Consider the following 107,456-nt stretch of genomic DNA (forward strand, 5'->3'; position numbering starts at 1 on the left):
GCCAGCTTGGCCAGACGCTCGGCCAGCTTTTCCTTGTCGTACTCGCTGGTGGTCTCTTCGATCTGGGCGCGGATCTGGTTGCAGCGACCCTCGATCTCCTTCTTCTTGCCGGCGCCGTCGACGATGGTGGTGTTCTCTTTCTCGATCTGCACCTTCTTCGCCTTGCCGAGCATGTCGAGCGTGACGCTCTCCAGCTTGATGCCCAGGTCTTCGGAGATGACCTGGCCGCCGGTCAGGATCGCGATGTCCTCGAGCATCGCCTTGCGGCGATCGCCGAAGCCCGGCGCCTTCACGGCCGCGACCTTCAGGCCGCCGCGCAGCTTATTGACGACCAGGGTCGCCAGCGCCTCGCCTTCCACGTCCTCGGAGATGATGAGGAGCGGACGGCCCGACTGCACCACGGCCTCGAGGACCGGGAGCATCGCCTGCAGCGACGAGAGCTTCTTCTCGTGCAGGAGGATGTAGGGGTTCTCCAGCTCGGTGATCATCTTCTCGGCGTTGGTGATGAAGTACGGCGAGAGATAGCCACGGTCGAACTGCATGCCTTCGACGACTTCGAGCTCGGTCTCGAGGCCCTTCGCCTCTTCGACGGTGATGACACCCTCGTTGCCGACCTTCTGCATGGCCTTGGCGATCATGTCGCCGATTTCCTTCTCGCCGTTGGCGGAGATGGTGCCAACCTGGGCGATTTCCTCGGAGGTCGAGACCTTCTTGGAGCGCTTCTTCACGTCCTCGACGACGGCTTCCACCGCCGCGTCGATGCCGCGCTTCAGGTCCATCGGGTTGAGACCCGCCGCAACGGCCTTGGCGCCTTCGCGAACGATCGCCTGGGCCAGCACGGTCGCGGTGGTGGTGCCGTCACCGGCGAGGTCGTTGGTCTTCGACGCGACCTCGCGCAGCATCTGCGCGCCCATGTTCTCGAACTTATCGCCGAGCTCGATCTCCTTGGCGACGGTGACGCCGTCCTTGGTGATGCGCGGCGCGCCGAACGACTTGTCGATGACGACGTTGCGGCCCTTCGGGCCGAGGGTCACCTTCACCGCGTTGGCGAGGATGTCGACACCGCGGAGCATGCGCTCGCGGGCGTCGCCGGAAAAGCGGACGTCTTTAGCAGCCATTGTTCTCTATCCTTCTGAGTGTGGTGGAAGCGGCGCTGAGTGAGCGATGCTTACTCGGCGGCCTTCTTCTTCGAAGCGGTGCCCTCGATGATGCCGAGGATGTCCGACTCCTTCATGATCAGCAGGTCTTCACCGTCGATCTTCACCTCGGTGCCCGACCACTTGCCGAACAGGATGCGGTCGCCGGCCTTCACGTCCAGCGGCGTGAGCTTGCCTTCCTCGGACTTCAGGCCCGCGCCGGCGGCGATGACTTCGCCCTCTTGCGGCTTTTCCTTGGCGGTGTCGGGAATAATGATGCCCCCCGCGGTCTTCTCAACGCCTTCGATGCGGCGCACGAGAACGCGGTCGTGAAGCGGGCGGAACTTCATGGAGATCCTCCGTATGGATTGAAAGTGGCGTCCCTGGTTCCGCCGGAGGAGGATGTTGGAGCCTTCTGAACCCAGCGGGCTGTTAGCACTCTCATCCGACGAGTGCCAGCGATGTAGGCCCAGACCCTCCGGCCGTCAAGGTCTAAGAGTCCGGAAATGCTCGCAAATTCATCAATCCAGCGCGCTGCGCTTCAGCCGCCCGGCAGCAATCCCACCGCTTGAGTGCTAACCATCTGAAAAACAAGCACTCTTCAAGCGTTTGTTAAGGAACGAAGACCAAGCTCAATGCTATGGTTAAGCGTGGGTCTGAGTCGCTGGCTTCGATCCCTTGAAGGACCAAGGCAGGCGCGGGACCCGGTCATCACAGACTGGAGGTTGCCTTGATCGCGCGTTCCGGACTGGCACTGCAGCTCAATCATTTCCGGCTGACCACCGCCCAAATCCTCTATCACATGCCCGATCATCCGGGCCTGCTGCAGACCTATGTCTGGCAGGATTACGACCTCGCCCCGAAATTCCCGACCCTCCGCAAGTTCCTGGATTTCTGGACCCGCAACCTCGACGGCAAGCTGCACTCGGTCCAGGTCGCCAGCTGCGAGCTGCTGCAGGCCCCGCAATGGCGCAACGCCCAGGCGCTGCTGACGGTGCACTGAGCGCCCGGCTCAGCTCAGGCGCCGCAATACGACGAAGCGAGTGTCTTCAGTGATCCGTCCGACCAGGCAAAGACCTGGACGCCGCCCCATTCGTAGCCTGACTCGTAGACGGCGAGGTCGAACCGGCCGCTGCCGGTGAAGTCCGGCAAGGCCTGGATCTCGTACTGCGCCGCGATGAAGTGTTCCTGGTCCAGGCCGATGATGTAGCCGGCATGGGCTGCCACCTTGAAACCCGCGTCGCTCAAGGCGCCCACCGCGACGAACGAGAAGTCACCCGGCTTCTCCCCAAGAAAGAAACCGGACAGGTCGCGTCCCTTGGTCATCGCCTCGACGATCGTCTCGGGCTTGCCGTCGCCGTCGAGATCCGCCTGCAGCGCGCGCAGGATCGCCACCTTCGGCTTCTTCAATCCCTTGTCGCTGAGATAGGCGGCAACCCCTTTGGCCAGCTTTGGATCGGCGCTCGGAATCTCCTTTGCTTCCGCAATCGAGATCGGCGCCGTCGAAACGAGGATTCTTTGGTCACGCTTGACGTTGAGCGGCTTGGAGAAGCCGACGGTCGGACCGCAAGTCTCGCCTTCCGCAATCTCCCCGGCCGTCGCGGTGTCGCGTTCGCCCGGCTGGCTGAGGATATGCAGCTTCCGGCCGGGAAGTGCTGCGAAGCCGGGCGGAAGGAAATCTTCAGCAGCGCCTTCGGGGATGAAGGGCCGCGCCCCGGCCCCGATCTCGTCGCTGTCGCTATAGCCCTGCAGCCAAATCCTTTGCTCCTGCGCCGCCGCGATTGAAGCCGCCGCGCCGCCCGCCAGCAGCGCGGCGATACCGATCCCGGCCGCCCGCGTCATCCTGCGCAATCCTGACCGCATTGCCCGCTCCTCCGAACCCTGTTAGACCCAAGCCCCGGCAACCCCAGGGATAATATCGGTGCTGCGTCGAATTTACGATTGGGTGATGCGGCTTGCCCACCACCCGCGGGCCGCCTGGGCTTTGTTCGCGGTCAGCTTCACCGAAAGCTCCTTCTTCCCGATCCCGCCGGACGCCATGCTGATTCCGATGGTGCTGGCCGACCGCCGCAAGGCCTGGTTCTACGCGCTCGTCTGCACGGTCGCCTCGGTCCTGGGCGCGCTGCTCGGCTACTGGATCGGCCATGCGCTCTATGAGGGCATCGGCAAGCCGATCATTGCCTTCTATCATCTCGAGCCCTCGATGCAGAGCTTCATCGACGACTTCAACGAATGGGGCCTCTGGATCATCCTGATCAAGGGCCTGACCCCCATCCCCTATAAGCTGGTGACCATCGCCAGCGGGGTGGCCGGTTTCGCGCTCGCCCCCTTTATCCTGGCCTCGATCGCGACCCGCGGATTGCGCTTTTTTTTGGTGGCCGGATTGCTCTATTTTTACGGAGAACCGATCCGGGACTTCATCGAACGCCGCCTGACCCTGGTTACCACCGCCTTCGTCGTCCTGGTGGTCGGCGGTTTCGTGGTTCTCAAATATCTCGGCTGAGGAAAAATTGGCCCGCACCTATTCGCAGTTCCAGCACCGCCGCGCCGCCGGCATCGATCCCCGCGACGTGCCCTGGATCGTGACCCTCATGGCCTTCGCCGCCCTCTGCGTCGCCTGGCTGGCGCAATACGGCGCCGGCCTCGCCCCTTGCGAGCTCTGCTATCTGGCGCGCTATGCCTACTGGGCCACGATCGCGCTCGGCATCGTCGCGATCTTCTTCAGCCGCAAGCCCAAGGCGCGCAAGTTCTGGCTCACCCTGGTCGGCCTGGGTTTCCTGGCCGTGGTCGGCATCTCGATCTTCCATGTCGGCGTCGAGCAGGGCTGGTGGCAAGGCAGCTCGGCCTGTGTCGGCGAAAGCACCGCCGGCATGAGCACTGAAGATCTGACCAACGCCATCATGAACGCACCCGTCACCCGCTGCGACGAGCCCGCCTTCGTCTTCCTCGGCATCTCCATGGCCGGGTATGACGCGATCTACGCGGCCTTGCTCGCCTGGTTCACCTTCTGGGGCGCCACCCGGCGCGCGCATCGATGAGCGCTGCCGAAAAGCGCACCGCGGAAGACCGCCTGCCCGGTGATCCGACCAAGGCGCAGCTGATCGACCGCATCATTCGCGTCGATCACGCCGGCGAATACGGCGCGAAGCGGATCTACGAAGGCCAGCTCGCCATGCTGAAAGGCAAGCCCGAGGCCGCGGTGGTGCGCCATATGTACGAGCAGGAACTCCAGCACCTGAAGGAATTCGAGCGCCTGATGGTGGAGCGCCGCGCGCGCCCGTCGGCGCTCACGCCGCTCTGGCATGTCGCCGGCTTCGCGTTGGGTGCCGCGACCGCGCTGATAGGCCCGAAGGCCGCGATGGCCTGCACCGTCGCGGTCGAAGAGGTGATCGACGAGCACTACCGCGAGCAGGCGGAAAAGCTCGGCGCCGACGAGAAGCCACTGCAGGCGACGATCGAAAGATTCCGCGCCGAGGAAGTGCAGCACCGCGACACCGGCCTGGCGCACGGCGCCGAACAAGCCGCCGCCTACCCGGTGCTGACATCGGCGATCAAGGCCGGCTCCAGGCTCGCCATCTGGCTCGCCGAGCGGGTCTAAAGGATCCCCCTCCCCCGAATCGGGGGAGGGTAGGGGTGGGGGTACGAGACACCCTCGCTATAGCGAGCCTCACCCCACCAGCCCGAGCTTCTTCTCCAGATCCAGCATCCAGTGCACCAGCGGGCCGATCAGGCAGGCGAAGGCGATCGTGCCGAGCCCCACCGTGCCGCCGAGCCACCAGCCGATCCCGAGCACGCAGACCTCGACGATGGTCCGCGCCACGCGGATCGAGAGGCCGAATTTCTGGTGCAGGCCCAGCATCAGGCCGTCGCGCGGCCCGGCGCCGAGCTTGGTCGGGAGATAGAGCGCGCTGCCGATGCTGATCACCACCACGCCGCCCAGCATCAAGGCCCATTGCATCACGACATCATGGGCCGTCGGAATGAGATCCAGCGCGACATTCGTCATCGGCCCGATGCAGAGCACGTTCAGGACTGTGCCGATGCCGGGCTTCTGACGGAGCGGCAGCCAGAACAGCATCACCACCGCGCCGACGATCATCGCCGCGGTGCCGATCTTCAAGCCAGTCTGGATCGCGACGCCCTGGTGGAAGGCGTCCCACGGCCCCAGGCCGAGATCCGCCCGCACCATCATGGCGATCGCAAGGCCGTAGCAGGCAAAGCCCAAGAACAGGAAGATCCAGCGCTTCAGTTGACGCATGCGAATGGAAGCTTCAGGCGAACTGCTTCGCCAGCTTCAGCCCCTGGTTCTGGTAATTCGAGCCGATCCCCTGGCCATAAAGCTTGTCGGGCCGCGTCGCCATCCGCTCGTAACGCAGCAGGGCGACGGTCTGCCCATGCTCCAGCATGAAGGGTACGTCATGCGAGCGCACTTCCAGCACGCCACGGCTGCCCCCGGTCGAGAGGTCCCAGCCGAAGCCCGGATCGAAGAAGCCGGCGTAATGCACCCGGAACTCGCCGACCGCAGTGTCGTAGGGGATCATCTCGGCCGCGAAATCCGGTGGCACGCGCACCGCCTCGCGTGTCGCCAGGATGTAGAACTCGTCCGGGTCGAGTATCAGCCGCGGCGCGCCGTGACGGTGAATCGGCTCCCAGAAATCGGCGGTATCGTAGACACCGACCTTGTCCACATCGACCCGGTCGGTGTGCTTCTTGGCGCGATAGCCGATCAGCGTGGACTCACGCCCTTCAAGATCGATGGTAACGGCGACATTCTTGCCGCGCAGCGGCTTCGGCGTGCCGTCGAGCTTCACCAGGTCGCCGGCATCGTGCATGCGCTGCAACTCGCTGGCCGCTAGGGCGGGGGAGCCGCGGCGGAAGCGGATCTGGTTCAAGCGCGAGCCTTGCCGCGCGACGATGCTGAAGGTCTTCGGCGTGATCTCCGCAAAGAGCGGACCGGAATAGCCAGGCTCCACTTCGTCGAACACTTGCGCGCGGTCGCAGATCATGCGGGTCAGGATGTCGAGCCGCCCGGTCGAGCTCTTCGGGTTGGTGACCGCGGTGATGCCGCTCTTGAGATCGAGATGTTCCAGCAACGGCACCACATAGACGCAGCCTTTCTCCAGCACCGCGCCTTGGGTGAGGTCGATCGCATAGCCGTCGAGCTCCTTCACCCGGTCGAGCACCGTCGAATCCGGCCCGGGCAGGAAGCTCGCCCGGACCCGATAGGCGACCGGCCCCAGGCGGAGATCCATGCTGGCCGGCTGCAGCTGCGCCGGGTTGATGTCCTCGGTCGCCCAGATCTCCTTCTCGCGGATCATGGTCTGCAGCGCCTGATAGGGCAGCACGCCGGTGCGCACCTCGCGGCTCACCGCGGCGATCGCGGTCTCGACAAACAGGCTGCTGCTCGCTTCCGACATTCCGACTCCCAGGGGCGGCGAAGGGGGCGGCGAAGGGCGCCGCGTCGGGCCAAATGAGCGCAAATCGCCCAGGGAAGCAACCCGCCGTTCATCCCCGATTTTCCGAAGTTATCCACGACTCGGCGCACAGGTGGACGCCACAAACTCAGTCGTCATCCCGGCGCTGGGCGCCGGGATCCACGCCTTGGAAATTGCACCGAAAGAAAGGCGTGGATCCCGGGACCAAGTCCCGGGATGACGGAGAGTACTGAACCGATGGAGACTATCCACAGGCGGCCAGCCCTGTGGACAAAAGCGTGCGCGCGCCTTACCCGGCTTCCAGTTCGGAATCCCAGTAAAGAAAATCCCGCCAACTCTGGTGAAGGTAGTTCGGCGGGAAGGCGCGGCCGTTCTCCTGGAGCTCGAATGTGCTCGGTTGGAACGGTCGCCGCTTCGGGTGCATATGCACCTGGTGCGGCAGCGCGTTGCCCTTGCGCAAGTTGCAGGTCTGGCAGGCGGTGACCACGTTTTCCCAGTTGGTCCGGCCGCCGCGCGAGCGCGGGACCACGTGGTCGAAAGTAAGCTCCGGCGCCGGCGAGCCTTCGCCGCAATACTGGCAGCGGAAGCGGTCGCGCAGGAACACGTTGAACCGGGTGAAGGCCGGCCGCCGTTCCTGGGGAATGAATTCTTTCAGCGCGATGACCGAGGGCAGCTTCATCGAGAAGCTGGGGCTGTGCACCACCCGGTCATATTCCGAGAGGATGCTGACCCGGTCCAGGAACACGGCTTTCACCGTTTCCTGCCAAGGCCATAGGGACAGCGGGAAGTAGCTCAACGGCCGGAAATCGGCGTTGAGGACGAGAGCCGGGCAGGACTCGGGCGAAGCCATCATCATCTGCATTCTCGCTTCCGCGCCTAGAAATAGTCAACTTATCCACAAAGCACAAGATGTTGACACTTGGGCGGGACAGTCTTCACGATCTTGCAATCCGCCGGCTAAGCGGTGACTGGGCTGGAGGCATGCAAGGTGTATTTTGTCGGCTTCCTCTGCACCTTTGCGGCTTGGCTCATGGCGCTTGCCTGGATACCCATCGCGATCGTGGCAGTCGTCGCGATGATTGGGGAGGGCGCTCCTGACGCGACCCTGATCGTCATAATTCTGGCCTGGCCCATCCTCACTTTCGGCATCTTCCGACTGGGGCGGAACCTTCGGATCGGCGCCGACCAATCGGGCACCGTTCGATAGGCGTGATGTCGTGAGCATCCACTTGGTCTTCGACCTGATCGCTTGGGCCTCCGGCGCGCTGATCGGATGGGGGGTGCGTCGCCGCTATCTCGCACACGGTACGCCTTCCGGCTTCCGCCTGTCACAGCACCCCGGCTACATCATCGCCGTCGCTCTCTGTGCCGGCATGGGCGCGCTGCTGGCGGGCGGCGGCAACATGGCGCTGGCCGATCTGCCACCGCTCGGCCACAGCGTGGCCGGCGCTATCGCCGGCGGCATCATCGGTGCCGAGGGTTACAAGCTCGCTTGCGGCATCAAGGGCTCGACCGGCCTGGTCTTCGTGGCGCCGCTTGTGGCCGGGATCGCGATCGGGCGCTGGGGCTGCTTCCTCGCCGGCCTGCCGGACTATACCTATGGCATCCCGACCGGTCTGTCCTGGGGAGTTGATTTCGGCGACGGCATCCCGCGCCATCCGGTGCAGCTCTATGAGAGCTTCGCCATGTTGGGCTTCCTGAGCTGGTTCCTCGTCGTCCTGGAGCGCAACCGCTTAAGTGAATCGCCTTCACTGATGCTGCGTGGCAGCTTCTACATTCTGGTCGGCTTCTACGCCGCACAGCGCTTCGTCTGGGAATTCCTGAAACCCTATCCGCGGGTGCTCGGCCCCTTCGACATGTTCCATTTCCTGATGCTGGCACTTTTCGCGTATAGTCTCTGCATGCTGTGGGGAGAGCAGCGCCGCCATGAACAAGCCCGCAAGCGGAAAACCGGGGCCCAAGCCTTATCCGCGTGAGATCAAGAATCATCTGTTCTTCGGCCAGACCACCTCGCTCTGCGAAACGTGCCTCGCCCTGGTGCCGACCAAGATCCTGATCGAAGGCGACCTGGTCTGGTTCCAGAAGCGCTGCCTCGAACACGGCGTGCAGAAGACCCTGGTCTCGACCGACGCCGCCTACTACCGCAAATGCCACGACTACCTGAAGCCGCCCGACCGGCCGCAGATGCTGCACAGCCGCACCGAATACGGCTGCCCCTATGATTGCGGCCTCTGTCCCGACCATGAGCAGCATTCCTGCCTCGCACTCTTGGAGGTGAACGAGGCCTGCAATCTCAATTGCCCGGTCTGCTTCGCCGAATCCTCGACCGCGCGCACCACGCACCGCTCGCTGGAAGAGATCGAGCGGATGATGAACCTCCTGGTCGAAGCCGAGGGCGAGCCCGACCTGCTGCAGATCAGCGGCGGCGAGCCGACCATCCATCCGCAGATCCTGGAGATCCTGAAGCTCGCCAAGTCGAAGCCGATCCGCCACGTCATGCTGAACACCAACGGTGTGCGGATCGCCAAGGACAAGGATTTCGTGAAGGCGTTGGCCGACCTTCGGCCCGGCTTTGAAGTCTACCTGCAGTTCGATTCCCTGAAGGCCTCGGCGCTGGAAGCGATCCGTGGCGCCGACCTCCGCCGCATCCGCGACCAGGCGCTGGCCAATCTCGAAGAGGCCGGCATCTCCACGACCCTGGTCTGCGTCATCAAGAAGGGCGTCAACGACGACGAGCTCGGCGCCGTCATCGATCACGCGCTGAATTACTCCTGCGTCCGCGGCGTCACCTTCCAGCCGATCCAGGATGCCGGCCGCAATCTCGGTTTCGACAAGAACCGCGACCGCGTGCTCTTGTCCGACATCCGCCGCGGCATCATCGAGCAGTCGCCGCATTTCGGCGCCGACGACGTGATGCCCTTGCCCTGCAATCCGGATGCGATCGCGATCGGCTACGGGCTGCGCCACGGCCGCGAGATCACGCCGATCACCCGCTTCTTCGACCAGAAGACCCTGCTCGACGTGGCGCCCAATGCGATCACCTTCGAGAAGAACCCGGAGCTCAGGCAGCGCCTGTTCGAGCTGATGTCGCTCTCCTGCACCGGCGAAAGCACCGAGCCGACTCTGGCCAACTTCCTCTGCTGCCTGCCGCAATTCGAGGTGCCGAAGGAACTCGGCTACGACAAGGTGTTCCGGGTCGTGATCGTGCAGTTCCTCGACCGCTTCAATTTCTGCATCGCCTCGGTGAAGCGCTCCTGCATCCATTTCGTGACGCCGGAAATGCAGCTCATCCCCTTCGACACCTACAACCTCTTCTACCGCAATGGCCTGGTCGACAAGTTCCGCAACGGTGCAGCGCGCGGCGCAAAGGTGCCGGTGTGACGGTGAGGGGCCGCATTGCAAGAGCCTAGTTCTTCCGCATCCGCCCCGACGCCCGGCACCTACGCCGTCTGGGCCATCGTTGTGATGGTGCTGGGCTGGCTGATCGCGATCGCGACCGGTCTCTGCGGCGGCGCCTTCATCATCTCCGGCATCGCCGACGGTTCGGCATACAGCAGCGCCGTGATCATGGCCGGCCTGATCCTCGGCGGGGTGCCCTGCCTGGTCGGCGTCGGCATGATCCTCGCCGCGCGCAAATGGGGCCGGCGCAAGCCGCCGTCGGCCAGTCCCGATGTCTTCACCTGAGCCGCAACAGGATCTCGGTCTCGACCGCTACACGGCGTCCCGCGGCCTGGGCTGTCTCGCCGTGGCGGGCCTTGCGGTGTTGTCGCTCTTTCTCAGTGTGCTGGGTATCTGCGTCCAGCCCTCACCGATCTTTTGGCTGACGCGGTTGCTGGGCGGTGACGGCGGAGCCTTCATCGCGGCCGTCCTGATCATCGCTGCCGTGATCTTTTTCGCAATCTACATCGTCATAGCGGCGGCGCTACGTGACCGTTGATCCCGCCCCCGTCGCGCCACGCCGCGGTTTGCGCACCTATCCGGCCTGGGCACTCATCCTCCTGCTGCTCGGCTGGGCCATCGTCGCTGTGACCCTGGCGCATGCGGTGGATTTCGCGCTGCCGATCCTGACCGACGATATCTACGGCCGCTGGGTGTTTCTCGCGGGGACCGGCGTCGTCGCTACGATCGGGATAGCGGCGGGCCTGGCGCTGGTCGCGATCGCCGGGGCCGGCCGGCGCGACGGCAAGACGGGGCGCTGGAAGCTCTGGGCCAAGCTGCTCCTCCTGCTGGGCGCTGTACTCTGTATCGAAATTCCACTGCTGATGATCGCCGCCGGCCAGTTCGCGTCTATCTTCGCCGACCTCGTGCTGTTCTTCGGCTGGATCCCATTCGTGCTGGGCGCACTGCTGATCCTGGCGGCCTTGATCTGGGGCCGCCGCCGATGAGCGCCGATCCATCGCCCTCGACCGGCCAGCGCGGCTGCTGGGGCGTCGCCCTCGTCATCCTTGGCGGCCTGATCGCGCTGCTCTCCGGTCTCTGCGCCGGCGGCAGCATCATCGGCGGCGTCATTGATGTCTGGAACGGCGACGCCACCATCCCGCAAGCACTCGGCCCGGTTCTGCCGTTCCTGCTCGTCGGCCTGCCTTTCCTCGCCATCGGGATCGCGCTGATTGTCTGGGGCCTGCGCCTGCAAGCGCGCCGACAGCAACCGCAGCACCCTGAGGATGTCCGGTGACCAGCCCCACGCCCGACGCGCCTAAGGACAGCCCCGATCCGAATCCGGCTACGCCCGCCGGACCGCCGGTCCGCCAGGCAGCCAGTGGCTGCCTCAGCACCTTCGTCATGCTCTGGGGATTGGCCTTCCTGCTGGTCGGGATCCTGATCGCGGGGGTGTCTGGGTATTGCGGCTCTGTCCTTGTCGGCGGCGGCGGCGCGGGCGCGCGGGATCTCGCCGGGATCTTCGTCACAGGTCTGATCTTCGGCATCCTGCTCTGCGTCGTCGGCTATTTCATGATGCGCCGGGGACTTGACCGCTGATGTCGACCCCGCGAAGGTCGGGCCGACCCTGCACACGAAAGACCATCGCAGCATGACCGTGATCGCACCGCTGACCATTCCCGTCCTCGACACCCCACGCCTCACCCTGCGCGGGCATCGCCGCGAAGACTTCGACGCCGTCGCCGCCATGTGGGCCGACATGGAGGTCGCGCGCCATATCAGCGGCAAGCCCTCCACCCGCGAGGAATCCTGGGCGCGGCTGCTGCGCTATGGCGGGCTGTGGAACTTCCTCGGCTACGGCTATTGGGTGGTGGAGGAGAAGGCGAGCGGCGACTTCGTCGGCGAGGTCGGGCTGGCGAACTTCCAGCGCGAGACCGAGCCGCCGCTCGGCGATTATCCGGAAGCTGGCTGGGTGCTTTCGCCGAAAGCCCATGGCAAGGGTTACGCGACCGAAGCCGTCAAGGCGGTCCTGGCCTGGTCCGACCGGGCCTTGAAGACGCCGGTGGTCTGCATCGTGGCGCCGGAGAATCCCGCCTCGATCCGCATCGCCGAGAAATGCGGCTTCCGCGAAGTGGCGCGCGGCACCTACAAGACCTGGCCGACCTTGTTCTATCGCCGCGAGGTTCCGGCGCGATAAGCACCGGGATTCACGCCCGTCACCTTCTTGAAGCGGCGGTTGAAGGTCGAGAGGTCGTTGAAGCCGGCCTCGAAGGCGATGGCGGAAATCTCGTCTTGGCTGCGCTTCAGCCGCAAGGCGGCGCGGTGCATTCGGTTGCGCAGCAGGTATTGATGCGGCGCCAGGCCGACCACCTGCCGGAAGGTCCGCAGGAAATGATAGGGGCTCATCGCCGCCCGGCCCGCCAGATCGTCGAGCGTATAGCTCTCCTCCGATTGCGCCGCGAGGGTGCGCACGATTGCGGTCACCCGCTTGATGTCGCGCGCGCTCGGCTCGCGCGCGCGTTTCGGCGCATCGGCCAGGATGCCGACCACCGCACCCGCCAGCCGCAGCGCGATCTCCTCGAAGGCAGCCGGGTCGTTTTCATCCCGCGCCGCTTCCGCCTCGGCGAACAGCGGCGCCAGGATTTCCAGCGGCGGCAATTGCGGCCGGGTGACCGCGCTCCGCCTGGCGCCGGGGACCGCGGCGACGATCTCTTCCCAGACCGCCGCTGAAAAGTGGAAGGCGGTGCAGCGGTCGCCGACCCCGTGCTCATGGCCGCATTCGTAGCAGACGCCGGGGGCACCCAGCATCACCGCGCCCGGCGTCAGCACCGCGGCGCCGAGACTGGAGCGATACTGGAAGGTGCCTTCGCTGACCTGCGCGATGGCGACCGCGCGATGCTGCTCTTCGAAGGCCGCCGTCTCCGGGCCCGCCCGGCACAGGATGTCCTGCACCATCCAGCCGCGGCCGGAGGCGAGGATTCGGGCGGACATCTTGGGGTCCTCAGGCACCGCTTCGCTCATGCGTACAGAATAGCAACTTTTCCCAAGCGGCGTCACCGCCCGATTGCCTAGATGGAGGCACATGAGCCCGAAGGAAAGGAATCATCATGTTCAATCACATCTCGATCGGCGTGCGGGATATCGGCCGCACCAAGAAATTCTACGATGCCGCCTTGAAGCCGCTCGGCTTCAAATGCTTGAGCGAAGGCGCGGATTCGCTGGGTTACGGCGCGGCGGAAGTGGCGCTCTGGATCGGCCAGGTGGCGAAGCCGGCGCCGATCGACGAGAAGGCCAACCTGCATTTCTGCTTCGATGCCGGCAGCCGCAAGGCGGTCGATGCCTTCCATGACGGCGCGATGAAATCGGGCGGCAAGGACAACGGCAAGCCCGGCCTCCGGAAGGATTACGGCGACAACTACTACGCCGCTTTCGTCATCGACCCCGACGGCTATCGTCTCGAAGCCTATTGCGGCCAAGCGAAATAGCCAGCCCTGGCCGGATCCCGTCCGCGGATGCGGACATTCGTCCGCGGGACCCTTTCATCCGGCAACTCGAGCGCCCATGTTTCACACCTGCAATCTCCGGAGTGAAGCATGGGCCTCCTTGTCGACGGCGTCTGGCAGGACAAATGGTACGACACGGACTCGCAGAAGGGCCGTTTCGTGCGCGCGGAAAGCCGGTTCCGCAACTGGGTCACCGCTGATGGATCACCCGGTCCTTCGGGCGAAGGCGGCTTCAAGGCCGAAGCGGGGCGCTATCACCTCTACGTCTCCTATGCCTGCCCCTGGGCCCACCGCACCCTGATCTTCCGCGCGCTCAAAGGCCTCGAGAGCATGATCTCGCTCTCGGTGGTGAACTGGCATATGGGCGAACGCGGCTGGACCTTCAATCCCGGCCCCGGCGTGATCCCGGATCCGATCCACCAGGCGAAGGCGCTCGCCGACGTCTATGTCGCGGCCGACCCGAAATTTTCCGGCCGCGTGACCGTGCCGGTGCTCTGGGACAAGCAGCGCGGCACGATCGTGAACAACGAGTCTTCGGAGATCATCCGCATGCTGAACAGCGCCTTCGACGGGTTGGGCGCGAAACCGGGCGACTATTATCCGCCGGATCTCCGCGCGGAGATCGATGGCTTGAACGCGCGGATCTACGACACCGTCAACAACGGCGTCTACAAGGCCGGCTTCGCGACGCGCCAGGCGGCCTATGAAGAGGCGCTGCACCCGCTGTTCGAAACGCTCGATTGGCTGGAGGCGCGGCTCACGTCGTGCCGCTACCTCTGCAGCGACCGCGTCACCGAGGCGGATTGGCGGCTGTTCACCACCTTGCTGCGCTTCGACCCGGTCTATGTCGGGCATTTCAAGTGCAACATCCGCCGCATCGCCGACTACCGGCAGCTCTCGCGTTATCTGGTCGACCTGCTCGGCTTTCCCGGCGTGCGCGGGACCGTGCATCTCGATCACATCAAGCATCACTATTACGGCAGCCACAGGACCATCAACCCCACCGGCATCGTGCCGGTCGGGCCTGAGCTCGACTGGGCGTGACCGGAATTCGCGCGATTGATGCAAAAGCCGCCCGGCTCTGCAGCATATGATTGAATGCAGGCCATGGACCTGCGGGCCATTGGTTACCGCCGGGCCGCAGCGCTATGATCGGGTCCTTGGGTCGCCCTGATGGGGTGCAGGGACCAGTTTGACCATGGTGCAGATCGGCCAGTTCATGCTGGGGCTGACGCAGAATGTCAGCCTGTTGGCGCTTCTGATCGTCGGCTATGTCTGGATCCGGCGCGTGCCGCAGATGACGCCCGCGCTGCGCGACACGGCGATCGGCCTGCTGTTCGGCCTGGGCGCGGTCGCGGCGATCCTGACCAGCATCGATCTCGGCACCGGCCTGCTGCTCGACGGCCGCACCATCCTGGTGGCGCTGGCGCCGCTGTTCGGCGGCTGGATCGCGGCGCTGCTCACCGATGTGATGGCGATCGGCTTCCGCATCTGGCTGGGCGGGCCGCTGCATGCACCCTGGCTCGACATGGTGGTCGCCAGCCTGCTCGGCATCGCCTTCTGGCGGCTGCAGCGCCGGCGCGGCGGTCGCCCGGGCTTCCTGCATCTCTGGCTGCTCGGCATCCTGATCTCCGGCATCAACCTCTCCCTCATCCTGCTGCGCGGCGCGGAATTGACGGCGGTTCACGCCGGCAGCCTGTTCGAGGCGCTGGCCGCGCCGCTGCTGATCGTCAATCCGCTCGCCACCGCCATTCTCGGTCTTGCCCTCCAGCGCGAGGACGATCGGCTGGATCTTGAGCGCCGCCTCGACGAGCAGACCGATCTGTTCAAGGCGATCTTCGGCGCCATGAGCGACGGCGTCACCGTCGCCAACGCCAAGGGCGAGATGGTGATGCGCAACCCGAAGGCGGTCGAGCTGGCGGGCGCCACGCCCAAGCTGCCCGCGATCAAGGACTGGGACCTGGCCTTCGGCACCCAGGAGGTCGATGGCGACCGGCCGTTTCCGGGCACCGAGCTGCCGCTGGTCCGGGCGGTCCGCGGCGAAAGCAGCGACGACGTCGAGCTGGATGTGGTCCGGATCCAGGACGGCTCACGGCGCACCTTGAGCGTCAGCGGTCGGCCGCTGCTGGACCGCGACGGCAAGCCGCGCGGCGGCGTGGCGGTGTTCCGCGACATCACCGCCCAGCGCCGCGCCGCCCAGGCGCTGCAGAAGAGCGAGCTGCGGCTGAAAGATGCGATCAGCGCGATGGACAGCGGCTTCGCCTTGTACGACGCCGAGGATCGCCTCGTGCTCTGCAACGAGGCCTTCATCGACGAGGGCCAGCGCCGGGTCTTCGGCAATCCGATCGGCCACAGCTTCGAGGAGATCGTCCGCGCCTTCATGCACGGCGACCCGACCGCGGTCGCGGCGCGCGAGGATCCCGAGGCCTTTCTGCGCTGGCGGCTGGAGCTGCACCGCACGCCGCCGGAGACGCCGACCGAAATGCTGCATACCGACGGCCAGTGGATGCGCTTCACCGAGCGGGTCACCGCCGAAGGCGGCCGGGTTGCGATCTGGACCGATGTCACGCCGCTGAAGCAGGCCGAGCTGCGGCTGCGCAACGCCATCGACAACGTCGACGCCGGCTTCGCGCTGCTCGATCCCGATTTGCGCTTCGTCACCTTCAACCAGCGCCTGCTCGAGCAATATCCCAGGAGCGCGCATCTGGTGGTGGAGGGCGCGCGCCTGGAGGACGTCATCCGCTACGGGGCGGCGCACGGCGAATATGCCGGGGTCGCCGCGCCGGCCGAGATCGAGGCCCTGATCGCCGGCGTCAAGGCGAGCTTTGCCGGCGAACGCGACGTCTCGGGCGAGGTGGAGCTCGCCGACGGGCGCTGGTCGCTGGTCAACCGGCATCGCACCGAGGACGGCGGCCACGTGGTGATCCGCACCGACGTGACCGCATTGAAGCGCCAGCAGCGCGATCTCGAAGCGGCCAACCGCAAGCTCCAGGACCATGCGGCGGAGCTGGCGGCCCTGGCTTCGAAGCTGGACGAGGAAAAGCATCGCGCCGACGCCGCCAACCAGGAGAAGTCGATCTTCCTGGCCGGCATGTCGCACGAGATCCGCACGCCCTTGAACGGCATCCTCGGCTTTGCAGACATGATCACCCAGGAGATCTACGGCCCGGTCGCGCCGCCGCGCTACCGCGACTATGCCGAGCTCATCCACCAGAGCGGCGCGCATCTGCTGTCGCTGATCAACGACATCCTCGATCTCTCGAAGATCGAGGCCGGCAAGGCCGAGCTCAGGATCGAGGCGCTGCGGCCGCGCGCGCTGGCCGAGGCGGCGGTGACCCTGGTCGCGCGGCTGGCCCGCGACAATGGCGTTGGCCTGGGCGTGGACCTCGACCCCGAATGCGAGGCGGTGCAGGCCGACGCGCGTTCCGCCAAGCAGATGATCCTCAACCTGCTCTCCAACGCGGTCAAGTTCACGCCGTGCGGCGGCGAGGTGCGGCTCTCGATCCGCCGCGCCGGGGCAAGCGGCGTCGAGATCGCGGTTCGCGATAACGGTGTCGGCATGACCGAGGAGGAACTGCGGACCGCGCTCGCGGTCTATGGCCAGGTCGATGGCGTCGCCTCGCGGCTCCACGGCACCGGACTGGGCTTGCCGCTGACCAAGGCGCTGGCCGAGCTCCATGGCGGCCGGCTGGAGATCGTCAGCCGCAAGGGCGCCGGCACCACCGCGACGATCCACCTGCCGCAGGGCGCGGCCGGCGAGCGCCGCACCGCTTGACTACTGTGCGTGTTCCTTGCGCCATTGATCGGCGCGTTTCGCCGCCTCGGCCTGGCCTTCGGCGCCAAGCTCCTGCGCGAGCTTGTCGCGGGTGGTGACCGCGACCTGCTTCGACAAGGGATCCGGCATTCCCTCGGCGCCGATCAGCAGCCATTTCAGCGCCTCGATCTTGTCCGGCTTGCCGTCCGCGGTGCCGGTGCCGGTCAGCAGGTTGCCGGCCAGCGTCACCTGCGCCTCGGCAAAGCCGTGCTCGGCGGCGCGGCGGAACCAGTCGTTGGCCGCCTTCTCGTCGCGCACCACGCCATGCCCGGCCGCGGTCATCAGCCCGAGCGCATTCTCCGCCGCCGGATAGCCGCCCTCCGCCGCCTTGCGATAGAAGGCGAGCGCCTGCGCGTAGTCGAGGGTGACACCGCCGTTGCCGCGCTCGAACTGCGTGCCCTTGGCGAAGTCGGCGGCGAGTTCTTCCTGGGTGGGCGGGAGCGGCTCCGAACGCCAGATGAAGGCGCCGAGCCCCGCCAGCAGGATGACGGCGAAGACCGCGCCCACGATGAGCGCGACATGAGAACGGGTGAACTGCAGAGCGGCCTCCTTCGGAAAAAGAACGAGGAGACTAGAAGGAAAGGGACGCGTGGTCCATCGGCTGGTCCGGCGCGGGCTACAGCCGCGTGCCCGGCATCACCGGCGGCTGCGGGAAGGTGAGGATCGCCCGCGTGCCTTCGCCGGGTTTGCTCTCGAAGCGCAGCGTTCCGCCATGCGCCTCCGCCAGCGATTTCGCGATCGGAATGCCGAGGCCGGCGCCGCGGCCCTTGCGCCGCACCAGGCTGTCGTCGTCGATTCCCCCGGTCGCCGCCAGCAGCCCGTCGATCTGGCCGGCGGTGAGGCCCGGCCCGGTATCGCCGACTTCGAGCTCGACCCGGTCGTCGAAGCGGCGGAAGGCCAGCCAGACCTTGCCCTGGGCCGGCGTGAACTTCAGCGCGTTGTAGAGCAGGTTGATCGCGGCCTGCCGCACCGCGACCCGGTCGGCGGTGAAGGTGCCGCAGCTTTCGGTGCCGGTGACGCCGAGCTCGATGCCCGCACCCTGGCGCGGCGGCATCTTGGTCAAGGTCTCGCGGGCGAGCTCGAGCGGATCGATCTCGACCAGGGTCATGCGCCTGAGGCCGGTCTCGATCCGCGACAGATCCAGGAGTTCCGAGATCACGTCGAGCAGATGCTTGCCGCTCTGCCAGATGTCATCGATGTATTCGCGATAGGCCTCGCTGCCGATCGGCCCGAACACGCCCAGGCGCATGATGTCGGCAAAGCCGATGATGGCGTTCAAGGGCGTGCGCAGCTCATGGCTCATGCTGGCGAGGAAGCGCGACTTCGCCGCGTTCGCGGTCTCGGCGTCGAACTTCGCGGTCTTCAGTTCGCGCAGCAGCCGCGCCATGTCGTCGGTCTGGGTGGCCAGCCGCACCATCGCATGCTGCAAGGCGGTCTCGCGTTCCTTCAGCGCCTGGATGTCGCGGCCGACCGACTGCAGCTCCATCTCGCCGGTCAGCGGGGAGCGCACGATCTGCGCGTTCCAGCTCCACCAGCGCTTGCCGGCGCCGTCCGGCAGCTCCCACTGGATCTCGACCGCCTTCACCGAGCCCATGGTCAGCAAGGTTTGCACGCGCTCGCGCGCGATCTCCACCTTGCCGGCATCCAGGAACTCGCTGATCGGCCGGTTGATCAGCCAGGCCGGGTCGCGCCCGACCAGTCGGCCGTAGCTCGCGTTGCACCACTTACAGACGAGATCGGGCGTATAGCGGATGACCGCGTCATCCAGGTCGGAGATGACGGCGTGCCAATAGGCGGCTTGCTCGGAATTGTACTGGGTGTTCTCGCGAGGCTGCGCACCCACGCCGTCGCCGTTCGCCATCACTCCTCTGCCCGGAATCTAGGCCATCATCAAGGCGCAACAAGATCCTCCGGCATTTTAGTCCTAGTGACGGTAAACGATGTCTTAATGGCGATACGAAGCCCGCTCTGGAAAAGCCAGGGATCGCCTGGGATTTCCCGGGATCTCAGGAAAAATTTTGGTGGATAAACTGCCCGCCGCGCCTGAGGCCCTCCGGGTCGATCGAATGCGGCAGCCCGGGCCGCGCCAGCGTCTCGATTGTGACACCGCAGGCCTGCAAGGCCTGTGCGGCGGCCGCCATGGCCTGGAACGGCACCACCGGGTCGGCGGTGCCGTGGACCAGCAGCACCGGCGGCTTGGATTTCAACTCCCCGGCCAGCGCCTCGGCGCCGATCAGCGCACCGGAATAGCCGACGATCGCCGCGGGTGCGGTGGCGCGGCGCGGTCCCACATGCAGCGACATCATCGTGCCTTGCGAGAAGCCGACCAAGGCCAGCTTGCTCTCGTCGAGCCCGCGCGATTTCAGTGCCTCGTCGAGATAGGCATCGAGAATGCTGGCCGCCGCCCGCGTGCCGGCGAGCTTGGTCGCCGGGTTGCGGTCCTCGAGCCCGAACCATTGATAGCCGCCGAACGGATTCATCTCGCAGGGGAAGGGCGCGTTCGGCGAGACGAACTCCGCATCCGGCAGCAGGTCGGCCCAATAGGGCGCCAGCGAGATGAGATCGTCGCCATTCGAGCCATAGCCATGCAGGAAGACCACGAGCTGCTGCGGCTTGGCCCCGGATTTCGGCGCCACCTTGGGGCCGTCGAGTGTGCTCTGCATACGCTTCTATTCCTTATAAGGGCTGGCCGCCCCCACCTTTTTCAGAGGGGCCGCCCTTGCCGTTCCTATAGTAATGCCAGAGCATCCTGGCGCCGTAGGACCGGAACGGCCGCCAGGGCTCGGAGATTTTCAGGAGCTTCTTCGGGTCCGGGCGGGCGCGGAGATTCTTCAGCCGTTGCGCCGCCACCATCAGCGCCAGGTCCTGGGCCGGCATCACGTCCGGCCGCTTCAGGCTGAACAGCAGGAACACTTCCGCCGACCAGCGCCCGATCCCCTTGACCGAGGAGAGCGAAGCGATCGCCGCCTCGTCCTCCATCCGCCGGAGCTTCGGCAGCGACACCCGGCCGTCGCGAAAGGCGGCGGCGAGATCGCGGCCATAGACCATCTTCTGCCGCGAGAAGCCGACCGCGCGCAGATCTTCGTCGCTGAGCGCGATGAAGCCCTCCGGCGTCACCTTGGCGAGGCGCTCGTTCAGCCGTCCGGAAATCGCTCGGGCCGACGCGGTCGAGACCTGCTGGGCGATGATCACATGCATCAGCGTCTCGAAATCGGCGGGGCGGTGGCGGGGCGGCGGCGGCCCGATCTCATCGATCGCCGTGGCCATGTGCCGGTCGGCGCCGGCCAGGTGATCCAGCGCCTGTTGCAGCAAGCCTTGGTCTTCGTTATTCCTGCCCGCCATGACCCTCGCCTTCGGAGCCGAGATTGTTACGCGATTCGCGCCCAGCCCGACAGGTTTTCTCCATCTCGGCCATGCCCATTCCGCCTTGCTCGGCCATCGCACCGCGCGTGAAGGACACGGCCGCTTCCTGCTCCGCATCGAGGACATCGACCGCACGCGCTGCAAGCCTGAGTTCGAGCACGCGATCTTTGAGGATCTTCATTGGCTGGGCCTCGAGTGGGAAGAACCGGTGCGCCGCCAGTCGGACCATTTCCCCGATTACGCGGCGGCGCTGGCGCGGCTGGAATCCGACGGTCTCCTCTATCCCTGCTTCTGCAGCCGCAAGGACATCGCCGCCGCGGCAAGCGCCCCACATGAAGGCGAGACCGTGATCTATCCCGGAACCTGCCGCGGCCTCGACCCGATTCTTGCGGCCGAGCGCAAGGCGGCGGGTGCGCCCTTCGCGCTGCGCCTCGATACCGCGGAGGCGGTACGCCGGTCCGGTCCGCTCGCCTTCCGGGAGGCCGATCCGGATGGCGCCAATTTGCGCGAAATCCGCGCCGAACCGGAACATTTCGGGGACGTGGTGCTGGGCCGCCGCGACACCCCGGCCAGCTATCATCTCTGCGCCACCCTCGACGACCATCTCCAGGGCGTGAGCCTGGTCATCCGCGGCGAGGATTTGCGGCCTGCGACCCATCTACACCGCCTGTTGCAGGCGGTTTTGGGGCTTGCATCGCCGCAATATAGGCACCATGTCTTGCTGACAAACGGGTCGGGGGCCCGGCTCTCGAAACGCGACGGTGCCTTGGCGCTCCGGGCGCTGCGGGAGCAGGGATTGAGCGCAGCAGCGGTGCGGAAGATGGCCGGGTTCCATGATGCATAAAACTCGGGCCGACCGATTGCCGATCGCTTCGCCCCCGGATCACGACTCCCCGGATCACAACCCCCCGAATCTCAAAGCGGACGACCTGTTCTGATGGAAGGCTTCGAACACATCATCGAGGCCCTCATCCCGCTCGCCCAGGTGATCATGATCGACCTGGTCCTGGCTGGCGACAACGCCATCGTCGTCGGCATGGCCGCGGCCGGCCTGCCGAAGGAAATGCGCGCCAAGGTCATCGTCATCGGCATCGCGGCCGCGACGGTCCTGCGCATCGTCTTTGCTTTGGTCACCAACCAGCTCTTGGCGATCATCGGCCTCACCCTGGCCGGCGGCATCCTGCTGCTCTGGGTCTGCTGGAAATTCTGGCGCGAGCTGGTGCACGAACGCCGGCGCCGCCTGAAGGAAGCGGCGATGCGCCGCGAGCAGCTCACCCGCGACGAGCGGGTCGAGCTCGCCGAGCAGCCCGAGGTCCTCCCCGGCGCCGCCCCGGCCAAGACCATGCGCCAGGCGATCACCCAGATCATTCTGGCCGACGTCTCGATGAGCCTGGACAACGTGCTGGCCGTGGCCGGCGCCGCCGGCCATCATACCTGGGTGCTGGTGGTCGGCCTGCTGCTCTCGGTCGCCCTGATGGGCGCCGCCGCGACCATCATCGCCGGCCTCTTGAAGCGCTATCACTGGATCGCGTATGTCGGCCTCGCCATCATCCTCTGGGTCGCCGTGGACATGGTCTACCGCGGCACCAACGAGGTGATGCACGAAATGAACGACGACCCCGCCGTCACCACCCCCCTGCCGGCCCCCGCGCAGTAGCTGACGCTCCGCTCCCCCGAAAAAAGCTCCCCCCAATCTTGGGCAGAGCAATCGCATGTGCCCTTCTCCCCCTGTGGGAGAAGGATACGGAGGCTTGGCGAGAGCCGAGCCTAGCCGCAGTTGGATGAGGGGGGGCGCACCCAGGTGCGCGCGCGCCAACGGCGCGCAACCCCTCACCCAGCTACGCCCCGCGGACGAATGTCCGCATTCGCGGACGGGCGCTCGCTTTGCTCGCTAAGTCTTCGCAACCCTCTCCACAGGGGGAGAGGGGATCCATCTTCGATTGCCCTGCAACCTTGGGGGAGGCGACAATGAGGGTGCCTCCCTCTTCATCCCCTGATAAAACCGGGTGAGCCGAACCAAGCATCGCCCGCGCGCATGACCACCGAGACGCCCCCTGCCCCGGATGACCAAGAGGGCACCAGGTTCCGCCGCATCGCCCGCGGCGTGCCGCATCGCGTCCAGCTCTACAGCCGGCTGATCTACCGCAAGCTGCTCGCCTCGCGGGTCCGCGACAGCGAGGTCGCGCTGCTGATCCTGGCCGTGCTGATCGGCGCGGTGGTCTCGATCGTCACCTGCCTGACCGGCGAGGCGCTGGTCCTGATCCGCGTGGTCCTGTTCGGCAGCCACGAGGCCGTGCATTTGAGCAGCGGCGAGGGCATCGATCCGATCCGCCTGATCGCGGTGCCGATCGTCGGCAGCCTGATCTACGGCTTCGTCGCCTGGGGTGAGCGGCGCTTGCGCGCCCGCGACATCATCGACCCGATCGAGGCCAACGCGCTCTACGGCGGCAAGATGTCCTTGCGCGATTCCATCTCGCTCGCGCTGATGACCCTGTTCTCCGCCGGCATCGGCGCCTCGGTCGGCATGGAAGCGGCCTACACCCAGGCGGGATCGGGCCTCGCCTCGCGCGTCGGCCAGTCGCTGCGCTTCCGCCGCCAGGACCTGCGCGTGCTGGTCGGCTGCGGCGCGGCGGCCGCGATCGCGGCGGCTTTCAACGCGCCGCTGGCCGGCTCCTTCTATGCCTTCGAGCTGGTGATCGGCGCCTATTCGCTGAGCGCGCTGGCGCCGGTCGGCATGGCCGCGGTGACCGCCGCCGTGGTGGGCCGCACGTTCTTCAATCTCGAGCCGCTGATGGTCATTCCGCAGCAGATGCCGCCCGGCAATGTTGACTTCCTCTATTTCGCCGCGATCGGCGTCGCCGCGGCCTTCGTCGGCGTGATCGCGATGCGCACCGTGACCGGCGTCGAATCCATCCTGCAGCAATGGCGGGTGCCGCGGGGCTTGCGGCCGTTCTGCGGCGGCGTGGTGCTGGGCGGACTCGCCTTGGCATTTCCGCCGGTGCTGGGCAGCGGCCATGGCGGCATCGAGGTCACCATCACCCAGGCCACACCCTTCCTGCTGCTGCTCGGCTTGCTCGCGGCGAAGCTCGCCGCCTCCGCGGTCTCGGTCGGCAGCGGCTTGCGCGGCGGCCTGTTCTCCTCCTCGCTCTATATCGGCGCGCTGCTGGGCGCCTTGATCGGCCAGCTCGCGGCTTTGGCCGATCCGCTGCTCGGCACCGAATCCATCACCTTCACCATGGTCGGCATGGGTGCGGTCGGCGCGGCGATCGTCGGCGCGCCGGTCACCATGATCCTGCTGGTGCTGGAACTCACCGCCTCCTACTCGATCACCATCGGCGTGATCGTCGCGGTGCTGCTCGCCTCCTTCGGCGTCCGCCAGTGGTTCGGCTATTCCTTCTCCACATGGCGCTTCCACCAGCGCGGCCTGAAGCTCAAGGGCGCGCACGACATCGGCTGGATCCAGGACCTGACCGCCGAGACCTTGATGCAGCGCGACATGGTCTTCGTCCGCGCCTCGGACTCCATGGAATCAACCAAGGCCCAGCACCCGGCCACCGAAACCGGCCAGCTCTTCGTCCTCGACGACGAAGGCGGCTACCGCGGCGTGATCGACGTCGCCACCTTGCATCTCTCCGCCTCGCCGACCGGCGGCACTGCCACCCGCGTCGGCGACCTCCTGCCGCTGAAGCAGCCGGTCCTGGCCCGCAAGACCCCGATCCGCGCCATGCTGCAGCTGTTCGAAGAAAGCGAGCTCGAAGTGCTGGCGGTGGTGGATTCGACGGTGACGCGCTATGTGCTCGGCTATTGCACGGAGAGCTACGTGCTCAGGCGCTACAACCAGGAACTGGAACGGCGACGGAGCGAGGAGCTCGGGCACAGCGATCTCTACGGCCCCGCCGAGGAGCGCTATTAAGAACCCCCTCCCCCGACTTCGGGGGAGGGCCGGGGTGGGGGGAAGTGCCGTCTGAAGAATCAGCCCTCTCTCGTCACCGCCCGCAAGATCCGCTCCATCACCCCATCCGTATTCTGAAGCACCTCATTGTTCCAGAACCGCAGCACCCGATAACCTTGCTGACTAAGCCACGCCGTTCGCTCCGCATCTTGCTCTTCGCGCTCGGCATGCTGGCTGCCGTCCACCTCGACAATCAGCCGGCGCTTCAAGCAACAGAAATCAACGATGTAGTTTCCGATCGGCACCTGTTTGCGGAAATGCAGACCTTCGATCTGCCGCCGACGGAGTCGCGACCACAACCGCCGCTCGGCATCCGTCATCTCGGAGCGCAGACGGCGCGCATGGTCGCGCGGTATTGGATCGGTGCGGATACGAAAGGCCATGGCACTTCCCCCCACCCTAGCCCTCCCCCAAAGTTGGGGGAGGGGACTGCACCGAGTCAATGCCGTCGCCTTGTGGCGGTTGACGCGCCCGGAGCGCTCATGGATACTCCACCCCAAGGGGTTACCCGCGATTACCCCGTGAGGCGGCAGCCTAAAGATCGCGTCCAAACTCCCGGACCATTGGAGTGGACGCATGCCGTCGAATACCGACATCACCCCCGCACAGCTTTCCCGTCTCATCGGCCTTCCGGACGCGCCCGCGATCATCGATGTGCGCGACGACGAGGACTATGCCGCCGATCCCCGCCTGCTGCCCTGCGCGCTGAAGCGCGATTGGGACAAGACCGCGTCCTGGATCGAGGCCTGGAATCCGCCGCAAGGCACCCGCGCCGTCGTGGTCTGCCAGAAAGGCTTGAAGCTTTCCGAAGGCGTCGCCGCCCTGTTGCGCGCCCGCGGCGTCGTCGCCGAGGTGCTGGAAGGCGGTTTCCTCGCCTGGCGCGAAGCGGGCGGGCTGCTGCTCTCGCCGGCGAAGCTGCCGCCGCGCGACGCGCGCGGATCGACGCTCTGGGTCACCCGGGCGCGGCCGAAGATCGACCGCATCGCCTGTCCCTGGCTGGTCCGCCGCTTCGTCGATGCAACGGCCACCTTCCTCTATGTCGCCGCCTCGGAAGTCCCCGCCGTCGCCGAACGCTTCAACGCCGCGCCCTTCGACATCGACGGCGCCTTCTGGAGCCATCGCGGCGAGAGGTGCACCTTCGACACCATGCTCGAGGAATTCGGCCTGCAGAGCGAAGCCTTGGATCGCCTCGCCACCATCGTGCGCGGCGCCGACACCGACCGGCTCGACTTGGCGCCGCAAGCGGCCGGCCTGCTCGCGGCCTCGCTCGGCCTCTCGCGCAGCCATCGCGACGATCTCGCCCAGCTCGAAGCCAGCATGTCGCTCTACGACGCCTTCTACCGCTGGTGCCGCGACGCGGTCGGCGAGACGCATGACTGGCCGGGGCATGTGCGGAAGGGGTGACGCGGCATGACACCCGACCGCAAGATTTCCGAATTCACGCGCTGCCGTGCCGGACAACAGGCGCCGATCGTGCTACAATCCGCTCGGTTGTTTGACATCGTGAAAGCTGCAGTTCGAGCCGCACCCGATGCCGAACCACCGGCGGAACCTTTACAGGGCCTTTACCAGGAAAAGATAAGGCTACGCGCCCCTGAATGCGGTAAAGGCGTTCATTCTCAGCGGCTTGTCCTGACTTTTCGCTCTTCAAAACGGCGCAGGGGCGTAAAGGTTCGACCCGGATCGCACCAGGCGTCGCCGGGCGGAGCCAGGTGATGCAACAGGGCGCGCCCCCCGTCATCCCAAGCTTCGGCGAGGCCTTGCGCGTCTGGGCCAAGGTCGGGCTGCTCTCCTTCGGCGGCCCGGCCGGGCAGATCGCGCTGATGCATCGGATGCTGGTCGATGAGAAGCGCTGGATCGGCGAGCACCGTTTCCTGCACGCACTCTCCTATTGCATGCTGCTGCCGGGGCCGGAGGCGCAGCAGCTCGCCGTCTATATCGGCTGGCTGCTGCATGGCGTGCGCGGCGGGTTGGCGGCCGGCATTCTCTTCGTGCTGCCCGGCGCTGTGGTGATGCTGGTGCTCTCGGCGGTCTATGCGCTCTATCACGACCTGCCCGCGCTCACCGCGCTCTTCCTCGGCGTGAAGGCGGTGGTGCTGGCGATCGTCATCGAGGCGATCCTCAGGATCGGGAGACGGGCGCTGAAGAACCGGGTCGCGGTCGCGATCGCCGTGGCCGCCTTCATCGGCATCTATGTGCTCAAAGTTCCATTCCCGCTGATCGTGCTCGGCGCCGGCCTGCTCGGCTGGATGGGGCATCGCGTCTCGCCCGCGGCTTTCCCGGCGGCGGGCGGCCATGGCAACGGCGCCCAGCCCGACACCCATGGCCTGATCGATACACTGATCGAAGGCGGCGGGCTGACCCACACCCGGCGCTCGACGCCGCGCGCGCTGCGCACGCTGGCGCTTTGGCTGGCCCTCTGGATCGGCCCGATCCTGGCGCTCCGCCTGGTGACCGGCGGCGACAGCATCTGGACCAACCTCGGCCAGTTCTTCAGCGTGATGGCGGTGGTCACCTTCGGCGGCGCCTATGCGGTCCTCGCCTATGTCGCGCAGGCCGCGGTCGATGGCTTCCACTGGCTGCTGCCGCACGAGATGGTGGACGGACTCGGCCTCGCCGAGACCACGCCCGGGCCGCTGATCCTGGTCCTGCAATTCGTCGGCTTCCTCGCCGCCTTCCGCGCCCACGGTGCGTTGGATCCGCTCCTCGCCGGCACGCTCGGCGCCGCCCTCGTGCTCTGGGCCACCTTCGCGCCCTGCTTCCTCTGGATCTTCGTCGGCGCGCCCTATGTCGAAGCCCTGCGCAACAACCAGGCGATCTCCGCCGCGCTCGCCGCGGTCACGGCGGCCGTGGTCGGCGTCATCGCCAACCTCGCGGTCTGGTTCGGCCTGCATGTGCTGTTCGGCGCGACCCGGGAGGTCCCGCTCGCCGGCCTCAGCCTCGAGCTGCCGGTGTTCGCCAGCGTGAATTGGATCACCGCCGCGATCGCGCTGGCCGCGGTGATCGCCATGCTGCGCTTCAGGGTAGGGGCGCTGCCGACCCTGGCCTTCGGTGCCCTGGCGGGCCTGGTAACGCTCTGGCTCTAGCCCTGCGCGCGCCTACGCCGCCAGCCCACGAAGCCCATGCCCGCCAGCGCCGAGGCGAACAGCGGCAGTGCCGCCGGGATCGGGGTCGTTGCGACGGCATCGATGCTGATGCCCGAAAGCACCGGCCCGTGGCTGCCGTCGATATTGCTGGTGCTGGCGAAGGCGAGCAGCGCGCCCAGTTCGGTGACCGCGGCCGTGAAGCTGAGCGACACGAGGGTGGTGGTCGGAATGGACTGCAGGTTGAAGCTGTGGCTGCCCAGTGACACGGTGTAGTCGATGCTGGGCGTCGGACCTGCCGCGAAGCCCTGCAGCACGTCGGCGTAGGCGATGGTGTAGGTGGTGCCGGCGATCAGGTCGATGCCGACATTGCTCTTGATCGTCCCTTGGCCCGCCGAGCCGATCAGGTCGAGGCATTTGGTGGCGCCGGACACGCAGCTGAAGAAGCCCGGCCCGATGATATCGACATCGCCGCTGGTTACTTCGAATTGTGTGCCGCCGATGGTGCCGAGGACATGCGTTCCGACGCCCGCGCCGGAGAAGTCCTCCGAGAAGACCGTGGCGGCCTGGGCCCCGCCCGCCGGGGCAAGAAAGAGAAGCCCTGTGAGCGCGAAAGTCTTCAACATTGCTTTGACCCCCTGGATGCTCGCCCCAGGGTCCCGCACGGAAGTTCGGGCGGCCAGCGGGCTGAGAGCGAGAGGATCACATGCCCGCGCCCCAAGCGGCCATGCACCACTTCGGGGCAGGCGGGGACATCTCGGGACAATGTCCCGCCGGGTGGCGCCCTCCCGGCAGGCCGCAGCCTGTCTACGCCGCCTTGATCGAGCTGAGGAAGGTCTCGACCTTGCCGCGCAACGTCTCCGACTGCCTGGAAAGCTCGGTCGCCGCCGAGTTCACCTGCTCGGCCGCGGCGCCGGTCGCCGCCGCCGCCTGCGAGACGCCGCTGATGTTGGACGAGACTTCCTGCGTGCCGGCCGAGGCCTGCTGCACGTTGCGCGAAATCTCCTGGGTCGCGGCACCCTGCTCCTCGACGGCCGAGGCGATCGCGGTCGCGATGTCGTTGATCTCGCGGATGGTGGCGGCGATCGACTGGATCGCCGCGACCGCCTCGCCGGTCGCCTGCTGGATGCCGCCGATCTGCGAGCCGATCTCCTCGGTCGCCTTGGCGGTCTGGTTGGCGAGGCTCTTCACCTCGGAGGCGACCACGGCGAAGCCCTTGCCGGCCTCGCCGGCCCGCGCCGCCTCGATCGTGGCGTTCAAGGCCAGCAGGTTGGTCTGGCTGGCGATGTCGTTGATCAGGCCGATCACCTGGCCGATCTTCTGCGCCGCCTCGGCCAGGCCCTTCACCTGAACATTGGTGCGGTCGGCATCGGCCACGGCGCGGCCGGCGACGGCGGCGGATTGCTGGACCTGGCGGCTGATCTCCTGGATCGAGGCGGTCAGCTCCTCGGTAGCGACCGAGACCGTCGTGACATTGGTCGAGGCTTCCTCGGAAGCATTGGCGACCGCGGTCGCCTGGCGTGCGGTCTGCTCGGCGGTCGCCGTCATCGACGTGGCGGTCGCCTGCATCTCGGTGGTGGCGGAGCTCACCGCCTTCAGCACGATGGTCACGTCCTGGTCGAACTTGTCGGTCAAGAGCTCGATCTGCCGCGCCCGCTCGGCGCGCTGGCGCTGCGCGTCCATCTCCTTGGCGGCCAGTTCCTCGGCCTTGATCATGCTGGCCTTGAAGACGCCGAAGGCGCCCGCCATCTCGGCGACCTCGTCGCTGCCGACCACCGGCACCTCGACCGACTTGTCGCCGGCGGTGAGGCGCGACATCGCGGCCGCCAGCTGCTTCACCGGCCGGCTGATGCCGCGGCCGATCACGAAGGCGAGGACCAGCATGACCAGCGCGATGACGATGACCGCGCCGAACATCGCATACCGCGCCAGCGCGTCGATCCGGTCCATCTCCGCACTGGCGGCGGCGCGGCGATCGCTGGCCGATTTCCGGATGCCCTCCAGGATCGGCTCGGCGGCCGCATACGCCTCGCTCATGCCGGAGAGCTTCTCGTTGATGGTGAGCTGCAGCTTGGCCATCTCCAGGAAGGCCGCCTCATACTGCGCGGCGAGGTCGCCGATCTTCGCCTGGGCGTCGGCGGGGATCGAGGAAGCCTTCAGCAACGCGGCGAAATTCGCCCGCTCCTGGGTCAGCTTGTCGATATAGCTCTGGTCACCGCGCGCCATGAAATCCTTCTCGTGGCGCCGCATCATCAGCATCGAGATGGTGAGCTGCGGGTCGTCATAACTCTTCAGCGCTTCCTCGATCTCGTGCACCGCGCCGCGCAGCTTGCCCAGCAGCCCCTGGTCGGGCTTCAACCCCATGGCGGTGATGTCGCCGGCGATCTCGCGGAAGCGCGCGTCATAGTCGCTGTAGAGGCCCTGCAGCTTCTGCAGCGCCGCCGCCTCGTCGGGGCCGGCATGGGGCACGAGGTCGCCGATCTCCTGGCCGACCTTCTTGCCGACCTCGGCATGCTTCTCGGCGTAGCTCGTCTCCTTGCGCAGCAGGAAGTCCTTCTCCCGGCGCCGCGCGTTCAGGAAATCCTCGGCGATCGACTGCACCGTGATGTATTCCGAGATCGCGCCCTGCTCGACCGCATCGACCCGGCTGCGCATGCCGTCGGCGATCAGCAGCGTGATCAGGATGGCGACGAAGCCGATGAGGGCGATGCCGGCGATGAGCAGGATCTTGGTCCCGATCTTCACCCGGGCGAGCGTGGCGTTCAGCATGGAGAATGTCCTGGACGAGCAGTGGGCGAGCCCCACGCTCGGCCACAACCAGGAATTAGACCGGAATGGTTAATAACAGCCTAAAGATTCCTATCCAAGGCATGCAAATAATGAATATCGTCCCGTCACTGCTTTCCAGCCAGAGCCAGGGCGAGATCGCAATAATCCCGGCGCTCCGGCGTCAGGTGCCCCATCCGGATCATGAAGTCGATCACCACCAGGCCGACGTTGAACTTGAAGGCCTCGGTCTCGGCGAGGATGCGCTCCACCGCGTGCAAGGGCATGAGCTCGAAGCTGGCGATCTCGCCGTCATGGTTATGCGGCACGAAATCCCGCGGCAGCTCCAGGTCGTAAACGAACAGCGTGTCGTCGCGCAGATGGCCGTTGAGTTCCATGCGATAGGCCAGCGCCCCGGCGGGCTCGGCGCGGCGCGCCAGCTCCTTCGGGATCGAGGCCTCCTCGGCCGCTTCCTTCATCAGGTTGTCGAAGGGCGAGATATGGCTGGGCAACCCGCCCGCCACCAGATGGTCGAGCTTGCCCGGCTCGATCGGCCGGTTGTCGGCGCGCTTGCCGACCCAGAGCAGGATCTGCTCGCCGTCGCGTACATAGCCATTGAGGTGCACGCCATAGGCCTTCACGCCGAGGAAGGGTACCAGCGCCCGCTCGACGTCGAACAAGGGCGCCGCGCCGAATTTCGGCGCCACCGGGAAGAGCTCGTTGCGCCAACCGGTGACGATGCCGCGGGCGCTGAGCTCCTGCGCCACCGTGTTGATCGCCGCGGTTCGGGAATCGAACTGCGCCAGATGCTCCTTCACCTGCAAGGCCTCGGCGGAATTGAGGAACACGCTCGGGAACTTCCCGAACTCGACCGCCAGGTCGTGGCGCACATAGCCGAGGCGCTCGCCCGCGACCAGGAAGGGCTTGAACTTCTTCAGGCTGTAGCGGTGACAGGCTTCGATGCGTTCCAGCAGGCTCATGATCATTGAACCCAGGGGATCGGCCGGCGCAGCTCGGCGATCAGCTCGAGGAAGTCCGGATCGGTCGGGCCGACGAAGCCGTGCCGGATCAGGAAGTCGATCAGCACGATGGCCACGTCGTAGGAGAAATCGTCCGCCGATTTCAGGCGATCGATCAGCGCGCTGACCGGGACCAGCAGGAACTCCGCGACCTCGCCGTCGGTGTTCTGCGGCGTGAAGCTCTCCGGCAGCTCGAGATCGTAATTGAACTGGAGACCCACCCGCATATGTCCCTGGATCACAGCCAGCAGGGTGATGATGCCGACGGCCTTCGCGCGTTCCGCGATCTCGCGCGGCATGCCGGCCTCTTCCTGGCATTCCTTCATCAGATTGTTCCAGGGCGAGATCCCCATCGGCTGTCCGCCGCCGACGATCAGGTCCATCATCCCGGGATCGATCGGCTTGGTCTCGGCCCGCTTGGCGATCCAGACCTTCATCGCCCAGCCGCGCCCGACGAATCCGTTCAGGTTCACGCCATAGGAGAGCGTCCCCAACAGCACGGTCGCCGCGCGCTCCATCTGCAGCAGGGGTGCCGTGTAGAATCCCTGCGCCACCGGATAGGCCTCGTTGCGCCAGCCGGGGATCAGCCCTTCGGCGCGCAGGTTCGCCAGCACCTCGGCAACCGCCTCCGAGCGCGTGTTGAAGCTGCGCAAGCGCGGCTGCAGGGTGACGGCCTTGTCGTCCACGTGAAACACATGTGGGAAGCGGGCGAGGGCGACGGCGAAGTCCGGCATCACCCAGCCGACATGCTGCTTGGCCACCATGAAGCGGCGATACAGATCGAGATCGACGGCGGGATAGCGCCGGAACTGCCGCATCATCGAGTTCATTGCGGGACGAAGACCTCGACCGGCTCGCGCACGCCGCGCAGCACATGGCTGCCCAGCGAGCGCAACGGCTTGCCGAGCGTCCGCGCGAAACTGTCGGAGAGCACCAAGGGCTGCTGCACCACCTTGGTCAGGCTTTCGAGCCGGCTGGCATGGTTGACCGCCGGGCCGATCACCGTGAAATCGATCCGCCGCTTGGCGCCGATATTGCCGAACTCGACCTCGCCGCAATGGAGCGCCATGCCGAACTTGAGCGGGGCCGCGCCCTCTGCGGCCAGCTCCTCGTTGAGCTTCGCGGTGCCGGCGATTGTCGCTTGCGCGGCCGCGAGCGCCCGGGCGCAGCTTTCGCCGGGATCGTCGCCCAGCGGAAACACCGCCAGCAACCCGTCGCCCATGAACTTCAGGATATCGCCGCCCTCCGCCTCGATCGCTTCGCCCATGACCCCGAACCAGCGGTCGAGCAAGGCCACCATGGCGCGCCGTTCCAGCCGGTCGGAGAGCAAGGTGAAGCCGCGGAGATCGGCGATCAGGATCGCGGCTTCTAAGGTGCGTACGTCGCCGCGCTCGATCTGCCCGGCATAGGCGCGCTGTGCGGCGGTGGCGCCGAGATAGACGGTCAGGGCATCGAGCGCCACCCTCTTCAGCGCGATCCGCTCGCACAAAGGCGAGATCAGGATGGTCGCATAGCGCAAGGCGTCGTATCCGGCATCGCCAAAACCGCCCGCTGCCTTGGTCGCGAAAGAGATGGTGGCCGAGCGATAGGTGTCTTGGAACATGAGCGGCATCATCGTGTAATCGGTCGCGCCCTCGGCGACCATATCGACCAGGATTCCCATGCCTTGGTCCGGCTCGCCCTGCCGCCAGCGGAAGGGTTGGTTGGTATCGTCCACGACCTTCGCCGGGCTGTTGAGATAGTCGCTGGAGGCCAGCAGTCCGGGCCGCAACCGGTTCAAATTGCGGGACCGGATATCGCCGTCGAGCCAGAGCAGCGAAAAGCCGATGTCTTCCGGATGCAGGGTCTCGAGGCCGATATTGGCGCGCCAGACCGGGATGCCCTGCTTCACCAGCTTGCGGCAGAAGCCGTTGAACAGCACGTCGAGGGGAGGCATTTCGCTGATCTGGGTGATCAGCCAGGTCTGGAGGTCCGGCGGGGTCATGGGGGCGACGTTAACGACTCGAGCGCCGGTTTTCAAACGATCGTGATCCCCGCGATGCCCTGCTTCCGACACAATCGCACCATGCGCCCGCCATCTTGGGTAGCAATCCTGGCGGGCGTGGGGAACGACCGGTCCAACAAGAGGGGGCATCCGATGACGCCAATCCAATCCATTCGCGCGATCGTGCTGATCGCGGGCAGCGTCGTTCTGCTCGGCTGCGAGCAGACCAAAGAGAAAGAAGCCGCCAACACCAACGGGTCGACGCAGCAATCGAGCGTGTCGGCCGGGTCCGTGGCTCCGGAAATGGCGGCGACGGACAGCTCACATCTAGCTGCAACTCCAGCGACCGAGCCAGCGCCGGCGGAGGCTCCGGCGGTTCAAGCTGCCCCCGTTCCATCAATCGCCGAGGCCGAAGCCCCAACCGAGGCCGATCTGGTGGCTCAGCCGCCCCAGGCCGGAGTTGGAATCGGCGCCGGCATCGCCCAACGCACCGAGTTGCAGAAGAATCTGGCACCGCAGGGTACGGCATTTGGCGAGGGTGGTCTGTACGGCGGAGCACCTTCCGCCTATCTGCCGCCCGAGAACACCGAGAACTACCTGCCGATCGACGAGAATCCGGTGAAGCAGGTGGCCGAGGCGCCGGTCTCTACCTTCTCGGTCGATGTGGATTCCGGCTCCTATGCCAATGTGCGGCGCTTCATCCTGAACGGCCAGCAGCCGCCGGAAGACGCGGTGCGGGTCGAGGAGATGATCAACTACTTCACCTATGACTTTCCGGCGGCCGACGATCTCGAAACGCCCTTCAAGACCACGACCCATATCGTGAAGACGCCGTGGAATCCCGACACCTATCTGCTCGAGATCGGCATCAAGGGCTACCAGCCCAAGGGCGAGCGCCCGGCCGCCAATCTCGTCTTCCTGATCGACGTCTCCGGTTCGATGGAAGACGCCAATAAGCTGCCGCTGCTGAAATCCGGCATGCGGATGCTCACCGACCAGCTCCGGCCCGAGGACAAGGTCTCGATCGTGGTCTATGCCGGTGCGGCCGGTGTCGTCCTCGAGCCGACCTCGGACAAGGCGAAGATCAAGGCCGCGCTCAACCAGCTCCAGGCCGGCGGCAGCACGGCCGGCGGCGAGGGCATCCAGCTCGCCTACGCCATGGCCAAGCAGGGCCGGATCGACGGCGGCATCAACCGCATCATCCTGGCGACCGACGGCGACTTCAACGTCGGCACCACCGACATCGACGCGTTGAAGAAGATGATCGAGGAGAACCGCAAGTCCGGCATTGCGCTCACCACGCTCGGCTTCGGTGAGGGCAACTATAACGACGCGCTGATGGAGCAGATCGCTGACGTCGGCAACGGCAACTACGGTTATGTCGATAGCTTGAAGGAGGCCAAGCGCCTGCTGGTCGACCAGCTCGATGCCATGATCCAGACCATCGCCAAGGACGTGAAGGTGCAGGTCGAGTTCAACCCCGCCGTGGTCGCCGAATACCGCCTGATCGGCTACGAGAACCGGGCCTTGAAGCGCGAGGACTTCAACAACGACCAGAAGGATGCCGGCGAGATCGGCGCCGGCCATACCGTAACCGCGCTCTACGAGATCGCGCTGAAAGGTTCGAAGGGCCTGGCGGTCGATCCCCTGCGCTATGGCGCCGCGCCCGCGCCGACCGCCGAACCGGGCGTCAAGCCCGAGGAGTTCGCCTTCCTGCGCCTCCGTTACAAGGCGCCGGATGGTGACGTCTCCAAGCTGATTGAGACGCCGCTCGCGACCGCGAGACTTGATAAACCCGAATCGACCAACGACGAGCTCGATTTTGCTGCGGCGGTCGCCGCCTTCGGGCAGAAATTGCGGGGCGGCGATCACCTCAAGAACTATTCCTACGACCAGATCGCGGAACTGGCCAAGGCCGCGCGGGGTTCAGATGAAGACGGCATGCGCGCCGAGTTCATCGAACTCGTGGAAATGTCCAAGGCACTCGGCAGTTCCGGAAGCGTGCAATAGCCCACCAGTCCAACTGGGACTCGTGATTTGCCTCCCTGTCACTTGCAGTCCCGGAACCGGGGAGACGCGGCGCACCGCGTCTCCCCGGTGACTTCCAGATCCCTCTGCGCGGGCTTTTCGGTTGTGCCGCTTATCGTCGGCCTCTTGCTCGGCGCGCTGCAGGTCTATGGATTCTGGCGGGCCGAGTTCGGCCTCCTGTCGTTCGCGGTCATGCTGCTCTGCCTCATCGGACTCCTGTTCCTGATGGTCCATGTGCTCGCGGCCGCCATTGTGGCGCTGATGGTCGGGCGATGGCGGAGAGCGATCTCCAGCTTGATTGGGGTAGCAGCGGCGATCCTCGTCGTTGGCGGTGGTATTGCCGTGCCGATCGAGTGGCGCTTCTCCGTCGCGGGCCGATCGTACTACGACGCTGAGCGCCTCCGTGCAGGCAATCCGGACAGGCAAAGCTGGCTGCTCGATGCGCAGTTCCTCGGTCCGGATCAGACCGACCTTGTCTACGACGTATCAGACAGCGCGGCGCCGCCCTATGGTGGCCGCTCCGGGCGCGTGGACCGCGATGGCTGCTCCCTCTACATCGATCGCCTGGACGGCCACTACTATCGGCAGTCGCTAATCTGCTGAAGCTAGGACCCCTGCGCCACATCCTTCGCCAGCCGCTCTGCCACTTCCGGCATCCATTTCGCCTCGACATTGGCGAAGGCGACGCCGAGATAGCCGTTCTGTTGGGGCGCGCGCCGGGATCCACAGCGTTCTTGCTCGAGATCACCGCTCGGGTGACTCTTCTGCTACGCGATGCATGTCCATTCGGTCGTGCAGGATTCTAACGATCTCGCATTCGTCCTTGTCGAAGCGATAGAAGATGACGTGTCTTGCGACGAGGAAGGTATGATACCCTCGGCGGAGGTCCGGTCGGTTTCTGCCGAGCGTCGGATTTCTGCGAAGGCGGCGGACTGCGGCATGCAATGCGGCCAAGTACCGACGCTTTTGAGCGGCACCCCATCGCTCGATCGTATATTCAGCAATCCCTCGCAGGTCGGCAAGCGCGGCATCCGCGAGGACTAGGCGCCTCATAGCCGCGCGAACAATTCCCGCAACTCGGCATCGTCAGCAATAACAGTTTTGCGCCCAGTGGCCAGGTCGGCCTCGCCAATCGCGAGTTCTTTGCGCAAGCGTTCCAGCTTCAGCTGCTGAACTGCGTCAAACTCATGCATGAGGCGGAGCGCTTCGCGAATGACTTCGCTGGCGTTGTTATAGAGCCCTGATTCAACCTTTTCGCGGACCAGGTCTTCCAGCTTCGGGGTCAACGACACATGCATGGGGCACCTCTCTGACGATTAATATAGGGTGCCTCCAAGCTTTGTCAAAGATTGGCTAAAACGCCTGCGCCGCGTCCCGTGCCAAGCGTTCCGCTACTTCCGGCATCCATTTCGCCTCGACATTGGCGAAGGCGACGCGGAGATAGTCGTCCTGGTCGGGGCCGAACATCGAGCCGGGCAGGATCAGCAGGTTCTGCTGCTGGGCGAGACGCTTCGCCACTTCCATCGCCGAGCGGCCGCGATGCGGGTGTTTCAGATAGGCGAAGAAGCCGCCGGCCGAAATCAGCTCATAGCCGAGGTCGTTGCGCGAGAAGGCCGACTGCACGGCCAGCAGACGGTCACCGATCATCTCGGTGATCCCGGCGCGCCAGCTGTCGAGATGCTCGAGCCCGTATGCAGCGGCAAGTTGCCCGATCCGCGGCGCGCAGATCGCAACACAGTCCATCGCCTTGGCGACCTCGGCGATGAACTTTGGATCGGCGACGATCGCGCCGACGCGATAGCCCGGCAGCGAGAAGGATTTCGAGAAGCTGTAGAGATGGATGAGCGTGTCGCTCCAGTCGGGATCGCGGAAGAGATCATGCGGCGCCGGTGACGCGGGCATGAAGTCGCGATAGGTCTCGTCCAGGATGAAGGCGATCTTCTTCCGGCGGCAGAGCTCGAAGGCGGCGCGGATCTGCTCCGGCGGGTAGATGGCGCCGGTCGGGTTGTTGGGGGAGATCAGCACCAGCGCCTTGGTCTTCGGCCCGATCAGCTTCTCCGCCGCGGCGAGGTCCGGCGCGGCGGGATTGTCTTTCGCATGCGGCAACAGCACGGTCTCGATGCCGCCCATGTCCAGCCACATGCGGTAATTGAAGTAGTAGGGCGAGGTCTGGATGATCGCTTCGCCGGGCTTGGCCAGCGCATTGGTGGCGAGGCAGAAGGCCTGGTTGCAGCCGGCGGTGATCAGGATGTGCTCCGGCTTCACCGCGCCGCCATAGCGGCGGTTGATGTCCTTGGCCAACCCGGCGCGCAAGGGCGGGATGCCTTCGATATCGGTGTAGCGCGAGCTCTGGGCTGCGCCGATGATCTCCTTCAAATGATCGGTCAGCGCCGGCGCCGGCGGATAGCCGGGCGCCGCCTGGGAGAGATCGACCAGCGGCTTGTCCTCGGGAAAGCTCCGGCCGGAGATCCAGGAGATCGCCTCCGAAATCGGCGGCTCGCCGACCGCGGTCAGCAGCGGATTGATGCGGAAGTTCATTGCGGCACTCGGTCGGTGGTGTTTCGCACCCCCACCCTAACCCGCCCCCGAATCGGGGGCGGGGACGCTCTTCTCCCTCCCCCGATTCGGGGGAGGGCCGGGAAGGGGGTACGAATCAACGCGTTCAAGACTTCAACTCGGCAATATCGACGTAGAGATCCAGCGCTTCCGGATTGGCCAGCGCTTCCTTGTTCTTCACCGCCAGCCCATGGACCGTGTCGCGGACCGCGAGCTCGGTGATCTTGCCGGATTTGGTGCGCGGGATGTCGACGACGGCGACGATCTTCGCCGGCACGTGGCGCGGCGTGGTGTTGGCGCGGATCTGCGCCTTGATCCGGTCCTTCAAGGCCTCGTCCAGCTTGACGCCGTCGCGCAGGCGCACGAACAGCACCACGCGCACGTCGTTCTGCCAGTCCTGGCCGATCACGATGCTCTCCAGGATCTCCGGCAGCTGTTCGACCTGGCGATAGATCTCGGCGGTGCCGATGCGCACGCCCCCGGGATTGAGCACCGCGTCGGAGCGGCCGTAGACGATGATGCCGCCATGGGCGGTGAGCTCGACATAGTCGCCGTGGTGCCAGATGTTCGGATACTTCTCGAAATAGGCGGCTTTGTAGCGCTTGCCGCCCTCGTCGTTCCAGAAGCCGACCGGCATCGAGGGGAAGGGCTTGGTGCAAACGAGCTCGCCCTTCTCGCCGCTGACCGGCTTGCCTTCGTCGTTCCAGACCTCGACTTTGAGCCCGAGGCCGCGCATCTGGATCTCGCCGCGCCAGACCGGCCCGGTCGGGTTGCCGAGCATGAAGCAGGAGACGATATCGGTGCCGCCGGAGATCGAGGAGAGGCAGACGTCGGTCTTCACCTTCTCGTAGATGTAGTCGAAGCTCTCGGGCGCCAGCGGCGAACCGGTCGAGGTGATCATCCGCACGGTCGAGAGATCATGCGTCTTCTTCGGCTCGAGCCCGGCCTTGGCGCAGGCATCGATCCATTTCGCCGAAGTGCCGAACATGGTGCACTTCTCCGCCTGGGCAAAGTCGAAGAGGATGTTGCCGGCCGGCGATCCGTCGAACAGCAGCAAGGTCGCGCCCGAGGCGAGGCCGGAGATCAGCCAGTTCCACATCATCCAGCCACAGGTGGTGAAGTAGAACATCCGGTCGCCCGGCTTGATGTCGCAGTGGAGGCGATGCTCCTTCAGATGCTGGAGCAAGGTGCCGCCCTGGCCGTGCACGATGCATTTCGGCACGCCCGTGGTGCCCGAGGAATACATAATGAAGAGCGGATGGTTGAACGGCACCCGGTCGAAGCTGATCTCGCCGCCGGTCTGCTCGTTCAGGGCCTCGCGGAACAGCTTCGCCCGCGGCATCTGCGCGATGTCCGGGTGGTTGTTGAGATAGGGGATGACCAGCACCTGCTGTACGCTCGGCAGCTTGGCCAGCACTTCCTGCACGCGCGCGAGCGAGTTCTGCGGCTTGCCGTTGTACCAATAGCCGTCGGCGGTCAGCAGCACCTTGGGCTCGATCTGGCCGAAGCGGTCGAGCACGCCCTGCACGCCGAAATCCGGCGAGCAGGAAGACCAGATGCAGCCGATCGAAGCCGCGGCCAGCGCGCCGATGATGCTTTCCGGCATGTTGGGCACAAAGCCCGCCACGCGATCGCCGGGCTCGAGGCCGAGCCAGCGGAAATACTGCGCCAGCCGTGCCACGTCATCCCAGAGCTCGGCATGGGCGATCCGCCGTTTCACCTTGTCCTCTCCCCAGAACACGATCGCGTCCCGCGGATTGCCCCTGGAGAAACGCAGCAGGTTCTCGGCCCAGTTGAGCTTGGCGTTGGGGAAGAACTGCGCGCCCGGCATCTTGTCGCCGTTGATGAGCGCCGGCCGTCCCATCTCGCCGATCACGTCGCAAGAGCGCCAGAGCGAGGTCCAGAAGCGGTCGACCTGCTCGGTGGACCAGGCCCAGAGCGCGTCGGTGTCCTTCAAGCCGATCTGCCAGTCCCGCGCCACCTGGGTGCGGAACTTGGTCATGTTGGCGGCGGCCACCGCCGCTTCGCTGGGGCGCCATAATGGTTCGTGCGCCAAAGTTCCCGCATCGGGTGCCCCAGTTTGGGCCGGTTCAGACATGCTTAGCTCCCTTGCGCGAACGGAATTGGTCAGGCGCGCGATTTGGGCCTAATCTGCCCAGCCACCACAAGAATTGACAAGACCAAACCCGACATTCCCTTGCCCCCTTCCGCCGCCCGATTTGCCGCCGGCGGCCCTTCCGGTCGCGGCGCCCACCCTTTGTTGGCCGTGGTGCTGGTGCTCTGCGCCAGCGCCTGCTTCGCCACCTTGAGCGCGCAGGTCCGGGTCCTCAGCGACCTCGGCATGCATCCTTTCGTCACCACCTTCTGGCGGAATTTCTTCGGCCTCTTCTTCATGCTGCCCTGGCTGTTCAAGAACGGGCTCGGCACCCTGAAGACCGACCGCTTCTGGATGTTCACGCTCCGATCCGCGATCAGCTTCGTCTCGATGGTGGCCGGCTTCTGGTCACTGTCGCTGATGGGTTTCGCCGAGGCGATCTCCATGAGTTTCACCGCGCCGCTGTTCGCAACCATGCTGGCGGTCCTCGTGCTCAAGGAAAGCGTGCGGTTCCGGCGCTGGACAGCCACCATCGTCGGCTTTATCGGCGTGCTGGTGGTGCTGCAGCCGGCATCCACCGGGCTCGGCTTAGGCGAGGCATTGGCACTCTTTGCCGCCGCGTTGAGCGCAGTCGTCTCGCTGGTGGTGAAAAACCTCTCCAAGACCGAGAGCTCGAATGCGATCGTCACCTATATGGTGCTGCTGCTGACGCCGATGTCGCTGGCCCTGGCGCTGCCGGTCTGGTCCTGGCCGCCGGCCGCCGACTGGTGGTGGTTCATGGCCGGCATGGGCCTCGCCGGCACGCTCGGGCATCTCTGCTGGGTACGGGCGCTCGGCATGGCCGAGGTCTCGCTGGTGGTTTCCTATGACTATGTGCGGCTGCTGTTCGCCGCCTTGATCGGCTATTGGGCGTTCAGCGAGGAGCCCGGCCTGCATACCTGGATCGGTGCGGCGCTCATCGTCGGCTCCGGCATCTACATCGCCCGCCGCGAGGCGAAGCTGCACCAATCGGCGGCGGCCCAGGCGGTCGCCGTCAGCGCCGACCCGATCGGCACCCCGAGTACCAAACCATGAAACCCTTCTGGGCCGATCTCGCGCCGAACACCAAGGGCGCCCTGCTGATGACCTTGAGCGGCGTCAGCTATTCCTTCATCGCGGCCATGGTGAAGGAGCTCAGCCAGAACGGCATGGACGGGTTCGAGATCGCCTTCTTCCGCGCCTTGTTCGGCTTCGTCGCGCTGTTCCCCTTCCTCGCCTTCGCCGGCAAGGCCGGCTTCAGGACGCAGCATCTCGACAAACATGTCTGGCGCGGCGTGCTGGGTTCCGTCTCGGTGGTCTGCGCCTATGTCGGCATCGGCAAGCTGGCGCTGGCCAACTACACCGCCTTGAGCTTCACCAAGCCGCTGTTCGCGGTGATCCTCGCCTATTTCATCATCGGCGAGCAGGTGCGCTGGCGGCGCTGGGCGGCGACCATCATCGGCTTCCTCGGCGTGCTGGTGATGATCCGCCCGGGCGCCGACACCTTCTCGCCCTGGGCCTTCCTGGCGCTGGGCGATGCCTTCTCGATCGCCTTTCTCATCACCATCGTGAAGAAGCTGCCGGAAACCGAGACCGAGCTGGTGATGATGTTCTATTACGGCATCATCGCGATCCTGATCGCGCTGCCGCTGGCGCTCTGGGCCTGGCGCTGGCCGAATCCGATGGAATGGCTGCTGCTGGCGGGCATCGGCCTGGTCGGCGCCTATTCGCAATATCTCTGGATCCGCGCCTTCCGCATCGGCGAGGCTTCGGCGGTGGCGCCGTTCGATTATCTGCGCTTGCTGTTCGCCGGCCTGATCGGCTTCGTGCTGTTCAGCGAGATGCCTGACATCTGGACCATCGGCGGCGCGGTGATCGTGGTCGGCAGCACGGTCTACATCGCGCAGCGCGAAGCGCGGTTGAAACGCGCGGGTGACCGGCAGGCGGTGAAAGCGGAAGCGATCGCGTCGGAGCGACCCGGAGTCTAGTCGGCCAGCGCCTTGTCCAGCATCTGCTGCGCGCGCGTGCGGTGCTCCGGGCGGATGCTGGAGGCGACGCTGCGGATGGCGGCATAGAGCACGGCCGCGTCGTCGGTGAATCCGAAGCCGGCGATGAAATCCGGAATGACGTCGATCGGCAGCACAAAATAGGCAAGGGCAGCCATCAGGACCGCCTTCACCTGGAGCGGCGTTTTCGGGTCGAGCGTGGCGTAATAGGCCGCCAGCAATTCACCGAGGAAAGGCACACGTCGCGCCACCCGGCGCAGCTTCGGCCAGAAGCCGTGGTTCACGCGGGCGCGGTCGCGCTCGAACTTGCGGGGGTTATAGACGGTCACCTCTTGCGACATGGGGCCGGATATGGCCCCGGAATCGTTAATTTCCAAGAGGGTGGCGGGCAGGAGCGGCGGCAAACCGGCATGGGGAATGCTAGACTGGGGCCATGATCAAGCTTCAGCAGCTTTTCATCGCGGCCGTTTTCGGCCTGATTTCAGCGGGTTCGGCCCTGGCGCAGCAGGGGCCGGTGCAGGCGCAGCCTTTGCCGCCGCTGGCGCCGCCGGCCGCCGGTGCCACCCAGCTCAGCGCGCCCCCGGCGCAATTTGCCGCCCCACCGCCGGACCTGACCGCCCGCGAGGCCCTGACCGGCGCCCCGGTGCCGCCGATCAAGACCACGGCGACGCTCTGCGTTCGCGCGGTCGTGGTCGATGACGAGATCCGCACCTGGGACCACCTGCAGGAGGTCGGCGGCGCCAAGCCGGCCTGGGACGCCTATCAGCTCGGCGACTACTTGAAGGCGGTGCCGATCTTCCAGCGCCTCGCCAAGGTCGGTCATCCCGAGGCCGAGCGGTTGCTTGGGTTTGTGTATTACGCGGGCCAGGGCGTGCCGCAGGATTACGCGCGCTCGCTCTACTGGTTCGAGAAGGCGGCGAACCAGGGCTGTTTCGGCGCCTATGCCGCGCTCTCCTCGCTCTACCGCGACGGCAAGGGCACCGGCGTCGATCTCGGCAAGGCCTATATGTGGATCAACATCGCGGTCTCCCGCCTGCCCGACAGCGTCGAGCGCGACGCCTTGATCAAGGAACGCAGCAAGATCGAGGCGCTGATGACCCCGGCCCAGATCGAAGCCGCGCAGAAGCGGTCGCAGACCTTCAAGGAAAAGCCGGTGATCCCGCCGGACCCCGAGGACCTGCCGGTCGATTACTTCCCGAAGGCGGTCAACTGACGATTCAGTTGTTCCACAACTGAATCGTCATGGTACGCGAAGGCGTACCATCCACGAGTTTCCCTCAGGTGGCACTCAGTGGACGCACCAAACTCGTGGATGGTCGGCCTTCGCCGACCATGACGAGGAATTACGGGCGTACTACCTCGTCAATCGGCCTCCACGATCTCGAAGTCGTGGGTGATCTCGGTGCCGCTCTTCTCCAGCATGATCGAGGCGGAGCAATACTTCTCCGCCGAGAGCTTGATCGCGCGTTCGACGGCGTCGTGTTTCAGGCCCTTGCCGGTCACCTTGAAGTGGAAGCGGATCTTGGTGAAGACCTTCGGCTCCTCGGGCGCGCGGTCGGCGTCCAAGGTCACCTCGCAGCCGCGCACATCGTGACGGCCTTTCTCCAGGATCATCACCACGTCGGTCGCCGTGCAGCCACCGGTGCCGAGCAGCACGTATTCCATCGGCGAGGGCGCGATCGTCGGAACGCCTTGGCCGGTCGGTGCCGCGATCACGATGCCGTGGCCGCTGTTGCTGGTGCCGAGGAACACGCGTCCCTCGATCCATTCGATGCGTGCTTTCATGGTGGTTCCGTTCAGATCTAACTCGGCTGGGCGCCGTTGCGCGGCTGGTGGCCGAGCAGGTTGAAGAAGATGCGGGTGTTATCATAGCCGGCGGCGACGTCCAAGCGGTCGCCTTCCGCGACTTCGACCGGCTCGGGGAAGAAGTGGATCGCCTGCTTCCAGTGGTTGGTGCGGCTGCGGCTTTCCGAGCGGTAGGTGACCTCGTCGTCGAGGATGAGGTCGAACCAGAAGCAGACGCCGTGGCAGGTTCCGGCGCGGTTGGCGGTGATCGCCAGCTGCCGCAGGTCCTCGGTCTTCATCGCCTTGCGGAAGTCGAAGTCGAGCACCCGGACGCGGCCCGAGAGCACGCGGTGCGGGTCGGCGCCGAGATCGATCTGCGCATAGCCCGGCGAGCGGAAGATGTCGAAGGCGCCCATGTCGAAGCCGGCGATCTCCCGCACCGGATTGATGTTGGCGAGATGGTCGCATTGCATCAGCACGCCCCAGACCACCGCGGCCTGCGGGATGATCCGGGCCTCGGGCTTCACCAGGTTGGCGCGGGCATGCTGGATGATCGGCAGCATGTTGGGCGCCAGCATGCCGATGTTGATCAGCTCCGAGACGAAGATGTCGGCTTTCTCCGGCAGATCCGCGCCGAGCTTGACCTGCGTGGAGCGCTTGCTCAGGACCGTGATCTTGTCGGCAAAGCCGTTGCGGGCGACGGTCTCCTTGGCGATCTTCGCCAGGATCGGCACCGCCTCGCAGGTGACGACCTGTCTCGCCCCGGCCCGCGCCGCCATCATCGCTACCAGGCCGGAGCCGGTGCCGATCTCCAGCACCAGCGAATCCGGGGTCACCGCCCGGGCCAGCGCCCGCTCGTAGGCGGCGTTCCGCTCGTCGTCGTTGATCATCGGGATATGCCAGGCGGGGATCATGCCCGAGGTGGCGAGGTGCAGGCAGAACTGCACGTCCTCGTCCTCGGGCAGCCGCTCGGCGGCGGACTTCAGCACCGCGAGCGCTTCTTCGTTGCGGTTCTGCTCGGTCAGGCACTGGGCGAGGCCGCAATGCGCCGGCGCGCAATCGGCGTCGATCTCCAGCGCGCGGCGGAAATGCCGCTCGGCCGCGGGCTGGTCGTCCATCTGGTTGTAGACATCGGCGAGATTGTAATGGGCGTCGAGATAGTCGGGCTCGCGCAGCACCGCCTGGCGGAAACAGGCCAGCGCCTTGTCGAGCGCACCCTCGCGTTTGAGGGCGATGCCGAGATTGTTGATGGCGCTGTTGAGCTCGGGCTCAACGCGGATCGCCTCGCGGAAGCAGGCTTCGGCCGGCCCGACCTGGTCGAGCTTCAGCAGCGCATTGCCGAGATTGTTCCAGGCATTGGCGTCGCCGGAATCGATTTCCAGCGCGCGGCGGAAGGCGGCCTCCGCTTCGGCATTCATGCCGAGCGCGTAATAGAGCGCGCCGCGGGTGTTGAAGAATCGGCTGTTGGCGGGTTCGGCGGCGATCGCGCGGTCGACCAGGTTCAGCGCTTCCTGGGCCTGCAGCCCGACCTGGTAGGCGAGCACGCCGAGCAGATGCAAGGCCTCGGCATTCTCGGCGTCCTGCTCGAGAATGCCGGCACAGATCCGCTTCGCCGCCTCATAGTCGCCGGTCTCGGCGGCTCTGACGGCATTTCGCACGGCATCGTCGATCGGCAAGGCAGCCGCCACGCGGCCTCCATCCCCCGGGCGCGCGCAAAACCGCGCGCCAACGGACGATCCTATAGCGGAAGGCAGAGACGAGAGAAGGGGAAGCTCAGACCAGGATGTTCAGCAGCGAGCCGCGCGGCGAGGCCGCGTTGCTGGCCTGCGAGGACCCGCCGCCGGTATCGCCGCCGTTGCCGCCGGCAGCGGCCGGGGCGGTCGGCTGGGGAGCGCTCACCGAACTGGTGCCGGAAGCGGCCGAGTTGCCGAGCATGGAGGCCAGCGACTGCGCCTGCAGATTGCTGGAGCGCAGCGCGGCGATCGAAACCTGTTGGGCCCGTTGGGCGGCGCTGATCTGGGAAGCAGCGCCCGCGGCGGCGGCGAGATCCATTCTGGGTTACGCCCTTGGGGTTACGCTTTGATGTCGAGCAGGGACTTGGTCATCTCGTCGCTGGTCTTGATGACCGCGGCATTGGCCTTGAAGCTGGTCGCGGCCTGGCTCAACGAGACGATGTCCTGGGGATCCTGCGAGCCGCCGGCGATGTTCTGGGCGGCGTTGTTGACCGTGTTCGTGGCCTTCTTCAGGCCCTCGATCGCGGTCGAGGTGGCGTTGCTGCTGCTGACGGAACCGACGTCCATCTGGGTCTCCCTGGCGGGGGCTCGAAGGCCCTCAAGGCTTGTCCGCCGATCTTCCGAGTGATCGGCTGTCATGCCCCAACATAGGGAGGAGAGATTAACAGAGGGTTGCCAGGCCCGTGAATCCCCGGAGAATTTTCCTGATTTGGGAATTTGCGCGTCTCATCCGAAAGGCCGATCTCGGACCGAGAATGTCGTAGATAAGCTAGTAATTACCGTTTGCCGGACAATCTGCCGGCATGTTAACAATCCCGCTGTTGCAACCGCGAAAGCGAATCTAGGCCCCCATTCGCACCCCTCGATTCTACAAACCGGGGGCGGGAGCAAGAGCGATGACGATTCGACCGCGCCGGTCGGTCCTCTACATGCCCGGCAGCAATGAGCGTGCGCTGGAGAAAGCGCGCAGCCTTGCGGCCGATGGCCTGATCCTGGATCTGGAAGACGCGGTCGCTCCGGAGGCGAAGGCGCTCGCCCGGCGTCAGGTTGCTGACGCGGTGAAGGCGGGCGGCTTCGGCGGGCGCGAGGTGATCGTGCGGGTGAATGGCCTCGACACCGAATGGGCCGGCGATGACATCGCGGCGGTCGCCAAATGCGGCGCCGATGCGATCCTGTTCCCGAAGATCCAGTCCGCCGCCGATGTGCTGCAGGCGATCCTGATGCTGGAAAAGGCCGGCGCGCCGTCGACCCTGCCGATCTGGGTCATGGCGGAGACGCCGCGCTGCATCCTCAACATGGATTCGATCGCGGGGGCGAGCCCGCGCCTCGCCTGCATCGTCGCCGGCACCTCCGATCTCGGCCGCGAACTGCGCATCCGTCCGACGCCGGCGCGCGACGGTGCGGTCGGTGCGCTGACCATGATCGTGCTGGCGGCGCGCGCGCACGGTCTCGACGCGCTGGACGGCGTGCATCTCGATCTCGCCGACGAGGCAGGCTACGAGGCGGTGTGCCGCCAGGGTCGCGACCTCGGCTTCGACGGCAAGACCCTGATCCACCCGAAACAGATCGACGCCGCCAACCGCGCCTTCGCGCCGACGCCGGCCGAGCTCGAAGCCGCCCGCGCCATCCTCGCCGCCTGGAAGGAGGCGCGCGCCGAAGGCAAGGGCATGGTCGTGGTCGGCGGCCGCCTGGTCGAGAAGCTGCATGTCGACGAGGCCGAACGGCTGCTTGCGCTCGACGCGGCGATCACCGCGCGGGACCGCGCCGCGGCGGCCTAGCTAGTCTGCCGAGGGCCGACCAACTCTTCCCCGTCAATTTCCAAGCGTCGCGACCAGGATCGCCTTGATCGTGTGCATGCGGTTCTCCGCCTGGCTGAACACGATCGAGTCGGGTGACTCAAAAACGTCTTCCGTCACTTCCATGCAGTCGATGCCGAACTTCTTGAAGATTTCCGCCCCGACCTCGGTCTCGGCGTTGTGGAACGCCGGCAGGCAATGCATGAACTTGGCGTAGTGGTTGCGGGTCGCGTCCATCAGCTCGGCGGTCACGCGATAGGGCGTCAGCAGCTTGATCCGCTCGGCCCAGATGCTGTCGGGCTCGCCCATGGAGACCCAGACGTCGGTGTAGACGAAGTCGGCGCCGGCGACCGCCTCCTTGGGATCCTCGTAGAGGCTGAAGCTGCCGTGGCTCTGCGCCGCCGCCGTGGCCAGGTGATCGACGAAATCGCGGTCCGGCCAGAGCCCCATGGGCGCGCCGATCCGCATGTCGATGCCGACCTTGGCGGCGCCGACCGCGAGCGAGCGGGCAACATTATTCCGCCCGTCGCCGAGGAAGGCGACGGTGCAATCGGAGAGATGCTTGTGAGTGAACTCGCGCATGGTCATGAAGTCGGCCAGCGTCTGGGTCGGATGCGACTCGTCGGTCAGGCCGTTATAGACCGGCACGCCGGCGAAGGCGGCGAGTTCCTCGGCAATCTTCTGGCCGAAGCCGCGGTATTCGATCGCATCGTAGACGCGCCCCAGCACCCGTGCGGTATCCTTCATCGACTCCTTGTGGCCGATCTGGCTGCCGCTGGGGCCGAGATAGGTCACATGCGCGCCCTGGTCATAGGCCGCGACCTCGAAGCCGGTCCGGGTGCGGGTGGAGTCTTTCTCGAAGATGAGCGCGATGTTCTTGCCCTTGAGGCGCGGCTGCTCGGTGCCGGCGAGCTTGGCGGACTTCAGGTCGACCGCGAGGCGCAGCAGGAAGCGGATTTCCTCGGGCGTGAAATCGTCCAGGGTGAGGACGCTGCGGCCGCGCAGATTGACGGGCATGGGTTCAGTGCTCCTGGTTACAGCGGATCGCGGATCAGCGGGCAGGTCATGCAATGGCCGCCGCCGCGGCCGCGCCCGAGCTCCGAGCCTTCGATGGTGATGACCTCGATGCCGGCCCGGCGCAGCTTGGTGTTGGTATAGACGTTGCGGTCATAGCCCACGACCACGCCGGGCTCGATCGCCACCACGTTGTTGCCGTCGTCCCATTGCTCGCGCTCCGCCTCGTATGAATCGCCGCCGGTCGCCACCAGGCGCAGCTCCTTCAGGCCGAGCGCCTCGCGCACCACCTCGGTGAAGGATTTCTGCTCCTCAACGATGGTGAGGCCATCCTCGCCCTGGCCGGGCCAGAGGCTGAAGCTGCGGATGCGGTCGACCACCTGCGGATAGAGGGTCGCGAGATCGGGCGCGCAAAGCGTGAAGATCGTGTCCAGGTGCATGAAGCTGCGGTCGCGCGGCATCAGCGCGCCGATCACGCGCTCGGCGGCGCCCATGGCGAACAGGCGCTTCGCCACCGCCGCCACCATCTGCGGCGTCGAGCGCTCGCCCATGCCGATCAGCACCACGCCGCGCCCGATCGGCATCACGTCGCCGCCTTCGAGGCTCGGGAAGCCGGTCGGCGAATCCTCGATGTCCCACCAGGTCTCGAACTTCGCCGCGCGGAATCGCGGGTGATGGCGATAGACCGCGGCCACGTTGGCGGCTTCCGGGCGCCGCGCCGGCCAGAACATCGGATTGACCGAGACGCCGCCGTAGATCCAGCAGGAGGTGTCGCGGGTGAACAGCTGGTTGGGCAGCGGCGGCAGCAGGAAGTCCTGCTTCTCCAGGGTGCGGGCGAACAGGCCGCGCGGTTGCTCCGGCAGCTCGGCCCGGGTGATGCCGCCGATCAGGTGATGCGACAGCCAGTCGGCGGGAACCTCGTTAAGCCAGGGGCGCAGCTCCGCGGCGACATCGGCCCCGACCACGCCGGGCGCCAGGCGGCGATCGAGCAGCCAGCCGCGCGCTTCGGGGATCGCCATGGTCTCGGCCAGCATGGTGCCGAAATCGCGCACCGTGACGCCGCGCTCGCGCAGGGCATCGACGAAGGCGTCATGCTCCTGCCGCGCCTTCTTCACCCAGAGCACGTCGTCGAACAGCAGGCTGCGGCAGTTCTCGGGGGTGAGGCGCTGCAGGCTCAAGTCGGGCCGGTGCACCATCACCTCGCGAAGCCGGCCGATCTCCGAATGGACGCCGAGCTCGGTCTCGATCTTCTTCGCTTCCATGGGACGCACTCACAAGGGACTGATGATGCCGGCATAGATGTCGTAGCCGGCCCAGACCGCGGCAAGCAGGAGTCCCGCGGCGAGCACGAGCTCCACCGGATAGAACAGGCGCTGGCCGGATTCGCGGCGGGCGATCACATGGGCGATGATGCCCGGCGCATAGAGCATCGCGCACATGAAGAGATAGGCCGGGCCGGCGGCATAGACCAGCCAGGCGCCATAGACCGTCGCGATCAGGCCGGCGAGCAGGCCCCCGGCCCGCATCTCGCCCGCCTGGTAGCTCTCGCCGCTGAGCGCCAGCTTCAGCGCATAGGCGCCGGAGAAGACATAGGGCACCAGGATCGCGGTCGAGGCGATGTAGTAGAGCGCCTGGTTGGTGCTCTGCGCATAGAGAGTGACGATCAGGAACACCTGGACCAGGGCGTTGGTGATCCACCGCGCGGCCGAGGGCGCGCCGTTCTGGTTGGCGGCGGCGAAGATCTTCGGCAGCGTGTTGCGCTTGGCGGCGACGAAGGCGATCTCCGCCGCGAACAGGGTCCAGCTCAGGAAGGCACCGACCACCGAGACAACGACCGCGATGTTGATCAGCGCCGCGCCCCAGGCGCCGACCAGGGTCTCGAGCACGCCGGCCATCGAGGGATTCTTCAGCGCGGCGAGCTCGGGGCGCTGCATGACGCCGAGCGAAAGCAGCGAGACCAGCGCATAGAGGCCGAGGCAGGTCATGAAGCCGGCGATGGTCGCGGTGCCGATGTCGCGGCGGCGTTCCGCCCGCGACGAGACCACGCTCGCCCCCTCGATGCCGATGAACACCCAGAGCGTCACCAGCATGGTGGACTTCACCTGGTCCATGACGCTGCCGAGCGCGCCGTCGGCGGGACCGCTGAAATCCATCGCGAACAGGTCGAGCTTGAAGGCGACCGCGGCGACCGCGATGAACAGCACGATCGGCGCGATCTTGGCGATGGTGGTGATGACGTTGACCAGCGCCGCCTGGCGCACGCCGGAGAGAATCAGGAAATGCACGGCCCAGAGCAGCACCGAGGCGCCGAGCACCGCCTGCCAGGTATTGCCGTCCCCGAACACCGGGAAGAAGAACGAGAGCGCGGAAAACACCAGCACCGCATAGGAGACATTGCCGATCCAGGCGGAAATCCAATAGCCCCAGGCGCTGTTGAAGCCGATGAAGGGGCCGAAGCCGGCCTGCGCATAGGCATAGGGACCGGCATCGAGATCGGGTTTTCGCATCGCCAGGCTCTGGTAGACGAAGACCAGGGCCAGCATGCCGACCGCGGTGACGCCCCAGCCGATCAGGATCGCCAGCGGACCCGCCGCCTTGGCCATGTCGTGCGGCAACCCGAACACCCCGGAGCCCACCATGGAGCCGATCACCAGCGCGGTGAGCGCGCCGAGCCTGAGCTTGCGCGGCGCCGTCGCGCGGCTGTCCGGAATCGCGGTATTCGCAGTGGTCGAAGACATGGCTTCCTCCGAGGCTTCGCGCGGGTTTGGCTCAGCGCCAGATTGAGCCGCGGCATCGGAAGCCACCTTGATTTTGCGCAACACCGGCAAACGTCACGAAAGCTTAACGGCACGCGCCCGCGGCCTTGGCCTCTCAGGACCGGCGCAGCATCCGGATCGGCCGCCCATCGATCGCGGCGAGGCCGAGGCCGATCAGGGCCATGCCGGCCAGCTGGTGGAGGCTCAACGTCTCGTCGAGGAAGGCGACGCCCAGCAACAGCGCGCTCACCGGAATGAGGAAGGTCACCAGCAGCAGGTTGGTCGCACCCGCCCGTGCCAGGATGCGGAAGAAGATCACATAGGCGAGCGCGGTGCTGAGCAAGGCGAGACCGATCAGCGCCGCCCAGGTGCCGGCGCTCGGCATCGGCAGCGCCCAGGGTTGATCGGCGATCAGTGCCAGGGGCAGGATCAGCATCGAGCTGCCGGTCAGCTGTCCCGCCGCGACGACCAGCGGCGGGCGGCCTTTGAACCGGCGGCCGAACACGCCGGCGAAAGCATAGGACAGGGCCGCCGCCAGGACCGCGAGCTCGCTCCAGAGATGGCCGCCGAAACCGGAGATGAGGTCGAGCCCGATCATCAACGCGACCCCGATCAAGCCGAGCGCGACGCCGCAGAGCTTGGCCGGTGTCGCCCGCTCCTCGGTGGTGAGCAGATGCGCCACCAGCACGGTGAAGAGCGGCGTCGTCGCATTGAGGATCGAGGCGAGGCCGCTGGCGATCTCCTTCTGCCCCCAGAAGATCAGACTGAACGGGATCGCGTTGTTCAACAGTCCCATCAGCAGGAAGTCGCGCCACAGCGCAGCTTCGCCCGGCATGCGCTGGCCCAAAGCGAGCCGCAGCAGATGCAAGGCCGCCGCGGCGATCGCGACGCGCGCGAGCACGATGACGAGCGGCGGCAGTTCGGCGACAGCGACCTTGGCAAAGAAGAACGAGCCGCCCCAGACGACGGAGAGTAGGATCAGCAGCAGCCAGTCGCTGCCGGACATGCTGCGGGTGGCGGGAAGGACGAGCGACACGACGGTCTCCAGGCCTAGGTGGCGTGAAGATCGGGGGTGTCGGCGGGGAGCGCTATCCGATGCTTGCGCTCTTCCTTGCGCCGGCCAGGAAGGTCTCGACCACGAAGTCGATATGCCGGTTGAGCTCGGCCTCGGTCGGGCGCCGGGTCGGGTTGAGGAGATTCTGCAGGTAGAGATCGCCGCGCAGCGAATGGATGAACTGGTGCGCGCTGCGCTCGGGATCGGTGGTCGCGATCAGGCCGGCCGCGGCGACGCTGCGAAAGAACTCGGTCAGGTATTTCGCCACCGTCTGCGGTCCGGTGCGGTAGAAGACGTCGCCGATCGCCGGCACCCGCCCGCATTCGCCGATCGTCAGGCGGAGCAACGCCAGCCGGTCCGGGCGCAGGATCAGGCCGAGATAGCCGCGGCCGAAGGCGCGCAGACTTTCCTCCAGCGCGCCGTCGAGCGGCAACTCGTGCACCAGATGCGCGAGTTCCTCGGCGCCCTCCGCGACCAGGGCGCCAAGCAGGCCTTCCTTGTTGCCGAACTGCTGGTAGACCGTGGCCTTGGACCCGCCGGCCAGCTCGACCACCGCGTCGATGCTGGCATTGGCATAGCCCCGCTCCAGAAACACCTTCTGCGCCGCCGCCAAGATCGAGCGGCGCCGGTCTTCCGCCGATTGGCGGGTCCGGGTCGGCGGGGCGCCGTCCCGCTGCGAAGGGGCTCTGGCCATGCATACCTCCGTTTGTATCTGAAATGTAACGTACTGGACGGTTTATTTCAATACGGCCAGTCGGGTCTTTCCGATCCAACGCCCGCCTATTCATGAGCGGTCTCCAGAAAATGAGCCATATTCAATGTAGTATCCTTGCGGGCGGCTGCAGACTGGGTTTGTGATCCCGGTCACCCATTGTCGGCTTGACGCCGCAGGGAGCGGTAATATGTACTGATCAGTACAAATTTGACGAACCCGTTTGGGGGAGCATTCAGATGAAGCGGACTTTGCGGCGGGTCCTTCTTGGCAGCGTGGCCCTGGCCTTGGTGGCCGGGGGCGGTGCTTTCGGCGCCTATTGGCTGAAGACCGGCCGTTTCCTGGAATCGACCGAGGACGCCTATGTCCAGGCCGACTACACGACGATCGCGCCGAAGGTCTCGGGCTACATCGCCGACGTGAAGGTCGAGGACAACCAGGCGGTCAAGGCCGGCGATGTCCTGGCGGTGATCGACGACCGCGATTTCAAGACCGCGCTCGCCCAGGCCCGCGCCGACGTCGCCAGCGCCAAGGCTGATGTCCAGAACATTGAAGCCCAGCTGGCGGAGCAGCAGTCGGTGATCCAGCAGGCCGAGGCCGCGATCCAGTCGGATCAGGCCGGCGTCTCCTTCGCCCAGCAGGATTACACCCGCTATCACAACCTGACCGCCCAGAAGGTCACCTCGGTGCAGGACGAGCAGCGCGCGCAGACGGTTCTCCAGCAACAGAACGCTGCCCTGCAGCGTGACCGCGCGGCGCTGACCGCCGCCCGGCAGCGCATCGATGTGCTGACCACGGCGCACGCGAAGTCCGAGACCCAGGTCCAGCGCCTCGAGGCAGTGCAGGCCCAGGCGGAGCTCAACCTCGGCTACACCACCATCACGGCGCCGATCGACGGCACCGTCGGCGCGCGCTCACTGCGCACCGGCCAGTATGTGCAGGCCGGTACCCAGCTGATGGCCGTGGTGCCGCTGCACGCGGTCTATGTCGTCGCCAATTTCAAGGAGACGCAACTCGCCGAGGTGAGGACCGGCCAGCCGGTCGAGATCTCGATCGACGGCCTGCCCGGCGTCACCGTGAAGGGCAAGGTGGACAGCCTCGCCCCGGCGAGCGGCCTGGAATTCGCGCTGCTGCCGCCGGACAACGCCACCGGCAACTTCACCAAGATAGTGCAGCGCATCCCGGTGAAGATCGCGCTCGAGATCGACCCCGCTCTGGTAGGCCGCCTGCGTCCCGGCATGTCGGCCGAGCCGGTCATCGACACCAAGCCCGCCGCCGCAAGCACCAAAGTCGCGAGCAACTAATCCCTCCCAGGGGGAAGCGCCATGTCCATCGCCGAAATCTTCGATTCCATTCCCGAGCGCCGGCCGCTCGCTGTCGCGCCGGTCCGGAAGATGGAGGCAGCGCCGGCGGCGCCCGCCAACCAGAACAGCGACCAGGTTTCGCTGAAGACCTGGATCGCGGTGATCGGCGCGGCGCTTGGCGCCTTCCTGGCGGTCCTCAACATCCAGATCGTCAATTCCTCGCTGGCCGACATCCAGGGCGCGATCGGCGCCGGCATCGATGACGGCGGCTGGGTCTCGACCTCTTATCTCGTTACCGAGATCATCGTGATTCCCTTGAGCGGCTGGCTGGCCGGCGTGTTCTCGATGCGGATCTACCTGCTGGCCAGCACGGTACTGTTCCTGGCCTTCTCGGTGGCCTGTGCCTTCGCCGGCAATCTGACAGAGATGATCATCCTGCGCGCCTTCCAGGGCTTCAGCGGCGGCGCGCTCATTCCGCTGGCTTTCACCATCATCGTCACCATGCTGCCGCGCGCGAAGCAGCCGGTCGGTCTCGCGCTGTTCGCACTTTCCGCCACCTTCGCGCCGGCGATCGGCCCGACCATCGGCGGCTATCTCAACGAGAACTACGGCTGGGAATACATCTTCTATGTGAACCTGGTCCCCGGCCTGATCATGCTCGGCATGCTGGCCTATGCGCTGCCGAAATCGAAGCTGCAGCTCGGCCGGCTGAAACAGGGCGACTGGCTCGGCATCGTCGCGATGGCGATCGGCCTGGGCGCGCTGCAGACCTTCCTCGAGGAAGGCAACAAGGACGACTGGTTCGGGTCCGAGCTCATCACTGGCCTCGCCGTGACCGCGGCGATTGCGCTCACTGCCTTCATCGTCATCGAGCTCACGGTGCAGCGCCCGCTCTTGAACCTGAAGCTGCTGCTGCGCCGCAACTTCGCCCTCGGCACGGTCTCAAACATCCTGCTGGGCGCCGCGCTCTACGGCTCGTCCTTCGTGCTGCCGCTTTATCTCTCCCAGGTGCAGGGCTACAACGCCGAGCAGATCGGCGAGGTGCTGGCCTGGACCGGCATCCCGCAGCTGATCCTGATCCCGCTCGTCCCTCGGCTGATGAAGTCGGTGGACACGCGGATCCTGATCGGCCTCGGCTTCACCTTGTTTGCCGTCAGCAACTTCATGAACATCTACTTGACCGCCGACTATTCCGGCCCGCAGCTCTTATGGCCGAACATCGTGCGCGCGATCGGCCAGGCGATGGTGATGACGCCGCTCTCGGCGGTGGCGGCCGCCGGCATCGAGGCAGAGAATGCCGGCTCGGCCTCGGGTCTCTTCAACATGACCCGCAATCTCGGCGGCGCCATCGGCATCGCGCTGCTGCAGACCATCCTCACCAAGCGCGAGCAGTTTCATTCCAACGTGATCACGCAGAACGTCTCACAGTTCAACGAGGCGACCCGCCAGCGGATCGGCGAGCTCACCCGCTACTTCCTGACCCACGGCATCTCCGACCCCGTCACCGCCCAGCACCAGGCCATCGTCGCGATCGGCCGCAGCGTGCGGCGCCAGGCCACGATCATGGCCTACAGCGACGCCTTCGTGCTGATGGGTTTCGCGCTGGTGGTTGCCCTCGGCCTCGGCCTGCTGCTGAAGAAGGCGGCCGGCGCCAACGGCGCCGGCGCGCATTGACCAGAGCCGGCGCAACCTCCGCGACCCGCACCGGTTCACTTCCCATGCCGGATGCAGAACCGAAAACACTGAAGGCCCTCAACAGGCAGATCTCTGCCGCGAATCCCCTGGTACCCGGCGCCGATCGCGCGGTCCTGGGCGAGGGCGCGGAGGGCGCTGCGATCGCCTTTGTCGGCGAGCAGCCCGGCGACCAGGAGGACCTTGCCGGCCGACCCTTCGTCGGTCCGGCCGGCAAGCTGCTCGACCAGGCCATGGCGGAAGCCGGCATCGATCGAAGCTCGGTCTACGTCACCAACGCGGTCAAACATTTCAAATTCGAGCAACGCGGCAAGCGCCGCATCCACCAGAAGCCAACCATGGGCGAGGTGAAGCGCTATCGCTGGTGGCTGATGAAGGAACTCGACCTCGTGCACCCGAAGCTGATCGTGGCGCTGGGCGGTACCGCCGCAGCGGCGCTCACCGGCAAGGCGGTGTCGGTGACCAAGGCGCGCGGCAAGGCCAGCTTCGAGAACCGCCCCGGCTACATCACCGTGCATCCCAGCTACCTGCTGCGGATCCCGGACGAAGCCGACAAGCAGCGGGCCTACAAGGACTTCGTCGCTGATCTGAAGAAGATCCGCGCCCTCGCCGCGTGAGCGAAACTAAGCCGCGCGCTCGCCGGCTTTCTGCTTCGCGGCGGTGACGAGGTCGGCCCAGCGCTGGGTGACGACCCGGCAGAAGTCGTTGGCGCGGCGGCCGTATTTCTCGAACTCGTCCTTGGCCCGGGTCACGGTCTCGGCGGCGCCGGCTTCGCCGAGCTTGTTCTGCAGCACATGGCCGAAATTGCTGACCCAGTCCCGGGCAAGGTCCATCGAGACTTCCCAATGGCACTGGAAGCCATAGGCGGTCTTGCCGAAGCGGAAAGCCTGGTTGGCGCAGGTCTCGCCGGTCATCAGCCGCACGCCGCCCTCCGGCAGGCCGAAGGTGTCCTCATGCCATTGCATGATGCGCTGGCGCGGGGCGAGGCCGGCCAGCAGCGGGTCGTCGCGGCCTTCGGGCGTGATCTCGATCGGCAGGAAGCCGAACTCGAAGGTATCGTTGACCCGCACCTTCTCGCCGAAGGCCCGCGCCATCAGCTGGCCGCCCAGGCACATGCCGAGCAGCGGCTTGCTCTGCGCGTGGAAGGCACGCAGCAGGTCCAGCATCGGCAGGAAGGCGGGGAAACGCGCGTCGTCATGCGCATGCTGCGGTCCGCCGAGGATCACCGCGCCGTCGAAGCCTTCGGGCGAGGCCGGCAGCGTGTCGCCGTGATGCGGCAGCAGGGTGGTGAGCTTGGCCCCCGCCGCCTGCAGATAATCGCCCAGCAGCGAGATCGGCGAGTTCATGTCGTTCTGAAGTACCAGGACCTGCATCGGCTCCATCCCCCGCGCGGGCTTGCCCGCGCATCGTCTCTCCCGCGATGGCGGGAAATATGCGGCGATCGCCCGCCGGAATCAACCGGCCGCCGAACGGCCTAGATCGTCGGCAGCAGCGCGCCGACCAGCTGCACGGCGCTCATCAGCGGCACCAGCGCCGCGATTTCCCGCGCCCGCGCCGGCGCGGCGGCCGGCGTATCGCCCGGGATGGTGTAGCGTTTCACCATCTCCGCCATCGACCAGTGCAGCACCCGCAAGGTTTCCACCGTGTCGAGGTTGCGCGTGTCCAGCACATGCAGGACCTTCTCCAGCGGCGCCTCCAGCCCGAGCCGCCGCAGAAGATGCGTCCGCTTCTCCACCAGCCGCACCGCCGCGACCAGGATCGCGATTGCCTCGTTCCGCCAAAGCCGCAGCCGCGCGGAAAGGCCCGGGCGCCAGGCGAAGTCGGCGATCGATCGGCGGGTGGAGGGCGAGAGCTGCTCGACCAGGCCCGGCTGGAAGCCGAAGAAGCTGAGGGTCGTGGCCTTCTTCGCCTGGCCGAAGGCGCCGCGCGGCACGCCAGCCTCTTCGAGGATGCGGCGCGCGATCGGCCGGTCGTAATCGCCGCCGACCGAGTAGGGGGTCATCTCCTTGCTGTTGGAGATCGCGACCACGTCGCGGTGCTGGAGCGCACCGACATAGGGCAAGGGCAGGTGGATGAAATCCATGCGGCGGCGGTATTCGCCGAGCGAGCCGCCGTCGAGGTCGCCGCGCTTGATCACCGCGCTCGGCACCTTCTGCTTCTCCCACATCGTGTCGCCGTGGCAGCCGGTGAACAGCACGCGCTGCCCGATCTGCGGCGTGAAGGCGAGATAGTTGACGTCGGAGCCCTCCAGCCCATGGCAGAAGAACTCGGCCTCGGGCGTCTCCAGCTCTTCCTGCTGCAGATAGAAGCGGCGGTCGGTGACGGTGATCGCCATGTCGAGCGCTTTTGCAATCGGCTCGCCGCTGTCGGAATCGACGATGCCGAAGGCGCGCCGCGCATGGCCATGGGTGACCGCCTCGCGGCAGCCCGCCTCGCGCGCCAGGGCCGCGCAGGCCGGCGAGTCATAGCCCTGCGAGATCGTCGCCAGCGGCCGGTAGGGATGGGGCCGGGCGGGATCGCGGGCATTGTCGAGCGTGGCTTCGACCACCCGCGCGAGATGGGCGCGGTAATCGGCGAAAGCGGCGAAACCCGGTGCCTGGGGTTTCCGCCGCACGGCGATCTCGAGGTCCGGACCGACCGCCAGGTTCTCGAAATAGTAACCGCGGATCTCCCTGGCGCGCAGCGAAGGGAAGCGGATCGGCGAATGCTCCAGCCCGCCGAGGATATCGAAGAAGACGCGGTGATAGTCGAGGAAGGCGGGATCCAGCGCATCGCCGCGATGGGCCAGCAGGAAGGGCAGGGAATTGCTGACGAAGAGCTTCGCGCCGTCGTGGCAGGTGAAGACCGATTCCAGCGTGTGGCTGGGCGGCACGATGGTCCAGCCTGCTGCGCCGAGGACGCCACCGCTGCCGAAGGCATCCGCCTTCTCGGCGAAATCCATCGCGGCGAGCGAGCCGGGCCAGGCGCCCTCGAAGAATGCATGGTCTGAGCGGCAGACGCTGCCGCCGCAGATCAGCCGATGCCGTTCCGGCCGGCCGTCGATTTCCAGCAACCATGCCAGCGGCGGCAAGGCCTCGCTGACTTGCGCATTGAGCTTCAAGTCACTCTCCCCGGCGCGCCCCCGCGCGCATGGTGAGAATTCTATCCGAGGTTCCGTTGCGGACAAAGTGCCGCGCGCACAGTGTTGTGTGCGAATTTCTTCTGGCTCAATGCGCGAGATGCCGCCTTGGCCAATAGCGGCGCACCAAGCCGCCGCGCTGTCCGAACGCCAGGGAAGCCAGATAGAGGAAGCCCGCGACCAGCACGATCGCCGGCCCCGAGGGCGTGTTGAGATGATAGGAGAGGACCAGCCCGAGCAGCGACGACGCCATGGCGATTCCGCTGGTGGTGAGGATCAAGCCCCCCACACTGCCGGCCCAGAGCCGCGCCGCCGCGGCCGGCAGCAGCAGCAGGCCGACCGACATCAAAGTGCCGAGCGCCTGCATGCCCGCGACCAGGTTGATCACCACCAGCACCAGGAAGACGAGATGCGCGATTGCGCCCGGCCCTGCCGCCCGACCCCCGGCGGCGACGCGCAGGAAGCCGGGATCGAAACACTCCACCACCAGCGGCCGGTAGATCACCGCGAAGGCGATCAGGGTCAGCGTGGCGGCGCCGGCGACCAGCAGCAGCGACTTGTCATCGACGCCGAGCAGGGAGCCGAACAGGATATGCAGCAGATCGACGTTGCTGCCATGGAGCGAGATGATCAGCACGCCGCTGGAGATTGAGATCAGGTAGAAGCCGGCGAGGCTCGCATCCTCTTTCAGCGGGGTCACCCGGCTGACCAGGCCCGCCAGCAGCGCCACCAGCAGGCTGGCGGCCAGCCCGCCCAAGGCCATTGGCCAGAGCGCGAGGCCGAACAGCATGAAGCCGACCGCGACGCCGGGCAGCACTGCATGGCTCATCGCGTCGCCCATCAGGCTCATCCGCCGCAACACCAGGAAGGAGCCGATCGGCCCGGCCGAAAGCGAGATCGCGATACAGGCGATCAGCGCCCGCCGCATGAAGGTGAACTCGGCAAACGGCGCGATCAGGAGATCGTGGAGCATGGAAAGGTCAGGCCGGCACTTCGCAGACTGGCGCATTCTCCAGCCAGCCTTCGGCGAGGTCGCGGGCGCGCGCCAGGTTGGCGTCATCCAGCACCTCCGCGGTCGCGCCCCAGGCGATCGGCTCGCGCGCGATCAGCAGCGCTTCCGGAAACGCCCGGCGCGCCATGTCGAGATCATGGATCGCGGCGACCACCGTGCGCCCTTCATGCGACCAGCCGACGATCAGCTTGAGCAGGTCCTCGGTGGTGCGCTGGTCGATTGCGTTGAAGGGTTCGTCCAGCAGGATGATCGGCGCATCCTCGACGATCAGCCGCGCGAACAGCAGCCGCTGGAACTGGCCGACCGAAAGCGCTTCGATCGGGCGAAGCTCCAGTCCCTGCAGCCCGACCGCGGCCAGCGCTGAGAGACTCTGCCGGCGATGCGCGCCGGTCAGGCGCCCGAAGGCGCCGCTGCGCCGCCAATGCCCGAGATCGGCGACGTCGAGAACCTTGAGCGGAAAGCCGCGATCGACCTCGACCACCTGCGGCAGATAGGCGATGGCGCGCTTGCGATCGGCGGCGATGTCAACATGGCCGGAGGCGATCGGCGCCAGGCCGACGATCGCTTTCAACAGTGAGCTCTTGCCGCCGCCATTGGGACCGCAGAGCGCAGTCAGGCTGCCTTCGCTGAAATCGCCGGTCAGGTGATGGACCGCCGGATGCCGGTTATAGGCGACGGTGAGATTGCAGACCGAAATCGCCGCCCGGCCTTGCGTCCCGACATGCAGCGGTTCGCGATGGACATGCTGGTGGGCGACGTTCATCGCGTCAGAGCGCCCATTGCACGGCGACCCAGAGCAGCAAGGCGGCCAGGATTGCGCCGGCCAGCCGCATCGGCATGCTGGCGGAAAGCAGGGTCTTCGGGCTGGTCATGGTCTCGGGCATGGCGGAAATCCGGTCTTTGATCCGTTATAACATAACAAACCAGCCCCAGCTGGCAAGCCCGGATCCGGCCGGCTTCAGATCCCGCAGGCGGCAATCGGGGGCAGGGTGACCGGGGTCACGGCCGGGCCGGGGACGGGCGGCAATTGCGCCAGGAAATCCAGCATCGCGCGCTCGGCTTCCGGCGTCTGCACGTCGTTGTGCCCGGCGCCCTCGACGGTAAGCCAGGTCTTAGGTTCAGACGCGGCTTCGAACAACGCACGCCCCAATGCGTGCGGGATCAGCGAGTCACCGGCGCCATGGAAGACGAACAGCGGTGCCTTGTTCGATCCGATCTTCGCCAGGGAGTCGAAACGATCGCGCACCAGCCAGCGCGCCGGGATATAGGGCAGCTGGATTGCCGCGACCTCGGCGATGGAGGTATAGGGCGAGCGCAGGATCAGCGCATGGACCCGATGCTCGGCCGCGAGCTGCACGGCGACCCCGGTGCCGAGCGATTCACCGAACAGCACGATGCTGGAATCCGGGATGCCCTGCGCCTTCAGGAAGGCCAGGGCCGCGCGCCCGTCGGCGACCAGGCCGGCCTCGCGTGGCGATCCCGGATTGCCGCCATAGCCGCGATACTCGAGCGCCAGCAGGCCGTAGCCCGCCTCGATCAGGAATTTCGCGAAGGGCAAGTGATTGCCGATATCGCCGGCATTGCCATGGAAAAACACCACCGTCGGCAAGTCGGCGCGCGCAGAGCGGAAATACCAGGAGCGGAGGTCGAGCCCATCCTCGGTCTTCAGGCAGACGATCTCGCGCTTGGGCAGGAGCGTCGGATCGTTCAGCATCGGCGCGCCGTCGCTCCGGTGATAGAGCATCGTATCCTGCATAAACCAGAGGATGCCGACCACCATCGCATAGACGATGACGGCGCCTTTCAGAGCCTTGAAGATGAAACGTCCGAGCTTGCGCATGTGTGCTCAAAAAGCCTTGTCCCAGGCGGCTTTCAGCACTTTAGCCCAAAGGGAAACCGCCGGGCCAGAGGCCCGCCCCGACTTGTCCCAAAGGGAAACCGCCGGGCCAGAGGCCCGGCGGTCAAGCTTCCGCGGAGGAGAGCCGCAGAAGAAAGCTATCGGCCGTAGCGGTAGAGCTCGGTGCCGTGTTCCTCGAGCCATTCGCGGGCGATGTTGATCGAGCGCGGCGAGAGCTCGCGGCAGAGCTTCCAGAACTTCGGCCCGTGGTTCATCTCCTTGAGATGCGCGACCTCATGGGCGACCACATAGTCGAGGACGTATTTCGGCGCGAACACCAGGCGCCAGGAAAAGGCGAGCTCGCCCTCGTCGGTGCAGGAGCCCCAGCGGCTCTTGGTGTCGCGGATCGAGATCTTGGTGATCTTCTTGCCGATCGCCGCGGCCTTGTCGCGGGCGCGCGTCTCGATCTCGCGCTTGGCCTCGCTCTTCAGCCATTCATGCACGCGGCGCGGCAGATGCTCCTCGTAGCCGGCGACGTGGATCTCGCCCTCTTCGCACCAGACGACGCCGCGCGCGGTCGGGCGATGACGGATGCGATGGTTCTCGCCGAGGAAGGGAACGACGGCGCCGTGGCGGAACGGAATCGGCTCCGCCAGCTGGTCCAGGCGCTCGGCGATCCAGTCCTTGTTGCTTAACGCAAATTTCTTGCCTTCTTGTCGCGAAGTGCGTTTCGGCAGGACGATAACGACGCTCGCTTTACCATAGTCGAGACGCATGATGATGCGGCGCGCGCGGCGGTTCTCGCGGAACACCAGCGGCACTTTGCGCTCATCGAAATTGAGCATCGTCATGTCGGAAATTTCGCCGATCCGGCGCCGTGCGGGCGCACGCTTTCCGGCGCTTTTTCCAGCGCCGCGATTTTCAGATTCTTTCCGCTTTTTCAGTGCGTTCGGCATTTCCGCAGCAGGCTGGATCAGGGTCGGCTGCGGCTAGTCTAACCCCCTTCGCGCGGGGCGCAATCACTTACGCCTTTTTTCCATGCATAGCTAACCCGCGCGTCGCGCCGCCCGCCGCTCCGCAGAAATAAGGGCCTGTTTTCGCTCAATTCCCCAGGCATAGCCGCCGAGCGTACCGTTATTACGCAAAACACGGTGACAGGGGATGGCCAGGGCGACCGGATTTGTGGCGCAGGCATTGCCGACGGCCCGCGAGGCGGAAGGCTGGCCGATGGCCTCGGCGATCTCGGCATAGGACCGGGTTTCGCCGGTCGGGATTCGGAGCAGCTCCTCGTAAACCCGGCGCTGGAACGCCGTCACCTGGATGTCGAGCGGCAGGTCCTCGCGCGGTTTCGCGCCGTCGATCCGGCGCAACAATTCGGTCACGTAGCTGCCCAGCGCCGCGTCGTCGCGCTCGATCGATTCCGCTTCCGGAAATTCGCTGGTGAGATCCTCGAGCAGCGCGCGGTCGGCGGTGCCGAGCTCGACCCGGCAGAGCCCGCGCTCGGTCGCCGCGACCAGCAGCTTGCCGAGACCGCAAGCCGAGATCGCGTAGAAGATCGAGGCACCCTTGCCGCCCTTGGCATAGCTCGCCGGCGTCATGCCGAGTGCCGTCATCGCGCGTTCATAAACCCTGCTCGATGAGCCGTAGCCCGCTTCGAACGTGGCCGCCGCGACCCCGTCGCCGCGCTTCAAGCCGCGTTTCAACTGCTTCATCCGCAGCGCATCGTCGTATTGCCGTGGACTGACTCCCAGCGCCTGCTTGAACTGGCGCTGCAGATGCCAGGGCGAGACCCCGCAATGCCGCGCCAATTCCTCCAGGGTCACCGGGCCTTCGGCTTCCTCGGCGACGCGATTCTCTATATATGCGGCGGCCCGGCGCGCGACGGCGGCGGCGCTGGCGGCTGCATTGTTGGCGCCATTCGGCGTGGCGAGCGCGGTCTGCATGGGGCGTTTCCCTCTCGGACTTTTGGCGGGCTTTTTCATCTGCATTTCCAGCATCTGCCGCGAGAGATAAGCCCTGCCGCGCGCATCCTCTATCCGATGCTTGCGGGTCCGGGTTCGGACACTAGGACAGACTCCCTGCCACTAATTCCATGTTGAAAACCCAGTGATATCCACAACATTTGGAGTCGACCCTCTTGCCTATCAGGATATTGTGGAGTGAAATCTCCCGGACACAATATCCTGATGCAGCAATCCGGGCAGTGAGGCTAAAACATGGAATGGACCGAGCAAAGGATTGAAGTACTGCGGAAACTCTGGGGTCAGGGGCAGACCGCCAGCCAGATCGCGGCGATCCTGGGTGGGATCACCCGGAACGCGGTGATCGGCAAGGCGCACCGCCTCGGCCTCACCGGCCGGCCCTCGCCGATCAAGCGCGAAGCCGGTGCCTCGCCGCAGCCGCGCCGCCGTGCGGCGGCCCCGCAGGCGCGCCGCATGCCCGGCGCCGGCCAGCCCGGCACCGTCCATGGCCAGCCGCTGCCGCAGACTCATGCATCCCAGGCCCAACATGCCCCGGCGCAGCGCGCCGAAGCGCATGATTCGGTGACCCGGGAAGCGCCTCCGCCGCCGGCGCCGAAGACTTCGACGAGGGTCGCCGCCCATGCCGGCAGCAAGACCTGCTCCTGGCCGATGGGCGACCCGAAGCAGCCGGGCTTCCACTTCTGCGGCGAGCCTGCCGAAGCCGGCAAGCCCTATTGCGCGCATCACTGCCACGTCGCCTATCACAAGAAGTCGGAAGCAGCCTGATTCTCCGGGTTGCAACAAACTCCGGCCGGACGCACCTTCGTCCGGCCGGTTTTGTTTTGGCGCTGCTCTGCCTCTTGAGTTTCGGGGTCCAGGCCGAAGACAGTCTCCGCAGCATCACCGTCGATCAAACCGAGCGCCGCTATGTGCTGCACGTGCCGCGCAGTGTGAAAGCGCCGGCGGCCCTGGTGATCGTGCTGCATGGCGGCGGCGGCTCGGCGAAGAGCGCCATCGACCAGACCGGCTTCGACGCGGAAGCCGACCAGCGCGGCTTCGTCGTCGCCTATCCCGAGGGCACCGCGCGCAGCCGCTTCCATACCTGGAATGCCGGCGCCTGCTGCGGCGTGGCGGTCGAGCGGGGCGTGGACGACGTCGGCTTCATCCGCGCCATGGTAGCCGAGATCGGCGCCACCACCCCGCTCGACCCGAAGCGCATCTACGCGACCGGCCTCTCCAATGGCGGCATGATGGCCTATCGCCTCGGCTGCGAGGCGAGCGACCTGGTCGCGGCGATCGCGCCGGTTTCCGCCGTCGTGATGGTGGCGCCCTGCGAGCCGAGCTTCCCGGTCTCGGTGCTGCACATCCACGGCACCGCCGACCGCAACGTGCCGATCGAGGGCGGCGTCGGCGCAAAGTCGATCGTCAAGATTCCCTACCCGCCGGTCGAGCGCTCGGTGGCATTTTGGGCCGGCTATGACGATTGCCGCAACGACCCGATCGTGAGCTCGCCGGCGCCCGACGTCACCTTGCGCTCCTATCCGCTCTGCAGCCTCGGGATCGCGGTCGACTACTACGTGATCCAAGGCGGCAGCCATGCCTGGCCGGGCGGCAAGCGCCTGGCGAAATTCCTGGACGAGCCCTCGCAGGCGATCGCCGCGACGCCGCTCATCTGGCGATTCTTCGCCGCGCACCCGAAGCCCTAGTTGCGGCATGCCGTCGCCTTCGTCTGGCTGGAGCGGCAGGACGGCGAGCGGATCGGCGTCTACACGGATGTCACGTGCTTCGTCCGGCAGCGCGGCGGTTTCTCGTAAGCCCCGAAGCCCCAGCTTCTTCACCGCCTATGACTTCGATCAAGGCGCGCCGGGTCTCGCTGGCGGATGCTCGCGGGCTCAAGCGAGGATCGGGCATGTTCGAGGTCAGGATTCACGGGCGCGGCGGCCAGGGGGTGGTGACGGCGGCGGAGATGCTGTCCATCGCCGGATTCCTCGAGGGCCGCCATGCCCAGGCCTTCCCGAGCTTCGGCTCGGAGCGCACGGGCGCCCCGGTCATGGCCTTCTGCCGGATCGACGACAAGCCGATCCGGGTGCGCGAGCCGGTGATGACGCCCAACGCGCTGATCATCCAGGACCCGACCCTGCTGCACCAGGTCAATCTGTTCCAGGGCCTGAAGCCGGACGGCTATGTGCTGGTCAATTCCGGCCGCAGCGCCGCGGCGCTGGGGCTGGACGCGCTCGGCCAGCGCCAGGGGCGCCTGCTGACAGTGCCGGCGAGCGAGCTCGCGCTGAAGCATGTCGGCCGCGCCCTGCCGAATGCCGCCCTGCTCGGCGGCCTCGCCGCCTTTTCCGGCCTGGTCCACCTCGCCTCGGTCAAGTCCGCCATCGCCGAGAAGTTCTCCGGCGCGGTGGCCGCGGCCAACATCGCCGCCGCCGAGGCCGCGCATGACTGGGTGCTGGCCGAGATGAAAGAGGTGGCGTGATGCTGAAGCAGATCGAGGGCTCCCGCGCCGTCGCCGAGACCGTCGCCTTGTGCCGGCCGGAAGTGGTCTGCGCCTATCCGATCAGCCCGCAGACCCACATCGTCGAGGCGGTCGGCGAGCTGGTGAAGAGCGGCGCGCTCCAGCCTTGCGAATACATCAACGTCGAAAGCGAGTTCGCGGCAATGTCGGTCGCGATCGGCGCCAGCGCCGCGGGTGCGCGGGCCTATACCGCGACCGCCAGCCAGGGCCTCCTCTTCATGGTGGAGGCGATCTACAACGCTTCGGGCCTCGGCCTGCCGATCGTCATGACCGTGGCCAACCGGGCGATCGGCGCGCCGATCAACATCTGGAACGACCACAGCGACGCGCTCTCGCAAAGGGACAGCGGCTGGATCCAGCTCTTCGCCGAGACCAACCAGGAGGCGGCGGACCTGCATATCCAGGCCTTCCGCCTGGCCGAGGAACTGTCCTTGCCGGTGATGGTCTGCATGGATGGCTTCATCCTCACCCATGCCTATGAGCAGGTCGATCTGCCGACCCAGGCTGAAGTCGATGCCTTCCTGCCGCGCTACGAGCCGCGCCAGCTGCTCGATCCCGCCGATCCCGTCACCATCGGCGCCATGGTCGGGCCGGAAGCCTTCACCGAAGTGCGCTATCTCGCGCATTACCGGCAAGAGGAGGCGCTTGAGCTGATCCCCGACATCACCGCGGAATTCGCCGCCGCCTTCGGCCGCGATTCCGGCGGCCTGATCCGGCCCTACCGCCTGGAGGATGCCGAGACCGTGGTCATCGCGCTGGGCTCGGTCTTGGGCACGATCAAGGACGTGATCGACGAGATGCGCGAGGCGGGCGTGAAGATCGGCGTGCTCGGCATCGTCAGCTACCGCCCCTTCCCGGCGGAGGCGATCCGCAACGCGCTGCGCCATGTGAAGCGCTGGGTGGTGGTGGAGAAGGCGCTGGCGGTCGGCATGGGCGGCGTGGTCTCGACCGATGTGCGGATGGCGCTCGACCCCGCGCTGCACCAGGTCGGCACCGCGGCGATCGCCGGTCTCGGCGGCCGCGCCATCACCAAGGATTCGCTGCGCCGCCTGTTCGACACCGTGGTCGACGGCATCGCCGAGCCGCTGCATTTCCTCGACCTCAACCTCCCCGTGGTGAAGCACGAGCTCGAGCGGATGGGCAATCTGCGCCGCTCCGGCCCGATCGCGGAGAATCTCTTAAAGCATCTGGGCGCGGTCGCCGCCCGGATCGCCTGAACTCGGATCGCCTGAGGACCGCGCCATGGCCTACACGCCCGTCAAGTTCTACCAGACCGGCACCCACACGATCGGCAACCGCCTGCTGCCGGCCGAGACGCGCACCGTGCAGTCGGAGCCGGACCGCGCCAACGCGCTCTCCTGCGGGCATCGCGCCTGCCAGGGTTGCGGCGAGGCGCTCGGCGCGCGCTATGCGGTCGATGCCGCGATGCGCGCCGCGGGGCGCGACCTCATCGCCGCCAACGCGACCGGCTGCTTGGAAGTCTTCTCGACGCCTTATCCCGAGACCTCCTGGCAGATTCCCTGGATCCATTCGCTGTTCGGCAACGCGCCGGCGGTCGCCACCGGCCTCGCCGCGGCGATGAAGGCGAAGGGCAAGTCGACGCGGGTGATCGCCCAGGGCGGCGACGGCGGCACCACCGATATCGGCTTCGGCTGCCTCTCCGGGATGTTCGAGCGCAACGACGATGTGCTCTACATCTGCTACGACAACGAGGCCTATATGAACACCGGCGTGCAGCGTTCCTCGGCGACGCCGCCGGCCGCGCGCACCGCGACCACGCCGGCGATCGGCCAGCAGCCGGGCAATGTGTTCGGCCAAGGCAAGGACGTGCCGCGCATCGCGCTGGCCCATGAGATCCCCTATGTCGCCACCGCGACCGTCGCCAATCTGCACGACCTTGAGGCCAAGGTGACCCATGCGATGTCGCTCACCGGCGCCCGCTACATCCATGTCCTGGTGCCCTGTCCGCTCGGCTGGGGCACGGCTTCGCACGACACCATCAAGATCGCGCGCTTGGCGGTCGAGACCGGCCTGTTCCCGGTCTTCGCCGGCGGGCGGGGCGAGGTGACGGAGGTGCTGAAGATCCGGGCCCGGCGTCCGGTCGAGGAGTATCTGAAGCCGCAGAAGCGCTTCGCGCATCTCTTCAAGGACGAAACCGGTGCCCCCACGATCGCGCGGCTGCAGGCGATCGCCGACCGCAACATCGCGCGCTACGGCCTGATCGATCCCGCGGCCGAGGTCTGAGATGGAAAACAAGCCCTTCGCCATCACCCTCGACGTCGGCTCCAGCCGCGCCAACCATACCGGCAGCTGGCGCAGCGAGCGCCCGGTCTATGCCGATCACCTGCCGCCCTGCAACGCCGCCTGCCCGGCCGGCGAGGATATCCAGGGCTGGCTCTACCTTGCCGAGGAAGGCCGCTACCGCGAGGCCTTCGAGAAGCTGACGCTCGACAACCCGATGCCGGCGGTGATGGGCCGGGTCTGCTACCACCCCTGCGAGACCGCCTGCAATCGCGGTAAGCTCGACACCGCCGTCGGCATCAACGCGGTCGAGCGTTTCCTCGGCGACGAGGCGATCCGCCAGGGCTGGCGCTTTCAGAAGCAGGCAGCGGCGAGCGGCAAGCGCGTGCTGATCGTCGGCGCCGGACCCTCCGGGCTTTCCGCCGCCTATCATCTGGCGCGGCGCGGCCATGCCGTGACCATCCGCGAGGCCGGGCCGATGGCCGGCGGCATGATGCGTTTCGGCATCCCGAAATATCGCCTGCCGCGCGACATCCTCGACGCCGAGATCGCGCGCATCCTCGATCTCGGCGTGACCCTCGAGCTCAACGCCAAGATCGACGACATCAAGGCGGCGATGCAGGGCTTCGACGCGACCTTCCTCGCGATCGGCGCGCAGCTCGCCAAGCGCGCCTATGTGCCGGCGGCCGAGGGCGCGCGCATCCTCGATGCCGTCTCGGTGCTGCGCTCCATGGAAGGCGCCGAGGCGCCGAAGCTCGGCCGCCGCGTGGTGATCTATGGCGGCGGCAACACCGCGCTCGACGTCGCGCGCACCGCGCGCCGCCTTGGCGCCGAGGAGGCACTGATCGTCTACCGCCGCACCCGCGACCGCATGCCGGCCCATGACTTCGAGGTCGAGGAGGCGCTGGACGAGGGCGTCATGATGAAATGGCTCTCGACCATCAAGCATATGGAGGACGGCAAGATCACGGTCGAGCGGATGGCGCTCGACGAGAAAGGCTTCCCCCAGCCGACCGGCACCTTGGAGACGCTCGAGGCCGACAGCCTGGTCCTGGCGCTCGGCCAGGATGTCGATCTCGGCCTGATCAAGGATGTGCCCGGGCTGATTTCCGAGAACGGCGGTATCGACGTCGATCCCGGCATGATGACGAAGCTGCCGGGCCTGTTTGCCGGCGGCGATGCCGTGCCGGCCGAGCGCACCGTCACCGTCGCCATGGGCCATGGCAAGAAGGCGGCCGCCAACATCGACGCCTGGCTTGCCGGCAAGATCTATGAGCCGGCACCGAAACACGGCGAAGCTGCCTTCGCCAGGCTGAACACCTGGTACTACACCGACGCGCCGCACCAGGTTCGCGCCAAGCTGGACGCCGCGCGGCGGGTCGATGGCTTTGCCGAGGTGGTGCAGGGGCTCGATGCCGAGACCGCCTTGTTCGAGGCCCGGCGCTGCCTCTCCTGCGGCAACTGCTTCGAATGCGACAACTGCTACGGCGTCTGCCCGGACAACGCGATCATCAAGCTGGGTGCCGGGAATCGCTACCGCATCGACACCGATTTCTGCAAAGGCTGCGGCCTCTGCGCCGCCGAATGCCCCTGCGGCGCGATCGACATGGTCCCGGAACAGATTTGAGCGGAACAAATCCGAGCGAATCGCCGGGCGCTTCGCTAGACTCTGCGCCATGGCCCGCATCCTCATCATCGGCAATGCCGGCGGCGGCAAGTCCGTGCTGGCCCGCAAGCTCGCGGCGAAGCGCGGCCTGCCTTATCGCGAGATCGATGCCATCACCTGGAAGCCGGGCTGGGAACCCTGTTCGCAAGCCGAATACGAAGCCGCGCATGCCAAGCTGGTCGCCGAGGAGAACTGGGTGATCGACGGCTTGGGCTGGACCGAATCCCTGCCGGCGCGCTTCGCCCGCGCGACCGAGATCATCCTCATCGACATGCCGCTGTGGATGCATTTCTGGCTGGCCGCCGAACGGCAGATCCAGTGGGCCCTGGGCAAGCTCGAGCACCCGGTCGGCGGCATCGCCGAGATGCCGACCACCCGCGGCATGTTCGAGACGCTCTGGGAGACCGACCGGGAGATGGCCCCGGTCTTCCGCCGCCTCACCGACGAAGCCGAGCGCGCCGGCAAGCCGGTCACCCGCATCGCCTCGGTCGAGGCACTGGACGCTTACGCCGCCGGTCTCTGATCCGCTCTATCCACTCGGCACTTTCCGGCCGCGTGAGCGGGGTGCTAGGTTGCGCCGCTACACCGATCCGATTGAATTCCCGAAAGGCTTCCCATGTCCCGCGAGTCCGCTGCTCGCAAGATCATCTTCGACACCGACCCCGGCCAGGATGACATGGCCGCGCTCCTGATGGCGCTCGCCTCGCCCCAGGAGCTGGAGGTGCTGGGCATCGTCGCCGTCGCCGGCAACGTACCGCTGCACCATACCGAGCGCAACGCGCGCCGGATCTGCGAGCTGGCCGGCCGCAGCGACGTGCCGGTCTTCGCCGGCAGCGACCAGCCGATGGGCCGCAAGCTGGTGACCGCCGAGCATGTCCATGGCAAGACCGGGCTCGACGGCCCCGACCTGCCGGAGCCGAAGACGCCGCTCAACAAGCAGCCCGGCGTCGACTTCCTGATCGAGACCCTGCGCGCCGCCGAGGACGACGAGATCACGCTGGTGACCCTTGGGCCGCTGACCGATGTCGGCCTGCTGCTGACCCGGGCGCCGGAGGTGAAGCCGAAGATCCGCGAGATCGTGATGATGGCCGGCGCCTATTTCGAGGTTGGCAACATCACGCCCGCCGCCGAGTTCAACGTCTATGTCGATCCGACCGCCGCCGACCTCGTCTTCAAGAGCGGCGTGCCCTTGACCGTGATGCCGCTCGACGTCACGCACCAGGTGCTGCTCATTCAGTCGCGCCTGGACAAGCTCGCCGGCCTCGGCAACCGCAGCGGCAAGGCGCTTGCCGAGGCGCTGACCTTCTCGCGCACCTTCGACGTCAACAAATACGGCACTGAAGGCGCGCCGCTGCACGACCCGACCACCATCGCCTATCTGCTGAAGCCCGAGCTGTTCGGCGGCCGCCACATCAACGTCGAGATCGAGACCCAGAGCGAGCTCACCCTCGGCATGACCGTCGCCGACTACTGGCGCGTCACCGACCGCCCTGCCAACGCCCGCTACATGCGCGAGGTCGACGTCGAGGGCTTCTTCGAGCTCCTGTTCGAGCGCGTGGCGCGCCTGCCCTGATGGCTCTCGGCGCTGGATCTTAAGCGCTCAGGCTGCATCAACCCCCACCCCAACCCGCCCCCATCTTGGGGGCGGGGGACGGACAAAGCCATCTGTTGCTGCAGCGCTCTTCATAGAGTCCTCCCCCCAAGAAGGGGGGAGGCTAGGTAGGGGGTTGATGCAGCCGTGATGCTGCACAAGATCGCGCCGGACTGTGATCCAGCGCGGCGCTGTGGCTTAAGCGGCCACCGCCTGCTTCCGCGCACTGAGGAACGCCGCCAGCGTGACCGGCTTGCGCCCCGCGAGCCGCTCGACGTCGCCGGTGACGACATCGAGCATGCCCTTGGCCGCCGTCTGCGCGATGCCGAGGATGGCCTCGACCACGAAATCGGGCAGGCCCGCCGCCTTCAACCCGCCGGCATATTGCTCGTCGGTGATGATCGCGGCCTCGACCGGCTTGCCGAACACCTGGCCGACCGTCGCGGCGGTCTCCGCCGGCGTCAGCGAGGCGCCGCCGGTCAGGTGATAGACCGAACCCTCATGGCCCGAGCCCAGCAGCAGGCCGGCCAGCGCCGCGGCGACATCGTCGCGGGCAAGGTTAGCCACCGGCGCCGGCCCGGTCGCGCCGAAATGCCCGGTCGCCAGGGCGTGCTGCAGCGCGCCCATGAACAGGTTCTCGAAATACATGCCCATGCGGGCGATGGTCCATTTCATGCCCGAGGCGAAGACCGCCTGCTCGGTCTCGAGATGCGACTGCATCAGGTCCTGGCCGGGCCGCGCCGCCACGGTCGAGACATAGACCAGGTGCTTCACCCCCGCCTCTTTCGCCGCCTTGATCGCCGCCTTGTGCTGCGGCGTGCGGATGCCGGGGCGGAGATCGGAGGTTGGGATGATCAGCAGGGTGTCGATGCCCTTGAAGGCGGCGGCCAGGCCGGCCGGCGCATCGAAATCGCCCGACCGCACGGCCATGCCCTTGGCCGCGAAAGCCGCCAGCTTCTCCGGCGTCCGGGTGACCGCCACGATCTCGCCGGGCTTGGCGCCGCGCGCCAGCAATTCGTTGAGCAGGCTGCCGCCGAGCTGGCCGCCCGCGCCGGTGATGCCGATCGTCATGGCTTGATTTCCTCTCTCATAATACCGATGTTACCGGTCGGTAACTGTCGGAAGTTACCGACCGGTAACGCTCGCGTCAACCGGAAAATATGGTGTAGGATTCCATCCCATGGCCCAGGCGAAAGCAGTCGAGTCGCGAGAGAGCGCGGAGAAGCGGCCGCGGGAGCGGATTCTCGCGACCGCGCGCGAGCTCTTCTATCGCGACGGCATCCGCGCGGTCGGCGTGGAGATGATCGCGGCCGAGGCCGGCACCAACAAGATGACGCTCTACCGCAACTTCGGCTCCAAGGAGGAGCTGATCGCCGAATACCTGCGCGGCGAGGTGAAGGCGGTGGAGCGGCATTGGGACGACCTGATCGCCCGCCATCCCGCCGATCCGAAGGCGCTGATCCTGGCCTGGCTGAAGGACATGGGCGCGCTGATGACCCGGCCGGAGAGCCGCGGCTGCCCGATGGTCAATGCCGCGGTTGAGCTGCCGGACCCGGATCATCCCGGCCGCAAGGTGATCGAGCAGCACAAGCTCGCGATCCGCGACCGCCTCGCCGCCGCCTGCCGCAAGGCCGGCCTCGCCCATCCCGAATTGCTGGCCGACCAGATCCACATGCTGGTCGAGGGTGCCGGCGTCTGCCTGCAAAGCGTCGGTCCCGACGGCCCCAGCCACCGCCTGGTGAAGATCGTCGAGAGCCTGCTGGAAGGCGCCGAGAAGACTCCGCGCAAGCGGTAACAGGCTCGACATCTCCACCTAAACGCCGTCATGCCAAGGCCAAGCCATGGCATGACGACCGCACTCATGTTCCGCGTCTAGAACAGACTCGCCTGCTGTGGCCGCGCCAGCGCCTTGGCCGGCTCCGGCGCTTCGCCGTCCTGCTTCTCGCCGCGGAGCACGATCTTCAGCGATCCGTCCGGCAGCGGACGCTGCAACTTCAAAGCCTCCGGCAAGGGCGCCGACATCCACTGATCGATCTCCGCGGCGTCGCGCAGGATCACGGGCATCGCCTTGGGGTGGATGGCGCCCACCTCGGCATTGGGCGCGGTGGTCAGGATGGCGAAGAGGTCGTTGGTGGTCTCGCCTTCCTTCACTTTGCGCACTGAAGTCCAGCGGGTCCAGATCCCGGCGAAGCAAGCCAAGGGTCGGCTCTCATCGAAGGCGAACCAGACCGTCGGCCGCTTGCCGTCCGGCAGCACCTCGTTCTCGGCGAAGCTGGTGAAGGGCACGACGCAGCGATGCTCGGGGATGAGCCAGCGCCGCCAATGCGCCGATTCGGTGTTGCGCACGTTGGTGACCCCGGAATCGCTCTTCTTGCCGACCAGCACCGAGGCGGGCGAGGGCATGCCCCAGCGCGCCATGCTGAGCTCGCGGCCGGCTTCGCGGTTGCGCACGATCGGCGCCGCGTAGTCGGGATAGATGCCGGGCAAGGGCGGCATGTTGCCGGTGCTGTCGGTCCACGCGCCTTCGGTGAGGGCGCGCACCAGCTGCCGGATCGCATCCTGGCTCTTGGTCAACGAATAGAGATTGCACATCCTCGCTTCGGTCTTTCCGGCTGCCGCCGCGCTGGCTAAACTGAGCACCCGCTTGTGCCACGCCGAACGCTCCCATGTCCAATCCGACGATTGCCCCGCAGCCTCTGCTTGCACGCCTGTTCCATGCGCCCGCCGCGTTGCTGCTGAGCGTCGGCGCGCTGCTCGGCTTCACCTTTCCCTTGGGCAAGCTCGCCGCCGCCGCCGGCATTCCGCCGCTGGTCTGGGCGACCCTGCTGTCGGGCGGCGGCGCCCTGGTGCTGGCCGTGGCGCTGCTGATGAAGCGGCAGGCGACGCGCCCGACCCCGCAGCTCATGCGCTACTTCGTGATCGTCGCCGTCGTCTCCTATGCCCTGCCGAATGTGCTGATCTTCACCGCGATCCCGCATCTCGGCAGCGCCTATGCCGCGATCGTGTTCACGCTCTCGCCGATGTTCACCGTGATCTTCTCCTTCCTGGCGCGGCTGCGGGCGCCGCGGCGCCTGGAATTCGCCGGCATCGTCATCGGCTTCATCGGCACGCTGCTGGTCGCCTCGGGGCGCGGCGAGGTCGGCCGCCCGGTCGAATGGTTCTGGGTGGCGCTGGTCGCCCTGGTTCCGGTCAGCCTGGCGCTGGGCAACGTCTATCGCACCATCGACCTGCCGCGGGGCGCGCCCACCCTGGTCCTCGCGGTCGGCAGCAACGCGGTCGCCGCCCTGCTGCTGCTTTTGCTTTGCGGCCTGACCGGCCAGCTCGGCGACTTCGCCCGCCTGGCGACGGTGCCGGGCCTGGTCGCCCTGCAGATCGCCGCCACCGCCGCCATGCTGGCGCTGTTCTTCCAGCTGCAGGTGGTGGGCGGTCCGGTGACCTTGAGCCAGATCGGCACGGTCGCGGCCGGCGTCGGCGTGCTGGCCGGGACCATCGGCCTCGGCGAGCGCTACCCCGCCATCGTCTGGATCGGCATCGCCATCATCGCGGTCGGCATCTCGCTCACCGTCCGGGCGCGGATGCGGCGGTGAGGTTGCTCTAGCCCAAGGAAAAGCGGGTGGCACGTTGACGCGGCTGGACACAGACTGCCCCGCAGCAAGGCCGAGGAGGGAGCATGGCCTGGTCTTCCGCCCAGTATCTCAAATTCGAGGACGAGCGCACGCGTCCCGCGCGCGATCTCCTGGCCCAGGTGCCGCTGGAGACGGTGGAACGCGCCTATGACCTCGGCTGTGGCCCCGGCAATTCCACCGAGCTGCTGGTCGCGCGCTTCGGCCCGGACAGCGTCACCGGCCTCGACAGCGATCCCAACATGCTGGCCGCGGCGCGCAGCCGCTTGAAAGGCACGCGCTTCGTCGAAGCCGATCTCGAAACCTGGCAGCCGCCGCAGCCGGCCGATCTCCTCTATGCCAACGCCGTCTTCCAATGGGTGCCGGATCACCTCACGGCCCTGGCGAGACTCATGGACGGCCTCCGCCCCGGCGGCGTGCTCGCGGTGCAGATGCCGGACAATCTCCAGGAACCGAGCCACGTCGCGATGGAGGAGGCAGTCGAGGACGGACCCTGGCGCGCCAGGTTCAAGACGAAGAACCCGAAGCGCGATCCCCTGCCGGCGCCCTCGGCCTATTTCGATCGCCTCGCGCCGAAGTCGAGCCGCCTCGACGTCTGGCAGACGGTCTACAACCACCCGATGGCGAAAGCGGATGCCGTGGTCGAATGGATGAAAGGCACCGGCCTGCGCCCCTATCTCGACACGGCGGGGCTGCAGCACGCCCCGGCCTTCTTGGAAGCCTATGGTGCCCGCATCCGGTCGCTCTATAGGCCGATGGGCGATGGCCGCGTCCTGTTCCGCTTTCCCCGGCTGTTCGTGGTCGCGGTCAGGAGATGATGGGAAATTGCACCGATACTGCGGTGCCCTTGTCGGTGCTCTGGCGCTCGACCTTGGCGGCGATCTGCCGGGCCAAGGCGGCGATCAGCTTCAAACCCGAACCGCTGGCCGACGAATCCTGCATGCCGCGGCCGTTATCCGCGACGGTCAGCCGCGCCTCGCCAAATCCGACGCCGGCCTGAAGCTTTACGCTGATATGGCCGTCGCCGTCCCCGAAAGCATGCTTGAGGCTGTTGGTTGCTGCCTCATTCAGGATCAGCCCGAGGGCGATGGCGCGCTCGATCGGCATGTGGACCTCGTCGGCCGCGATATCGATCTCGACAGTCTCGACCTGGCTTTTGATCGAGCTGCACAGGGCCCGAAGATACTCCGCCAGGTTGATCGCCTCGCCGCCCGCCCGCGGCGCCAGCTGCTCGTGGGCCAGCGAAACGGCACGGATCCGCTCGGCGGTGTAGTCGAGGGCGGCCAGGATCTCCGGCGCCTTATGCCGCCGCTTCTGCAAGGTGATCGCGCCCAGGATCAGTTGGAAGCTGTTCTTCACCCGGTGCTGCATCTCGCGCAGCAGGGTCTCGCGCTGTTGCGCTTGGATCATTGCCGCGGCCAGGCTGTCTCCTTGGCTCGGCGCCATATGGCGTCGGATGCAGGTGCCAATCAGCGCACCCACCGCGCTCAGGAAATCGCACGTATCCGTGCCGAACTCGCGCGGCGTCGTGCTGTCGACCTCCACCACCCCCCAGGCGGTGCCGCCGATCAGCACCGGGGCGTTCACCAGGGAGACGATGCCATGTTCTTTGAGCAGCGGTGAAAGATCGTATTCATCCTGCTCATCGAAATTGTTGATGGAGACCGCCTCGCCGATCTGAAAAGCCCGGCCCGGTGCCGAGCGGAGGTCGGCCGAAAGTGTTGCCGTGCCGACCACGCCGGGCTTCCATCCGGCGCCGGCGATGACCAGAAGGTCCGCCGTCTCCGGCCGATATCGCATAATCTTCACGTGGTGGATCTCTGTGCCCCGCGCGACCTGGGCGACGGCCTGGTTCAGGAAGCTCGCGATCTCTGTGCTGTTGCCGGCCAGCCGTCCGAGGTCGCACAGAATGCGGACATGCTGCCGCACCATGTCGAGTTCGTCGCTCTGGCTGTGCTCGGTACCCTGGCCCATTGAGCACTAACGCCCGAGCTCCCGGATCGTCGCGTCGCAATGTGGGGAGTTTGGCGACACACGGTCGTGTCAGTCAGGAAGAAGTTCCGCGACCTGCCGCAGGCGCGGCCCGAGATCCGGCCGCAGTCGCCGGACCAGTTCCGCCTGCGCTCTGCGCCAAAGTGGAACCGCCGCCTCAAGCCGCCGCGCGCCGGTCTCGGTCAGCCAGGCGGCGCGGCGGCGGAGATCGCTCTCGATCGCGGCGATCTCGATCAGGCCGGCATTCTCCAATGTGCGTAAGTTGCGCGAGAGCGTCGATTGCTCGAGCCCGCTGCGCTCCGCCAGCGCGCCCAGGGTGTCGTCATCGGCTGCCGCGATCTGCGCCAGCAATGCGAGTTGCGCGGAACTGATCCCGGTCGCCGCCAGCTCCTGGTCCAGGAACTGGGTGATCCGCCGCGCCGCCAGCCGGCTCAGCACGCCGGGGCAGGTCTCGACCAGGGCGCGGGCGTCGCCGCGCAGCGTCTTCGGGGCTTGATTCGTGCGTTTCATAGTTATATGTATATACATTATTTGTAGATACATGCAAATAGGCAACGTCATGGTACTCAAGGTGAAACGCGTCTACGAAGCCGCCGCTGCGGCCGACGGAATGCGGATCCTGGTCGATCGGCTCTGGCCGCGCGGCATCGTCAAGCAGAAGGCCAGGGTCGATCTCTGGCTGAAAGCGATCGCCCCCAGCAACGCCTTGCGCAAGCGCTTCCACGCCAGGCCGGAGAAGTGGGACGCCTTCCTCGAAGCCTATGCCGAGGAGCTGCAGGCCGATGAAGCCGCCGAGGCGGCGAAGGAATTGCGCCGTCACATCCGCAAGGGCACGGTCACCTTGCTCTACGCCGCGCGCGACCAGGAGCACAACAACGCCGTCGCCCTGAAATCCTGGCTCGCGCAAAGGAAGCGGCCATGAGCGTGCTCCAGGCGATCGGCAACACGCCGCTGGTCGAGCTCCGCCGCGTCGTGCCCGAAGGCTGCGCCCGTATCCTGGTCAAGGTCGAAGGCCAGAACCCGACCGGCAGCATGAAGGACCGCATGGCGCAGGCGATGGTCGCCGGCGCCGAGCGCGACGGCCGGCTCAGGCCCGGCGGCACCATCGTCGAATATACCGGCGGCAGCACCGGCGCCTCGCTGGCCTTGGTCGCCGCGGCCAAGGGCTATCGCCTGAAGATCGTGACCTCGGATGCCTTCAGCGCCGAGAAGCTGACGCAAATGCAGGCCTTCGGCGCCGTGCTGACCCTGATCCCGAGTGAGAACGGGAGGATTACCCGGCAACTCATCCTGGACATGATCGCCGCGGCCAAGGCGATCGCGGCCGAGCCGGACACCTTCTGGACCGACCAGCTCAACAACCGCGACAGCATCGCCGGCTATCACCCCATGGGCGAGGAGATCTGGACCCAGAGCGGCGGCAGGGTCGATGCCTTCGTCCAGGCGGTCGGCACCATGGCCTCGCTGCAAGGCGTCGCCGCGGTGCTCACGCGTCACAACCCGAAGACCCGCATCGTCGCGGTCGAGCCGGCGGAATCGGCGGTGCTCTCCGGCGGCGCGCCCGGCGCGCACCGCATCGAGGGGATCGGCATCGGCACGGCGCCGCCGATGTGGGCGCCGCAGCTGGTGGACGAGATCCTCCCGGTCCCGACCGACGATGCCGAGGCGATGGCCCGGCGCCTCGCCAAGGAGGAAGGGCTGTTCGCCGGTACTTCGTCCGGCGCCAATGTGCTGGCGGCGATCCGGATCGGCATGAAGCTCGGTCCCAAGGCCTCGATCGCGACCCTGCTGGTGGATTCCGGCTTGAAGTATCTCACCACGCCGGTGTTTCGTCGCGCCGCCTAGGTCAGGCCGCGGCGTGGACGCCGCGCCAGGCCTTGATGATCGCCTCGGCCGAATGCAGCACGTCGTTCTCCGAGGTCGAGGCGCCGATCACCGAGAGCCGCATCACCATCCGGCCCTGCCATTGCGCGCCGCCGGCAAAGCAGGTGCCGTCGCGCTGGATGGCGGCGATGGTCTCGGCGGTGGCGGCGTCGCCGGCCTCCGGCGCCCGATCGGCGCCGAAGCGGACGATGACCTGGTTCAGCACCACGTCGTTCAGCACCGCGATGCCCTTGTCCTTCTCGTCGCGCAGCTTCTCGGCCAGCAAGGCCGCGTAGCGGCAATGCCGCTCCACCATGGCGGCAACGCCGTCGCGGCCAAGATGCTTCAACATCGCCCAGACCGCGAAGCCGCGGGCGCGCCGCGAAAGCTCCGGCACGAAATGCGAGGGATCGCGCTCGCCCGCCGCCACCGGCGGCAGGTAGCTCGCCGCGATGGTCATGGCGCGGCGATGCGCCTCGGCGTCGCGCATGATCGCGAAGCCGCAGTCATAGGGCGTCTGCAGCCATTTATGCCCGTCGGTGGACCAGGAATCCGCCAGCTCGACGCCTTCCGCCAGCGGCGCGCGCATCGGGCAGGCCCGAGCCCAGAGCCCGAAGGCGCCGTCCACATGCACCCAGACATTCTTGTGCCGGCGCGCCTCGGCGATGATCGCCCTGTGCGGGTCGAAGGCGCCGGTGTTGAGCTGCCCGGCTTGCGTGACGACGATGACCGCCGGATCCTGCATCGCGTTGCGCATCGCCAGCGCGAAGGCGTCCGGCAGCATCCGGCCCTGGCCATCGACCGGGATCCTGATGACGCGCTGCCGGCCGAGGCCGAGATACTGCAATGCCGTGAACACCGTGATATGCGCCTCGGCGCCGATCAGCACGGTGATCGGCGGCGCGCCGAACAATCCGTCGGCCTCGACGTCCCAGCCGAGCCGGCGCAGCAGCTCGCTGCGCGCCGCGGCGAGGCCGACGAAGCCCGCCATCGTGGCGCCGCTGACGAAGCCGACCGAGGATTCGCGCGGCAGGTCGAGGATGTCGAGCAGCCAACGCATCGCCACGGTCTCGCAGGCGGCGGCCGCCGGCGTCGCGGTATGGTTGCCGGCATTCTGGCCCCAGGCGCTGGTCAGGAAATCGGCGGCGACGCCCATCGGGTGCGAATTGCCGATCACCCAGCCGAAGAAGCGCGGGCCCGCCATCGCATGCAGGCCCGGCTCGGCGCGCGCGACCAGGTCCTCGAGCACGATCTGCGCCTCGGTCCCGGCCTCCGGCGTCGGCGCGTCGAAGCCGGCCAGCGCCTGGGCATAGGTCTGCAGCGGCCGCTGCGGCCGCTTGGGCAGGCCGGCCCGGAATTCCACGGCATGCTCGGCCGCACGGGCGAACAGTTGTGCGACTGCGGTATTCTGCATTGGCCGTCTCCCGGGCTCATTCGGAAGCGGAAAGTCTAGCGCCGATTCAGACCGCCGCGGGAGTGATGTTCGTCACCAGAACCAAACCGTCATGCCCGGACTTGATCCGGGCATCTTGCGCAGCGGCACCGGACCCGCGGGTCAAGCCCGCGGGTGACGACGCGTGGCGCTTACTCCACCGCGGCCTTGCGGTTGCCGAGCTCGTCGATCAGCACCCGCATGTTCTCGCTGTAATCGATCGGCACCGCGACCAGATGCACCCCGCCCGCATCGAAGGCCGCCTGCAAGGTCGGGATGATCTCCTGCGTGGCGCCGACCTGATGCCCCGCGGCGCCGTAGGATTCCGCGTATTTGACGAAATCCGGATTGCCGAAGCTCATGCCGTAGTCCGGGAAGTGGTCGACCGCCTGCTTCCAGCGGATCATGCCATAGGCGGAATCGACGATGATCAGGACCACCAGGTCGAGTTTGCGGCGGACGGCCGTCTCCAGCTCCTGGCTGTTCATCATGAATCCGCCGTCACCGCAGACCGCCAGCACCTTTCGCTCCGGATGCAGCAGCTTGGCGGCGATCGCCGAAGGCAGGCCGGCCCCCATGGTGGCCAGCGCGTTGTCCAGCAGCAGGGTGTTGGCGATCCGCGTGCGGTAATTCCGCGCGAACCAGATCTTGTACATGCCGTTGTCGAGGCAGACGATGCCGTCTTCCGGCACCACCGCGCGGATGTCATGCACCAGCCGCTGCGGGATCACTGGGAAGCGAGTGTCCTCGCTGCGGTTGTTGATCTTGGCCAGGATCTCCTGCCGGAGCTCCAGCATGCCGGCTTGCTCGGCAATGCGCCCGCCCAGCTTGTCGGCCAGGCCTGAGACGCTGGCGCCGATGTCGCCGATCAGCTCCGCATCGGGGTGATAGACCTCCTCGACCTTGGCCGAGCTGTAGCCGATATGGATCACCTTCCGCCCGCCCAAGGCGCGGCCCATCAGGAAGGGCGGCTTCTCGACCGTGTCATGGCCGATCGCGATGATGAGGTCGGCGCGGTCGATCGCGTCATGGATATAGTCTCGCTCGCTCAAGGCCGCGGTGCCGAGATAGAGGTTGGAGCCGCCGGTGACCGCCCCCTTGCCCATTTGCGTGTTGAAGAAGGGAACCCGCAGCCGCCGCACGAAATCGGACAGGGGCTCGACCAGATGCGGCCGGCTGCCCGCTGCGCCGATCATGATCAGCGGCGCCTTCGCCTTCAGGATCATCGCCGCGACCCGCTCCAGCGCCGCCGGGTTGGGATAGGGCCGGTCGATGGGATGGGTCGGGACCAGCGGCGCATCCGCCTCATCGGCGGCGATGTCCTCGGGCAGCTCCAGGTGCACCGGCCCCGGCCGTTCTTCCATGGCGATCCTGAACGCCTCGCGCACCGTGGTCGGGATGGTCGAGGCGGCGACGATTTGCCGGGTCATCTTGGTCAAGGGCCGCATTGCGCCGACGATATCGACGATCTGAAACTGCGCCTGCCGCGCCGAATGGATCGGCTTCTGCCCGGTCAGGATCAGCATCGGCATGGCGCCCAGATGCGCATAGGCCGCCGCGGTGGTGAAGTTGAGCGCGCCCGGCCCCAGGGTCGAAAGACAGACGCCCGGCTGCCCGGTAAGCCTGCCGTGGGTCGCGGCCATGAAGCCCGCGGCCTGCTCATGCCGGGTCAGCACCAGCTCGATCTTCGACGACCTGAGCGATTCGACGACGTCGAGATTCTCCTCGCCGGGAATGCCGAAGATGCGCGCGACGCCTTCATTCTCCAGCGCGGCGACGAGCAGATCGGAGCCTTTGGTCATGATCTTGGATCCTCAGAAGCTATTCGAACAGCTTGGCTATAACCTGCATCTGCAGAAAGAGTCGCTTCGGCTGGTCGGGAAACGCAAGAAAACTTTCACGCAGATAGAACCGCCTGGCTTCGTCGTCCTTGGCGTCGACGATCACCGCGAAAGAGGCGATCTCGCTGCGAACGGCGCGATGGAGGGCATCCGCCAGCATGAAGCGCCCGTACCCTATGCCTCGAAAGCGCAAATCGACGGCCAGCCGCCCCAGCAACGTCGCCGGAACCAACGGATATCGTGGAAGCCGCCGCGCGACGGCTTCAGGAAGCTCTTCCAGTTTCACTGCCGTGGCCGACAGAGTGTAGTAGCCGGCGATGTCTCCATCCGGCAATTCCAGCACGAACGGCGCGGCGATGTTCTTGCGCGCATCCTGCCCGGCCTGATTTCGGAGGTAGCGGTCCAGCGGTTCGACACCGCTTTCGAATCGGGTCCGATCGTGGTGGGAACCGAGCGCCTCGATGCGCAGTGGTTCCGCCGCCATCACCGCGCGGGACCGGTCGCCTTGCGATAGCGGCGCACGGTCTCGCGCAGGCGCGCGTTGGCCGGCCTGGGCTTGGTCAAAGCAGCGACGAAGGCGCGACTGTCCCGGAGCGACAGGGTCAGTTGTTGGTGCTCGGCAATCGCCCGCCGCGCCGCATCTTGCAGGCTGGTCAAGACGAAGTCGGTCACCGACCGGCCCTGCAATGCAGCGGCTTCTTCGATCATGACCTTTTGCTCGGGCGTGACTCGCGTCTCCAGCCGCTCAGATCGCAGCCGCACGCGTTTCAGTGTCGAACCGGGCATCGCATTCTCCTTTGCCGGAATGTACGGCCATTGGCCGGCCAATTCAAGGCCGACGCCGGCGGAATGCGCTCACTTGATGGATTCAGCCCCGGCCGCCGTCCCCCTTGTCTTCCACAGCGAGTAGCCGACGCCGGCGGCCAGCAGCGCCAGGGTGACGCCGAGCGAGAGCACCGGCGGGATCTTGGCCAATCCCAGCATGTCGGCGGCGAAGATCTTGGCGCCGATGAAGACCAGCACCGCCGCCAGCGCGTATTTCAGGTAGTGGAAGCGCTCGACCATAGCGGCCAGGGCGAAATAGAGCGCGCGGAGGCCCAGGATCGCGAAGATGTTCGAGGTATAGACGATGAAGGGGTCGGTGGTGACGGCGAAGATCGCCGGCACCGAATCGACCGCGAAGATCACGTCGGCGAACTCGATCGTGATCAGCGCCAGGAACAGCGGCGTCATGAACCAGCGCCGGCGGCCCGCGTCGTCGCTCTGTCGCACGAAGAAGCGCTCTCCGTGCAGGTTGGCGGTCACGTTGCAGCGCCGGCGCACCCATTTCAGCAGCCGGTTCGAGCCGAGGTCGTATTCCTTATCGGCCGCGAACAGCATCTTGATGCCGGTGATGATCAGGAAGCCGGCGAAGATGTAGAGCACCCAATCGGCCTGCGATATCACCGCCGCACCCGCGCCGATCATGATCGCGCGCAGCAGGATGACGCCGAGGATGCCCCAGAACAGCACCCGGTGCTGATGGGCCCGCGGAACGGCGAAATACGAGAAGATCATGGCGATGACGAAGACATTGTCCATCGCCAGCGCCTTCTCGATCGCGAAGCCGGTGAGATAGGCCATGCCCGAGGCGGCGCCCAGCGACCACCAGACCCAGGCGCCGAAGCCCAGGCCGAGTGCCACATAGCTGGCGCTCATCTACAGGCTTTCGCCCACGCCGATGGCATGGCTCTTCCGGTGCAGCACGCCGAGATCGAAGCCGAGCAGGGCGGTGACCACGCCGAGGAAGCCAAGCCACATCCAGGCCGGCTTGCCCATGACCTCGGCGGTGAGGAAGGCGATGTGCGGGAGGCTCGGGTCCAGCAGGCTGTGCATAAAGTCATCCCCCGATTGAGCGGCAAGGTCGGCGGACGACGTCGGAAAAGGTCCGACATCATGCGCATGCCGACACGCGGCGCATCAGAGGGGCCCGGACCAGGGTCCTGCTCAGGTGGTTTTCGAAACCCGTTCCGTCAAGGGGTCAGGTTCCGGTCATTTTCCGGCAACCGCCCCTTGTCCCGCGTGTTCCTACCCCAACATCCCAATCCCCCGACCTTAACGCCCGCCCTCAACGCCCACCCCAACGACTGAGACGCGATGACGGCCACCGAGACCAAGACCGCCACCGATTCTCCCGCCGCGCCCGCGAAGCGCCGCCGCATGCTCGCGGTGATCAACCGCAACAGCCGCTCCGGCGGCGTCGCGGCCGGGATCGCAATCGCGCGGTTGAATGCCGCCGGCGTCGATCTCACCGTCACCTCGCCGCAATCGCCGACCGAGGTGACGCCCTGGATCGAGGAACATGCGGAGGAGGGCGAGGCGGTGGTGATCGCCGGCGGCGACGGCAGCCTCAACGCGGTGGCGCCGGCGCTGATCAAGACCGGGCTCCCGCTCGGCATCCTGCCGACCGGCACCGCCAACGACCTCGCCCGCACGCTGGGGATTCCGACCGACATCGAGCAGGCGGCGGACGTGATCGCCGCCGGCCGCAAGCAGGAGATCGACATCGGCGAGGTCAACGGCCATCACTTCTTCAACGTCGCCAGCATCGGCCTCTCCGCCGACCTCGCCAATTCCCTCACCCGCGAGACCAAGCGCCGCTTCGGCCGCCTCGGCTATGCCTTGACCGCCTTGCGCGTGCTCAGCCAGGCGCGGCCCTTCCATGCCGAGATCTCCAGCGCCGAGGGCACCGCGCGGGTGAAGACACTGCAGATCGCGATCGGCAACGGCCGCTACTACGGTGGCGGCATGGCGGTCGAGGAGAGCGCCACCATCGACGACGGCCATCTCGACCTCTACTCCCTGGAGGTCGACCGGCTCTGGAAGCTGCTCTTGATGGCCAAGGCCTTCCGCGAAGGCCGCCACGGCCTCTGGGAGGAAGTGCGCGCCACCAAGGGCGAGCATTTCGAGATCCGCACCCGGCGTCCGCGCCCGATCAACACCGACGGCGAACTGGTCACCTTCACCCCGGCGCGCTTCAACCTGCTGCCGAAGGCGATCACGGTCTTCGCGCCGGAACAGAAGCCGGCGGCAGCGGCGGCGAAATAGCCTCAAGGCGCCGGCAGCGACTCCAGCGGTTCCTTGCTGCATTTGCAGCCCGCATCGATCGAGCGCGGCAGCGCCGGCGCGGCGCAGGCGTGGCTTCCGTCATCCTCCGCCGCACCGCAAGCCGCCGGCTTCATCCCCGCCGCTTCCAGGATCAACCCGGCGACCGCGCGCGGATGCGCCGCCATCCGGTCCAGCACGATCGTCTTCGCCTTCATCCGCGCGGCATAGAAGCGCTGCAGCGCCGCCGGCAGGGCCGCATCCTGCGACGCGACGGCATAGAAGCGCGGCTTCTTGGCCAAGGCCGCGGCATCGATCGGAGCGGCGGCTGACATCCGCTGGACGGCTTCGGCCGGCACGGCAAACCTCGCGGCGAGCGCATTGAAATCCTTGCCGGCTTCTTGTGCCGAGGCGGCCAGATAGACCAGCGCCGCGACCCGGGGATCGCTGCCGATTGCCTGCAGGGCCGTGCCGTTCCAGCCGGCGCCGACCAGAACCGTGGGGCCGTCTTCCAAGGCCCATCGCGTTTCAGCGGCGGAAACATCGGCGGTGGGCTGCAACAGTTGGATGCGCAGTCCGGCCGCCTCGAGCAACGGAATGGCCGGTGACCAAAGCGCCAGGTCGGTTCCATCGGTCAGCAGCAGAAATTTGGTCGCCGGAGTTTCCGCGCGCGCCGCACCCGCGTCCATGACGAGCGCGACGATAGCGAGAGCGGCGAGCCAAGTGGTCCGCATCCGGCGTTTCCCTGATACCTGCCGCCATCCCATCACCAAATCCCGCGCGAGTGCAAGAACCGGAGTGCCGCCATCGACGCCGCGGTCCCATCTTCCGCGCATCACAAGATTATGAGAATAAGGAGTGCCCCCATGGAGCTCATCGCCATGCCGAAGCAGCCGCTGGTTTTCGCCCTGTCGCGTCTCGAAACGCCGATCGGCGTCGCGCTGATCGCGACCGACGATCAGGGCCGGTTGCGCGTCCTCGACTGGGCGGACCACAAAGCCCGGATGCAAACCGGCCTCGCGCGGATCTATCGCGCCTCGGGCGGCGTGAAGCTCGACCAGAGCATCGCCGCGGCCTGGCCGGTCATGGACGGGCTGAAGGCCTTCTTCGCCGGCGATCTCGAAGCCATCGATGCCATCCCGGTCGAGAGCGCCGGCACGCCGTTCCAGCGCAAGGTCTGGGCGGTGTTGCGCAAGATCCCCGCGGGCAAGACCTGGACCTATACCCAGCTCGCCGCCCGCGCCGGCAAGCCGGAAGCGATCCGCGCCGCCGGCGCCGCCAACGGCTTGAACCCGATCAGCGTCGTCGTGCCCTGCCACCGCGTGATCGGCCGCGACGGCTCGCTGACCGGCTATGGCGGCGGCCTTCACCGCAAGGAATGGCTGCTCACCCACGAAGGCGTGAAGCTGAAGAGCGCCGCCTAAGCCCTCCCCCATCTTTGGGGGAGGCCCCGCGGACGAATGTCCGCATTCGCGGACGGGTGGTGGGGGTGCCGCAGACTCGCTGCTGGAATTAAGCCGCCAGTGCGAAGGGCGCCAGCGCCGGCTCGGTATTCGCCGGATCCTGCAGCAGCGCGCCATGGCAATAGATCTCGGCGATCGGGCCGGTCAGCGTCGAAGCGCGGCCCTCGAGCACCGGCAGATGCGCCGAGACGATATGCGCCGGCGCCAGGCGGTCGATCGCCGCGAGGCCGCGGCCGAGTGCGGCGCGGTCGGCGCCCTTCAGCCAGGGCGAATCGATCCCGGACCAGGTCATCATGCCGTTGCGGAAGTCCGCCGCGGCGACATCCTCGACCGAATCGACCGGGGCGGGCAGCACCGCGCCGAAGCAATCCACCGTGTAGAGCAGCGACGCCGCCGGATCGAAGAAGCCCATCGTCTCCGAGGCGTCGTAATAGAGCGGGCGCACCGTGTGCAGGCGGCGGCCGCCGGCCTCGAACACCGAGCCCGGCTCCAGGAACTGCACCCGGCTCATGTCGAAGCCGAGCAGGCCGAGCTTGGCCATGCCGAGATAGCCGGTCACCACCTTGGCCTTCGGCGCCCGGTCCAGTACCTTCTGCAGCGCGCCGATGTGATCGACGTCGGCATGGCTGATCCAGATCCAGGCGATCTCCGCGGGATCGATCTCCTGCTCCAGCTGCGCCACGAAGGCATCGCCCAGCGGCGCGATGCCGGTATCGACCAGCACCGGCTCCCGGCCCTTCAGCAGCAGGGAATTGATCGCGATCGCACCCAGGCCGGGCAGCGGCGCCCAGGCGTTGAACATCGTCCAGTCGCTGCCGAGCCGGCGCGGCGCGGTCAGGATCGGGGCGGTCAGGGCTTCATTGGTCGACATCGGGCAGGTTTCCTCTCGGGTCTGGATTATCGATTATTTGGGTGAACAGCCTTGTTTCGTGAAAATCGTGTAGCGGTGCGGGGCGGGGCTGGTCAACAATCCAGTGAACGACTATGTTCACTGAATGAGGTGGTCGTGACGAAGCGCACAAAAAAGCGGTCCTATCGATTGTCGGCCCGGGCGGAATCCCAGGCGGAGACGAGGCAGCGCATCGTCGAGGCCGCGGTCGCGCTGCACGAGAAGCTCGGTCCGGCCCACACGCCGATGAGCGCCATCGCCGAGCGGGCCGGGGTGCAGCGCCTGACCCTCTACCGACATTTCCCCGACGAGGCCGCGATGTTCGCCGCCTGCACCGCGCATTGGGGCGCGCGGCACCCCTTGCCCGACGCCGGCCTCTGGGACGGGATCAAGGACCCGGCCGCCCGCGCCGCGGCGGCGCTCGCCGCGCATTTCGACTACTACGCAGGGACACGCGGCATGTGGGCGGTGGTCTATCGCGACGTCGGCCTGGTGAAGCCGATCCAGCCGGTGCTGGCCGAGGTGGAAGAGCATCTGGATGCGGTCGCCGCGTCCCTCGCCGCTGCCTTTCGGTGGAAAGGCGCTGCGGCCCGCCAGCTTGGCGTGACCTTGCGCCATGCGCTCGCCTATTCGACCTGGCGCAGCCTGGAGGCGGGCGGATTGGATACGGCGGCGAAGGTTTCGCTGGTCTCGGGCTGGCTGGCCGGCCTCCCTGCGGCGTTCAAGCCCAGGTCCTGAACGCCATCCAGCCTGCCATCGCCACCATCATGACATTCTCGGTCAGCGACACGAAGCCGAGCGGCACCTTGCTGCCGCCGCCGACGCAGGCGCATTTCAGCGCGCGCCTTTCGACATAGACCGCGTTGATCACCGAGATGGCGCCGATCGTGCCGATGCAGGCCGCGACCGGGGCGGAGATCCAGGTCAAGGCGCCGGCCGCCATCAGCACCCCGGCCAGGCCCTCGCCGAACGGATAGAGATAAGCATAGCGCACCCAGCGCTGCGCCAGCAGGTCGTAGCCCAGGAACATGTTGGAGAAGCTCTCGAGATCCTGCAGCTTCAAGAGCGCCAGGATGCACATCGAGAAGGCGACGAACCACTCGGCGGTGCGAAGGGTCAGCACATCGCCCAGGCTGGCCCAGCTTCCCGCCAGGGCCATGGCGAGCGCCATGCCGAACACCGCGACCACCGGTTGGTAGCTGGTGGCCTTGGGATCCGGCACCGGCTTGCCGAAATGCCGGCGCAGGTCATCGTAGCCACCGACCCGCTCCCCGGCGATGAAGGTCTGCGGGGTGGTCTTCACCTGCTGCTCCGCCATGAAGGCGTCGGTCTCCGCGCGGCTCCGCAGCCGGTGATCCTCGACCGCGTAGCCTTCGCGCCGCAGCAGGTCGCGCGACTTCAGCCCGAACGGGCAGATATGCTCCGGCGTAACCATGCGATAGAGCGCCGCGCGCTTGATGCTGGCTTCGCTCATTTGCGTCTCCGGCACGTTGCATCCTCTCGGAGAACCACCGTGCGCATCGGACGTTGCCCTTGCCTGCGCCCTCGGGAACCCTTCGTGTCCAGTCCCATTTAAGTTGGACGTAACCCGAAACAGGGAGGCAGCATGTCCTACGTCGATGGATTCGTGCTCGCGGTGCCGAAAGCCAATAAGGAGGCCTACCGCAAGATGGCGGCGATGGCCTGGCCGCTGTTCAAGGAGTTCGGCGCGCTCCGCCATATGGAAGCCTGGGCCGACGACGTGCCGGACGGCAAGGTCACCGACTTCCGCCGCGCGGTGCAGGCCAAGGACGACGAGACCGTGGTCTTCTCCTGGATCGAATACCCGTCCAAGGAAGTCCGCGACGCAGCCAACAAGAAGATCATGACCGACCCGCGCATGAAGGAATGGGGCGAGCAGATGCCCTTCGACGGCAAGCGCATGATCTACGGCGGCTTCGCGCCGATCCTCGACGAGAAGAAGTAGGCGGCTCAGTCCGCCTTGATCGGCGCCGGCTGTCCGGCGATCTGCGGCAGGTTTGGATCGATGCTGGCCCAGCTCGGCGCGCTGCTCACCCAGATGGTCGAGCTCGGCTTGGCGATCTCCGGATCGTCGAGCGCGCCGGCGCGGATGAAGACCAGGTTCGGCCGCGATTCCGCCTGGCTGAACAGCGGGGTGCCGCAGACCGGGCAGAACTTCCGGTGCATCTTGTTGCCGCTGTCGGCGCTGCTCTCATAGTCGCTCAGCGCGCCGGCCACGGTGACCGCGGAGGACTTGAACGCCGCGCCGACCGCCGGCCCGCCGGCACCGAGCTTCTGGCAAACCTTGCACCAGCAGACCCGGCCGGTGATCGGACCCTCCGAGACCGTGAAGCGCACCGCGCCGCAGAGACATCCGCCGGTGATCATGACCATGCTCCCGCATCCTTTCGCTTCCAGGCCGGATTTCAGCAAGAATCGGAGCGCGTTTCCAGTCGGGCGGCCCCATGTCATACTCCAAGGATTGAAGGATTCGCGCCATGACTCAAGCGTCGCATCATTACGCCGTTTTCGAGACTGCGGCCGGTTTCTGCGCCATCGGCTGGACGCCGGCCGGGATCGCCCGTTTCCAGCTCCCGGACCGGGACGCCGCCATGGCGGAGCGCAACATGCTGCGCCGTTTCCCGGCCGCGCGCCCGGGCACGCCGCCGCCCGCCGTCGCCGACGCGATCGGCGCCGCGCAGCGCTACTTCGCCGGCGAAGCGGTCGACTTCACCGACATCGCGCTCGACCTTGATGGCCAGGACGAATTCTTCAGCCGGATCTATGCCGCGCTCCGCACCGTCGGCTATGGCCAGGTTACGACCTACGGCAGCCTGGCGAAGGAACTCGGCGCCGGACCGGAAGCGGCGCGCGCCGTCGGCCAGGCCATGGCGAAGAATCCGGTGCCGCTGATCATCCCCTGCCATCGCGTGCTCGCGGCCGGCAACAAGGTGGGCGGCTTCTCCGCGCCGGGCGGCGCGGATTCGAAAGTGAAGATGCTGGCGCTGGAAGGCGTCGACCTCAGCCCGCCGCCGCCGGCTCAGCAATCGCTCGGCTTCTAGCTAGACCGTCTTCTTCTTTGACCGCGCGTAATCCGGGATTCGGAAGCGCCGCCGATAGCTGCCCGGCGTCAGGCCGGTGACCCGCTTGAACAGGCGGCGGAAGAAAGCCGGCTCCTCATAGCCGACCTGCCAGCCGATCTCATCGACCGGGCTCTCGGTCCGCTCCAGCCGGCGCTTGGCATCCTCGATCCGCAGCCGCTGCACATAGGCGATCGGGCTCAACCCGGTCGCGGCGGTGAAGCGCCGCTTGAAGGTGCGCTCGGCAAGCCCCGCGCGCTTCACCATCTCCTCGATCGGGTTGACCACCGAGAAATGCGTGGCGACCCAGTCCTGCGCGGTCTGGATCGCGCGGTCGCCGTGATCGGTGCGCCCTTCGAACACGATATAGGGGGCGAGCCCGTCCTGATGCCATTGCAAAGCGAAGCTGCGGGCGACGGTCTGCGCCGCGGTGGCGCCGGCATGCCGGCTGATCAGGTAGAGCACCATGTCGTGCCAGGTCATCGAGGCGCCCGAGGTGATCAGCTCCTCGTTCTTCCCCGCGATCACCAGCACGCGCTCAGGATGGCTCGGCACTCTCGGGAAGGTCTCGGCGAAGGTGCGGGCATAGCCGAAATGCACCGTCGTCTCCATGCCGTCGAACAGGCCGGTCTCCGCCAGCAGGAAGATCCCCGAGCAGGCGGAGCAGAGCAGGGCGCCCTGGGCATGCATCGCCTTGAACCAAGCGACCAGCTCCGGATAGCGCCCCTGCTCCCAGCCGTTCGGGCTGATGAACAGCGACGGTACGATGATGATGTCGGTTGTCGTCACCGCATCGATGCCGCGCTCCACCATGACCGGCACGCGGCTGGCGAGATCGAGCGGGCCGGCTTCGCGCCCGACCACCTCGACGGTGAAGGGTGCAGGCGCCAGCAGCCCGGGCGTCTCCTTGGGCAGCACCGAGAAGGCGTTCATCACGTCGAAGATCCCGCTCAAGGTCGAGATAGCGCATTCGGGCACGGCGACCAGGCTCACATGGAGCGGCTGCTGTCCTGGCGCGGGTATGGCTGAGCGGGTCATGGCGGCGGCGAAACTGGCACAAACGACCCCATTCTGGACAGTCCCGCTCTGCCGTCGCGGCGTGACCGCCGTCATTCTCCGGTGCGACGCAGAGTCCCCCACGGGTCAACCCCTGCGGTCGAGAAACGGAGAGAATTGCATGGATACAATCGAAGTTGCGGCCATCAACCCCCAGAAGCTCGAAGCGCTGATGGGCCGCGTGATCAACGACATTTCCGCCGGCTATGGCGGCGTCATGGTCAGCCTCGGCTACAAGCTCGGCCTCTACAAGGCGATGGCCGGGGCCGGGCCGATGACCGCGCGCGATCTCGCCGGCCGTGCCGCCTGTGCCGAGCGCTATGTGCGCGAATGGCTGGGCTCGCAGGTCGCCGGCGGCTATGTGAACTACCACGCCATCAGCGACACCTATGAGCTCACGCCGGAACAGGCCTTCGTGCTCGCCGACGAGGAGAGCCCGGCCTTCATTCCGCTGGCCTGGCAGGTCCCGGCCTCGATGTGGGCGGACGAGGCCAAGGCGGTCGAAGCCTTCAGGACCGGCAAGGGCATTCCCTGGGGCGATCACGATCATCGCCTCTACTGCGGCGTCGCCGGTTTCTATCGCAACGGCTACCGCGCCAGCCTGGTCCAGCAATGGCTCCCGGCGCTCACCGGCGTCACCGCAAAGCTGCAGGCCGGCGCGGTGGTCGCCGATGTCGGCTGCGGCCACGGCCATTCCACCAACCTGATGGCGGCGGCCTTCCCGAACTCGAAGTTCCGCGGCTTCGATGCGCATGCGGAATCGGTGCTGGAAGCCAACCAGGCGGCGGTGAAGGCCGGCGTCGAGCGGCAGGTGAGCTTCGCCAAGGCGAAAGCCGACGACTATCCGGGGAAGTATGATCTGATCTGCTTCTTCGACTGCCTGCATGACATGGGCGATCCGGTCGCTGCCGCCACCCATGCCAGGAAGGCGCTGGCGCCGGAAGGCACGGTCATGCTGGTCGAGCCCTTTGCCAACGACCGGGTCGAGGACAACATCTCGCCCGTGGGGCGGATGTATTACGCCGCCTCGACCATGATCTGCACCGCCCATGCGATCTCCGAAGGCGGCCGCTTGGTGCTCGGCGCCCAGGCCGGCGAGGCGCGGCTGGCCGAGGTCTTCCGCAAGGCCGGCTTCTCGCAGTTCCGCCGCGCGGTCGAGACGCCGTTCAACCTGGTTTTAGAGGCCCGGGTCTGATCGGCGCCCAACTGATCGGCTCTTGACGGCGCTTGGACGCTTGTCCTAGTCTCCGGGCTAGGACGAGCGTCCAAGTTGCTGCAGGAGCCGATGCCCGAAGAGACCACCACCCGCGCTGAGATCGTCGCCGCCGCCGATAATCTCTTCTACCGGCAGGGCTACGCGCATACCTCTTTCGCCGATATCGCCGCGGTGGTGGAGATTTCGCGCGGCAATTTCTATCACCACTTCAAATCCAAGGACGAGATCCTCGACGCCGTGATCGAGGCGCGGCTCGCCAAGACCGCGCGCATGCTCGAGCGCTGGGAGCGCGCGGCCGAAGGGCCGGCAGAAAGCATCCGCAGCTTCATCAATATCCTCGTCGCCAACCGCGGCGACATCAAGCGCTACGGCTGCCCGGTCGGCACCCTGACCGCGGAGCTCGCCAAGCTCGACCATCCGTCACAACCGGACGCCGGCCGGCTGTTCGGCCTGTTCCGCGCCTGGCTCGCCAAGCATTTCGCCGCGCTCGGCCGCAAGGCCGATGCCGACGCGCTGGCGCTGCATCTCCTGGCGCGCAGCCAGGGCGTCGCGTCGCTGGCCAATGCCTTCCACGACGAAGCCTTCATCCGCCGCGAAGTGCGCCTGATGGAGGAATGGCTGGAGCAAGAGATTTCATGAGCACGGTCAGGGGAGCCGACGGGAAGCTGCGCTGCCGCTGGGCTGGATCGGCGCCGGAATTCCCGCATTACCACGACAACGAGTGGGGCTATCCGGTCGATGACGACTTCCGCCTGTTCGAGAAGCTTTGCCTGGAAGGATTTCAGTCCGGCCTCTCCTGGCGCACCATTCTGGCCAAGCGCGAGAATTTCCGTGCCGCCTTCAAGGGCTTCGACTTCAACCAAGTCGCCCGCTTCACCGCGCGCGATGTCGAGCGCCTGCTGAAGAACGAAGGCATCATCCGCCATCGGGGCAAGATCGAGGCCGCCATCAACAACGCGCATCGCGCGCGGGAAATGGTGAAGGCGGAAGGCTCGCTCGCCGCCTTCCTCTGGCGCTATGAAGCTGACAAGTCCGCCAAGCCTTCGACCGCCGCGACCTCCGCCGAATCCATCGCGCTTTCGAAGGAGCTGAAGAAACGCGGCTGGAAATTCGTCGGCCCGACCACGATCTATGCCTTCATGCAGGCCATGGGCCTGGTCAATGACCATGTCGAGGACTGTGTTATTCGCCCCAAGGTCGAGCGCGCACGCAAGGCCTTCAAGCGTCCCCGTTGAGTCTCTATTCTCCCAACAAATTCCTTTAGTGCTGGAGATTTCCCATGAGTGAGACTGCCGCCTACACGCCGCCGAAAGTCTGGACCTGGAACAAGCCCAATGGCGGCGAGTTCGCCAGCACCAACCGGCCGATCGCCGGTGCCACCCACGAGAAGGTGCTGCCGGTCGGCAAGCATCCGCTGCAGCTCTATTCGCTGGCGACGCCGAACGGCCAGAAGGTCACGATCCTGCTCGAGGAGCTGCTCGCCGCGGGCCACAAGGGCGCCGAGTATGATGCCTGGCTGATCAGGATCAACGGCGACCAGTTCGGCAGCGGCTTCGTCGAGGTCAACCCGAACTCGAAGATCCCGGCGCTGATGGACCGCAGCGGACCGAAGCCGATCCGCGTCTTCGAATCCGGCGCGATCCTGCTCTATCTCGCCGAGAAGTTCGGCGCCTTCGTGCCGGCGGCGACGGCGCCGGAACGCGCGGAAGTCCTCTCCTGGCTGTTCTGGCAGATGGGTAGCGCGCCCTTCCTCGGCGGCGGGTTCGGCCACTTCTTCTCCTACGCGCCGGTCAAGATCGAATACGCGATCGACCGCTATGCCATGGAGACGAAGCGCCAGCTCGACGTGCTCGACAAGCAGCTGGCGAAGACCGAATACATCGCCGGCGACAAATATACGATCGCCGACATGGCGATCCTGCCCTGGTACGGCGGCGTCGCGAAGGGCTACTCCTATACCGGCGCCTCGGAGTTCCTGAGCGCGCATGAATACAAGCACCTCAACCGCTGGGCCGACATGCTCTATGCCCGTCCCGCGGTGAAGCGCGGCCGCATGGTCAACCGGATGTCGGGCGAGCCCAAGGACCAGCTCCACGAGCGTCACGACGCCAAGGACTTCGAGACCAAGACCCAGGACAAGCTGCAGCCCGCAACCTAGCTCACGCCACCAGCGGCGCGACGATTGCGTTCAACGCGGTCGCCGCGTCGCCGGGCTTCATCCGCACCTGCAAGCCCCGCTGCCCGCCGTTCATGTAGACCAGGTCGTGCGCCATCGCCTCGGCCTCGATCGCCACCCGCGGCGGCTTCATCTGGCCGAAGGCGCTGATCCCGCCGACCTTGTAGCCGGAGATCCGCTCGGCGTCGGCGGGCTTCATCATCTGCGCCGTCTTGCCGCCAAAGGCCGCGGCCAGCTTCTTCATCGAGACTTCCTTGTCCGACGGCAGGATCACGCAGACCGGCTTGCCATCGACCAGCGCCATCAGCGTCTTCAGCACGCGCGCCGGTAACTCACCTAGTGCCTCGGCCGCCTGTATGCCGACCTTATCCGCGTCGGGATCATAGTCGTAAGTGTGGGTGGTGAAGGCGACCTTTGCCTGCTCCAGCGCCTTGGTCGCGCGCGTCGCTTTCGACATCCGATTCCACCAAGCCGGTTATGTCTTTGTCAGCGTGACCGAATCGACAATTGCCTCGGCGAGATTGCGCCATTTCTCATCCGCCATCCAGATCTTGACCAAGCAAAGGTGTTCTGGTCCTCGCAGGGATGGCGTCCGCACCACGGCATCCAGCACAAATCCCTTGCCGTCATCGGCGGGGTAGAAGCCGCGATCCCTTGCAACCTCACCGGGGGCGAGTGCCTCGCCCCCGTGATCCGCGCCGGGACTGAGAATGCCGTCCGAGACCTGTACCCTGAAGGCGCCGTTCCCGACGGCACAGCCTCCGGGTTCGGTGGATTCAAGAACGAGGCTGCCGGGTACGCTCACGGACCACCCGTTCATCGTGATCGGGACGTTGCGGCGACGATATCCGATGCCCTTTGAATGAGGGAATTCGGGCGCCTCCGGACCGACCAGTGTCAAGATCTCGCTGATGACACTGAGCGAAACGGGTAATCGGTGTCCGTGCCGCATCGCTTCACTCAGGCAGTTGAGGACATTGGCAATCAAGGTTCCCTCGCTGCGCTCGAACAGCTTCGCCCAACGCATGCGTCGCCACATCAATTCGAGTGCGACTCCGCGATAGAAGGTGCCCTCGAAACCCTGGCCCCACCATGGGAAGAAATCGGCTGCCGCGGCTGCTAACGAATCGCCCTCGAGCGCCGACCACTGCTCGACTTCCTCGAACGACCTCGGCCCGAAGTTGGTCAGGATCTCGTTTCCGTCCCCTTCCCAAGCCGCGCCGATAGGTATGCCGAGGTAGGCTGCTGGTGTTCCGGCGACTCTGGGGCGGATTCGCCCTTCGACGACCTGGCGGCAGCGGTTCCTGAAGAAGCGTGCCATCTCATGCTGCAGGCCGGAGAAATCGCGAGTCCGGGCGTAGCCGGTTTGGTCATCGCTTGTCCCGACGTAGTCCCATTTCAAGCCGAGCTTGGCCTGCACCGCATCCATGCAAGCGATGACGAAGGCGTGATATCCGGGACCCGTAAGGCTCGTGATTGCACTGAAACGAATGATGCTGACACGAAGGGTGATCCTGTCGGCAAGAATCTCCACCGGCATGGCGTTCGGATGCAGCGTCACACGGAATCCGTCCCACCCGCTCAACTTTGCCGGCTTCGCCGTGGCGAACGGCTGCAGAGGCGTGCCCCTTGTGGCCTCGATGAAGGCGTTGGCTATGGCTTCAAGCGGTATGACTGTCGAAGACAGGAATCCCGTCTTCACGCTTGGGTTAGCAATGGCCTGAATCTCCAGGAACTCGCGCTTATCCATTCGGAACTGTTGTCGTGCCCCGCCCCAAGCGTAACATCGTCAGTTCAGTTCAGACCGCAGACCGACGCAAGTAATAAATACAACTCAGCGTGGTCGGGAAGCCAGCCTCAGCCATGGCGCCAGATGGAACGCCGCCATCAGTCCATACATCAGGCCCATCCCGCCCCAGGACGACGCCGCGTGCATGCAGAGCATGTCCGGCGCGGCGCCGCCGCTGGTAAAGGCGAGGAGCCCGAAGACCGGCGCCGCGGCGAAGCGGAGAACATCCGCCGCTTGCGACGGCAGGTCCTTGTCGAGCAAATGCGAGCTCATCTGACGGGCTCCTCCCGGGCGTCACGCCTTCCCGTACTCGTCGTGACGCTTCCACCAGATGCCCTGCTCGTTGCGGCCCTTCGGCGCGCGGTCGAGGAACTGGTACATGCCCCAGATCCCATCGACCCCGCGGGCATAGGCGGAATAGGTGTGATGGACCACTCCGTTCTCGAGCACGAAGGTGGAGAGGCCTGGCCGGTCGCGGGTATAGGTCGGCGCGTCGGTGCCGCAGCTCGCCGCGAATTGTCGGACCGGCTCCGGATACTGCGCCGCGTCCATCGCATGGCCGCCGCGCTTGTAGTTGTATTCGATGGTGCCGGCCTGCCGCTGCTGGTCGGTGAACCAGACGTTGAAGTCGGCGTTGAAGTCGCTCCCCGCCGAGGAGGCCCAGGGGAATTCCCAGCCCATCCGCTTCTTGTAGCCCGAGAGCTTGGCGAGCGGCGCCCGCGACACCGCCCAGAGCATCACGTCATGATGGCTGAGATGCGGGATCACGGCGTCGAATCCGTCGGCGATCGCCGAGCAGGACGGGCAGCCCGCGGTGTAGTCGGGGCCGAACATGAAATGATAGACCATCAGCTGCGAGCGGCCCTGGAACAGCTCCTTCAGCGATGCCGGGCCCGCCTCGGTCTCGAACACATAGTCCTTCTCGACCCGGACCCAGGGCAAAGCCTGGCGGAGTTCCGCGACCGCGTCGCTGCGGTGGGTCAGGTCCTTCTCGGCCGCCAGCAGGTCGAGCCGCGCCTGCAGCCATTTCTCCCGTGAAGCCGTGGCATGGGTGGTCATGATGGTCGCTCCTTGGTTGGTGTTTCCGGTGCGCTAGACTTAAGCTCCGGCCATAGCGACCTGGGAGTGACAAGTGTGGCGGGATTTCACCCGATGGATGCCAGATGGACTCGCTGATCACCGCCGCGGCGCGGGCGCTGGCATCCGGTGACCCGATCGCGGCGCTGAACCGGATCGCCTTGCGCGACGACGCGGCGGCGCTGGCCTTGCGCGGCATCGCCATGGCGCAGCTCGGCGATCTCGAGCGCGCGCGGCTGCTGGTGAAGAAGGCCGGCCGCGCCTTCGGGCCGCGCGAATCCCTGGCCCGCGCCCGCTGCGTGCTGGCGGAGGCGGAGATCGCCTTCGTCTGCCGCGATCTCGGCTGGCCGGCCAAGGCGCTGGACGCGGCGCGGGCGACCCTGGAGCAGCATGGCGACCGCGCCAATGCCGCGCATGCCCTGCATCTCGAGGTCCGCCGTCTCCTGCTGCTGGGTCATCTGGCCGAGGCCGAAAGCAAGCTCGCCGCGCTGGAACCGGCGCGCCTGCCGCCGGCCTTGCGCGCCGGGCATGAACTCGTCGCCGCCGGCATCGCGATGCGGCGGCTGCGCGCGAAACCCGCCCGGGCCGCGCTCGCCCGCGCCAGACGCGCCGCCGAGGCCGCGCGCATCCCCGGCCTGATCGCCGAGGTCGAGCGCGCCACGGAGATCCTGAACGCACCCGCGGCGCGGTTGATCGCCGGCGGGAAAGAACGGCTGCTGCGCCTCGCCGAGGTCGAGGCTCTGCAGGCTGCGCAGGCGCTGGTGATCGACGCCTGCCGCTATCTGGTCCGCGACCCGCGCCAGTCGGTGATGCTGACGCGACGCCCGGTGCTGTTCGCGCTGGCCCAGGCCCTGGCCGAGGCTTGGCCCGGCGATCTTTCGCGCGATGCGCTGGTGGCCCGTGCCTTCAATGCCAAACGCGCCGACGAATCGCACCGCGCCCGGCTGCGCGTCGAGATCGGACGCCTGCGCGCGGTGCTGTGGCCGCTGGCGCAGGTGACCGCGACCCGGGACGGCTTCGCGCTCGCGCCGCGCGCCCGCGACGTGCTCGTGCTGGCCCGGCCGGTCGAGGAGAAGCATGCCGCGGTGCTGGCCTTCCTGGCCGACGGCGAATCCTGGTCGAGCTCGGCCCTGGCCTTGGCGCTCGGCGCCAGCCAGCGCAAGGTGCAGCGTGCGCTGGAGGACCTCGCCGCTTCCGGCAAGGTGCAATCCTTCGGCCGCGGCCGCGCCCAGCGCTGGACCACGCCGCCGGTTCCGGGATTCGCGACCACCTTGTTACTCCCGGCGCCGCTCGCCGATGCTTAGCTTGGCTGTGAACACGATGGCATAGGAGAGCAGCATGACCAGGACCGCCGCCAAGATCATCCGCGAATACGGGCCCTTCGAAGGTATCAACGAAGTGGCCGGCGTCACCTTCGACGGCCGGAACGTCTGGTTCGCTTCCGGCGACAAATTGAACGCGCTCGATCCCGAAAGCGGCCGGCCGCTGCGCGCGCTCGACGTTCCGGCCCATGCCGGCACCGCCTTCGACGGCACCCATCTCTACCAGATCGCCGAGAAGCGGATTCAGAAGATCGACCCCGCGACCGGCCGCGTGCTCTCGACCATTCCCTCGCCGGGCGACGGCAAGGATTCCGGCATGGCCTGGGCCGAGGGCACGCTCTGGGTCGGGCAATACCACGACCGCAAGATCCACCAGGTCGACCCCGCGACCGGCAAGGTCCTGCGGACCATCGAATCCAACCGCTACGTGACCGGCGTCTCCTGGGTCGACGGCGAGCTCTGGCACGCCACCTGGGAAGGCGACGAGAGCGAGCTCCGCCGGATCGATCCCAAGACCGGCAAGGTCGAGGAAGCGCTGGTGATGCCGGAAGGCAGTTTCATCTCCGGCCTGGAATCCGACGGCAAGGACCGCTTCTTCTGCGGCGGCGCCCGCAGCGGCAAGCTCCGCGCGGTGAAGCGGCCCAAGCGCGGCTAGCGCAATTCCTTCATCAGCGCGCCTGACGATCGCTATTCCTGCATCCACTGCCGCCGCAGCTTCTCGCCGATCATGCAGTCGCTGCGGCCGGCAGCTTGAATGGTGGTGGCGGGCAGCAACGGCGATGCCGGCGTGGCCCCGGCGATTTCCAGCACCAGCTTGCGCCGGATCGCCTCGGCGAACTGGTCGGCGGAGCGCACCACGATGGTGAAGGCGCCGGCGCCGCCGATCACGCAATCCCGGTAATAGACGTCGAGATCGGCGATCGCGGCGAAGCCGCCGGGCGCCTTGATCATGATCGGCAGGCCGTTGATGGTGATGCCTTTGCGAATGACCGCCGCGCGGGCCAGCTCGATCGGCATCCCCATGTTGTTCGGCCCGTCGCCGGAGACGTCGATCACCCGCCGCGTCGCCTGGACGCCGTTGTCGTCGAACCGGGTCGCGCTGAACACGATCCCGTCGGCGATGGCGGTGCCGCGATAGCCCTGGATCGGCGCCGCCGCCAATGCTGCGGCGAAATCCCCGGCGGCCGCCGCGCCGTCGATCACCCGCCAGTCGACCAGCACATACTGCACCGCCGGCCCGGCCCATTCGATGTAGGAGAGCGCGATCTTCCTGCGCGCGCCGCTGCCGATCGCGGCGATGACGTCCGGATGGGTGAGCGCCGCGCGATAGCCGTCGCGCTGCAGCTGCTGCTCGTCGGGATCCATCGAGCGGGAGACATCGACCGCCAGGATCAACTCGAGATCGACCGCGATGTCCTGGGCCGCGGCCGGCGCTGCCGCGAAAAGGCTGCAGAGAGCCAACACGCACACAGATCGCCGCATCGCCTTGCCTCCTCAGTCTCCCACGGGCAGCCCCAGCGCGATCCGCTTCTTCTTCGACAAGCCGCGCGCCACGATCGCATGCGACTGCCGGATATAGTCCTTGAGCTCCTGGTCGCTGAGCCCCGGCGTATCGTAATGCTGGATCCACTTCATCCCGCGCGAGGCGAGATAGGGCGCCGGCCGGCAGCCCGGCGTTGCTTTCAACATCTCCCAGGCGATGTCGTTGACCTTGAAGGTGAAGGCCGGGTGGTCATCATGCCAGCCGCCGATCGCGAACACCTTGCCGCCGACCTTCCAGACATGCGCGCCGCCCCATTGCACCACATGGGTCGTGGCGGCGAGCTTCTTGCAGAAGGCGTTGTATTGCGCATAGGTCATCACGACAGGAACCGCCCGCCGGCGCGCCGCGCCACCCGCCATTGCCAGACGGTGAGCAGCGGCGTCACCAAGAGCTCCATCGCCAGCGCGCCCAGCATGACCGGCGAGGGCACCCCGATCGCGAACAGCGACAGCAGCCGCCCGACGCCGCCGATCACCACGATCATGCTGAGCAGGGTGAACTGCACCCGCTTGCGCTCGATCCCGGGGATAGACGCGGCATAGCCCAGCCCGATCCCGAGCAGCAGCCCGGAGAGATAACGGAAATGACTGTCGAGGTCGCGCCCGTCTCCGGCGTCACCGACCAGCGCCGGCCCCAGCACCAGGCCCGCGCCGCCGGCCGCGATCGGCACCAGGCAGCAGACCGCGACCGCCAACTGCAGCAGCCGCTTGCTCATCTGTCTGCCCGCGTGTCGCATCCGTCCGTTCCCTGTCGACCAGCCCGCAGTTTATGACAGCGCCCGCATGATTTCCCTCCCCCAAGATGGGGGAGGGCTAGGGAGGGGGTTGATGCAGCCTGAGCATTTCAGACTGCGCAAAGAGGTTGATCCAGCCCTACCTGCCGAACACCGCGGCGTAGCGCTCCGGCTTGAAGCCGATCTCGATCTCCCCGCCGGTCTCGACCACCGGCCGCTTGATCATCGACGGCTGCGCCAGCATCAGCGCGACCGCCTTGGCCTCGGTGAGGTTCGCCCGCTCGCCTTCCGGCAGCTTCCGGAACGTGGTCCCGGCGCGGTTCAGCACCGTCTCCCAGCCCGCCGCCTTGCACCACTTCTGCAGCGCGGCCTTGGCCACGCCTTCCTTCTTGTAGTCGTGGAAGTCATAGGCGACGCCGTGCTTGTCCAGCCAGGTGAAGGCCTTCTTCATCGTGTCGCAATTCTTGATGCCGTAGATCCTCGCGGCCAATCTTCGACTCCCACGCAATTCCTGAAGAATATGGGAGGATGAAAGCAGCAGCCGGGCGGGGATGTCGAGTCCCGCCTTACCGCCGCTCCGCGAAGCCGATGGCGACCACGATCACCGCGATGCCGGCGAGCTGTGCTACGCTCAGCGTCTGGCCGAAATACCACCAGTCGATCAGGATCGCGACCGCCGGATAAATAAATTGCAGCACCGCAATCCGCCCGGCGGCCAGCCGCGCCGTACCCTCATAAATGAGGGCATAGGCCAGCCCGGTATGGATCAGCCCCAGCCCCGCCAGCCAGGCCCAGGACAATCCCCATGCCGGCCATCCCGCCTGCACGGGCCAGGGGGCGAGTGCCAGGGTCCCGATCGCGCATTGCCACCAGGCCAGCTGGCCGATCGGCAATGTACCCAGCTGCCGGGCGATGACCGTGACCCCGGCGGTGCAGCAGGCGCCGACCAGGCAGGCGGCGATGCCGAGCCCGTAGCCGGAGCCCGCCGCGCTTCCCGAATGCTCCAGCACGCCGGCCGCGAGCACCAGCCCGACGATCGCGGCGGAGACCGCCCCGATCTGCCGCGCGCCGATCCGCTCGCGCAGCCAGGCGGCGCTCAGCACCAGCACCCAGAGTGGCTGCAGGTGAAACAGCACCACCGCAACGCCGGTCGAGGTCCGCGCGATCGCAAAGAAGAACAACCCCCAGGCCGCCACCATCAGCACCGCCGCGGCGACGACCCAAGGCATGTCGCGACGCCCCGGCAGCAGCGCCCGCCGCCGCCGGCGCGCGATCATCCAGACCGTCAACCCGATGAGGCCAAAGGCGCAGCGAAACCAGGTCGTGGTAACCGCATCCGTGCCGGCCCCGGCGACAAAGACGCCGATCGTGCCGAGCAAAACCCCGCCCAGCACGAAAGCCGCCAACCCGCTGCCGCGCGGCGTGGCCGCTTGGGATGCCAGGCAGGCTGAGGAATTGCTCATGCGCTCTTCTTCCCCCTCCCCCTTCAGGGGGAGGGTAGGGGTGGGGGGTGCGTCCCGCAAACCATGCCCTCGACACCGATTTCCGAAAACCGGATAATTCGAAACCTATCCATCCGATAATCGAAAACCGGCCGAAGCGCCCATGCAACACGACCTGCAACTCGACTGGCTGCGCTGCTTCGTGGCGGTGATCGACACCGGCTCGCTCTCCGCCGCGGCGCCCGAGCTGCACCGCTCGCAATCCGCGGTCAGCATGCAGCTGAAGAAGCTGGAATCCGCCCTGGGTTACCGCGTGCTCGAGCGCGGCCCCCGCCGGATGGCGCTGACGCGCGAGGGCCAGGCCCTGCTCACCTATGCGCGCCGCATCCTCGACCTCCACGCCGAGGCCAAGGCGGCGGTCGGCGAAAGCGAGGCGCTCAGCGGCCGCGTCCGCCTCGGCGTGCCCGACGACTACGCGGCGAAGTACCTGACCCCGGTGCTGAAGCGCTTCGCCCCGCGCCATGCGCAAGTCGAGATCGAGCTCACCTGCGAGCAATCCACCGCGCTGATCCCGCGCGTCGCCCGAGGCGAGATCGACCTTGCCCTGGTCTCACGCCAGGACGCGCGCGCCGGCACGCTCTTGTTCCACGAGCCTCTGGTCTGGGTCGGCGCGCCGCAATTCCAGCTCTGGCGCCACGACCCTTTGCCGATCGCGGTCTACGAGGAGACCAGCCTCGCCCGCCGCCACGCCGTGAAGGCCCTGGCCCAGCAGGGCCGGGCGTTCAAGATCGTCTACAACAGCTCCAGCCTCGCCGGCCAGATCGCCGCCGTCGAAAGCGGCCTCGCCGTCGCCGTGCTCACGCAATGCAGCGTCCCGGAAGGCCTCGACATTCTCGGCCGCGAGCACGGCCTCGGCCCGCTGGACCCGATGCAAGTCGCCGTCCACCGCAGCAAGGCCTCGCGGGGCGAGAAGGCAGTGGACATGCTGCACGGGCTGCTGGTGCGGACGTTAAGGTCGGCGCCAATCTCTTAGGGTCACGTCGAAATCCCACTCGGTCGTCATCCCCGGGCTTGGCCCGGGGATCCACGAGTTTACCGGCCTGCCGCGCACTGAAAGCCAAACAGCGCTGCGTCTGGATAGCCTTGAAGTTACGCAATGTCTGGCTATATTACTGGATATAGGAGAGCGACCATGGGCAAAGCACAGCGACGCGCCATCCAGAACTACCGCTCCCGCCTCAGCGAGCGCGGGCTGGCGCGTTTCGAGGTGCTGGGGCGCGACGCCGACCGCGATCTGATCCGCTCGGTCGCCCGGAAGCTGGCGGAAGACACCTCGGAAGCGGCGGCGTTGCGCGCCGCCGTCAGCCAGTCGGTCACGGGCGAGCCGCCGCGCAAGGGCGGCATCCTGGCCGCACTGCGCCGCTCGCCGCTGGTCGGCGCCGACCTCGACCTCAAGCGCCCGCGCGAGGCCGGGCGCAAGATCAAGCTCTGATGCGCTTCCTGCTCGACACCAACATCATCAGCAACGTCACGCGGCCGTCGCCCTCCGCAGCCCTCTTGGATTGGATGGCCGATCAAGCCGACCAGAACCTCTACATCTCCGCGCTGACCGTCGCGGAGATCAGCCGCGGAGTCCTGGAGAAACCGGCCGGCAAGCGCCGCCGCGAACTGGAGTCATGGTTCGCCGGCCCGGAAGGCCCGCAGGCCTTGTTCGCCGGCCGCGTCCTCCCCTTCGACGAGAAAGCCGCCCTCGCCTGGGCCCGCCTGATGGCCGAAGGCAAGACCCGCGACCGCCCGCGCAGCGCCCTCGACACCATCATCGCCGCCATCGCCCAGGCCAACGACTGCATCGTCGTCACCGACAACGAACGCGACTTCACCGGCGTCGAGACAATCAATCCGATGAAGGCGGGGCGATAGCACGGCCTCGCTGACTCCCTCCCCCGACTTCGGGGGAGGGTTGGGGTGGGGGTGCCCCACACGCGACCTCACGCAACTCTTCTTCCGCTCTCGCCACCACGCCGCCGTCATCCCGGGACTTGGTCCCGGGATCCACGCCTTTCTCACCACCGCTTAGGTACGGCAGAAGCGGCCCGTTCTATGCTTTGAGAATCTCGTGGAGGATCGCCACCACGTAGAGACGAAGCTGGACCACTGTTTGGCGCTCACTTGCAACATGGGTGGCCTTGGAGGATCGTTCGTAGACAGCTCGCGTGAGCAACGCAATTGATTCTTCGAACGTCGTGACCGCTTGCTCGGTAACACCGCTCGAAGAGCGGTTTGCTTTCTTTTTCATGATGAAACGTACTTTCTGCTTCATCGTCGGAGCGGGTCGGCCGTCCTCATGTGAATAGCCCGGCATTGAGGTCACCTCGCTGTCCGCTGCGAGATGGTCGAGGATTTCTCTCAATGCCTCACGCAATTCGAGGGCAGGGCCGCGAAACGAAACTCTGCTGTCATCTGCTAGGTCGAGAATTGCTTGCTGGTATGACTGCGCGGCAGACGGAACGAGGGCGTCTAACATTCTAATGATCTCGTTGTCTTCGCTGCTGTTGCGCGCACTCACTTCAGCCTTCACTCCGTGCGAAGGCGGTAGAAGCTTTTGGATGTCAGTAAGAGCGAATGTTACCCCGAAGGCTTTTAACTGGACGCTCCCGTGGCGTATCCAAGTAGAAAAGTCGCCTGCAGCCCAATCTTGTTCGAGCGCCCCATGTCCCTCTGCCCACCAAAAATCCCTCGGAACATCTTGGTTGTGAGCCACACGCGGGCCTTCGTGAAACAGCTCCGCGCGGGCGCGGATCATTCCCGCGTGCGCGCGTTCGCAAATCCGAAGATGCGCGGAGAACTCAGCCATGATGGGGGCGAGCATCTCTACCGCCTCTGCTGCTCTGACCCATTCGACCTGTTTGGAAAGACTCGCGTTGACGATGCATGCCTTGAGAACATCTAACTCTTCGAGACGATGTTCCACCCGCCATTTGAGTCGCAGATCAGTTCTATCAATGTGATCGTTATCAAATCCAAAAATAAAGTTATGACCTTCAATATTCTGATCCAGAAAAGTTAAGGTCTTCTCCTGAAGAATGGTATGACGCTTCATGTTGCCTGCGCCGTCAGCGTATACGTTGGATTCTATATTGCAATCGAATGGCTGATCGTGGATTTGAGCGACAACAGACTGCCATTCGCGCCACTCTTCAATGAGCTTATCCAGTTCTGACACAACCCAGTCTCGGTCAGGATTGCTCAGAGTGATTTTTCGCGGTCTCCTCTCGCTTTTCATGGCTGTGTCTTCGGCATCGGGATGTTTGGCTTCGAAATGAGAGAGTACCGCGTTCTAGCTACCATGCCACTCGATTTAACGATCAATAGGTGTGGTGCTGAATGCGTGAACCCTCAATTCTGCCCCAGAGGCCCCGCACCCTTCGTCATAAGCCGCTGCGCCACGCACTGCGCCGCCCCGGCCGCCATCGGAAACCGGGTCTCGCGCATGGACTCCGGCGCCGGGGATCACCCGACCAGCGTCATGCCGCAACCCTTCGCCGCCGCGCGGTCGAAGGTCATCGTTCGGGTGCAGCCTGCGGCGGCGGCGGCTTGCTGGATGAGGCAGTCCGCGAAGTCGGCATTGGAGCCGGCAAAGAGGCGGAGCGCTTTCCAGATCACTTCGGCGCGCTCGACGACGATTTCCTTGGTGCGCAACAGGGCTTCGAAGGCTTCCACCAGCTGGTGCCGGTCGAGCTCATAGGCGGAGGACAACACCCACGCCAGTTCCACGGCGGCGACCATGGAAACGAAGCCGGGGGCCTCTGCGGTCAGGGATTCCAGCAACCGGCTCGCCGCGGCCGACTGAACGGCATCGTCCTGCATGATGTAGCGCACCAGGACATTGGTATCGAGCCCGATCATCGG

At 66.5% G+C, this 107,456-nt stretch carries 121 protein-coding genes; 57 read left to right on the forward strand and 64 right to left on the reverse strand.

The features are described from left to right. Nucleotides 1-1,118 (reverse strand): chaperonin GroEL (gene groL / locus ACH2CY_RS08820; protein ID WP_395018241.1); only part of this gene is annotated, 1,118 nt, incomplete at its 3' end. Between the two features lie 50 nt (nucleotides 1,119-1,168). Further along, nucleotides 1,169-1,486, reverse strand: a complete 318-nt coding sequence (groES, locus tag ACH2CY_RS08825; protein WP_395018243.1) for a co-chaperone GroES — start codon at nucleotides 1,484-1,486, stop codon at nucleotides 1,169-1,171. A 383-nt stretch (nucleotides 1,487-1,869) separates the two neighbouring features. Between groES and ACH2CY_RS08830 the strand changes: the two genes are divergently transcribed. Beyond that, nucleotides 1,870-2,139, forward strand: a complete 270-nt coding sequence (locus ACH2CY_RS08830) for an usg protein (RefSeq protein WP_395018647.1) — start codon at nucleotides 1,870-1,872, stop codon at nucleotides 2,137-2,139. A 14-nt stretch (nucleotides 2,140-2,153) separates the two neighbouring features. On the opposite strand, the gene ACH2CY_RS08835 is transcribed toward ACH2CY_RS08830, so the two are convergent. Continuing rightward, the gene (locus ACH2CY_RS08835; protein WP_395018245.1) at nucleotides 2,154-2,978 is read right to left on the reverse strand and encodes a hypothetical protein; all 825 of its coding nucleotides are present in this window, start codon (nucleotides 2,976-2,978) and stop codon (nucleotides 2,154-2,156) included. 79 nt (nucleotides 2,979-3,057) lie between these two features. On the opposite strand from ACH2CY_RS08835, the gene ACH2CY_RS08840 reads away from it, so the two are divergent. The 3 genes from ACH2CY_RS08840 to ACH2CY_RS08850 are packed head-to-tail and all read left to right on the forward strand — an operon-like array spanning nucleotide 3,058 to nucleotide 4,734. Continuing rightward, nucleotides 3,058-3,639, forward strand: a complete 582-nt coding sequence (locus ACH2CY_RS08840) for a YqaA family protein (RefSeq protein ID WP_395018247.1) — start codon at nucleotides 3,058-3,060, stop codon at nucleotides 3,637-3,639. 7 nt (nucleotides 3,640-3,646) lie between these two features. Next, complete coding sequence (locus ACH2CY_RS08845; RefSeq protein WP_395018249.1) at nucleotides 3,647-4,174, forward strand: disulfide bond formation protein B; 528 nt, start codon at nucleotides 3,647-3,649, stop codon at nucleotides 4,172-4,174. Beyond that, a complete protein-coding gene (locus ACH2CY_RS08850; RefSeq protein ID WP_395018250.1) occupies nucleotides 4,171-4,734 on the forward strand; it encodes a demethoxyubiquinone hydroxylase family protein in 564 nt (187 codons plus the stop codon). The genes ACH2CY_RS08845 and ACH2CY_RS08850 overlap by 4 nt, the downstream gene beginning before the upstream one ends. Before the next feature lie 69 nt (nucleotides 4,735-4,803). Here the strand turns inward: ACH2CY_RS08850 and ACH2CY_RS08855 are convergent, their stop codons facing one another. The 3 genes from ACH2CY_RS08855 to ACH2CY_RS08865 form a co-directional block, all read right to left on the reverse strand. Beyond that, nucleotides 4,804-5,394 (reverse strand): YitT family protein, encoded by a 591-nt coding sequence (locus ACH2CY_RS08855; protein ID WP_395018252.1) that lies wholly within the window; start codon nucleotides 5,392-5,394, stop codon nucleotides 4,804-4,806. Between the two features lie 13 nt (nucleotides 5,395-5,407). Next, nucleotides 5,408-6,553 (reverse strand): 2'-deoxycytidine 5'-triphosphate deaminase, encoded by a 1,146-nt coding sequence (locus ACH2CY_RS08860; protein ID WP_395018253.1) that lies wholly within the window; start codon nucleotides 6,551-6,553, stop codon nucleotides 5,408-5,410. Nucleotides 6,554-6,860: 307 nt separating this feature from the next. After that, nucleotides 6,861-7,433, reverse strand: a complete 573-nt coding sequence (locus ACH2CY_RS08865) for an HNH endonuclease (RefSeq protein WP_395018254.1) — start codon at nucleotides 7,431-7,433, stop codon at nucleotides 6,861-6,863. A gap of 126 nt (nucleotides 7,434-7,559) precedes the next feature. Between ACH2CY_RS08865 and ACH2CY_RS08870 the strand changes: the two genes are divergently transcribed. The 9 genes from ACH2CY_RS08870 to ACH2CY_RS08910 are packed head-to-tail and all read left to right on the forward strand — an operon-like array spanning nucleotide 7,560 to nucleotide 12,146. Then, nucleotides 7,560-7,778 (forward strand): hypothetical protein, encoded by a 219-nt coding sequence (locus ACH2CY_RS08870; RefSeq protein WP_395018256.1) that lies wholly within the window; start codon nucleotides 7,560-7,562, stop codon nucleotides 7,776-7,778. Between the two features lie 22 nt (nucleotides 7,779-7,800). Then, entirely contained in the window at nucleotides 7,801-8,547 is a 747-nt protein-coding gene (locus tag ACH2CY_RS08875; RefSeq protein ID WP_395018257.1) for a prolipoprotein diacylglyceryl transferase family protein, read from the forward strand. After that, entirely contained in the window at nucleotides 8,498-9,952 is a 1,455-nt protein-coding gene (locus ACH2CY_RS08880) for a radical SAM protein (protein ID WP_395018258.1), read from the forward strand. The genes ACH2CY_RS08875 and ACH2CY_RS08880 overlap by 50 nt, the downstream gene beginning before the upstream one ends. Before the next feature lie 15 nt (nucleotides 9,953-9,967). Then, entirely contained in the window at nucleotides 9,968-10,255 is a 288-nt protein-coding gene (locus ACH2CY_RS08885; protein ID WP_395018260.1) for a hypothetical protein, read from the forward strand. Then, complete coding sequence (locus ACH2CY_RS08890; RefSeq protein ID WP_395018261.1) at nucleotides 10,242-10,508, forward strand: hypothetical protein; 267 nt, start codon at nucleotides 10,242-10,244, stop codon at nucleotides 10,506-10,508. Before ACH2CY_RS08885 ends, ACH2CY_RS08890 begins: the two co-directional genes overlap by 14 nt. Further along, complete coding sequence (locus tag ACH2CY_RS08895) at nucleotides 10,498-10,956, forward strand: hypothetical protein (protein WP_395018263.1); 459 nt, start codon at nucleotides 10,498-10,500, stop codon at nucleotides 10,954-10,956. The genes ACH2CY_RS08890 and ACH2CY_RS08895 overlap by 11 nt, the downstream gene beginning before the upstream one ends. Continuing rightward, complete coding sequence (locus ACH2CY_RS08900; RefSeq protein WP_395018265.1) at nucleotides 10,953-11,246, forward strand: hypothetical protein; 294 nt, start codon at nucleotides 10,953-10,955, stop codon at nucleotides 11,244-11,246. The genes ACH2CY_RS08895 and ACH2CY_RS08900 overlap by 4 nt, the downstream gene beginning before the upstream one ends. Further along, on the forward strand, nucleotides 11,243-11,548 hold the full coding sequence (locus ACH2CY_RS08905) for a hypothetical protein (protein ID WP_395018266.1): 306 nt from the start codon (nucleotides 11,243-11,245) through the stop codon (nucleotides 11,546-11,548). The genes ACH2CY_RS08900 and ACH2CY_RS08905 overlap by 4 nt, the downstream gene beginning before the upstream one ends. Further along, entirely contained in the window at nucleotides 11,538-12,146 is a 609-nt protein-coding gene (locus tag ACH2CY_RS08910) for a GNAT family N-acetyltransferase (protein WP_395018267.1), read from the forward strand. The genes ACH2CY_RS08905 and ACH2CY_RS08910 overlap by 11 nt, the downstream gene beginning before the upstream one ends. Here ACH2CY_RS08910 and ACH2CY_RS08915 read toward each other — a convergent pair. Continuing rightward, the gene (locus tag ACH2CY_RS08915; RefSeq protein WP_395018268.1) at nucleotides 12,119-12,940 is read right to left on the reverse strand and encodes a helix-turn-helix transcriptional regulator; all 822 of its coding nucleotides are present in this window, start codon (nucleotides 12,938-12,940) and stop codon (nucleotides 12,119-12,121) included. The genes ACH2CY_RS08910 and ACH2CY_RS08915 overlap by 28 nt on opposite strands. Before the next feature lie 116 nt (nucleotides 12,941-13,056). Between ACH2CY_RS08915 and ACH2CY_RS08920 the strand changes: the two genes are divergently transcribed. From ACH2CY_RS08920 to ACH2CY_RS08930, 3 genes are all read left to right on the forward strand, one after another. Continuing rightward, on the forward strand, nucleotides 13,057-13,434 hold the full coding sequence (locus tag ACH2CY_RS08920) for a VOC family protein (protein WP_395018269.1): 378 nt from the start codon (nucleotides 13,057-13,059) through the stop codon (nucleotides 13,432-13,434). A 108-nt stretch (nucleotides 13,435-13,542) separates the two neighbouring features. Continuing rightward, complete coding sequence (locus ACH2CY_RS08925; protein WP_395018271.1) at nucleotides 13,543-14,496, forward strand: glutathione S-transferase family protein; 954 nt, start codon at nucleotides 13,543-13,545, stop codon at nucleotides 14,494-14,496. Nucleotides 14,497-14,650: 154 nt separating this feature from the next. Continuing rightward, a complete protein-coding gene (locus tag ACH2CY_RS08930; protein ID WP_395018648.1) occupies nucleotides 14,651-17,227 on the forward strand; it encodes a PAS-domain containing protein in 2,577 nt (858 codons plus the stop codon). On the opposite strand, the gene ACH2CY_RS08935 is transcribed toward ACH2CY_RS08930, so the two are convergent. The 4 genes from ACH2CY_RS08935 to ACH2CY_RS08950 form a co-directional block, all read right to left on the reverse strand. Then, nucleotides 17,228-17,773 carry a tetratricopeptide repeat protein gene (locus ACH2CY_RS08935; protein WP_395018272.1) on the reverse strand — a complete coding sequence of 182 codons (546 nt, stop codon included), beginning with the start codon at nucleotides 17,771-17,773 and terminating at the stop codon, nucleotides 17,228-17,230. Between the two features lie 109 nt (nucleotides 17,774-17,882). Next, nucleotides 17,883-19,127, reverse strand: a complete 1,245-nt coding sequence (locus tag ACH2CY_RS08940) for a PAS domain-containing sensor histidine kinase (protein ID WP_395018273.1) — start codon at nucleotides 19,125-19,127, stop codon at nucleotides 17,883-17,885. Between the two features lie 145 nt (nucleotides 19,128-19,272). Further along, nucleotides 19,273-19,929, reverse strand: a complete 657-nt coding sequence (locus ACH2CY_RS08945) for an alpha/beta hydrolase (protein ID WP_395018275.1) — start codon at nucleotides 19,927-19,929, stop codon at nucleotides 19,273-19,275. A 13-nt stretch (nucleotides 19,930-19,942) separates the two neighbouring features. After that, complete coding sequence (locus ACH2CY_RS08950; protein ID WP_395018276.1) at nucleotides 19,943-20,608, reverse strand: DNA-3-methyladenine glycosylase family protein; 666 nt, start codon at nucleotides 20,606-20,608, stop codon at nucleotides 19,943-19,945. Here ACH2CY_RS08950 and gluQRS point away from each other — a divergent pair. From gluQRS to ACH2CY_RS08965, 3 genes are all read left to right on the forward strand, one after another. Then, nucleotides 20,607-21,473, forward strand: coding sequence for a tRNA glutamyl-Q(34) synthetase GluQRS (gene gluQRS / locus ACH2CY_RS08955; RefSeq protein WP_395018278.1), 867 nt, complete (start codon nucleotides 20,607-20,609; stop codon nucleotides 21,471-21,473). The two genes, ACH2CY_RS08950 and gluQRS, sit on opposite strands and share 2 nt — an antisense overlap. A gap of 93 nt (nucleotides 21,474-21,566) precedes the next feature. Next, entirely contained in the window at nucleotides 21,567-22,286 is a 720-nt protein-coding gene (locus ACH2CY_RS08960; protein ID WP_395018280.1) for a TerC family protein, read from the forward strand. Nucleotides 22,287-22,664: 378 nt separating this feature from the next. Further along, a complete protein-coding gene (locus ACH2CY_RS08965) occupies nucleotides 22,665-24,542 on the forward strand; it encodes a chloride channel protein (RefSeq protein ID WP_395018281.1) in 1,878 nt (625 codons plus the stop codon). A 59-nt stretch (nucleotides 24,543-24,601) separates the two neighbouring features. Here ACH2CY_RS08965 and ACH2CY_RS08970 read toward each other — a convergent pair whose 3' ends face one another. Further along, nucleotides 24,602-24,964 (reverse strand): endonuclease domain-containing protein, encoded by a 363-nt coding sequence (locus ACH2CY_RS08970; RefSeq protein ID WP_395018283.1) that lies wholly within the window; start codon nucleotides 24,962-24,964, stop codon nucleotides 24,602-24,604. A gap of 193 nt (nucleotides 24,965-25,157) precedes the next feature. Between ACH2CY_RS08970 and ACH2CY_RS08975 the strand changes: the two genes are divergently transcribed. Both ACH2CY_RS08975 and chrA read left to right on the forward strand, forming a co-directional pair. Further along, nucleotides 25,158-25,985 (forward strand): chromate resistance protein ChrB domain-containing protein, encoded by an 828-nt coding sequence (locus ACH2CY_RS08975; RefSeq protein ID WP_395018285.1) that lies wholly within the window; start codon nucleotides 25,158-25,160, stop codon nucleotides 25,983-25,985. Nucleotides 25,986-26,296: 311 nt separating this feature from the next. Beyond that, nucleotides 26,297-27,667: a chromate efflux transporter gene (gene chrA, locus ACH2CY_RS08980; RefSeq protein WP_395018287.1), complete on the forward strand. Its 1,371-nt coding sequence runs from the start codon at nucleotides 26,297-26,299 to the stop codon at nucleotides 27,665-27,667. Here chrA and ACH2CY_RS08985 read toward each other — a convergent pair. From ACH2CY_RS08985 to ACH2CY_RS09005, 5 genes are all read right to left on the reverse strand, one after another. Further along, nucleotides 27,664-28,290, reverse strand: coding sequence for a hypothetical protein (locus ACH2CY_RS08985; RefSeq protein ID WP_395018288.1), 627 nt, complete (start codon nucleotides 28,288-28,290; stop codon nucleotides 27,664-27,666). The genes chrA and ACH2CY_RS08985 overlap by 4 nt on opposite strands. A 181-nt stretch (nucleotides 28,291-28,471) precedes the next feature. Continuing rightward, nucleotides 28,472-30,433 carry a methyl-accepting chemotaxis protein gene (locus ACH2CY_RS08990; RefSeq protein ID WP_395018289.1) on the reverse strand — a complete coding sequence of 654 codons (1,962 nt, stop codon included), beginning with the start codon at nucleotides 30,431-30,433 and terminating at the stop codon, nucleotides 28,472-28,474. A gap of 125 nt (nucleotides 30,434-30,558) precedes the next feature. Then, nucleotides 30,559-31,410 carry a DUF4743 domain-containing protein gene (locus tag ACH2CY_RS08995; protein ID WP_395018291.1) on the reverse strand — a complete coding sequence of 284 codons (852 nt, stop codon included), beginning with the start codon at nucleotides 31,408-31,410 and terminating at the stop codon, nucleotides 30,559-30,561. Nucleotides 31,411-31,412: 2 nt separating this feature from the next. After that, nucleotides 31,413-32,279, reverse strand: a complete 867-nt coding sequence (locus ACH2CY_RS09000) for a DUF4743 domain-containing protein (protein WP_395018292.1) — start codon at nucleotides 32,277-32,279, stop codon at nucleotides 31,413-31,415. Next, nucleotides 32,276-33,433, reverse strand: coding sequence for an adenylate/guanylate cyclase domain-containing protein (locus ACH2CY_RS09005; protein WP_395018293.1), 1,158 nt, complete (start codon nucleotides 33,431-33,433; stop codon nucleotides 32,276-32,278). The genes ACH2CY_RS09000 and ACH2CY_RS09005 overlap by 4 nt, the downstream gene beginning before the upstream one ends. A gap of 435 nt (nucleotides 33,434-33,868) precedes the next feature. Here ACH2CY_RS09005 and ACH2CY_RS09010 point away from each other — a divergent pair, with 435 nt between their 5' ends. After that, entirely contained in the window at nucleotides 33,869-35,443 is a 1,575-nt protein-coding gene (locus tag ACH2CY_RS09010; protein ID WP_395018295.1) for a von Willebrand factor type A domain-containing protein, read from the forward strand. 123 nt (nucleotides 35,444-35,566) lie between these two features. Beyond that, entirely contained in the window at nucleotides 35,567-36,064 is a 498-nt protein-coding gene (locus ACH2CY_RS09015) for a hypothetical protein (RefSeq protein ID WP_395018297.1), read from the forward strand. A gap of 141 nt (nucleotides 36,065-36,205) precedes the next feature. Here the strand turns inward: ACH2CY_RS09015 and ACH2CY_RS09020 are convergent, their stop codons facing one another. From ACH2CY_RS09020 to ACH2CY_RS09035, 4 genes are all read right to left on the reverse strand, one after another. Next, a complete protein-coding gene (locus ACH2CY_RS09020) occupies nucleotides 36,206-36,514 on the reverse strand; it encodes a type II toxin-antitoxin system RelE/ParE family toxin (protein WP_395018299.1) in 309 nt (102 codons plus the stop codon). Further along, nucleotides 36,511-36,753, reverse strand: a complete 243-nt coding sequence (locus tag ACH2CY_RS09025; RefSeq protein ID WP_395018650.1) for a type II toxin-antitoxin system ParD family antitoxin — start codon at nucleotides 36,751-36,753, stop codon at nucleotides 36,511-36,513. The genes ACH2CY_RS09020 and ACH2CY_RS09025 overlap by 4 nt, the downstream gene beginning before the upstream one ends. A 61-nt stretch (nucleotides 36,754-36,814) precedes the next feature. Beyond that, nucleotides 36,815-37,999 carry an aminotransferase gene (locus ACH2CY_RS09030; RefSeq protein ID WP_395018300.1) on the reverse strand — a complete coding sequence of 395 codons (1,185 nt, stop codon included), beginning with the start codon at nucleotides 37,997-37,999 and terminating at the stop codon, nucleotides 36,815-36,817. A 124-nt stretch (nucleotides 38,000-38,123) separates the two neighbouring features. Further along, nucleotides 38,124-40,115, reverse strand: coding sequence for an acetoacetate--CoA ligase (locus ACH2CY_RS09035; RefSeq protein WP_395018302.1), 1,992 nt, complete (start codon nucleotides 40,113-40,115; stop codon nucleotides 38,124-38,126). A 168-nt stretch (nucleotides 40,116-40,283) separates the two neighbouring features. On the opposite strand from ACH2CY_RS09035, the gene ACH2CY_RS09040 reads away from it, so the two are divergent. After that, the gene (locus ACH2CY_RS09040; RefSeq protein WP_395018651.1) at nucleotides 40,284-41,186 is read left to right on the forward strand and encodes a DMT family transporter; all 903 of its coding nucleotides are present in this window, start codon (nucleotides 40,284-40,286) and stop codon (nucleotides 41,184-41,186) included. Next, a complete protein-coding gene (locus tag ACH2CY_RS09045) occupies nucleotides 41,183-42,118 on the forward strand; it encodes a DMT family transporter (protein ID WP_395018303.1) in 936 nt (311 codons plus the stop codon). The genes ACH2CY_RS09040 and ACH2CY_RS09045 overlap by 4 nt, the downstream gene beginning before the upstream one ends. Here ACH2CY_RS09045 and ACH2CY_RS09050 read toward each other — a convergent pair. Continuing rightward, nucleotides 42,115-42,477, reverse strand: a complete 363-nt coding sequence (locus ACH2CY_RS09050; RefSeq protein ID WP_395018305.1) for a YkvA family protein — start codon at nucleotides 42,475-42,477, stop codon at nucleotides 42,115-42,117. The genes ACH2CY_RS09045 and ACH2CY_RS09050 overlap by 4 nt on opposite strands. A gap of 92 nt (nucleotides 42,478-42,569) precedes the next feature. Here ACH2CY_RS09050 and ACH2CY_RS09055 point away from each other — a divergent pair, with 92 nt between their 5' ends. After that, nucleotides 42,570-43,349 (forward strand): tetratricopeptide repeat protein, encoded by a 780-nt coding sequence (locus ACH2CY_RS09055; RefSeq protein WP_395018307.1) that lies wholly within the window; start codon nucleotides 42,570-42,572, stop codon nucleotides 43,347-43,349. 149 nt (nucleotides 43,350-43,498) lie between these two features. On the opposite strand, the gene ACH2CY_RS09060 is transcribed toward ACH2CY_RS09055, so the two are convergent. From ACH2CY_RS09060 to ACH2CY_RS09075, 4 genes are all read right to left on the reverse strand, one after another. Beyond that, nucleotides 43,499-43,921, reverse strand: coding sequence for an OsmC family protein (locus ACH2CY_RS09060; protein ID WP_395018309.1), 423 nt, complete (start codon nucleotides 43,919-43,921; stop codon nucleotides 43,499-43,501). A 17-nt stretch (nucleotides 43,922-43,938) separates the two neighbouring features. Continuing rightward, on the reverse strand, nucleotides 43,939-45,609 hold the full coding sequence (locus ACH2CY_RS09065) for a tetratricopeptide repeat protein (RefSeq protein ID WP_395018310.1): 1,671 nt from the start codon (nucleotides 45,607-45,609) through the stop codon (nucleotides 43,939-43,941). An 85-nt stretch (nucleotides 45,610-45,694) separates the two neighbouring features. Further along, entirely contained in the window at nucleotides 45,695-45,973 is a 279-nt protein-coding gene (locus ACH2CY_RS09070; protein ID WP_395018311.1) for a hypothetical protein, read from the reverse strand. A 20-nt stretch (nucleotides 45,974-45,993) separates the two neighbouring features. Then, a complete protein-coding gene (locus ACH2CY_RS09075) occupies nucleotides 45,994-46,221 on the reverse strand; it encodes a flagellar basal body rod C-terminal domain-containing protein (RefSeq protein ID WP_395018312.1) in 228 nt (75 codons plus the stop codon). 329 nt (nucleotides 46,222-46,550) lie between these two features. On the opposite strand from ACH2CY_RS09075, the gene ACH2CY_RS09080 reads away from it, so the two are divergent. Continuing rightward, the gene (locus ACH2CY_RS09080; RefSeq protein ID WP_395018314.1) at nucleotides 46,551-47,432 is read left to right on the forward strand and encodes an HpcH/HpaI aldolase/citrate lyase family protein; all 882 of its coding nucleotides are present in this window, start codon (nucleotides 46,551-46,553) and stop codon (nucleotides 47,430-47,432) included. A gap of 33 nt (nucleotides 47,433-47,465) precedes the next feature. Here the strand turns inward: ACH2CY_RS09080 and argF are convergent, their stop codons facing one another. From argF to ACH2CY_RS09105, 5 genes are all read right to left on the reverse strand, one after another. Beyond that, nucleotides 47,466-48,467, reverse strand: coding sequence for an ornithine carbamoyltransferase (gene argF, locus ACH2CY_RS09085; RefSeq protein WP_395018316.1), 1,002 nt, complete (start codon nucleotides 48,465-48,467; stop codon nucleotides 47,466-47,468). Nucleotides 48,468-48,484: 17 nt separating this feature from the next. Further along, nucleotides 48,485-49,726, reverse strand: a complete 1,242-nt coding sequence (locus ACH2CY_RS09090; protein ID WP_395018318.1) for an arginine deiminase — start codon at nucleotides 49,724-49,726, stop codon at nucleotides 48,485-48,487. 9 nt (nucleotides 49,727-49,735) lie between these two features. Next, nucleotides 49,736-51,202, reverse strand: a complete 1,467-nt coding sequence (arcD, locus tag ACH2CY_RS09095) for an arginine-ornithine antiporter (protein ID WP_395018320.1) — start codon at nucleotides 51,200-51,202, stop codon at nucleotides 49,736-49,738. 133 nt (nucleotides 51,203-51,335) lie between these two features. Continuing rightward, nucleotides 51,336-52,256 (reverse strand): DMT family transporter, encoded by a 921-nt coding sequence (locus ACH2CY_RS09100; RefSeq protein ID WP_395018321.1) that lies wholly within the window; start codon nucleotides 52,254-52,256, stop codon nucleotides 51,336-51,338. A gap of 52 nt (nucleotides 52,257-52,308) precedes the next feature. Continuing rightward, the gene (locus ACH2CY_RS09105) at nucleotides 52,309-52,968 is read right to left on the reverse strand and encodes a TetR/AcrR family transcriptional regulator C-terminal domain-containing protein (protein ID WP_395018322.1); all 660 of its coding nucleotides are present in this window, start codon (nucleotides 52,966-52,968) and stop codon (nucleotides 52,309-52,311) included. A gap of 257 nt (nucleotides 52,969-53,225) precedes the next feature. Here ACH2CY_RS09105 and ACH2CY_RS09110 point away from each other — a divergent pair, with 257 nt between their 5' ends. The 3 genes from ACH2CY_RS09110 to ACH2CY_RS09120 are packed head-to-tail and all read left to right on the forward strand — an operon-like array spanning nucleotide 53,226 to nucleotide 56,599. Continuing rightward, on the forward strand, nucleotides 53,226-54,290 hold the full coding sequence (locus ACH2CY_RS09110; RefSeq protein ID WP_395018323.1) for an HlyD family secretion protein: 1,065 nt from the start codon (nucleotides 53,226-53,228) through the stop codon (nucleotides 54,288-54,290). 21 nt (nucleotides 54,291-54,311) lie between these two features. After that, entirely contained in the window at nucleotides 54,312-55,964 is a 1,653-nt protein-coding gene (locus ACH2CY_RS09115; RefSeq protein WP_395018325.1) for an MDR family MFS transporter, read from the forward strand. Beyond that, complete coding sequence (locus ACH2CY_RS09120) at nucleotides 55,961-56,599, forward strand: UdgX family uracil-DNA binding protein (protein WP_395018327.1); 639 nt, start codon at nucleotides 55,961-55,963, stop codon at nucleotides 56,597-56,599. Before ACH2CY_RS09115 ends, ACH2CY_RS09120 begins: the two co-directional genes overlap by 4 nt. Before the next feature lie 6 nt (nucleotides 56,600-56,605). On the opposite strand, the gene ACH2CY_RS09125 is transcribed toward ACH2CY_RS09120, so the two are convergent. The 7 genes from ACH2CY_RS09125 to ACH2CY_RS09155 form a co-directional block, all read right to left on the reverse strand. Next, nucleotides 56,606-57,355, reverse strand: a complete 750-nt coding sequence (locus ACH2CY_RS09125) for a type 1 glutamine amidotransferase (RefSeq protein ID WP_395018328.1) — start codon at nucleotides 57,353-57,355, stop codon at nucleotides 56,606-56,608. 101 nt (nucleotides 57,356-57,456) lie between these two features. Beyond that, the gene (locus ACH2CY_RS09130) at nucleotides 57,457-59,082 is read right to left on the reverse strand and encodes a hypothetical protein (protein WP_395018330.1); all 1,626 of its coding nucleotides are present in this window, start codon (nucleotides 59,080-59,082) and stop codon (nucleotides 57,457-57,459) included. A gap of 106 nt (nucleotides 59,083-59,188) precedes the next feature. Then, nucleotides 59,189-60,073, reverse strand: coding sequence for a metal ABC transporter permease (locus ACH2CY_RS09135; RefSeq protein ID WP_395018332.1), 885 nt, complete (start codon nucleotides 60,071-60,073; stop codon nucleotides 59,189-59,191). 7 nt (nucleotides 60,074-60,080) lie between these two features. Next, on the reverse strand, nucleotides 60,081-60,875 hold the full coding sequence (locus ACH2CY_RS09140; protein ID WP_395018333.1) for a metal ABC transporter ATP-binding protein: 795 nt from the start codon (nucleotides 60,873-60,875) through the stop codon (nucleotides 60,081-60,083). Nucleotides 60,876-61,070: 195 nt separating this feature from the next. Next, nucleotides 61,071-61,952: an alpha/beta hydrolase gene (locus tag ACH2CY_RS09145; RefSeq protein WP_395018334.1), complete on the reverse strand. Its 882-nt coding sequence runs from the start codon at nucleotides 61,950-61,952 to the stop codon at nucleotides 61,071-61,073. Between the two features lie 155 nt (nucleotides 61,953-62,107). Further along, entirely contained in the window at nucleotides 62,108-62,800 is a 693-nt protein-coding gene (locus tag ACH2CY_RS09150) for a M48 family metallopeptidase (protein ID WP_395018336.1), read from the reverse strand. A gap of 195 nt (nucleotides 62,801-62,995) precedes the next feature. After that, entirely contained in the window at nucleotides 62,996-63,892 is an 897-nt protein-coding gene (locus tag ACH2CY_RS09155; protein WP_395018338.1) for a bifunctional transcriptional activator/DNA repair enzyme AdaA, read from the reverse strand. Between the two features lie 273 nt (nucleotides 63,893-64,165). Between ACH2CY_RS09155 and ACH2CY_RS09160 the strand changes: the two genes are divergently transcribed. The 8 genes from ACH2CY_RS09160 to ACH2CY_RS09195 all read left to right on the forward strand — a co-directional run bounded on the left by ACH2CY_RS09160 (nucleotide 64,166) and on the right by ACH2CY_RS09195 (nucleotide 71,908). Further along, nucleotides 64,166-64,696: a GcrA family cell cycle regulator gene (locus ACH2CY_RS09160; protein WP_395018339.1), complete on the forward strand. Its 531-nt coding sequence runs from the start codon at nucleotides 64,166-64,168 to the stop codon at nucleotides 64,694-64,696. 74 nt (nucleotides 64,697-64,770) lie between these two features. Continuing rightward, a complete protein-coding gene (locus tag ACH2CY_RS09165; protein ID WP_395018341.1) occupies nucleotides 64,771-65,616 on the forward strand; it encodes an alpha/beta hydrolase family esterase in 846 nt (281 codons plus the stop codon). A gap of 203 nt (nucleotides 65,617-65,819) precedes the next feature. After that, nucleotides 65,820-66,389, forward strand: coding sequence for a 2-oxoacid:acceptor oxidoreductase family protein (locus tag ACH2CY_RS09170; RefSeq protein WP_395018343.1), 570 nt, complete (start codon nucleotides 65,820-65,822; stop codon nucleotides 66,387-66,389). Next, a complete protein-coding gene (locus ACH2CY_RS09175; protein WP_395018345.1) occupies nucleotides 66,389-67,645 on the forward strand; it encodes a transketolase C-terminal domain-containing protein in 1,257 nt (418 codons plus the stop codon). Before ACH2CY_RS09170 ends, ACH2CY_RS09175 begins: the two co-directional genes overlap by 1 nt. Before the next feature lie 25 nt (nucleotides 67,646-67,670). Then, nucleotides 67,671-68,672 carry a thiamine pyrophosphate-dependent enzyme gene (locus tag ACH2CY_RS09180; protein ID WP_395018347.1) on the forward strand — a complete coding sequence of 334 codons (1,002 nt, stop codon included), beginning with the start codon at nucleotides 67,671-67,673 and terminating at the stop codon, nucleotides 68,670-68,672. Nucleotide 68,673: 1 nt separating this feature from the next. Next, nucleotides 68,674-70,296 carry an NAD(P)-binding protein gene (locus ACH2CY_RS09185; RefSeq protein ID WP_395018348.1) on the forward strand — a complete coding sequence of 541 codons (1,623 nt, stop codon included), beginning with the start codon at nucleotides 68,674-68,676 and terminating at the stop codon, nucleotides 70,294-70,296. Nucleotides 70,297-70,345: 49 nt separating this feature from the next. Next, nucleotides 70,346-70,858, forward strand: a complete 513-nt coding sequence (locus ACH2CY_RS09190; RefSeq protein WP_395018350.1) for a hypothetical protein — start codon at nucleotides 70,346-70,348, stop codon at nucleotides 70,856-70,858. 93 nt (nucleotides 70,859-70,951) lie between these two features. Continuing rightward, nucleotides 70,952-71,908 (forward strand): nucleoside hydrolase, encoded by a 957-nt coding sequence (locus ACH2CY_RS09195; RefSeq protein ID WP_395018352.1) that lies wholly within the window; start codon nucleotides 70,952-70,954, stop codon nucleotides 71,906-71,908. 216 nt (nucleotides 71,909-72,124) lie between these two features. Here the strand turns inward: ACH2CY_RS09195 and ACH2CY_RS09200 are convergent, their stop codons facing one another. Next, a complete protein-coding gene (locus tag ACH2CY_RS09200) occupies nucleotides 72,125-72,997 on the reverse strand; it encodes an NAD(P)H-binding protein (protein ID WP_395018353.1) in 873 nt (290 codons plus the stop codon). A 109-nt stretch (nucleotides 72,998-73,106) separates the two neighbouring features. Here ACH2CY_RS09200 and ACH2CY_RS09205 point away from each other — a divergent pair, with 109 nt between their 5' ends. After that, nucleotides 73,107-73,721, forward strand: a complete 615-nt coding sequence (locus ACH2CY_RS09205) for a TetR/AcrR family transcriptional regulator (protein WP_395018355.1) — start codon at nucleotides 73,107-73,109, stop codon at nucleotides 73,719-73,721. Nucleotides 73,722-73,798: 77 nt separating this feature from the next. On the opposite strand, the gene ACH2CY_RS09210 is transcribed toward ACH2CY_RS09205, so the two are convergent. Next, nucleotides 73,799-74,518, reverse strand: a complete 720-nt coding sequence (locus tag ACH2CY_RS09210) for an SOS response-associated peptidase (protein WP_395018356.1) — start codon at nucleotides 74,516-74,518, stop codon at nucleotides 73,799-73,801. Nucleotides 74,519-74,592: 74 nt separating this feature from the next. Here ACH2CY_RS09210 and ACH2CY_RS09215 point away from each other — a divergent pair, with 74 nt between their 5' ends. Together ACH2CY_RS09215 and tam are read left to right on the forward strand one after the other, a co-directional pair. Next, on the forward strand, nucleotides 74,593-75,513 hold the full coding sequence (locus ACH2CY_RS09215) for a DMT family transporter (RefSeq protein ID WP_395018358.1): 921 nt from the start codon (nucleotides 74,593-74,595) through the stop codon (nucleotides 75,511-75,513). Nucleotides 75,514-75,596: 83 nt separating this feature from the next. Then, on the forward strand, nucleotides 75,597-76,367 hold the full coding sequence (tam, locus tag ACH2CY_RS09220) for a trans-aconitate 2-methyltransferase (RefSeq protein WP_395018360.1): 771 nt from the start codon (nucleotides 75,597-75,599) through the stop codon (nucleotides 76,365-76,367). Here tam and ACH2CY_RS09225 read toward each other — a convergent pair. Continuing rightward, nucleotides 76,357-77,523, reverse strand: coding sequence for a sensor histidine kinase (locus ACH2CY_RS09225; RefSeq protein WP_395018361.1), 1,167 nt, complete (start codon nucleotides 77,521-77,523; stop codon nucleotides 76,357-76,359). The two genes, tam and ACH2CY_RS09225, sit on opposite strands and share 11 nt — an antisense overlap. Before the next feature lie 69 nt (nucleotides 77,524-77,592). Next, nucleotides 77,593-78,051: a MarR family winged helix-turn-helix transcriptional regulator gene (locus ACH2CY_RS09230; RefSeq protein ID WP_395018362.1), complete on the reverse strand. Its 459-nt coding sequence runs from the start codon at nucleotides 78,049-78,051 to the stop codon at nucleotides 77,593-77,595. A gap of 49 nt (nucleotides 78,052-78,100) precedes the next feature. On the opposite strand from ACH2CY_RS09230, the gene ACH2CY_RS09235 reads away from it, so the two are divergent. Both ACH2CY_RS09235 and ACH2CY_RS09240 read left to right on the forward strand, forming a co-directional pair. Continuing rightward, the gene (locus ACH2CY_RS09235; protein ID WP_395018364.1) at nucleotides 78,101-78,463 is read left to right on the forward strand and encodes a DUF488 domain-containing protein; all 363 of its coding nucleotides are present in this window, start codon (nucleotides 78,101-78,103) and stop codon (nucleotides 78,461-78,463) included. Beyond that, nucleotides 78,460-79,386, forward strand: coding sequence for a PLP-dependent cysteine synthase family protein (locus ACH2CY_RS09240; RefSeq protein WP_395018366.1), 927 nt, complete (start codon nucleotides 78,460-78,462; stop codon nucleotides 79,384-79,386). The genes ACH2CY_RS09235 and ACH2CY_RS09240 overlap by 4 nt, the downstream gene beginning before the upstream one ends. Before the next feature lies 1 nt (nucleotide 79,387). Here the strand turns inward: ACH2CY_RS09240 and ACH2CY_RS09245 are convergent, their stop codons facing one another. The 6 genes from ACH2CY_RS09245 to ACH2CY_RS09270 form a co-directional block, all read right to left on the reverse strand. Next, a complete protein-coding gene (locus ACH2CY_RS09245; RefSeq protein WP_395018368.1) occupies nucleotides 79,388-80,818 on the reverse strand; it encodes a pyridoxal phosphate-dependent decarboxylase family protein in 1,431 nt (476 codons plus the stop codon). Between the two features lie 170 nt (nucleotides 80,819-80,988). Next, entirely contained in the window at nucleotides 80,989-82,638 is a 1,650-nt protein-coding gene (locus ACH2CY_RS09250; RefSeq protein WP_395018370.1) for an acetolactate synthase large subunit, read from the reverse strand. Between the two features lie 19 nt (nucleotides 82,639-82,657). Beyond that, complete coding sequence (locus tag ACH2CY_RS09255; protein WP_395018371.1) at nucleotides 82,658-83,161, reverse strand: GNAT family N-acetyltransferase; 504 nt, start codon at nucleotides 83,159-83,161, stop codon at nucleotides 82,658-82,660. Next, nucleotides 83,161-83,463, reverse strand: coding sequence for a DUF1778 domain-containing protein (locus ACH2CY_RS09260; protein ID WP_395018373.1), 303 nt, complete (start codon nucleotides 83,461-83,463; stop codon nucleotides 83,161-83,163). The genes ACH2CY_RS09255 and ACH2CY_RS09260 overlap by 1 nt, the downstream gene beginning before the upstream one ends. Before the next feature lie 69 nt (nucleotides 83,464-83,532). Then, nucleotides 83,533-84,375 (reverse strand): TerC family protein, encoded by an 843-nt coding sequence (locus tag ACH2CY_RS09265; RefSeq protein ID WP_395018375.1) that lies wholly within the window; start codon nucleotides 84,373-84,375, stop codon nucleotides 83,533-83,535. Further along, nucleotides 84,376-84,552, reverse strand: coding sequence for a hypothetical protein (locus tag ACH2CY_RS09270; protein ID WP_395018377.1), 177 nt, complete (start codon nucleotides 84,550-84,552; stop codon nucleotides 84,376-84,378). A gap of 261 nt (nucleotides 84,553-84,813) precedes the next feature. Between ACH2CY_RS09270 and ACH2CY_RS09275 the strand changes: the two genes are divergently transcribed. Beyond that, a complete protein-coding gene (locus ACH2CY_RS09275; protein ID WP_395018379.1) occupies nucleotides 84,814-85,764 on the forward strand; it encodes a lipid kinase in 951 nt (316 codons plus the stop codon). A 2-nt stretch (nucleotides 85,765-85,766) separates the two neighbouring features. Here the strand turns inward: ACH2CY_RS09275 and ACH2CY_RS09280 are convergent, their stop codons facing one another. After that, nucleotides 85,767-86,495, reverse strand: a complete 729-nt coding sequence (locus ACH2CY_RS09280) for an alpha/beta fold hydrolase (protein ID WP_395018381.1) — start codon at nucleotides 86,493-86,495, stop codon at nucleotides 85,767-85,769. Between the two features lie 132 nt (nucleotides 86,496-86,627). Here ACH2CY_RS09280 and ACH2CY_RS09285 point away from each other — a divergent pair, with 132 nt between their 5' ends. Continuing rightward, nucleotides 86,628-87,185, forward strand: coding sequence for a methylated-DNA--[protein]-cysteine S-methyltransferase (locus ACH2CY_RS09285; RefSeq protein ID WP_395018383.1), 558 nt, complete (start codon nucleotides 86,628-86,630; stop codon nucleotides 87,183-87,185). 88 nt (nucleotides 87,186-87,273) lie between these two features. Here the strand turns inward: ACH2CY_RS09285 and ACH2CY_RS09290 are convergent, their stop codons facing one another. Continuing rightward, nucleotides 87,274-88,095, reverse strand: coding sequence for an MBL fold metallo-hydrolase (locus ACH2CY_RS09290; RefSeq protein ID WP_395018384.1), 822 nt, complete (start codon nucleotides 88,093-88,095; stop codon nucleotides 87,274-87,276). A 135-nt stretch (nucleotides 88,096-88,230) separates the two neighbouring features. Here ACH2CY_RS09290 and ACH2CY_RS09295 point away from each other — a divergent pair, with 135 nt between their 5' ends. After that, nucleotides 88,231-88,851 (forward strand): TetR/AcrR family transcriptional regulator, encoded by a 621-nt coding sequence (locus ACH2CY_RS09295; protein ID WP_395018386.1) that lies wholly within the window; start codon nucleotides 88,231-88,233, stop codon nucleotides 88,849-88,851. Here the strand turns inward: ACH2CY_RS09295 and ACH2CY_RS09300 are convergent. Further along, nucleotides 88,835-89,587, reverse strand: a complete 753-nt coding sequence (locus ACH2CY_RS09300) for a MauE/DoxX family redox-associated membrane protein (RefSeq protein WP_395018388.1) — start codon at nucleotides 89,585-89,587, stop codon at nucleotides 88,835-88,837. The genes ACH2CY_RS09295 and ACH2CY_RS09300 overlap by 17 nt on opposite strands. 132 nt (nucleotides 89,588-89,719) lie before the next feature. Here ACH2CY_RS09300 and ACH2CY_RS09305 point away from each other — a divergent pair, with 132 nt between their 5' ends. Beyond that, nucleotides 89,720-90,079, forward strand: a complete 360-nt coding sequence (locus ACH2CY_RS09305) for a DUF1428 domain-containing protein (protein WP_395018390.1) — start codon at nucleotides 89,720-89,722, stop codon at nucleotides 90,077-90,079. Between the two features lie 5 nt (nucleotides 90,080-90,084). Here ACH2CY_RS09305 and ACH2CY_RS09310 read toward each other — a convergent pair whose 3' ends face one another. Further along, complete coding sequence (locus tag ACH2CY_RS09310; protein ID WP_395018392.1) at nucleotides 90,085-90,507, reverse strand: GFA family protein; 423 nt, start codon at nucleotides 90,505-90,507, stop codon at nucleotides 90,085-90,087. A 104-nt stretch (nucleotides 90,508-90,611) separates the two neighbouring features. Here ACH2CY_RS09310 and ACH2CY_RS09315 point away from each other — a divergent pair, with 104 nt between their 5' ends. Next, nucleotides 90,612-91,175, forward strand: a complete 564-nt coding sequence (locus ACH2CY_RS09315; RefSeq protein ID WP_395018394.1) for a methylated-DNA--[protein]-cysteine S-methyltransferase — start codon at nucleotides 90,612-90,614, stop codon at nucleotides 91,173-91,175. On the opposite strand, the gene ACH2CY_RS09320 is transcribed toward ACH2CY_RS09315, so the two are convergent. Continuing rightward, complete coding sequence (locus tag ACH2CY_RS09320) at nucleotides 91,176-92,186, reverse strand: GlxA family transcriptional regulator (protein WP_395018396.1); 1,011 nt, start codon at nucleotides 92,184-92,186, stop codon at nucleotides 91,176-91,178. It lies immediately after the preceding gene. A 184-nt stretch (nucleotides 92,187-92,370) separates the two neighbouring features. Between ACH2CY_RS09320 and ACH2CY_RS09325 the strand changes: the two genes are divergently transcribed. From ACH2CY_RS09325 to yghU, 4 genes are all read left to right on the forward strand, one after another. Continuing rightward, a complete protein-coding gene (locus ACH2CY_RS09325) occupies nucleotides 92,371-93,444 on the forward strand; it encodes a class I SAM-dependent methyltransferase (protein WP_395018398.1) in 1,074 nt (357 codons plus the stop codon). A gap of 90 nt (nucleotides 93,445-93,534) precedes the next feature. Further along, nucleotides 93,535-94,104: a TetR/AcrR family transcriptional regulator gene (locus ACH2CY_RS09330; protein ID WP_395018400.1), complete on the forward strand. Its 570-nt coding sequence runs from the start codon at nucleotides 93,535-93,537 to the stop codon at nucleotides 94,102-94,104. After that, nucleotides 94,101-94,700: a DNA-3-methyladenine glycosylase I gene (locus tag ACH2CY_RS09335; protein WP_395018402.1), complete on the forward strand. Its 600-nt coding sequence runs from the start codon at nucleotides 94,101-94,103 to the stop codon at nucleotides 94,698-94,700. The genes ACH2CY_RS09330 and ACH2CY_RS09335 overlap by 4 nt, the downstream gene beginning before the upstream one ends. 44 nt (nucleotides 94,701-94,744) lie before the next feature. Next, nucleotides 94,745-95,623 carry a glutathione-dependent disulfide-bond oxidoreductase gene (gene yghU / locus ACH2CY_RS09340; RefSeq protein WP_395018404.1) on the forward strand — a complete coding sequence of 293 codons (879 nt, stop codon included), beginning with the start codon at nucleotides 94,745-94,747 and terminating at the stop codon, nucleotides 95,621-95,623. A gap of 1 nt (nucleotide 95,624) precedes the next feature. On the opposite strand, the gene ybaK is transcribed toward yghU, so the two are convergent. The 4 genes from ybaK to ACH2CY_RS09360 form a co-directional block, all read right to left on the reverse strand. After that, the gene (gene ybaK, locus ACH2CY_RS09345; protein ID WP_395018406.1) at nucleotides 95,625-96,098 is read right to left on the reverse strand and encodes a Cys-tRNA(Pro) deacylase; all 474 of its coding nucleotides are present in this window, start codon (nucleotides 96,096-96,098) and stop codon (nucleotides 95,625-95,627) included. Nucleotides 96,099-96,116: 18 nt separating this feature from the next. Further along, nucleotides 96,117-97,391, reverse strand: a complete 1,275-nt coding sequence (locus tag ACH2CY_RS09350) for a hypothetical protein (protein WP_395018407.1) — start codon at nucleotides 97,389-97,391, stop codon at nucleotides 96,117-96,119. An 84-nt stretch (nucleotides 97,392-97,475) separates the two neighbouring features. After that, nucleotides 97,476-97,703 carry a hypothetical protein gene (locus ACH2CY_RS09355; protein ID WP_395018409.1) on the reverse strand — a complete coding sequence of 76 codons (228 nt, stop codon included), beginning with the start codon at nucleotides 97,701-97,703 and terminating at the stop codon, nucleotides 97,476-97,478. Between the two features lie 21 nt (nucleotides 97,704-97,724). Next, on the reverse strand, nucleotides 97,725-98,489 hold the full coding sequence (locus ACH2CY_RS09360) for a DUF899 domain-containing protein (RefSeq protein ID WP_395018411.1): 765 nt from the start codon (nucleotides 98,487-98,489) through the stop codon (nucleotides 97,725-97,727). A 104-nt stretch (nucleotides 98,490-98,593) separates the two neighbouring features. Between ACH2CY_RS09360 and ACH2CY_RS09365 the strand changes: the two genes are divergently transcribed. Together ACH2CY_RS09365 and ACH2CY_RS09370 are read left to right on the forward strand one after the other, a co-directional pair. Continuing rightward, nucleotides 98,594-99,811, forward strand: a complete 1,218-nt coding sequence (locus ACH2CY_RS09365) for a hypothetical protein (protein ID WP_395018413.1) — start codon at nucleotides 98,594-98,596, stop codon at nucleotides 99,809-99,811. Nucleotides 99,812-99,845: 34 nt separating this feature from the next. Further along, on the forward strand, nucleotides 99,846-100,484 hold the full coding sequence (locus ACH2CY_RS09370) for a PQQ-binding-like beta-propeller repeat protein (RefSeq protein ID WP_395018415.1): 639 nt from the start codon (nucleotides 99,846-99,848) through the stop codon (nucleotides 100,482-100,484). 32 nt (nucleotides 100,485-100,516) lie between these two features. Here the strand turns inward: ACH2CY_RS09370 and ACH2CY_RS09375 are convergent, their stop codons facing one another. The 5 genes from ACH2CY_RS09375 to ACH2CY_RS09395 form a co-directional block, all read right to left on the reverse strand. Continuing rightward, nucleotides 100,517-101,311: a DUF1194 domain-containing protein gene (locus tag ACH2CY_RS09375; protein ID WP_395018416.1), complete on the reverse strand. Its 795-nt coding sequence runs from the start codon at nucleotides 101,309-101,311 to the stop codon at nucleotides 100,517-100,519. A gap of 12 nt (nucleotides 101,312-101,323) precedes the next feature. Beyond that, nucleotides 101,324-101,689 (reverse strand): MmcQ/YjbR family DNA-binding protein, encoded by a 366-nt coding sequence (locus ACH2CY_RS09380; RefSeq protein ID WP_395018417.1) that lies wholly within the window; start codon nucleotides 101,687-101,689, stop codon nucleotides 101,324-101,326. After that, entirely contained in the window at nucleotides 101,689-102,087 is a 399-nt protein-coding gene (locus ACH2CY_RS09385; protein WP_395018419.1) for a DUF4345 domain-containing protein, read from the reverse strand. Before ACH2CY_RS09385 ends, ACH2CY_RS09380 begins: the two co-directional genes overlap by 1 nt. A gap of 157 nt (nucleotides 102,088-102,244) precedes the next feature. Continuing rightward, on the reverse strand, nucleotides 102,245-102,595 hold the full coding sequence (locus ACH2CY_RS09390; protein ID WP_395018421.1) for an ArsC family reductase: 351 nt from the start codon (nucleotides 102,593-102,595) through the stop codon (nucleotides 102,245-102,247). Between the two features lie 76 nt (nucleotides 102,596-102,671). Beyond that, the gene (locus ACH2CY_RS09395; protein ID WP_395018422.1) at nucleotides 102,672-103,568 is read right to left on the reverse strand and encodes a DMT family transporter; all 897 of its coding nucleotides are present in this window, start codon (nucleotides 103,566-103,568) and stop codon (nucleotides 102,672-102,674) included. 142 nt (nucleotides 103,569-103,710) lie between these two features. Here ACH2CY_RS09395 and ACH2CY_RS09400 point away from each other — a divergent pair, with 142 nt between their 5' ends. From ACH2CY_RS09400 to ACH2CY_RS09410, 3 genes are all read left to right on the forward strand, one after another. Next, entirely contained in the window at nucleotides 103,711-104,580 is an 870-nt protein-coding gene (locus ACH2CY_RS09400) for a LysR family transcriptional regulator (RefSeq protein WP_395018424.1), read from the forward strand. A 159-nt stretch (nucleotides 104,581-104,739) separates the two neighbouring features. Further along, nucleotides 104,740-105,039: a hypothetical protein gene (locus ACH2CY_RS09405; protein WP_395018425.1), complete on the forward strand. Its 300-nt coding sequence runs from the start codon at nucleotides 104,740-104,742 to the stop codon at nucleotides 105,037-105,039. After that, complete coding sequence (locus tag ACH2CY_RS09410; protein ID WP_395018427.1) at nucleotides 105,039-105,467, forward strand: type II toxin-antitoxin system VapC family toxin; 429 nt, start codon at nucleotides 105,039-105,041, stop codon at nucleotides 105,465-105,467. The genes ACH2CY_RS09405 and ACH2CY_RS09410 overlap by 1 nt, the downstream gene beginning before the upstream one ends. A 178-nt stretch (nucleotides 105,468-105,645) precedes the next feature. Here the strand turns inward: ACH2CY_RS09410 and ACH2CY_RS09415 are convergent, their stop codons facing one another. Together ACH2CY_RS09415 and ACH2CY_RS09420 are read right to left on the reverse strand one after the other, a co-directional pair. Then, the gene (locus ACH2CY_RS09415; protein WP_395018429.1) at nucleotides 105,646-106,830 is read right to left on the reverse strand and encodes a hypothetical protein; all 1,185 of its coding nucleotides are present in this window, start codon (nucleotides 106,828-106,830) and stop codon (nucleotides 105,646-105,648) included. A gap of 227 nt (nucleotides 106,831-107,057) precedes the next feature. Next, a complete protein-coding gene (locus ACH2CY_RS09420; protein WP_395018430.1) occupies nucleotides 107,058-107,453 on the reverse strand; it encodes a PIN domain-containing protein in 396 nt (131 codons plus the stop codon). Nucleotides 107,454-107,456: the final 3 nt, after the last annotated feature.

Origin of the sequence: Dongia sp., from assembly GCF_041905885.1 — a bacterium.
Taxonomy (GTDB): Bacteria; Pseudomonadota; Alphaproteobacteria; order Dongiales; family Dongiaceae; genus Dongia.

Bases quoted from the DNA above. Each gene is read 5' to 3' on its own strand.
- ACH2CY_RS08940 (WP_395018273.1), bottom strand. From the start codon at position 19,127: ATGGCGAACGGCGACGGCGTGGGTGCGCAGCCTCGCGAGAACACCCAG.
- ACH2CY_RS09245 (WP_395018368.1), bottom strand. From the start codon at position 80,818: ATGCAGAATACCGCAGTCGCACAACTGTTCGCCCGTGCGGCCGAGCAT.
- ACH2CY_RS09325 (WP_395018398.1), top strand. From the start codon at position 92,371: ATGGATACAATCGAAGTTGCGGCCATCAACCCCCAGAAGCTCGAAGCG.
- ACH2CY_RS09400 (WP_395018424.1), top strand. From the start codon at position 103,711: ATGCAACACGACCTGCAACTCGACTGGCTGCGCTGCTTCGTGGCGGTG.
- ACH2CY_RS09105 (WP_395018322.1), bottom strand. From the start codon at position 52,968: ATGGCCAGAGCCCCTTCGCAGCGGGACGGCGCCCCGCCGACCCGGACC.
- ACH2CY_RS09155 (WP_395018338.1), bottom strand. From the start codon at position 63,892: ATGCAGACCGCGCTCGCCACGCCGAATGGCGCCAACAATGCAGCCGCC.
- ACH2CY_RS09160 (WP_395018339.1), top strand. From the start codon at position 64,166: ATGGAATGGACCGAGCAAAGGATTGAAGTACTGCGGAAACTCTGGGGT.
- ACH2CY_RS09195 (WP_395018352.1), top strand. From the start codon at position 70,952: ATGTCCCGCGAGTCCGCTGCTCGCAAGATCATCTTCGACACCGACCCC.
- ACH2CY_RS09005 (WP_395018293.1), bottom strand. From the start codon at position 33,433: ATGACCCCGCCGGACCTCCAGACCTGGCTGATCACCCAGATCAGCGAA.
- ACH2CY_RS09230 (WP_395018362.1), bottom strand. From the start codon at position 78,051: ATGAAACGCACGAATCAAGCCCCGAAGACGCTGCGCGGCGACGCCCGC.
- ACH2CY_RS09360 (WP_395018411.1), bottom strand. From the start codon at position 98,489: ATGACCACCCATGCCACGGCTTCACGGGAGAAATGGCTGCAGGCGCGG.
- ACH2CY_RS09370 (WP_395018415.1), top strand. From the start codon at position 99,846: ATGACCAGGACCGCCGCCAAGATCATCCGCGAATACGGGCCCTTCGAA.
- argF (WP_395018316.1), bottom strand. From the start codon at position 48,467: ATGCCCGTCAATCTGCGCGGCCGCAGCGTCCTCACCCTGGACGATTTC.
- ACH2CY_RS09410 (WP_395018427.1), top strand. From the start codon at position 105,039: ATGCGCTTCCTGCTCGACACCAACATCATCAGCAACGTCACGCGGCCG.
- ACH2CY_RS09305 (WP_395018390.1), top strand. From the start codon at position 89,720: ATGTCCTACGTCGATGGATTCGTGCTCGCGGTGCCGAAAGCCAATAAG.
- ACH2CY_RS09190 (WP_395018350.1), top strand. From the start codon at position 70,346: ATGGCCCGCATCCTCATCATCGGCAATGCCGGCGGCGGCAAGTCCGTG.
- ACH2CY_RS09385 (WP_395018419.1), bottom strand. From the start codon at position 102,087: ATGAGCAAGCGGCTGCTGCAGTTGGCGGTCGCGGTCTGCTGCCTGGTG.
- ACH2CY_RS09000 (WP_395018292.1), bottom strand. From the start codon at position 32,279: ATGAACTCGATGATGCGGCAGTTCCGGCGCTATCCCGCCGTCGATCTC.
- ACH2CY_RS09235 (WP_395018364.1), top strand. From the start codon at position 78,101: ATGGTACTCAAGGTGAAACGCGTCTACGAAGCCGCCGCTGCGGCCGAC.
- ACH2CY_RS08855 (WP_395018252.1), bottom strand. From the start codon at position 5,394: ATGCGTCAACTGAAGCGCTGGATCTTCCTGTTCTTGGGCTTTGCCTGC.
- ACH2CY_RS08960 (WP_395018280.1), top strand. From the start codon at position 21,567: ATGGAAGGCTTCGAACACATCATCGAGGCCCTCATCCCGCTCGCCCAG.
- ACH2CY_RS09205 (WP_395018355.1), top strand. From the start codon at position 73,107: ATGGCCCAGGCGAAAGCAGTCGAGTCGCGAGAGAGCGCGGAGAAGCGG.
- yghU (WP_395018404.1), top strand. From the start codon at position 94,745: ATGAGTGAGACTGCCGCCTACACGCCGCCGAAAGTCTGGACCTGGAAC.
- ACH2CY_RS09415 (WP_395018429.1), bottom strand. From the start codon at position 106,830: ATGAAAAGCGAGAGGAGACCGCGAAAAATCACTCTGAGCAATCCTGAC.
- ACH2CY_RS09260 (WP_395018373.1), bottom strand. From the start codon at position 83,463: ATGCCCGGTTCGACACTGAAACGCGTGCGGCTGCGATCTGAGCGGCTG.
- ACH2CY_RS09180 (WP_395018347.1), top strand. From the start codon at position 67,671: ATGGCCTACACGCCCGTCAAGTTCTACCAGACCGGCACCCACACGATC.
- ACH2CY_RS09380 (WP_395018417.1), bottom strand. From the start codon at position 101,689: ATGACCTATGCGCAATACAACGCCTTCTGCAAGAAGCTCGCCGCCACG.
- ACH2CY_RS09020 (WP_395018299.1), bottom strand. From the start codon at position 36,514: ATGAGGCGCCTAGTCCTCGCGGATGCCGCGCTTGCCGACCTGCGAGGG.
- ACH2CY_RS09185 (WP_395018348.1), top strand. From the start codon at position 68,674: ATGGAAAACAAGCCCTTCGCCATCACCCTCGACGTCGGCTCCAGCCGC.
- ACH2CY_RS09045 (WP_395018303.1), top strand. From the start codon at position 41,183: ATGAAACCCTTCTGGGCCGATCTCGCGCCGAACACCAAGGGCGCCCTG.
- ACH2CY_RS09310 (WP_395018392.1), bottom strand. From the start codon at position 90,507: ATGGTCATGATCACCGGCGGATGTCTCTGCGGCGCGGTGCGCTTCACG.
- ACH2CY_RS09075 (WP_395018312.1), bottom strand. From the start codon at position 46,221: ATGGACGTCGGTTCCGTCAGCAGCAGCAACGCCACCTCGACCGCGATC.
- ACH2CY_RS09365 (WP_395018413.1), top strand. From the start codon at position 98,594: ATGGACTCGCTGATCACCGCCGCGGCGCGGGCGCTGGCATCCGGTGAC.
- ACH2CY_RS08990 (WP_395018289.1), bottom strand. From the start codon at position 30,433: ATGCTGAACGCCACGCTCGCCCGGGTGAAGATCGGGACCAAGATCCTG.
- ACH2CY_RS09115 (WP_395018325.1), top strand. From the start codon at position 54,312: ATGTCCATCGCCGAAATCTTCGATTCCATTCCCGAGCGCCGGCCGCTC.
- ACH2CY_RS08850 (WP_395018250.1), top strand. From the start codon at position 4,171: ATGAGCGCTGCCGAAAAGCGCACCGCGGAAGACCGCCTGCCCGGTGAT.
- ACH2CY_RS08975 (WP_395018285.1), top strand. From the start codon at position 25,158: ATGCCGTCGAATACCGACATCACCCCCGCACAGCTTTCCCGTCTCATC.
- ACH2CY_RS09145 (WP_395018334.1), bottom strand. From the start codon at position 61,952: ATGCGCAAGCTCGGACGTTTCATCTTCAAGGCTCTGAAAGGCGCCGTC.
- ACH2CY_RS08970 (WP_395018283.1), bottom strand. From the start codon at position 24,964: ATGGCCTTTCGTATCCGCACCGATCCAATACCGCGCGACCATGCGCGC.
- ACH2CY_RS08900 (WP_395018265.1), top strand. From the start codon at position 10,953: ATGAGCGCCGATCCATCGCCCTCGACCGGCCAGCGCGGCTGCTGGGGC.
- gluQRS (WP_395018278.1), top strand. From the start codon at position 20,607: ATGACCCTCGCCTTCGGAGCCGAGATTGTTACGCGATTCGCGCCCAGC.
- ACH2CY_RS08945 (WP_395018275.1), bottom strand. From the start codon at position 19,929: ATGCAGAGCACACTCGACGGCCCCAAGGTGGCGCCGAAATCCGGGGCC.
- ACH2CY_RS08985 (WP_395018288.1), bottom strand. From the start codon at position 28,290: ATGTTGAAGACTTTCGCGCTCACAGGGCTTCTCTTTCTTGCCCCGGCG.
- ACH2CY_RS09090 (WP_395018318.1), bottom strand. From the start codon at position 49,726: ATGGAAGCGAAGAAGATCGAGACCGAGCTCGGCGTCCATTCGGAGATC.
- ACH2CY_RS09030 (WP_395018300.1), bottom strand. From the start codon at position 37,999: ATGAACTTCCGCATCAATCCGCTGCTGACCGCGGTCGGCGAGCCGCCG.
- ACH2CY_RS09110 (WP_395018323.1), top strand. From the start codon at position 53,226: ATGAAGCGGACTTTGCGGCGGGTCCTTCTTGGCAGCGTGGCCCTGGCC.
- ACH2CY_RS09055 (WP_395018307.1), top strand. From the start codon at position 42,570: ATGATCAAGCTTCAGCAGCTTTTCATCGCGGCCGTTTTCGGCCTGATT.
- ACH2CY_RS09420 (WP_395018430.1), bottom strand. From the start codon at position 107,453: ATGATCGGGCTCGATACCAATGTCCTGGTGCGCTACATCATGCAGGAC.
- ACH2CY_RS09150 (WP_395018336.1), bottom strand. From the start codon at position 62,800: ATGACGATGCTCAATTTCGATGAGCGCAAAGTGCCGCTGGTGTTCCGC.
- ACH2CY_RS08880 (WP_395018258.1), top strand. From the start codon at position 8,498: ATGAACAAGCCCGCAAGCGGAAAACCGGGGCCCAAGCCTTATCCGCGT.
- ACH2CY_RS08930 (WP_395018648.1), top strand. From the start codon at position 14,651: ATGGTGCAGATCGGCCAGTTCATGCTGGGGCTGACGCAGAATGTCAGC.
- ACH2CY_RS09285 (WP_395018383.1), top strand. From the start codon at position 86,628: ATGGAGCTCATCGCCATGCCGAAGCAGCCGCTGGTTTTCGCCCTGTCG.
- ACH2CY_RS08920 (WP_395018269.1), top strand. From the start codon at position 13,057: ATGTTCAATCACATCTCGATCGGCGTGCGGGATATCGGCCGCACCAAG.
- chrA (WP_395018287.1), top strand. From the start codon at position 26,297: ATGCAACAGGGCGCGCCCCCCGTCATCCCAAGCTTCGGCGAGGCCTTG.
- ACH2CY_RS09255 (WP_395018371.1), bottom strand. From the start codon at position 83,161: ATGGCGGCGGAACCACTGCGCATCGAGGCGCTCGGTTCCCACCACGAT.
- ACH2CY_RS08865 (WP_395018254.1), bottom strand. From the start codon at position 7,433: ATGCAGATGATGATGGCTTCGCCCGAGTCCTGCCCGGCTCTCGTCCTC.
- ACH2CY_RS09125 (WP_395018328.1), bottom strand. From the start codon at position 57,355: ATGCAGGTCCTGGTACTTCAGAACGACATGAACTCGCCGATCTCGCTG.
- arcD (WP_395018320.1), bottom strand. From the start codon at position 51,202: ATGTCTTCGACCACTGCGAATACCGCGATTCCGGACAGCCGCGCGACG.
- ACH2CY_RS09355 (WP_395018409.1), bottom strand. From the start codon at position 97,703: ATGAGCTCGCATTTGCTCGACAAGGACCTGCCGTCGCAAGCGGCGGAT.
- ACH2CY_RS09315 (WP_395018394.1), top strand. From the start codon at position 90,612: ATGACTCAAGCGTCGCATCATTACGCCGTTTTCGAGACTGCGGCCGGT.
- ACH2CY_RS09080 (WP_395018314.1), top strand. From the start codon at position 46,551: ATGACGATTCGACCGCGCCGGTCGGTCCTCTACATGCCCGGCAGCAAT.
- ACH2CY_RS09035 (WP_395018302.1), bottom strand. From the start codon at position 40,115: ATGTCTGAACCGGCCCAAACTGGGGCACCCGATGCGGGAACTTTGGCG.
- ACH2CY_RS08995 (WP_395018291.1), bottom strand. From the start codon at position 31,410: ATGAGCCTGCTGGAACGCATCGAAGCCTGTCACCGCTACAGCCTGAAG.
- ACH2CY_RS09330 (WP_395018400.1), top strand. From the start codon at position 93,535: ATGCCCGAAGAGACCACCACCCGCGCTGAGATCGTCGCCGCCGCCGAT.
- tam (WP_395018360.1), top strand. From the start codon at position 75,597: ATGGCCTGGTCTTCCGCCCAGTATCTCAAATTCGAGGACGAGCGCACG.
- ACH2CY_RS09140 (WP_395018333.1), bottom strand. From the start codon at position 60,875: ATGAACGTCGCCCACCAGCATGTCCATCGCGAACCGCTGCATGTCGGG.
- ACH2CY_RS09395 (WP_395018422.1), bottom strand. From the start codon at position 103,568: ATGAGCAATTCCTCAGCCTGCCTGGCATCCCAAGCGGCCACGCCGCGC.
- ybaK (WP_395018406.1), bottom strand. From the start codon at position 96,098: ATGTCGAAAGCGACGCGCGCGACCAAGGCGCTGGAGCAGGCAAAGGTC.
- ACH2CY_RS09335 (WP_395018402.1), top strand. From the start codon at position 94,101: ATGAGCACGGTCAGGGGAGCCGACGGGAAGCTGCGCTGCCGCTGGGCT.
- ACH2CY_RS08965 (WP_395018281.1), top strand. From the start codon at position 22,665: ATGACCACCGAGACGCCCCCTGCCCCGGATGACCAAGAGGGCACCAGG.
- ACH2CY_RS09405 (WP_395018425.1), top strand. From the start codon at position 104,740: ATGGGCAAAGCACAGCGACGCGCCATCCAGAACTACCGCTCCCGCCTC.
- ACH2CY_RS09350 (WP_395018407.1), bottom strand. From the start codon at position 97,391: ATGGATAAGCGCGAGTTCCTGGAGATTCAGGCCATTGCTAACCCAAGC.
- ACH2CY_RS09375 (WP_395018416.1), bottom strand. From the start codon at position 101,311: ATGCGGCGATCTGTGTGCGTGTTGGCTCTCTGCAGCCTTTTCGCGGCA.
- ACH2CY_RS09240 (WP_395018366.1), top strand. From the start codon at position 78,460: ATGAGCGTGCTCCAGGCGATCGGCAACACGCCGCTGGTCGAGCTCCGC.
- ACH2CY_RS09250 (WP_395018370.1), bottom strand. From the start codon at position 82,638: ATGACCAAAGGCTCCGATCTGCTCGTCGCCGCGCTGGAGAATGAAGGC.
- ACH2CY_RS09135 (WP_395018332.1), bottom strand. From the start codon at position 60,073: ATGCTCCACGATCTCCTGATCGCGCCGTTTGCCGAGTTCACCTTCATG.
- ACH2CY_RS08915 (WP_395018268.1), bottom strand. From the start codon at position 12,940: ATGTCCGCCCGAATCCTCGCCTCCGGCCGCGGCTGGATGGTGCAGGAC.
- ACH2CY_RS09270 (WP_395018377.1), bottom strand. From the start codon at position 84,552: ATGCACAGCCTGCTGGACCCGAGCCTCCCGCACATCGCCTTCCTCACC.
- ACH2CY_RS09265 (WP_395018375.1), bottom strand. From the start codon at position 84,375: ATGAGCGCCAGCTATGTGGCACTCGGCCTGGGCTTCGGCGCCTGGGTC.
- ACH2CY_RS09200 (WP_395018353.1), bottom strand. From the start codon at position 72,997: ATGACGATCGGCATCACCGGCGCGGGCGGCCAGCTCGGCGGCAGCCTG.
- ACH2CY_RS09210 (WP_395018356.1), bottom strand. From the start codon at position 74,518: ATGTGCAATCTCTATTCGTTGACCAAGAGCCAGGATGCGATCCGGCAG.
- ACH2CY_RS09290 (WP_395018384.1), bottom strand. From the start codon at position 88,095: ATGTCGACCAATGAAGCCCTGACCGCCCCGATCCTGACCGCGCCGCGC.
- ACH2CY_RS09175 (WP_395018345.1), top strand. From the start codon at position 66,389: ATGCTGAAGCAGATCGAGGGCTCCCGCGCCGTCGCCGAGACCGTCGCC.
- ACH2CY_RS09225 (WP_395018361.1), bottom strand. From the start codon at position 77,523: ATGGGCCAGGGTACCGAGCACAGCCAGAGCGACGAACTCGACATGGTG.
- ACH2CY_RS09170 (WP_395018343.1), top strand. From the start codon at position 65,820: ATGTTCGAGGTCAGGATTCACGGGCGCGGCGGCCAGGGGGTGGTGACG.
- ACH2CY_RS08925 (WP_395018271.1), top strand. From the start codon at position 13,543: ATGGGCCTCCTTGTCGACGGCGTCTGGCAGGACAAATGGTACGACACG.
- ACH2CY_RS08860 (WP_395018253.1), bottom strand. From the start codon at position 6,553: ATGTCGGAAGCGAGCAGCAGCCTGTTTGTCGAGACCGCGATCGCCGCG.
- ACH2CY_RS08950 (WP_395018276.1), bottom strand. From the start codon at position 20,608: ATGGCGGGCAGGAATAACGAAGACCAAGGCTTGCTGCAACAGGCGCTG.
- ACH2CY_RS09060 (WP_395018309.1), bottom strand. From the start codon at position 43,921: ATGAAAGCACGCATCGAATGGATCGAGGGACGCGTGTTCCTCGGCACC.
- ACH2CY_RS09070 (WP_395018311.1), bottom strand. From the start codon at position 45,973: ATGGATCTCGCCGCCGCCGCGGGCGCTGCTTCCCAGATCAGCGCCGCC.
- ACH2CY_RS08835 (WP_395018245.1), bottom strand. From the start codon at position 2,978: ATGACGCGGGCGGCCGGGATCGGTATCGCCGCGCTGCTGGCGGGCGGC.
- ACH2CY_RS09300 (WP_395018388.1), bottom strand. From the start codon at position 89,587: ATGAGCGAAGCCAGCATCAAGCGCGCGGCGCTCTATCGCATGGTTACG.
- ACH2CY_RS09275 (WP_395018379.1), top strand. From the start codon at position 84,814: ATGACGGCCACCGAGACCAAGACCGCCACCGATTCTCCCGCCGCGCCC.
- ACH2CY_RS09280 (WP_395018381.1), bottom strand. From the start codon at position 86,495: ATGCGGACCACTTGGCTCGCCGCTCTCGCTATCGTCGCGCTCGTCATG.
- ACH2CY_RS09050 (WP_395018305.1), bottom strand. From the start codon at position 42,477: ATGTCGCAAGAGGTGACCGTCTATAACCCCCGCAAGTTCGAGCGCGAC.
- ACH2CY_RS09215 (WP_395018358.1), top strand. From the start codon at position 74,593: ATGTCCAATCCGACGATTGCCCCGCAGCCTCTGCTTGCACGCCTGTTC.
- groES (WP_395018243.1), bottom strand. From the start codon at position 1,486: ATGAAGTTCCGCCCGCTTCACGACCGCGTTCTCGTGCGCCGCATCGAA.
- ACH2CY_RS08890 (WP_395018261.1), top strand. From the start codon at position 10,242: ATGTCTTCACCTGAGCCGCAACAGGATCTCGGTCTCGACCGCTACACG.